Source organism: Embleya scabrispora DSM 41855, assembly GCF_000372745.1.
GTDB classification, from domain to species: domain Bacteria; phylum Actinomycetota; class Actinomycetes; order Streptomycetales; family Streptomycetaceae; genus Embleya; species Embleya scabrispora.
In genome coordinates this window covers 230,443-345,785 of record NZ_KB889675.1, presented here as the reverse complement: position 1 = coordinate 345,785, position 115,343 = coordinate 230,443, and the positions used below count along the sequence as shown (strand labels likewise).

Sequence of the window (115,343 nt, the reverse complement as noted above, 5' to 3'; positions counted from 1 at the left end):
TCGACACCATCGTCAGCCTGAGCAAGCGCCGAGGCTTCGTTTACCCCTGTAGTGAGATCTACGGCGGCCAGCGGGCCGCCTGGGACTACGGTCCCCTCGGCGTGGAGCTCAAGGAGAACATCAAGCGCCAGTGGTGGCGCACGATGGTCACCTCGCGTGACGACATCGTCGGTCTGGACTCCTCGGTCATCCTCGCCCGCGAGGTGTGGGAGGCGTCCGGTCACGTCGAGGCGTTCGTCGACCCGCTGACCGAGTGCACCTCGTGCCACAAGCGCTACCGCGCCGACCACCTCGAAGAGGCGTACGAGGCCAAGCGCGGCCGGCTGCCGGAGAACGGCCTCGCCGACATCACCTGTCCCAACTGTGGGAACAAGGGCACCTTCACCGAGCCCAAGATGTTCAACGGCCTGCTCCAGACCTTCCTGGGCCCCACCCAGGACGAGTCCGGCCGCGCGTTCCTGCGCCCGGAGACCGCCCAGGGCATCTTCGTCAACTACAAGGCCGTCGAGCAGACCTCGCGCAAGAAGCCGCCGTTCGGCATCGCCCAGACCGGCAAGAGCTTCCGCAACGAGATCACCCCCGGCAACTTCATCTTCCGCACGCGCGAGTTCGAGCAGATGGAGATGGAGTTCTTCGTCAAGCCGGGTGAGGACGAGACCTGGCAGGAGTACTGGATGCAGCAGCGCTGGGACTGGTACGTCGGTCTCGGCCTCAGCCCCGACAACATGCGCTTCTTCGAGCACCCGAAGGAGAAGTTGTCGCACTACTCCAAGCGCACGGTCGACATCGAGTACCGCTTCAACTTCGGCGGCACCGAGTTCTCCGAGCTGGAGGGCATCGCCAACCGCACGGACTACGACCTGCGCACCCACTCGGAGAAGTCCGGCACCGACCTGTCGTACTTCGACCAGGACGCCGGCGAGCGCTGGTTCCCGTACGTCATCGAGCCCGCCGCGGGCCTGAACCGGGCGATGCTCGCGTTCCTGCTCGACGCGTACTTCGAGGACGAGGCGCCCAACGCCAAGGGCAAGCTGGAAAAGCGCACCGTGCTGCGCCTTGACCCGCGCCTGGCGCCGGTCAAGGCCGCGATCCTGCCGCTGTCGCGCAACACCGACCTGTCGCCCAAGGCCCGCGGGTTGGCCGCGGACCTGCGCCAGTACTGGAACTGCGACTTCGACGACGCGGGCGCGATCGGCCGTCGCTACCGTCGCCAGGACGAGATCGGCACGCCGTTCTGCATCACCGTCGACTTCGACACGCTCGAGGACGACGCGGTGACCGTGCGCTCGCGCGACACCATGCAGCAGGAGCGGGTGTCGCTCGACCAGGTCGTGGGCTATCTCGCGGCGCGGCTGCCGGGCTGCTGACCCGGAGCCGGCCGTAGGCCGGGATGAACAACGTGAGGGGCGCCGTCGTGGACGGCGCCCCTCACGTTCGTCGCGGACCGGCCGTCGGCCGTCGCGCGGCTAACCCATCTTGAAGATGCCCGCCACGATCCGGTCGGTCATCCGGAAGCTCAGGTCGCTGAAGACGGTGCTCGCCGCCTTGGAGACCGCCTCGCCCTGACCCTTGAGCGGTGCGCCGTCGGCCCGGCCGATGTCGATCACCAGCACGTAGTGCCCGGTCGTGGTGGAGACCGCGATGTGCTCCGAGCCGTCCTTGAAGGTGATCCCGCTCGACGCGGGAGGCTTGAGCCACCCGGTCGGCGACGTCGCGAACGGAATCGGATCCAGCGCCTTGCGCAGCGCCTGCGCCGCGGGCTTGTCCGGTACCGAGATCACCGACAGGGTCGCCACGAACTTCCCGGCGGAGTCCTTGTACGACCCGCGCAGCACGCCCACGCAGCCGTTGGCGGCGAGCGCCGAGCCGGTCGCGGTGACCGCCTTCGAGCAGTCCGAGGCCGCCGTGCCGTCGGCGGCCAACTGCCGGTACTTGGCGCCGCTGCGCCCGTCGAACTCGGCGGTGTCCTTGAAGAAGTAGTCCGTGGTGAAGGCCAGCTTGTCGGTGGAGACCGCGTCGACGTCGGTCGTGTTCGGCGGCGGCGCGGACTGGAACCCCTTGGGCTCGTCGGGGGGTGCGTCGGTCGAGCCCTGCGGGGCGGGCAGCGAGCCGCCGTTGCCCGCCGGGTTCGGCGAGGAGTTCGCGGCCGGCTTCTTGTCGTCGCCGTCGTCTCGGGACACGAGGAAGAACGCCCCGCCGCCGATCACCGCGAGCGCGACCACCGCGGCCGCCGGCACAAGCCACTTCCGCCGCCTCGGCGGCGCAGGCGGCGGCGTGCCGTATCCCTGGCCGTACTGCTGCGGGTACGGCTGACCGTACGGCTGTTGTCCATGGGTCGGTTGCCCGTAGGACTGCGGCTGCCCATAGGGCTGCGGACCGTTGTTCGGCTGTCCGTACGGCTGTTGCCCGTGGCCGTAGCCGGGCCCGTTCGGGGGCTGCGGGGGCGGGAAGGCACTCATGGTGCGGAGATTAGTTCATCGGGCCGACCCGGCAGGGCCCGAACCACCGGCCCCGTCGGTCGAGGCGGCCAGTCAGGCCCGGGTCTCCATCAGCGCGAAGCCCAGCAGGTTCGACCCGCGCCACCGCTCGGGGTCGCCGGCCCGCTCGTCGTCCGCGGCCAACCCGATGCCCCAGATCCGATCCAGCGGACTGGCCTCGACCAGCACCCGCTGCCCGGTGCCCAGCAGGAACGCGCCCATCGCCGGGTGCTGTCCGAACTTGGCCACGTTGCCGCGCACGATCAGCTCGAACCGCTCGTCCACCCAGCGCCGCTCGTCGAAGCCGCGCACCTGTCGACCGATCGTCTTGGCGGTCTTGGGGTGACCCGCGGCCAACACCCGCCGCTCCGCGTCCGCGTCGCCGAACATCCGCGCCTTGCCGGCCATCATCCAGTGCTCGGCCGTGCGATACGTCACTCCGTCCACCGTGAACGGCGACGGATACCACTGACTCAGACAACTCGAGTCGACCCCCTCGCTCGGCTCCCGATGACCCCAGAAGAAGACGTACTTCACCCGGGGCTTCTGCCGGACCCGCGAGATGAGCGACGCGACGTCGCGCGGCTCGGCGAACCCGTCACCCGGATCGTCGCCGGTCGTCGGGGAGTCCGGTGAGTCCGGAGAATCCGTGGTCATGCCGGTGATGCTGTCAGGACCGGCCGACACCCGGCATCCGCTTATTCCCGGAGTATTCCCGGAAGGCGCTTTTCCCGGTGGGGGACAATGGATCGGTTCCGTCCCCGCACCCCTCCTGGAGCACCGTCCATGGCACCCGCCGACGCACCCACCCCCGACGCGACCGGCAGCCCGTGGGCGCCGCTGCGCCTGGGCGCCGCGGGCGGCGCGCGGATCTGGCCACCGGTGGTGCTGGCCCCGATGGCCGGTATCACCAACGCGCCGTTTCGCACGTTGTGCCAGGAACAGGCCGAGGCGGCCACCACCGCACGCCCCGCGGGGTTGTACGTCAGCGAGATGATCACCACTCGCGCACTGGTGGAGCGGGACGCCAAGACGCTGCGCCTGATCCGCTTCGCCGAGACCGAGCGCCCGCGCAGCATCCAGCTCTACGGCGTCGACCCGGACATCGTCGGCCGCGCGGTGGCGATGATCGTGGACGAGGACCTGGCCGACCACATCGACCTCAACTTCGGCTGCCCGGTGCCCAAGGTCACCCGCAAGGGCGGCGGCTCGGCACTGCCCTACAAGCGCAACCTGCTGCGCGACATCCTGCGCTCGGCGGTCAAGAACGCCCGCAGTGTGCCGGTCACCATCAAGATGCGCAAGGGCATCGACGACGACCACCTGACCTACCTCGACGCGGGCCGGATCGCCGTGGACGAGGGCGTCACCTGGGTCGCCCTGCACGGCCGCACCGCGGAACAGCACTACGGCGGCACCGCCGACTGGTCGGCCATCGCCCGGCTCAAGGAGGTCGTCACCGACATCCCGGTGCTGGGCAACGGCGACATCTGGGACGCCGAGGACGCGTTGCGGATGATGCGCGAGACCGGCTGCGACGGTGTCGTGGTCGGCCGCGGCTGCCTGGGCCGCCCATGGTTGTTCCGCGACCTGGTGTCCGCGTTCGAGGGCAGCGCCGACCGGGCCCGCCCGACACTGGGCGAGGCCACCGCGATCATGCGCCGGCACGCGGTGCTGCTCGCCGAGTGGATCGGCGACGAGGCGCACGGCGTGACCGACCTGCGCAAGCACGTCGCGTGGTACATGAAGGGCTTTTCGGTCGGCGGCACCATCCGACGCGGCCTGGCCACCGCGAGCAGCCTGGCCGAACTCGACGACTGGTTCGGGCAACTCGACCTGAACCAGCCGTGGCCGATCGGCGCCGACGGCCCGCGCGGTCGCACCGCCGGCGGCAAGCGGGTCGTCCTGCCCGAGGGGTGGCTGGACGACCCGGAGTGCGCGCTGCCCCCGGTGGACGCGGAACTGGACCATTCCGGCGGCTGACCCCGACCCGGGCGGCGGCTGATCCCGACCGGTCGACGAACGGCGATCGGGGGACGGCGGCGGATTCCCCGAGCTCCCCGATGCCACCCACGGTGACGTCGTACAGTGAGTGGATGCCCAAGATTCGAGCGTCCTCCGTCGCCGAACACCGCGCGATGCAGCACGCCGCGCTGCTCGACGCCGCGCGGAGCCTGCTCGACGAGGGCGGTTTCGCCGCGCTGACCTTCCCGGCGCTCGCCGAGCGCACCGGCCTGGCCCGTTCCTCGCTCTACGAGTACTTCGCCTCGCGCGCGGCCGTGGTCGAGGAACTGTGTGCCGTGGACCTGCCCGCGTGGGTGGCCGAGGTCGAGGACGCGATGGGCGCGACCGAGGACCCGGCGCAGAAGATCGCGGCCTACGTGGCCCGCCAGTTGGAACTGGTCGGTGATCGCCGTCATCGTGTGGTGGTCGCCATCTCCACCGGCGAACTGGACGCGAACGCCCGCGAACGCATCCGGGCCGCCCACGGGCGCATTGTCGAACTGGTGGTGGACGCACTGGCCGCGCTGGGCCACCGGGACCCGATGCTGGTGGCGACGCTGGTCCAGGGCATGGTCGACGCGGCGGTCCGCCGGATCGAGTGCGGCGCCGACCCCGGCGCGGTCGAGGCGGCCACGCTGGCCCTCGTGCTCGGTGGCGTCGCCCGGGTCGGATAGCCGGAGTCGTTCGGGTACAACCGCACCCGCACGCGGCGCAACAACGCGAGCGGATCGCGGTACCCGGGCACCAGCAACCCCCAGTGCAGGCACGGCTCGCTCAGATGGAACGGCCCCGGAGCCAACTCCCCGAGCGGCTCGCCCGCCGCGACCACGCGCCCGACCGACACGGACGCGAGCACCGGCTCATACGTCGTGCGCACGACGCCGTGCCGCACGCTCACCACTCCTCGCCCGGCCACCGACCCGGCGAACACCACCACCCCCGCGCCCGCCGACAGCACCGGTTGCCCCACCCGTGCCGCGAGATCCACCCCGCGATGTCCGGGTGACCACGCCGTCTTCGGCGCCTCGAACCCGCGCAGCACCGCGGGGCGTGGATCCAGCGGCCACACCCACCGCCGGGGCGGCGCCGCGCGCACGGCACCGGGCGCGGCCGACGGCCCGGCCGTCGACAACACGGCCGTGAGCAACAACAGAACCGGCACGATCGGCCGTCGGCCCCGCTTCGATACGTTCATGCGCTCAGGTTGACCACCCACGACCGTGGCGTGGGCGGGCGCGAGCCCGGCTGTGGACACAGGCCCGGGTTGTGGATAAATGGCCATCTATCGCGCGTGGACGACTTTTTCCATGCCAAGGGCCAAAATGCCGGCCGGAAGGCGAGTCGCTCGGCCGCGCGCGGTTCCCGTACACTTCCGGGAGCGGCCCGGCTTTCCGGGTCGACTTCGCGCGCCCACCTTCGAGCCGCCGACGTCCCGCATGGCGAGACGCCACCGAGCGGGACTCGATGGGGACACCTCTCGGTCCGGGAATCCGCAAGGACCTCGGCGTGGTGTCGCGGGCGTCAGGCGTGGCGGCGACCCGTCGTCACGACACAACCGAGAGTCCCGGGCACGATCGCCGGGACGAGAGCCCAAGGAGCGTACGGCCATGGCCGTCGTCACGATGCGGGAGCTGCTGGAAAGCGGCGTCCACTTCGGTCACCAGACCCGCCGCTGGAACCCGAAGATGAAGCGCTTCATCTTCACGGAGCGCAACGGCATCTACATCATCGACCTGCTCCAGTCGCTGTCGTACATCGACCGCGCCTACGAGTTCGTCAAGGAGACCGTCGCCCACGGCGGCACGATCCTCTTCGTCGGCACCAAGAAGCAGGCGCAGGAAGCGATCGCCGAGCAGGCGACGCGCGTGGGCATGCCCTACGTCAACCAGCGCTGGCTCGGCGGCATGCTGACCAACTTCTCGACGGTCTACAAGCGCCTCCAGCGCCTGAAGGAGCTCGAGCAGCTCGACTTCGACGACGTGGCCGGCTCGGGCATGACGAAGAAGGAACTGCTCGTCCTCAAGCGCGAGAAGGACAAGCTGGCGAAGACCCTCGGCGGCATCCGCGACATGCAGCGCGTGCCTTCGGCCGTGTGGATCGTGGACACCAAGAAGGAGCACATCGGCGTCGGCGAGGCCCGGAAGCTGCACATCCCGGTCGTCGCGATCCTCGACACCAACTGTGACCCCGACGAGGTCGACTACAAGATCCCGGGCAACGACGACGCGATCCGCTCGGTCACGCTGCTCACCCGCGTGATCGCCGACGCGGTCGCCGACGGTCTCATGTCGCGTGCCGGTGGCGCCGCCGCCGACACCAAGGCCACCGTCGGCGAGCCCCTCGCCGACTGGGAGCGCGAGCTGCTCGAGGCCGGCAAGAAGGAAGAGGCCGCTCCGGCGGAGGCCGCCCCCGCCGCCGAAGAGGTCGTCGAGTCCGGCTCGGTCACCGAGGCCGATGTCGCGGCCGAGGCCGAGACCGGCGAGGCCACTCCGGCCACCGAGGCTCCGGCGACCGAGGCTCCGGCTGCCGAGGCCGACCCGCAGGTCTGACCCTGGATCGAGGGGTACGACGGCCCAGCCGGCGTACCCCTCGCCCTGTGCCGGGCCCCGATCACGGTGCGTGCGTACCCTGTACGACCCCGTATGTGTCGGAATACCCGCACAGTCCCTTGACCTTCATCGGGTGGGACGACAGCCTCACCCGCAGTCGCTCGGCGCAACCGGGCCGCTGACCCGAGAGACGAGAGAATCAGGACATGGCGAACTTCTCCGCCGCGGACGTGAAGAAGCTCCGTGAGCTCACCGCCGCAGGCATGATGGACTGCAAGAAGGCCCTCGAAGAGGCCGAGGGTGACGTCGACAAGGCTGTCGAGATCCTTCGCGTCAAGGGCCAGAAGGGCGTCACCAAGCGCGAGGGCCGCTCGGCCTCCAACGGCGCGGTCGTCGCGCTGCTCGACGGCAACGCGTCCGGCGTCCTGGTCGAGCTCAAGTGCGAGACCGACTTCGTGGCCAAGAGCCCGAAGTTCATCGAGGCCGCCGAGGCGATCGCCGCCCACGTCGCCAAGACCGCGCCCGCCGACATCGCCGCGCTGCTCGCGAGCGAGATCGAGGCCGGCAAGACCGTCCAGCAGTACGTGGACGACGCCAACGTCACGCTCGGCGAGAAGATCGTGCTGGACCGCTTCGCGCAGTACGCCGACGGCTTCGTCGCCGCGTACCTGCACAAGACCAGCCCCGACCTGCCCGCGCAGATCGGCGTGCTGATCGAGCTGGACGGCGCCGACGCCGCGGTCGCCAAGGACGTCGCGCAGCACATCGCCGCGTTCTCGCCGACCGTGCTGAACCGCGAGGACGTGCCGGCTGAGACGGTCGAGAACGAGCGCCGCGTGGCCGAGGCCACCGCGCGCGAGGAGGGCAAGCCCGAGGCCGCCCTCGCCAAGATCGTCGAGGGCCGGGTGACCGGCTTCTTCAAGGAGAACGTGCTGCTCGACCAGGCGTTCGCCAAGGACAGCAAGAAGTCCGTGGGCAAGGTCCTGGACGAGGCCGGCGTCAAGGTCAAGCGCTTCACCCGCTTCCGCGTCGGCGTCTGATCCGCCCCTCGCAGCACCGCTCCGATTCGGGGCATGCAGTAGGCATGAACGCAGTGAAAAGCAGTATGGCGAGGAGGCCGCAAGGCGTGGAGGGAACCGTGCAGGAAACCGAAACGAAGGCGGCCTCCTCGTCGTCCGCCGAGGGCGACGAGCCGAACCCCTACGCGCGCCGGGTGTTGCTCAAGCTCTCCGGTGAGGCGTTCGCGGGTGGCGGGGCCCTGGGCGTCGACCCCGATACCGTGCAGACCATCGCGCTCCAGATCGCCGACGTGGTCCGCCGCGGCACGCAGGTCGCCATCGTCATCGGCGGCGGCAACTTCTTCCGCGGCGCCGAATTGCAGATTCGCGGCATGGACCGCGCGCGCTCGGACTACATGGGCATGCTCGGCACCGTGATGAACTGCCTCGCGCTCCAGGACTTCCTGGAGAAGCAGGGCATCGACACCCGCGTGCAGACCGCCATCACGATGGGTCAGGTCGCCGAGCCGTACATCCCGCGCCGCGCCGTGCGACACCTGGAAAAGGGTCGCGTGGTCATCTTCGGTGCGGGCATGGGCATGCCCTACTTCTCCACCGACACCACGGCCGCCCAGCGTGCCCTCGAGATCGACGCGGTCGCGTTGCTCATGGCCAAGGGCGTCGACGGCGTGTACGACTGCGACCCGAAGTCCAACCCGGACGCAGTCATGTTCGATCGTCTGGATCACGCCGAGGTGCTCGCCCGCGGGCTCAAGGTCGCGGACGCCACCGCGATCAGCCTGTGCATGGACAACGAACTGCCGATCGTCGTCTTCAACCTGCTCGTCGAGGGCAACATCGCCCGCGCCGTGCGGGGTGAGAAGATCGGCACCCTGGTCAGCCGTACCGACGGCTGATCGACGGCGACAGGACCGGGACAGGAGCCGACATGATCGACGAGATTCTCCTCGAGGCCGAGGAAAAGATGGAGAAGGCCGTCGTGGTCGCCAAGGAAGACTTCGCGGCGATCCGCACGGGCCGGGCCACCCCGGCCATGTTCAACAAGATCCTCGTGGACTACTACGGCTCGCCCACTCCGGTGAACCAGCTCGCGTCGTTCACCACGCCCGAGCCGCGCATGGTCATCGTGACCCCGTTCGACCGCGGCTCGACGAACGCGATCGTCAAGGCGATCCGCGACTCGGACCTCGGCGTCAACCCGACCGACGACGGCAAGCTCATCCGCGTGGTCTTCCCGCAGCTGACCGAGGAACGCCGCAAGGAGTTCATCAAGCTGGCGCGGAGCAAGGGCGAGGACGCGAAGATCTCGTTGCGGGCGATCCGCCGCAAGGCGAAGGAAGCGCTCGACAAGCTGGTCAAGGACGGCGAGACCGGCGAGGACGAGGTGCGTCGCGCCGAGAAGGAACTCGACGACACGACCCACAAGTACGTCGCGCAGATCGACGAGTTGCTGAAGCACAAGGAAGCCGAGCTGCTCGAAGTCTGATGGACGACTCGACCTGGGGCGGTACGCCGCCGGCCGATCCGCCCGCGGGAGCGCACCCCGATCTGCCGCCCGGCCACGACCCGTACGGGTCGTACGGCGCGTGGCCGGAGCAGGTCCCGGGCGCACCGACGGGTCAGGATCAGGCCCACTACGACGCGGTCCGGTCCGGCGGCTACGGGGACGGCTCCACTCGTGCGCAGCAGCACTTTCCCGCCGGCGTCGGGGTACAGACACAGGATGACCACACGCAGGTGCTGTCACCGATTGCGGGTCACGACTCGGGCGACGAACCGGAACCCCGCTCGGGTCCGTCCTCGCGTGAGGAGCCCGCTCGTGTGGACGTGGCTCTCCCCGAGCCCCGGCGTGAGGGGCTCGTGGTGACGGAGGAGCCGCCCGCGAAACCGGTCGGCAAGGCCGGCCGCAACCTGCCACAGGCGATCGGTGTCGGGGCCGGGCTCGGCGGGGTCATCGTCGCCTCGCTGCTGACCCTGCCGGTGCTGTTCGTCGGCGTCGTGCTGCTCGCGGTCCTGGTCGGACTGTGGGAGCTGGCGGGCGCGTTCGGTCGGGCCGAGGCGGTCACCGACGCGTCCGGTCGGACCGCGCAGGGCGCCACCGTCGGGCGCGGCATCCGGATTCCGCTGGTACCGCTCGCGGTCGGCTCGGTGGCGATGCTCGTCGCCGGCTACGCGCGCGGTGCGGAGGGGTTGGCGATCGCCACCGCGCTGACCGCGATCGCGGTGATGATCTGGCGGATGACCGAGGGCGCCGAGGACTTCCTGCGGGACATGACGGCAGGCGTGTTCACCGTCTTCTACCTGCCGTTCCTGGCCGGGTTCGCGGTGCTCATGCTCGCCGACGACGACGGCGCCCGGCGGGTGCTGACCTTCATCATCCTGGTGGTCTGTGCGGACACGGGCGCCTACGCGGCCGGGGTCACCTCCGGCGGTCCGCACAAGATGGCGCCGAAGATCAGCCCCGGCAAGAGCTGGGAGGGCTTCGCCGGCGGAGTGTTCCTGGCCGCCGTCGCGGGCGCGGTCTGCGTGACGACCCTGCTCGACGGCGAGTGGTGGCAGGGCACCCTGGTGGGCGTCGCCGCCGCGGCCGTGTCCGCGCTCGGGGACCTGGCCGAATCGATGATCAAGCGGGACCTCAAGGTCAAGGACATGGGCAGTCTGCTGCCCGGTCACGGTGGCGTGATGGACCGGCTCGACTCGTTGCTGGCCGCCGCTCCCGTGGTGTGGCTGCTGCTCGCCGCCTTCGTATGACCCGGACCTGATCCGGCCGAAGAAACCGGACAGGCCGCGTGTGCACGTGAGCGGGGCCGGGGGCGTGTCTTCGGGCCCCGTCCGGCCCCGCCCGTACACCTGCGACACTGGACGAGCCATGCCCAAACCAGGAGAACTCACCTTCACCGCGCCGCCGCGTCGTTCGAAGCCGCCGCGCCACCTTGCCGACCTCACCCCCGCCGAGCGCCGCGAGGCCGTGGCCGAGCTGGGCGAGAAGCCGTTTCGTGCGGCCCAACTGTCCAAGCACTACTTCGGTCACCTCTCGGACGACCCCGAGCAGTGGACCGACATGCCCGCCGCGTCGCGGGCCAAGCTCGCCGAGGCGCTGCTGCCCGCGCTGATGACGTCCGTGCGGGACATCTCGTGCGACGACGGCGCGACCCGCAAGTCGTTGTGGAAGCTGTTCGACGGCACGCTCGTCGAGGCCGTGCTGATGCGCTACCCCGACCGGGTCACCATGTGCGTGTCCTCGCAGGCGGGCTGCGGGATGAACTGCCCGTTCTGCGCCACCGGCCAGGCGGGCCTGACCCGCAACCTGTCCACCGGCGAGATCGTCGAGCAGGTGCTCGCCGGCGCGCGGGCGCTCGCCCGCGGCGAGGTGCCCGGCGGACCCGGCCGAGTCAGCAACATCGTCTTCATGGGCATGGGCGAGCCGCTCGCCAACTACAAGGCGGTGGTCGGCGCGGTGCGTCGGCTGACCGACCCCGGTCCGGACGGGCTGGGCATCTCCGCCCGCTCGGTGACCATGTCGACGGTCGGCCTGGTTCCGGCGATGTACAAGCTCGCCGACGAACGTATCCCGGTCACCCTCGCGTTGTCCCTGCACGCGCCGGACGACGACCTGCGCAACACGCTCGTGCCGGTCAACACGCGCTGGGACGTGCGCGAGGTGCTGGACGCCGCGTGGCACTACGAGGGTGTCACCGGCCGACGGGTGTCCATCGAGTACGCGCTGATCAAGGACATCAACGACCACGGCTGGCGGGCCGACCTGCTCGGGCGCCGGCTCAAGAACCACAACGCGCACGTCAACCTGATCCCGCTCAACCCCACCCCGGGGTCGAAGTGGACCGCGTCGACGGCCGAACGCCAGGAGGAGTTCGTCCGCCTGCTGACCAAGCACGGCGTGCCGGTCACCGTCCGGGACACCCGGGGCCGGGACATCGACGGCGCGTGCGGTCAGCTGGCCGCCGCGGAGGTCTAGGGCCGGCCGACCGGACCGGCTTCGCCGCAAGCGGGACATCCCGGGCAGGTCACGGGTGCGCGGCGCGGCGATATAGAACGGGTAACGAATCCTTATCGGATCCTTAGGCGCCCCAGGGCAGACTGATCTCAGTGCCAAGCCGTCGGATCCTTTGATCCCCCCGTTCGAATGATTCGGCGGTGGCACGCCCAAGCCGCCGGTCGAAGGGACACGATCCGGCGCACGGCTCGGGGTCGCGTGGCCCCCGAGACGATAAGCACTTCGAGCCCGCCGCGGAAGGGGACGCCGCGCCGGGCTCGAAGTGCTTTCCCATGTCCGCCGGGCATCGTGCCGGCCCGCGGCCCGGGCGAGGGTGTCGATCCGGCCGTGCTTCAGACCCGGTGCGGTCGTTCGTCCCGCAGGGTCACCACGGCCGCCGCGATCACCGCGATCGCCAGCAGGCCCAGTGTCCATATCGTGCCCAACAGGGCCGCGTGGGTGGGCACCGTGGGAAACGAATCCCCGTTGCCGCGGGCCGGCCAGGCCGTCAGCGCGCCGACCCCGACCGAGATCGCCACGCACAGCAGCACCGGCACCACCAGGACGGCCAGGGTGGCTCGGCGATCCATCCGCTCGCCGGCGCCGATCGAGCGCAACGTGCGCGAGGTCTCGCGGCGCGCGGGGGCGTGCTCGACGACCACCGTGAACAGCATCGCCGCCGCACACGAGGACATCGTCGTCATGGTCAGAAACAGCGGGGCGTCGGCCATTCCGGGCGATGTGCGGTCGCCCGCGATCGTGCTGGTGGTGACCACCGCCAGCGCGATCGTGGCCAGACCCAGCGGCAGCGCCAAGCCGCCGGCGCTCGCCTCGATCCGGCGCGCCGCGCACAGCGTCCATACCCGACCCGCCCGGGAGGCCCAGCCCGAGCCCAGCCAGGTCAACAGCCACGGCACGGTGAGGGCCGCTCCGGTCAGCACCGTGCCGTAGCCGGCCACCGACGCCGGAACCGCACCGTGAGACAACCGCTCGGTGTGCCCCGGGTCGGCGATCAGGTACTGGCCGAGCAGTCCGGCGAGCATCACCAGCGGTCCGAGGTACGGCGGGATCCGGGGTTGCAACCGAGGCGGCGGTCGACTCGTCGCGTAGAAGGCGGCGAGCGCCGCCGCGGAGGGCACCGCGGCGAGCACGGCGGCCACGGCCGGCCAGGGCGCCGAGGCGCCGACCGCGAGCAGGTGCCGGACCGCGGGGGGTGTCGAAGCGGGGAGCGAGCGCAGCGCGAGATGCGCCTGTACACCGGCGAACGCGCCGGCCACAGCGGTGACGGCGACCTCGGACACGACCAGGTCCCGACGCGGGCGGTTCGCCTCGTCGGTCGGGGACGGCGCGCCCGGCCGGCCGATCGAGCCGCCCCGGATCGTCAGGCGAATGCCGATCGCGACCAACACCGCCACAGCGCTCAGTACCGGGACCATCGCGAGTACCGGTCCGATCAGTGCCGGCCCGGGATGTTCGACCGGGAACGCCCAGGCCAGCAGGCACAACAGCACGATCGTGGCCGTACTCGCGACCGCCGCGCCGGCCAGCACCCGCAGGGCGTCGACCCGCGAAGCGCCGCGCACCGTGCTCCGACCGGACGGGGACACGGGCCTACCACCCGTCCGCTTGCGGGTCGGGGCGACCGTCGCGCAGGGCCATCCAGTGGTCGGCGTGCGTGGCCACCCGTCGGCGGGCGGTGGCCAGCACCAGGGTCATCCCGTGCGAGCGCACGGCGGAGACCAGGATGCGCATCAGGTGGTCGACCTCGGCGCCCGGCAGGTCGTACGCGGGCTCGTCCGCGAACACCACCGCAGGCCGGGTGACCAGCGCCCGCGCGACCGCCGCCCGGCGCATCAGCGCGGCACTCAGACCGGCCGGCCGGGATTCGGCGTGCTCGGTCACCTCCAGCCGCTCCATCCAGTGCCGGGCGATCGCGAACGCGTCGGGCCGGCGGACCCGGTCGAGCAGCAGCGGCAGTGCGACGTTCTCCGCGACGGTCAACTCGGGCAGCAGGCGGGTACGGCCGTCGACGAGCCCGAAGTGCCGGCGTCGCAGCGCGGTCCGGGCCTTCTCGTCGAGCACGTGCATCGGGCCGCTGTTGAACCACACCTCGCCACAATCGGGGGCGACCACACCGGACAGACAGGCGAGCAGCGCCGACTTGCCGGCGCCGGGGGGACCGGTGATCGCGAATGTCTCCTCGGCCCGAACCGCCGCGGAGACGTTCCGCAGCAGGGTGACCGACCCCTGGGTCAGGGTCAGCCCACGACCGCGCAGGACGTCGTTGTCGGGCGGGGAGGCGGGTACGTCGGCGACGAAGGCGCGCCGCTCATGGGATCTCGCCGCGCGGGACGACAGGGACATGGCACACCTCCCGCAGAGAAACGTTCGTTGCCACCCGTCTCCTCAAACGAGCATCGTGGCGCCTGGTTGCGGCAGGGACGACAAACCCCCTCACTCGGGGAGCCCTGCCGGCGGCCGGAGTTCGCGCGCACCATGATGAGGCGAACAGGTGTGTCGAACGCGTTGCGAACGGGGTGCACATGAACCGCCGACTCGATCTTCCGGATCTCCTCAATGCCCGCGACGTCGGTGACCTACCGCTGATCGACGGGGGAGTCACTCGAACGGGCGTACTCATGCGCTGTGAGACCCCGGACCTGCTGACCCGCGAGGGGGTAAACCGGCTGGCCCACGTCTATCGCGTGCGTCACGTGCTGGACCTGCGTTCGGAGGGCGAGGGGCTGCCGCTCGAACCGTGGCCGGGGGTGACCCGCCACCGACTGCCGCTGCTGGGCCGGCGCTCGGCGCTGGCCGCCGATCGGGCCGCGGTCGGCGACATCTCGGCCGGCCAGACCCAGGGCCTGGGGTTGGACGACGACATCGACCTGGGCAGCGTGGACGAGCACGGCGCGGGCCTGCTGTACATGCGGATGGCCGAGCGCGGCGGCGAGTCGTACGTGCGCTCGCTGGAGATCCTGGCCGGAGACGGCGGGGTGCCGGCGCTGGTGCACTGTACGGCGGGCAAGGATCGCACCGGCATCCTGGTCGCGCTGCTGTTGTCGGTGGCGGGGGTGGAGCGGGAGGCGATCATCGCCGACTACACCGAGACCGAGGTGCACCTGGTGGAGATGTTCGAGCGGATCGACCGGTTGCCCAGGCAGCCGCGGATCGATCCGGCCCATCCGGTCGCCCCGGCGATGCGCGGTGCGGCCCGCGCCTCCATCGACACGTTCCTGCGCGTGCTCGCCGAGCGGCACGGCTCGGCGGCGGACTTCCTGCTCAAGGCGGGCGCGGCGCCGGAGCACCTGGAGGCATGGCGCCGCACCATCCGGGGGCGGTGACCCGGTCGGTCACCGGGTCACCGCGCGGCTCGGTGGCCCGGGCCGCGCGGCCCGGGCTCAGTGGCCCAGGAATCGGCCGAACGCCTGCGCGAGTCGGGACTCCTTCCCGGTGCGCTGCTCCTCGGCGTCCGCGCCCGCCATCACCCGCAGGCCGACGTTGGTGCCGATCCAGCGCAGCGGCTCCGGCTCCCACTTGGGCGAGCGGTGTCGGACCCAGGGCAGCCGGGTCAGCTCGGTGTACTCGTCGCGGATCAGGTCGGCGAGGGTGCGGCCCGCGAGGTTCGCGGTGCCCACGCCGTCGCCGACGTAGCCGCCGGCCCAGGCGAGCCCGCGGGCGCGGTCCAGGCCGCAGCTCGCGTACCAGTCGCGGGCCACGCCCAGCGGTCCGCCCCACGTGTGGGTGATCGTGGCGTCGGCGACCGCCGGGAACAACTCGGCGATCACCCGACGCAGTTCGGCGAAGACGTTCTCGTCCCGGTCGAACTCGGGCCGCACCCTGGAGCCGAAGTGGTACGGCGCGCCGCGCCCGCCGAAGGCCAGCCGGTCGTCGGCGGTGCGCTGGCCGTAGATGATCAGGTGCCGCATGTCGCTGAAGCTCTCCCGGCGGGCCAGGCCCACCTCGGCCCAGAACGACTCGGGCAGCGGCTCGGTGGCGATCATCAGCGAGTACACCGGGGCCAGTTCGCGATGGAAGCCGGCCAGCTCGGGGGTGTAGCCCTCGGTGGCCCGGACCACCACGTCGGCACGGACCCGGCCGTGCGGGGTGATCGCGGCGCCGTCGCGGATCGCGGTGACGGGGGTGCGCTCGTGGATGGTCACGCCCAGACGGGTCACCGCGGCGGCCAGGCCCCGGGCCAGTTTGGCGGGGTGGATGACCGCGCAGTGCGGGGTGTAGGTGCCGCCGAGCACGTCGGTGGCGCCGACCATCGCGTGTGCCTCGGCGGCGTCCAGCAGCCGGGCGTCGGATTCGTCGAAACCCCACGCGTGTTCGTCCGCGACCAGGTGGCGGGCCCGGGCCAACTGGACCGGGGTGCGGGCCAGGACCACGGTGCCGCCCTTGGCGAAGTCGCAGTCGATGCCCTCCTCGGCGACCACCCGGCCGACCTCGTCCACGGTCGCGTTCATCACCCGCTGCTGGGCGATCGCCCGCTCGCGGGTGCTGCTCCGGGCCACCTTGGCGATCGACGCGGGGAACAGCGCCGAGCACCAGCCGCCGTTGCGGCCGGAGGCGCCGAATCCGGCGATCTCCCGCTCCAGGACCACGATCCGCAACGACGGGTCGGCCTTGGCCAGGTAATAGGCGGTCCACAGGCCGGTGTATCCGGCGCCGACGATGGCCACGTCCACGTCCAGGTCGCCCGTGAGCGCCGGTCGTGGCGTGACGTCCTCGCCGAGGGTGTCGAACCACAGCGACAGGTCGCGGTATTCGGCGGTCATCGTCGCCACTTCCTCAGGTAGTCGGGTGCGGACAGGTCGAAGCGCAGATCGGGGGCGGTCACGGGCTCGCCGAAGTGCTCGGTGATGGGCACCACACCGGCCCAGATCGGGGTGTCCAGGTCCTCGTCCTCGTCGTCCGGCGGGCCTGCCGAGATCTTCACCGACGCCTCGTCCAGGGACAGCGCGAGCACCAGCGTCGCGGCGAGTTCCTTGGCCCGGTGCGGGCGCAACTCGTCTCGACGGCCGGGCAGTAGCCGGTCGGTGAGCAGGTCCAGCGCGGCGACCTTCTCGTCCTCGGGCAACACGACGCACGAGCCGAGCACCATCGCGCTGCGGTAGTGCATGGACGATTCGAACGCCGAGCGGGCCAACACCAGGCCGTCGAGCAGGGTCACGGTCAGGCAGGTCGGCGCGCCCGCGGCCAGGCCGCGGAAGAGTCGGCTGCCGGTCGAGCCGTGGATCAGCACGCGTTCGCCGTCCCGGGCGTAGGCGACCGGGAGGACGAACGGCTGACCGTCCTCGCCGGTGATCGCGAGGTGTCCGACCAGACCGGCGTCGAGCACGGCGTGCAGCGCGGTTCGGTCCGGCACGGCGTGGTCGGGCAGGCGGCGTATCCGGGTGCGGGGAGTGGAGCCTGGTGTGGGGTGGCTCATCGGGCCTCTTCGGTGATCCGAGCGCGACGCGGGTGGGAGCGCGGGCGAGTCGATGTCGTGATGTCGGTATTTCTCGGCTCTTCGGGGGATTTCACCCCGGATATGAGTCTGCCGCCGTCGCGCACTGGCGTGTGCGCGACGGCGGCAGACTCACTGAGGGTTCGTCGAATAGCCGGGGTTTACTGCTCGATCTACAGCTTGGTCCATGCCTCGGTCAGCACTCCGCGCAGGATCTGCTCGATCTCGTCGAACACACCCTGGTCCGCGACCAGCGGCGGGGAGAGCTGGATGACCGGGTCGCCGCGGTCGTCGGCGCGGCAGTACAGGCCGTTGTCGTAGAGCGCGGTGGAGAGGAAGCCGCGGAGCAGGCGCTCGGCCTCGTCCTCGTTGAACGTCTCCTTGGTGCTCTTGTCCTTGACCATCTCGATGCCGTAGAAGTACCCGTTGCCGCGCACGTCGCCGACGATCGGCAGGTCCTGGAGCTTCTGCAGCGTGGCCAGGAACTTGGACTCGTTGTCCAGCACGTGCTGGTTCAGGCCCTCGCGCTCGAAGATGTCGAGGTTGGCCAGCGCCACGGCGGAGGACACCGGGTGCCCGCCGAACGTGTAGCCGTGCATGAAGACGTTGTCGCTGCCGTTGTAGAACGGCTCGGCGATGCGGTCCGACACGAGCATCGCGCCGATCGGCGAGTAGCCCGAGGTCATGCCCTTGGCGCAGGTGATGATGTCCGGCACGTAGTCGAACTTGTCACACGCGAACATCGTGCCGAGGCGGCCGAACGCGCAGATGACCTCGTCCGAGACGAGCAGCACGTCGTACTGGTCGCAGATCTCGCGCACCCGCTGGAAGTACCCGGGCGGCGGCGGGAAGCAGCCACCGGCGTTCTGCACCGGCTCCAGGAAGACCGCGGCGACGGTGTCGGGGCCCTCGTTGAGGATCGCCACCTCGATCTGGTCCGCGGCCCAGCGGCCGAAGCCCTCGGGCGAGGAGTCGGCCAGGAACTCCGGCTTGCGGTACTGGTTGGTGTTCGGCACCCGGAAGGTGCTCGGCACCAGCGGCTCGTACGGCGCCTTGTAGTCGGGCAGACCGGTGATCGACAGCGCGCCCTGCGGGGTGCCGTGGTAGGCGATGGCCCGGGAGATGACCTTGTGCTTGGTCGGCTTGCCGGTCAGCTTGAAGTAGTGCTTCGCCAGCTTCCACGCGGACTCGACGGCCTCGCCGCCACCGGTGGTGAAGAAGACCTTGTTCAGGTCGCCCGGGGCGTAGTTCGCCAGTCGCTCGGCCAGCTCGATGGCCTTGGGGTGGGCGTAGCTCCACACCGGGAAGAAGGCGAGCTGCTCGGCCTGCTTGCGGGCCACCTCGGCCAGCTCGGTGCGGCCGTGACCGGCCTGTACGACGAACAGGCCGGCGAGGCCGTCGATGTACTTGCGCCCGTTGGTGTCCCAGATGTAGCTGCCTTCACCGCGCACGATGGTCGGCACGGGGGCGCTCTCGTACGACGACATGCGGGTGAAGTGCATCCACAGGTGGTCGTAGGCGCTCTTGGAGAGTGCCGCGTTGTCGTACTGCTGTGTCATCGAGTACCCCACTGGTAGGTCTGCTTCCGAAGCTTCAGGTAGACGAAGCTCTCGGTGCTCCGTACGCCCGGAATCGCTCGAATCCTCTTGTTGATGATGTCGAGCAAGTGGTCGTCGTTCTCGCATACGAGTTCCACGATGAGATCGAACGAACCAGCCGTGATGACGACGTAGTCCACTTCCTTCATCGTGGCCAGTATGTCCGCTACGGGATCGATGTCTCCTTCGACACGAACCCCGACCATGGCCTGGCGGTGGAAGCCGACGGTCAGCGGATCGGTCACCGCGACGATCTGCATCACGCCCTGGTCGAGCAGGCGCTGTACGCGTTGACGCACCGCGGCCTCCGAGAGACCGACCGCCTTGCCGATCGCGGCGTACGAGCGGCGTCCGTCCTCTTGGAGCTGCTCGATGATCGCCTTCGACACGGCATCGGCCGGAGCGTTCGGGTTTCTGTCTCGACCGGCCACGTAGTCACTCTGCCTCATCAGATGGGCCTTTCGCAAGGGAATCCGTTGACTTTGCTCAACGAGACAACTGATTCAGTTGTTGGTGCGTGATGGGGATGCGGATACCGACAGCAATCCGGCTAGGCTGGGAGCGCGGCCCAGGCCCGGAATCGACCCCCTCGCCGTCCTGCCGGTGCCGCCCCGTTTTCGAAGGAGACTTGGGACATGAGCGACCTGCGTACTCTGCGCAACTACATCGACGGCACCTTCACCGACGCCGCGGACGGCGGCACGCTCGACATCGTCGACCCCGCGACGGGCGAGGTCTACGCGACGTCCCCGCTCTCCCGCGAGCGGGACGTCGACGCGGCGATGCGCGCGGCGGCCACGGCGTTCGAGACCTGGAGCGAGACGACGCCCGCCGAGCGGCAGCTCGCGCTGCTGCGGATCGCCGACGCGGTGGAAAAGCGCGCCGACGAGCTGATCGACGCCGAGTGTCTCGACACCGGCAAGCCGCGCGCGCTCACCGCGTCCGAGGAAATCCCGCCGATGGTGGACCAGATCCGCTTCTTCGCGGGCGCCGCGCGCATGCTCGAAGGCAAGTCGGCCGGCGAGTACATGGCGGGGCACACCTCCATGGTGCGCCGTGAGCCGGTCGGCGTGTGTGCCCAGGTGGCGCCGTGGAACTACCCGATGATGATGGCCGTGTGGAAGTTCGCGCCGGCCATCGCCGCGGGCAACACCGTGGTGCTCAAGCCGTCCGACACCACCCCCGCGTCCACCGTGCTGCTCGCCGAGATCATGGGCGAGATCCTGCCCGCCGGCGTGTTCAACGTGATCTGCGGCGACCGCGACACCGGCCGCCTGATGGTCGAGCACAAGACCGCGGCGATGGCCTCGATCACCGGTTCGGTACGCGCCGGCATGTCGGTCGCCGAGAGCGCGGCCAAGGACCTCAAGCGGGTGCACCTCGAACTCGGCGGCAAGGCGCCCGTCGTGGTCTTCGAGGACGCGGACATCGCCGCCGCGGCCGAGGGCATCGCCGGTGCCGGCTTCTTCAACGCCGGCCAGGACTGCACCGCGGCGACCCGGGTGCTCGTGCACTCCTCGATCCGTGACGAGTTCGTCACCGCGCTGGCCGCCGCCGCCGGCGACCTCGCGACGGGTCCGCAGGAGGACGCGTACTTCGGCCCGGTCAACAACGTCAACCAGCTCAAGCAGGTCAGCGGCTTCATCGAGCGCCTCCCGGCGCACGCGAAGGTCGAGACCGGCGGGCACCAGGTCGGCGACAAGGGCTTCTTCTACGCCCCGACCGTGGTCTCCGGGCTCAAGCAGGACGACGAGATCATCCAGAACGAGGTGTTCGGCCCGGTCATCACCGTGCAGTCGTTCGAGGACGAGGCGGAGGCGCTGAGCAACGCCAACGGCGTGCAGTACGCGCTCGCCTCCTCGGTGTGGACCAAGGACCACGGCCGGGCGATGCGGATGGCCAAGCGGCTCGACTTCGGCTGCGTGTGGATCAACACGCACATCCCGCTGGTCGCCGAGATGCCGCACGGCGGCTTCAAGCACTCCGGCTACGGCAAGGACCTCTCCGGCTACGGCTTCGAGGACTACACCCGGATCAAGCACGTGATGACCAACTACGACGCCTGATCCACCCCGCCGCAGTCGCGGCGTCGGCACGATCCGCACGCACCCTGTCAACTCCGCTTCGCGAGGGTTGACAGGGTGCGTGTTGCCGTCGGGGGCGGGTGAACGCCACGATGCGATGGGCCATTTTGTACGCCACAGTGCGGTCCCCCGCGCACGGAGCAGGCCCCACCCCCGCATTCGCCAAGGAGTCGCCGATGACCCGCGCCCGCACTCGCGCCCAGTCCCCGTTGCGGATCGCCGGGCACCGGGTGGACCGGCGGATGTTCCTGCGCGGCACCGGTGCGGCGGCGGCCGTCGGCGCCCTGGCCGCGTGTGGCGTGCCCTCCGCGTACGTCCGGGAGAGCGAGCGCGGCGGTCGGGACCGGTCGGAGCAGGAGAAGGTGGTGCGCTTCTCGAACTGGGCGCTCTACATCGACATCGACGAGGACGACGAGCAGAAGCACCCCACGCTCGACGCCTTCACCGACAAGACCGGGATCAAGGTCCGGTACTCGGAGGAGATCAACGACAACGACGAGTTCTTCGGCAAGATCCACCCGGCCATCCAGGCGGGCAAGGAGCCCGGACGCGACGCGATCGTCATCTCGGACTGGATGTGCACCCGCTTCGTCCGACTCGGCTGGGTGCAGAAGCTGAACAAGGCCAACCTGCCGCAGGTGGACGCCAACCTCGCCGAATCGCTGCGCAGCCCCGGGTACGACCCGAAGCGCGAGTACACCGTGCCGTGGCAGAGCGGGATGACCGGCATCGCCTACAACAAGAAGCTGGTGGGCCGTGAGATCCGGTCCGTGAACGACCTGTGGCGGCCCGAGCTCAAGGGCCGGGTCACCGTGTTCGCGGGCTTCATGGAGGCCGTCGCGCTGCTGATGCTCGGCGAGGGCGCGGACATCAAGACCTTCACGGACGCGGACGTGGACAAGGTGATGGAGCGGATGCAGAAGCTGGTGGACAAGGACCACATCCGCAGCTTCACCGGCAACGACTACACCTCGGGCCTGGCCAGTGGCGACATCCTGGCCTGCCAGGCGTACTCCGGCGACGTGGGTCAGCTCAAGCTGGACAACCCCGACATCGAGTTCGTGGTGCCCGAGGAGGGCGCCGAACTGTGGTCGGAGAACCTGATGGTGCCGAACAAGGCCGCGCACAAGACCAACGCCGAGAAGCTGATGGACTTCTACTACGACCCGGAGGTCGCGGCCGAGCTGGCGAACTACGTGGCGTATGTGTGTCCGGTCCCGGCCGCGCAGCAGGTGCTGGCCGAGTCCTCGGACCAGGAGATGCGCGAGTCGGCGGCCAACCCGCTGATCTTCCCGGACGCCGAGATGACCGCGAAGCTGCACGGGATGCGCGAGACCACCGAGGACGAGGAGCGGCGCTGGGAGAAGGCGTGGGGGAACATCATCGGCCTGTGAGCCGCGGCCGGTGAGCGGCCGACAGTGGGATCCGCGGGGCCGGTGGGCTCAGCGCTCCGCCAGGGCCGGGTCCACGGTGACGGCACCGCGGTAGGCGCGCATGCCCAGCAGCGGGAACACCAGCACCGAGACCATCCCGGCGCCGACCATCGCGGCGGCGGTGCCCGCACGCAGTTCGCCCTCCTCCACGCCGATGCCGGTGATCACCACGATCAGCGGCAGGCCGGCCGAGGCGAACAGGGCGAGGCCCCGCCGCACGGCCGCCGGTGAGCCGCGCTCCATCAGGTACGTCGGCGCCCCGCGGACCACCGGCAACAGCACCAGGAACAACGGCAGCAGGGCGAACGTGCCGAGGTCCGCGAACAGCGCACGGCCGTCGAAGCGCACGCCGCTGATCACGAAGAACACCGGGACGAACAGCCCGAAGCCGATCCCGTCCAGCTTGCCCGCGACCGTCTCGCGCGCCTCGGCGGGCAGGTCGGAGAGCAGCAGCCGAAAGACCAGCCCGGCGGCGAACGCGCCGAGCAGGGCGTCCAGGCCGAGTTCGTCCGCGGCCCAGACCAACAACGCGAGCACGAGCACCGCCAGTCGGATGGCCAGTTGGCCGCTGGAGTGCAGCGTGGCCTGAACCACCCGGTCCAGCACACCGGGCAACGGTCGGCGCGCGAACGCGAAGACCACCACGGTCACCGCCGCGAAGCAGGTCAGGGCGATCGCGGAGGCGTCCGCGTTGCGCCCGCTCAGCAGCAGCGACACGGCCACGATCGGGCCGAACTCGCCGAGCGTGCCGATCGCCATCACCTGCGCGCCGAACCGGGTCGGCAGCGCACCCGCGTCGCGCAGGATCGGCAGCAGCGTGCCGAGGGCGGTGGTGGTCAGCGCGAGCCCGACCACCAGGCGGGACATCGTCGAGCCGGACCACACCAGCAGCAGCCCGAGCAGCAGACCGACCACCAGGGACAACGCCCAGCCCAGTGTGGCCCGGCGCAGCGGTCGGCCGCTGAGCCGGGCCGGCTCGATCTCGAAGCCGGCCAGGAACATCAGGAACGCGAGCCCGAAGTCGGCCATGTAGTTCAGCACGTCACCCTCGTGCACCCGGTCCAGCACGGACGGGCCGACCAGGACTCCGAGCAGGAGTTCGACCACGACCGTGGGCACCGGGATCCGGCGCCCGAGCAGATCGGCCACCAGCGGCGCGGCGAAGGCCAGGGCCAGGACGATCAGGAATGGCGCGCTGTCGTGGGACACCGGCGGAGCATAGTGCGCATTCGGCGGCCATTCGGGCAGACGCGCAGGTCGGCGGCGGACCTCCCGCGAAGAGCCGCCCGGACGGACGCACTAGGGTCGACAGCCATGACTAGCAGCTCTCCCCAGGCCGCCGCCGTGCCCGCCGTCGAACTGCCCACCGCTCCCGGTACCGACCCCGGTGCCGAGCCTGTGACCTGGGATGTCGTGGTGATCGGAGCGGGCCCCGCCGGGGCGTCCGCGGCCCTGGCCGCGGCGCGCGCGGGACGCCGGGTGCTGGTCGTGGACCGGGCCGAACTGCCGCGCTACAAGACCTGCGGCGGCGGCATCATCGGCCCCTCCAAGAGTGCCCTTCCGCCCGGGTTCGAGCCGCCGGTCGAGGACCTGGTGCACGAGGTCGAATTCACCCTGCGCGGCCGTCGTCGGCGAGTGCGCTCGGCCCGGACCACGCTGATCGGCCTGGTCGACCGGGCGCGCTTCGACGAGGCGCTGACCCGGGCGGCGGTGGCCGCGGGCGCGGTGCTGCGCGAGGGCGTCGCGGTCTCGCGGATCGCCGAGCGGGACGGCCTGGTGACGCTGACCCTGGCCGGCGGGGAACTGCTGCGGGCGCGCGCGGTGGTCGGCGCGGACGGCAGCGCGGGGCGCAGTTCGGCCCATGTCGGGGTCACCTTCGAACAGGTCGACCTGGGTCTGGAGGCGGAGATTCCGGTCCCGCCGGAGGTCGCCGCGCACTGGCGCGGCCGGATCCTGCTCGACTGGGGGCCGCTGCCGGGCTCGTACGGCTGGGTCTTCCCCAAGGGCGACACGTTGACCGTCGGGGTGATCTGCGCCCGAGGCGAGGGCGAGGCCACCCGGACCTACCTGCGCGACTTCATCGGCCGGCTCGGTCTGGCCGGGTTCCGGCCGGCCGTCGAGTCGGGCCACCTGACCCGATGCCGCAAGGAGAGCGCGCCGCTCTCGCGCGGCCGGGTGCTGGTCGCCGGGGACGCGGCCGGACTGCTGGAGCCGTGGACGCGCGAGGGCATCTCGTACGCGTTGCGCTCGGGCCGGCTGGCGGGGGAGCGGGCCGCACTGGTGGCCGAGGTGGCCACCGACGCCGAGGTGGAGAAGATCGGCGCCGGCTATCACGCGGACATCGACGCGGTGCTGGGCCGCGAGATGCGCGCCGGGCGGCTCCTGCTCGGTGTCTTCGAGCGGCATCCCGGGATGTTGCACCACGCGGTGAGCACGCTGCCGCAGGGCTGGCGGGTGTTCCGCAAGGTGGTCCAGGGGCGGACCACGTTCGCCGATCTGTTGGAGCGGCCCGCCGCCCGGCGGGTGCTGGCGTTGACCGGGCACTGACGACGTCGGACGGCCCCGGGCCCGCCGTTCACGGGTTTGGGGCCGTCCGGTTCGGTGTGCTCACGGCCCGATGCGCTCACCGCCCGGGTGTGGGCCGGCGGCGATCCGTGCCGAACTCAGTCCCGCTCCGGCTCGTCGTCGCCCTCGGCCGAACGGATCCGCCGCAGACGCGCGCCCTGGAACAGCGCGTTGCCCACCAGCATCAGGCCGAGCGCGCCGCCCGCGAGCGGCAGCGTGTCGTTGTCGGAGCCGGTCTTGGGCAGCGAAGTCGGCGGTGTGGCCTGGTCGGTGCCACCGGTGCTCCCGCCGCCGGTGATGCCGCCCGTGGTCGGGCCACTCGTGCCGCCGCCGCTGGTCGTCGTGCCGCCGGTGGTTCCCCCGCCCGTCGAGCCGCCGCCGGTGCTGCCGCCCGGTACCGGCGTATTGACGGTGTAGCCGATGAACGACGGGTCGTTGTTGTTGGCCCGGTTGATCAAGGTCAACGGCCCGGCCACACCCAGCACCACGGAGGTGTCCGTGGCGCCCTCGGGCACCACGAGCACGCAGAACGTGGAGATGTCCGCCTCCGGCGCGAGCGGAAGCCGCACCTCGGCGCGGGCCGCGCGCGGTTGTTGCGCGGCCGGCAGATATTCCACCGCCGCCGACCAGCGTTTGGTCTCGTGCGGCCCGAGCGCACCCGGCGCGCACTTGAAGGTGGTCGTCCAGGCCGGTCCCGGTGCCTTCAGCGCGGGCGCGGCCGAACACCCGGGCACCGAGAGGATTCGGAGGGCGCCCGTGCTGCGGGCGTACACGTCGCGGGCCGGCTGGGCCTGGTCGGTGTTGTTGGTGACGGTGAACGCGATCGAGCCCCGGCCGTTGGCGTCGAAGCTGATCTGGGTCGACGTGGTGACCGCGAACGGCCTGGCCGTGGGTGGCACGGTCGGCGACGCGGACGTGCTCGGTGGTGGTGTGCTCGGCCGCGTGGTGGTGGGCGGCGGCGTCGTCCCCGGCCTGGTCGTCGAGGGCCGCGTCGTGGTCGGTGGCGGCGTCGTCCCCGGCTTGGTCGTCGAGGGCCGCACCGTGGTCGGTGGTGGCGTGCCGCTCGGCCGATGGGTCGCGGTCGGCGGTTTCGTGGTGACCTCGCCGGTCGGATCGTGCGTGCCGGTGGGGCCTTGGGTGTGGGTGTGCCCGCCACCGGATGGATGCGCGGTCCCGTTCCCCTCGGTATCCGCGACGGCCAGGCCGGCGTTCAAAATCATTCCTATTCCGATCGGAACAGAAATTATCAAGGCCGCTCGCTTGGCGTTTTCTGATCGAAACTTTTTCGGAGTGAACATGCGGTATCCCCCTCCCGCTATGTGTGACGATTCGTTCTACCATGTCCGTCCTAAGCTTTCGCAGGGCCTTTCAGAGGTAATCCCACGAAAGTGGCAATGGTCTGATCTTGAAAAGCGGCGGGACCTGGGGGAAAGCCGATGTCGGGCGGGCCTGGAGAGGGTTGGGCGGGTTTTGTGGTCGGAGCCCGATACGAGTTGGCGAATGTGCTCGGCAGCGGCGGCATGGGCACCGTGTGGCGGGCCCGGGATCGGGTGCTGGACCGGCCCGTGGCGGCGAAGGTGGTCACCACCGGGTGGGGGCGCAGCGCGTCCCGGTCCTTTCGCGAACGCAGCCTGCGCGAGGCGCAGGCGACCGCGCGGATCAATCACCCCAACGTCGTCCGCGTCTACGACTACGTCGAGGACGACGACCGGCTGTGGATCGTGATGGAACTGCTCGACGCGCGTTCGCTGGACACCATTCTGGAGGAGGACGGGCCGCTCACACCGCACGCCGCCGCGGCGGTGGCCGTGCAGATCGCCCGCGCGCTCGGCGTCGTGCACGCGCACGGCGTCATCCATCGCGACGTCAAGCCGGGCAACGTGCTGATCGCCCGGGACGGACACGCCGTGCTGACCGACTTCGGCATCGCCGCCCTGGAGGGCGCGAGCGGGCTGACCGGCACCGGGGCGATCTTGGGCTCGCCCGAGTTCATGGCCCCCGAGCGGATCGAGAGCGACCATCCGGGGCCCGCGTCCGACCTGTGGTCCCTGGGCGTCACGTTGTGCGCGGCGGTCACCGGCGCGTCGCCGTTTCGTCGGTCCACCCCGGTGGCCACGATGCACGCGATCGTGATCGCCGAGCCCGAGGTGCCCGCGGAGATCGGCCCGCTGGAACCCCTGGTCCGCGACCTGTTCCGGCGCGACCCGGCTCGGCGCCCGGATTCGGCCGAGGTGGAGGCGCGGCTGGACGCGCTGCTCGCGGCCGAGGGCCGCCGGCACGCGGGTGACGTGACCCGGCCGATCCCGCCCACCACACTCGGCCGGGTGCTCGGGCGCGGGACCGACGAGCGCGGCCCCGAGGAGTATCGGCCGGCCGATCGCGAGCCGGTCGAGCACCGGCCGGACGAGGCGAACGACGACGTGACGCCGGCGCCGACCGCGCACCCCCAGCCGCCGCTGCGCGACCTGCTCCCGCCCGCCCGGATCGCCCCCGACGACGGCGCCCCGCTCGACCCGTTGCCGCGGGTGCCGGCCGCACCCTCGCCGGAGCAACGGCCGAGCACCCCGGCCGGCCCCGCGCACTCGCCGACCTTCCCGATGCCGACCCGCACCCGCCGGCCACCCCGCTCGCGTCGTCGGCTCCTGGCGGTGCTGCTGCCGCTCGTCACGCTCCTGGTGGCCGGCGCCGTCGTGGCGGCGCTGCTGCTCGCGCCCGGCGGCGGCAAGACCGGCGGGGACGACGGCAGGAACGGGAGCAGTCCGGGCGCCCCGCCGAGCACCTCCGGGACGGGCGGCGCGTCCGCGGCGAACCCGATCGCGGGCCTCGCGCCCTACCCGGGAGCATCCCCGGCGACCCCGCCGATCCCGGTCCGCACGGCGGACGAGAGCACCTTCACCTGGCAGGTCCCGCAGGGGTGGACCCGCAAGGAGCAGGATCAGAGCGTGGTCTACACCGATCCGGCCGGCACGAGCGTGTTGACCGGGCGTACCGCGTTCCAACAGACCACGGACTTGTTGGAACAGTGGCGCGACGACGAACAGAACGCGCCGCGGGTTTTTCGCGACTATCGAAAAGTGGCCTTCGAGGAACGCGCCGTTCTGGGCCGAAAGGGCGTGGTCTGGGAATACACCTGGACCGAGTCGGGAGCCGCCCGGCACGCCATGCTGGCCGCGGTGATCGTCAATGGCATCTATATCGAGGTCGACGTGTTCAGTACCGAGCGGCAATGGACGCGCGACGCGGCACTGCACGGGCTCGCGGTCACCGCCTTCACCCTCGCGGGCAGCCGCCCCGGTGCCTGAGCACGCGGTTCGGCGCCCGAGCACGCGGCCCGGGCGCCGCGGTCCTCAGCGACGGAGCGCCTCCAGGCCGAGCAGCGCCACGTGCAGCGACAGACAACTCTCCACCTGGTCCAGGTCGACGCCCAGGATCCGCTCGATCCGGTGCAGCCGCTCGTAGAAGGACGGGCGGGACAGGTGCGCGGCGTCGGCCGCCGCGGACTTGTTCCGGCCGTGGTCCAGATAGACCTGGAGCATCGCGATCAACTGGGTGCCCTGCTGCGCGTCGTAGGCGAGCAGCGGCCCGAGCTCGCGCTCGACGTAGGTCTGCAACCGCGCGTCGTCGCGCAGCAGGTGCAGCAGTCCGCGCAGCCGCACGTCGGGCAGCCGGTAGAAGGCGGCCTTGCCACCCTGGTGCAGTGCGGCGTCCGCGACCTGGGTGGCCTCCAGGAGCGAGCGGCGGGCGTCGCGCGCCGCGCCCACCGAGGAGCCGACCGCGACCACGATGTCGTCCGCGAGGTCCGGGGCGAGGCGGCGGATGGCGGCGGAGAAACCCTCCAGCGCGCCGTCCTCGGTGTCCTGCGAGGCGAGCGCGACAAGCAGCCCGACGTTCTCGTCGTCCAGCCCGCCGACCAGCGCGGCCAGCCGGCGCTCGCGGACCGCCGCGGCGGCGATCTCGGTGAAGTCGCGCAGCCGGGCCTGCGATTCCAACGCGGCCGGGGTCACGCTGCGGCGCAGCCGCAGCACCACGCCGACCAGGCGTCGACCCTCCAACGGGACACCGAGGGCGCGAGCCCGCAGCGTCACCTCGGCCACCGTGTAGGAGTGGGTCAGAATTCCGGACAGCAGCGTGCGGTGGGTCTGCCGCTCCAGGCTCTCCCGGTCGCGTACCACCAGCCGGTTCAGCGCGAGGGTGGACGCGGCCCGCTCCAGGAGCATGGTCTGCTGCGCGGGCGGCGGCGCGCCGTCGCCGACCAGCACCAGCCGGCCCCAGTCGTGGCCGCGCGCGCCCACCGTGGTCACCAGCCACCCGGTGCGCTCGTCGAAGGCGGTCCGGGTGGACAGCCGTAGCTGCCGGGAGCGGTCCTCCCAGTTCTCCAGCAGGGTCTCCGCCACTATGCCGGCCGCGTCGTAGGCGAGTACCTGATGCGCCAGGTTCTCCAGGATCACCGGGCGCCCGGCCATCCGGGACGCCTGCCGGACGATCTCGGCGGGTTCGGCGCCCTCGACGGCAAGCTCGTTGAACGCCTGGTGCACCGCCTCGGATGCCTGCAACTCGGCCAACTGGGCGTCGATGATCAGCCCGTGCACGGCCTCGGTGATGCCGATGAACCGGGTCTCGTTGCGCAGCGTGATCACCGGCAGACCGACCTGCTCGGCCGCCGCGACCAGCGCCCGCGGCAATTGCTCGGTGTAGCGTCGGCCCAGTTCGACCACGAGCCCGGCCGCGTCCACCTCGGCGAGATCGCGGATGTAGCGTTGCAGGCCCTCGCGCTCCTCGGGGAGCGCGATGCCGGTGGCCATCACCAATTCGCCACCCTTGAGCAGTCGGGTCACATCCGGCAGCTCGCTGATGTGCACCCAGCGCACCGGCCGGGCCAGGCCGCGTTCACCCGCGACCACCTGTGGGCGGCCGCGCTGGACGATGTCGAGGGCCAGTACGTCGGCGACCGTGGGGAACATCCGAAAACCTCCGCGAGCAGACAACGGCCCGACCGCGACGGCGGTTGGTTCCCGAAGGAAGCGGGAATTCGCGAGCAATCTGTAAACGGCTCGGCGGGCGACGCTTCCATGGTGACAGGTCGTCGTCCGGTTCGACCCGCGACCCGGGGTTCGACCGGGCGATTGGCGACCTGTAAAGCCCACATCGTCCTACCTGTCGATGTGCCTGTTGCGGCACCCCGTGTCGAAACGGCATCGTCCTAGGCTGACGCGGCTCACGCGCATAACCACCGCACCGCAGCCCCGTCGGCTCATCGAAAACCTCTTGGAGGGCTCCCATGCCTGTGCAGGACTTCGGCAAAGGTCATCAGTTCGTCGGGGGACAACTGCGGCAGGGCTCGTCCGGAGAGACCTTCGACGTCACCAACCCGGCGACCGGCGAGACGGTCGAGACGCTCACCCTCGCGGGCACCGCAGACGTCGACGCGGCGGTAGCCGCCGCCAAGAGCGCCTTCCCGCAGTGGTCGCGGGCCACCCCCGGCGAGCGGGCGACCGCACTGAACCGGCTGGCGGTGCTGTTGGAGGAGCGGGCCGAGGAGTTCGCCCGGGTCGAGACCGCGCAGGCGGGCAAGCCGATCCGGCTCAGCACCGAGTTCGACGTGCCGGGCACGATCGACAACACCGCGTTCTTCGCGGGTGCGGCGCGCAACCTGGAGGGCAAGGCGGCCGGCGAGTACTCGGCAGGCTCCACCTCGATGGTGCGCCGCGAGGCGATCGGCGTGGTCGGCTCGATCGCGCCGTGGAACTATCCGCTCCAGATGGCGGCGTGGAAGATCCTCCCGGCGATCGCCGCGGGCAACACCATCGTGCTCAAGCCCGCCGAGATCACCCCGCTGACCTCGCTGATGTTCGCCCAGGCGTGTGCCGACGCGGGTATCCCCGACGGCGTGGTCAACGTGATCACCGGCAAGGGCCGCACCGTCGGCGAATACCTGATGGGCCACGCGGACGTGTCGATGGTCTCGTTCACCGGCTCCACCGGGGTCGGCAAGCGGGTCGGCGAGGTGGCGCTGCAGACCGTCAAGCGACTGCACCTCGAACTCGGCGGAAAGGCCCCGTTCGTGGTCTTCGACGACGCCGACTTGGACGCCGCGATCAACGGCGCGGTCGCCGCCTCGCTGATCAACTCGGGCCAGGACTGCACCGCCGCGACCCGCGCCTACGTGCAGCGCCCGCTCTACGACGCGTTCGTGGCGGGCGTCGCGGAACTGTACGACGGTGTGCGTCTGGGCGACACGATGGACCCGTCGACCGACCTGGGCCCGCTCGTCTCGCGCCGCCAGCAGGAGTCGGTGGCCGGCTTCGTCGAGCGCGCCCGCGGCTACGGCGCGACCATCGTGACCGGCGGCGAGATCCCCGGCGGCGAGTTGGCCAAGGGCGCCTTCTACCGTCCGACGCTGGTTACCGGTGTGGCCCAGGACAGCGAGATCGTGCAGGACGAGATCTTCGGCCCGGTCCTGGTCGTGCTGCCCTTCGACAGCGACGAGGAGGGCATCCGGCTCGCCAACGACACCCCGTACGGCCTGGCCGCCTCCGCCTGGACACGGGACATCTTCCGCTCGCTGCGCGCCACGAGGGAGATCCAGGCCGGCTGCGTGTGGGTCAACGACCACATCCCGATCATCAGCGACATGCCGCACGGCGGCTACAAGGCGTCCGGCTTCGGCAAGGACATGTCGCAGTACTCCTTCGACGAGTACACCCAGCTCAAGCACGTGATGTACGACGGCACGGGAATCGCCCGCAAGGACTGGCACCGGACGATCTTCGGAGCCCGGTAACCACCCCATCGAACGGGCGGCCGAGAGCGCGAGTTCTCGGCCGCCCTTGCGGCCGGCGAGCGGGTTCGGGGGCCCGCGACGCGGCGAGAGGAATCATGACTGAGCAGCAGCGGGCCGGCGCCTCCGGCGACGTCTCCTTGGCGGGCCTGAGCAAGCACTACGGCGACTTCACGGCCGTCCGACCCATGGACCTGACGATCCCCGCAGGATCGTTCTTCGCCCTCCTCGGTGCCTCGGGCTGCGGCAAGACCACGACGCTGCGGATGATCGCCGGACTGGAGCAGCCCTCGACCGGCAGCGTCAGCATCGGCGACCGCGACGTCACGGGCCTTCCGCCGTACAAGCGCCCGGTGAACACGGTGTTCCAGAACTACGCGCTCTTCCCGCACCTGAGCGTGGCCGACAACGTCGGCTTCGGCCTCAGGCGGCGCGGCGTCAAGGACACCCGCAAGCAGGTCCAGGACATGCTCGACCTGGTCGAGCTCGGGCACCTGGCCAAGCGCAAGCCGACCCAGCTCTCCGGCGGTCAGCAGCAGCGGGTCGCGGTGGCCCGGGCGCTGATCAACACGCCGCAGGTACTGCTCCTGGACGAGCCGCTGGGCGCGCTCGACCTCAAGCTGCGCCGGCAGATGCAGCTCGAACTCAAGCGCATCCAGACCGATGTGGGCATCACGTTCGTGCATGTGACGCACGACCAGGAAGAGGCCATGACGATGGCCGACACGATCGCCGTGATGAACGGCGGCCGAATAGAGCAACTCGGCTCACCGGTCGAGTTGTACGAGGCGCCGCGCACCACGTTCGTGGCCAACTTCCTGGGCCAGTCCAACCTGGTCGAGGCCAAGGTGACCGGGCGCGCCGACGGCGATCTGCTGTTGGACGCGCAGGGCAACCGGCTGGCGCTGCCCGCCGCGCGCTCGGCCGCCGACGGCGACCACCTGGTGATGGGCATCCGACCGGAGAAGATCACCATCACCTACGCGGCGGACGCGAAGATCGCGGACAACCGCAACCGCCTCGACGGCGGCGTGATCGTGGACGCGGCGTTCATCGGCGTCTCCACGCAGTACGTGGTGCGGATGCCGTGGGGCCAGGAGTTCACCGTGTTCGAACAGAACATGGAGCGCGACCCGCGCCTGGTGCCCGGGGCGACGGTGATCCTGCACTGGAACCCGACACACGGTTTCGGCCTGGAGTCGGGCGACCTGACCGCGGGCATCGCCGAGGCGAGCGAGGACGCCGCGTGAGCGCGCTCGGCACCCTCGGCGCGGGTACGACGGGAGGTGCGGACACCAAGGTCACCGAGCCCAAGCGGCGTGGCAGATGGGTGCCGTACGCGCTGCTGGCGCCCGGCCTGCTGTGGCTGGTGGTCTTCTTCGCGATCCCGATGGTGGTCCAGGGCTCGACCTCGCTGCAGACCGGCAACCTGACCAAGGGCTACGACCTCACCTGGCACTGGGCCACCTACTGGGACGCGCTCGACCAGTACTACCCGCAGTTCCTGCGCTCGTTCGGGTACGCGGCCGCGGCCACCGTGATGTGCCTGGTGATCGGCTACCCGCTCGCCTACGCGATCGCGTTCAAGGCCGGCAAGTGGCGCGGCATGTGGCTGGTGCTGGTGATCGCGCCGTTCTTCACCAGCTTCCTGGTCCGTACGCTGGCCTGGAAGACGATCCTGGCGGACAACGGGATCGTCGTGGACGTGCTCAACAAGCTGCACTTCACCAACGTCACGGCGTTCCTCGGGCTGACCCAGGACGACCGGGTGTTGGCCACGCCGCTCGCGGTGATCTGCGGTCTGACCTACAACTTCCTGCCGTTCATGGTGCTGCCGCTGTACGCGTGCCTGGAGCGGATCGATCCGCGTCTGCACGAAGCCGCCGGCGACCTGTACGCGTCGCCGCGGACAACCTTCGCCAAGGTCACCTTCCCGCTGTCGCTGCCGGGCGTGGTCTCCGGCACGCTGCTCACCTTCATCCCGGCGTCCGGCGACTACGTCAACGCGCAGTGGCTCGGCTCGCCGGACACCGGCATGGCGGGCAACGTGATCCAGACCCAGTTCCTGCGGGTGCTGGACTACCCGACCGCCGCCGCACTGTCGTTCATCCTGATGTTGTTGATCGTGCTCATGGTGACGGCGTACATCCGCAAGGCGGGGACGGAGGACCTGGTCTGATGGCCGTCGTCAACTGGTTGCGTCGCAACGTCATCGTGCTGTTCGGTCTGCTCGCGCTCGGCTACATGACGCTGCCCAACATCGTCGTGCTGATGTTCTCGTTCAACGACCCGAACGGGCGCTTCAACTACACCTGGAACGGCTTCACGCTGGATGCGTGGGAGCAGCCGTGCGGGGTCGCGGGCATCTGCGACTCGGTCGCGGTCAGCATGAAGATCGCGGTCCTGTCCACCCTGGTCGCCACCGCGCTGGGCACCGCGATCGCGTTCGCGCTCGGCCGCTACCGGTTCCGGGCCCGCGGCGCGATCAACACGCTGCTGTTCCTGCCGATGTCCATGCCCGAGGTGGTGATGGGCGCCTCGCTCGGCACGCTGTTCCTGAACATGCGGATCAACACCGGCTTCGTGACGATCCTGATCGCGCACATCATGTTCTGCCTGAGCTTCGTCGTGGTCGCCGTCAAGGCCCGCGTCCTGGGCATGGACCCCAAGCTCGAAGAGGCCGCGCAGGACCTGTACGCGTCACCCACCCAGGTGTTCCTGCGGGTCACCCTGCCGCTCGCCGCGCCCGGCATCGGGGCCGGCGCGATGCTCGCCTTCGCGCTGAGCTTCGACGACTTCGTGATCACGAACTTCACCTCGGGCAACACGGTCACCTTCCCGATGTTCGTGTACGGCGCGGCCCAGCGCGGCACGCCCCCGCAGATCAACGTGATCGGCTCGGCGATGTTCGTGATCGCCGTGCTGATCGTGATGATCGGGCAGATCCGCGCCTCGCGGCGAGCCAAACAGCGGGCGTAGTTTCGCCCGTTGGATGATGATCAATCCCAGATCTGTAGCTATGCGGTGAAACCGCCGGGGCCGACAAGGCGGCCCCGGCGGACACTGCGAAAGTGGTGAAACCCCATGGGTCCCCGGAACACGTCGGATCCTGCTCCCTCGGTCGAGGCGATCCGCTCGCTCGCGGACGCCGCGCCGACCCCCTTCTGGCTCGACCAGAGCGATCGACCGGAGCCGTGCGCGGCCCTGGTCGGCGACGACCACTGCGATCTGGCGATCGTCGGTGGCGGCTACTCGGGCCTGTGGACCGCGCTGATCGCGAAGGAACGCAACCCCTCGCGCGATGTGGTGCTGATCGAGGCGCACGAGATCGGCTGGGCGGCCTCGGGCCGCAACGGCGGATTCTGCGCCGCGAGCCTGACCCACGGCTTCTACAACGGGCTGGACCGCTGGGAGGGCGAACTCGCCCGGCTGGAGCGGCTCGGCGAGCACAACCTCGACGAGATCGAGGCGGCGATCAAGCGCTACGGCATCGACTGCGACTTCCGTCGCACGGGCGAACTCAGCGTCGCGACCCAGCCGCACCAGGTCGAGGAACTGCGCGAGGAGATCGACCTCGCCCGCCGCTACGGCACCGAACTGACCTTTCTGGACCGGGACGAGGTGCGTGCGGAGGTCGACTCGCCCACCTACCTCGCCGGCGTCTGGGACAAGACCGGCTGCGCGATCATCGACCCGGCCCGACTGGCCTGGGGCCTCAAGGCCGCGTGCGAGTCGCTGGGCGTGCGTGTCTACGAGCGCACCAAGGCGACCGAATTGGGCGAGCACGGCTCGGGGATGGTGCTCAAGACCGCGTACGGTCGGGTCTTCGCGGGCAACGTGGCGCTGGGCACCAACGTCTTCCCGTCGTTGGTTAAGCGGCTGCGGCCGTTCGTGGTGCCGGTCTACGACTACGCGATGATGACCGAGCCGCTGAGCGCCGAGCAGCTCGCGGCGATCGGCTGGCACAACCGGCAGGGCATCGGCGACACGAACAACCAGTTCCACTACTACCGGCTCAGCGCGGACAACCGGATCCTGTGGGGCGGTTACGACGCCGTCTACCACTACGGTTCCAAGCTCTCCTCGGACCTGGACCAGCGTCCGGAGACGTTCGCGAAGCTCGCGCAGCACTTCTTCGAGACGTTCCCGCAGCTGGAGGGCCTGCGCTTCAGCCACACGTGGGGCGGCGCGATCGACACGTGCAGCCGCTTCTCGGCGTTCTTCGGGACGGCGTACAAGGGCAAGGTCGCGTACGCGCTGGGCTTCACCGGCCTGGGCGTGGGCGCGACCCGCTTCGGCGCCGAGGTGATGCTGGACAAGCTCGACGGTCGCCTGACCGAGCGTACCGAACTCGAGATGGTCCGCACCAAGCCCCTTCCGTTCCCGCCGGAACCGATCAAGTGGGCGGGCGTGACGATGACCAAGTGGTCGATGGACCGTGCCGACAAGAACGCCGGCAAGCGCAACCTGTGGCTCAAGGCCCTCGACAAGGTCGGCATGGGCTTCGACAGCTAGAAACGCGCTTCGCGCGGTGGCGGCCTCCGGCCGCTCAGGACGAAACGCGCTGCGCGCGGTGGCGGCCTCCGGCCGCTCTCCTCGCGCGCTCGTCGATCACTACACGCGATCAAGTCGTGGGCGCTGACGCGCCGTTGGGCAGCCGGGTGGGCATGCGCCTCACCCGGCTTCCGGCGTGTCGTCCCGCAGCCCCGGCCGGAGGCCGCGGGGCCATGATTCGCTCGCCCCGCCGCGGTGGATGCGCAGCCTTCGTCCGAGACGCAACGGGCCGTGCGGGTGGGCGGCAGCAATGCCGACCAAGACGGACTGTAAGGCGAACGGCTCAACCGCCGACACCATGAAGCTTGAGCGCTCCACGAAGGCCAGCAAGACTGGCCACCGTACGGGGCTTGTGCGGCCCCTCGCCGAAACCGCATCCCCCGGAAGGTCGGACCGTGACGAACCACGTAACCCACTGGATTGCCAACGCGGAGTGGACAGGCGTCTCCGAGCGTCGGGGCGACATCCACAACCCCGCCACCGGCAAGATCACCGGCACGGTCGACTATGCCTCCGTGGCCGAGGTCGACGAGGCCGTCTCGGTCGCCGTCCGCGCCTTCGCCGGCTGGAAGAACGCCTCGCTCGCCAAGCGCTCCTCGGTGCTCTTCAACTTCCGCGAGCTGCTCAACGCCAAGAAGGACGAACTCGCCGCGATCATCGTGGCCGAGCACGGCAAGGTGCACTCGGACGCGCTGGGCGAGATCGCCCGCGGCCAGGAGGTCGTGGAACTGGCGTGCGGCATCCCGCACCTGCAGAAGGGCGGGCACTCCGAGCAGGCGTCGACCGGCATCGACGTCTACTCGATCCGCCAGCCGCTGGGCCCGGTCGCGATCATCTCGCCGTTCAACTTCCCGGCGATGGTCCCGATGTGGTTCTTCCCGATCGCGATCGCCACCGGCAACACGGTGATCCTCAAGCCGAGCGAGAAGGACCCCTCGACCGCGAACTTCCTCGCCGACCTGTGGAAGCAGGCCGGTCTGCCCGACGGCGTGTTCAACGTCGTGCACGGAGACAAGGTCGCCGTGGACCGCCTCCTGGAGCACCCGGACATCAAGTCCGTCTCGTTCGTCGGCTCGACCCCGATCGCCAAGTACGTGTACGAGAACGGCACCCGCTACGGCAAGCGCGTGCAGGCCCTCGGCGGCGCCAAGAACCACATGCTGGTGCTTCCGGACGCCGACCTGGACCTGGTCGCCGACGCCGCGGTCAACGCCGGCTTCGGCGCGGCCGGCGAGCGCTGCATGGCGATCTCGGCCCTGGTCGCGGTGGAGCCGATCGCCGACGAGCTGATCGCCCGGATCAAGGAGCGGATGACCAAGCTCCGGGTCGGCGCGGGCAACGACGCCGCCTCCGAGATGGGCCCGCTGGTCACCCGCCAGCACGCGGACAAGGTGCTCTCCTATGTTCAGGCCGGCGAGGACCAGGGCGCGACGCTCGTGGTCGACGGCCGCGAGCACCCGATCAACGGCGCCGACACCGCCGAGGGCTACTGGGTCGGCCCGACCCTGTTCGACAACGTCACCCCCGAGATGTCGATCTACACCGACGAGATCTTCGGCCCGGTGTTGTCGGTCGTCCGGGTCGAGTCCTACGACGAGGGCCTGGCGCTGATCAACGCCAACCCGTACGGCAACGGCACCGCGATCTTCACCAACGACGGCGGCGCGGCCCGCAGGTTCCAGAACGAGGTCGAGGTCGGCATGATCGGCATCAACGTGCCGATCCCGGTCCCGGTCGCCTACTACTCCTTCGGCGGCTGGAAGAACTCGCTGTTCGGCGACCTGCACGCGTACGGCGCCGACGGTGTGCAGTTCTTCACCCGCGGCAAGGTCGTCACCCAGCGCTGGCTCGACCCCAGCCACGGCGGCATCAACCTGGGCTTCCCGACCAACGACTGACCTTCGCTCGCCTCGGCGAGCCCACGCACCGAGCCCGCCCGACCCCAATGACGTGGTCGGGCGGGCTTCGTCGTCCGCGGCCCGGGCATCGACCCGGGCCGCTTCGCCATTTCCTCCGCACGCCTTCCCTGGCAGCATGCGTGACGGGTCGTCAGATGATCAGTCGGCGGCCGTTACGGACGTGACAGGGGAACGGCGCATGCCCATCGAAGAACGCCCGGCCGGCGATACCGCCGTCCGCTTGATCCAGATATCCGACGTGCATTACCGGGACGCCCCGGGCAGCCACGGGTTCGTGCGACACGACCCGGACGCCGGGCTGGCCGCGGCCCTCGCGGACGCCGCCGACGCGCTCGCCGCGGCCGACGTGCTGGTGGCCTCCGGCGATCTGGCGGACACCGGCGAGCCCGGGGCCTACCGGCGGCTGGCCGAGGTGCTCCAGGAACTCCCGGTGCCCGTGTACTGCCTGCCGGGCAACCACGACAACCACGACGCCTACGTCGCGGGCCTGCCACGCACCGGCGTGCACCTGGAACCCGCGGTGCGGATCGGGCCCTGGCTGCTGCTCATGGTGGACACCAACGCGCTCGGCCGCGAACACGTGGGCGACGGGGTGTACCGCGACCTCGACGACCGGATGACCCGGGCCGACGGACCGGAGTTGAGCGCGCCCGAGGCCGCCCGGATCCGGGAGATCCTGGCCGGTTCGGACGCCGAGCACGTGCTGCTGTTCCTCCACCAGCCGCCGCTCGCGGAGATCTGCCCGCGGCTGGACCCCTCCGGCCGACTCGGCGCGTTGCTCCGCGACTTCGGGCACATCCGGGCGATCTCCGGTGGCCACCTGCACGGCTCGCTGGAGGGCGAGTTCGCCGGTGTGCCGGTGTTCGTGGCGCCCTCGACCACGTACAGCATCGACTACGCCGGCAAACGCTTCGACGGCCCCGGCTACCGCACCTTCACGCTGTACCCGGACGGCCGGGTCGACTCCGAGGCACACACCGCACCCGGTCCGATCACCGACGCGATGCGGGCCAAGCCCGCACCGCGCTTTCTCACCGATCTCATGCTGGGCGTGGTGACCATCGAGGAGATGCGCGAGATGAGCGACGAGCAGTTCCAGGCCCGGTTCGGCGAGCCCCGTCCGGTTCGCGGCGCCTGAGTCCGATCCCTTACGGCCCGACCAGCACGAGGAGACACGTGACACAGCATCAGGCGGACACCGGACTCGCCCTCGAAGGGGTCCGCAACTTCCGCGACATCGGTGGACTGCCCACCGCCGACGGCCGCCGGGTGCGGGCCGGTCGCTACTTCCGCAGCGGCCACCTGGCCAAGCCCACGGACGCGGACCGCGCCGTCCTCGCCGACCTGGGCATCCGGCTCGTGGTGGACCTGCGCAGCCCGGCCGACATCGAACTGGACGGCGCCGACGTGCTGCCCGCCGGCGCGCGATGGCTGAATCTGCCGATGTCCGACCCGGCCCGCCACTCGGACTTCTGGAGCGATCTGCGCAACGCCGACCTGAGCGTGCTGCGCGAGCGACTGGGCAACGGAAGGGCGGAGAAGTCGATCGCGGCGGACTACCGCGACCAGGTGGTGAGTCGGGTCGATCGGCACGCGCGGATGTTGCGCGAGATGCTCGACGCGGACGGCCTGCCGGTCGTGGTGCACTGTTCGGCCGGCAAGGACCGCGCCGGGATCGCGGCGGCCCTGGTGCAGCGGATCGTCGGGGTCTCGGCCGACGACGCGGTGGCGAACTACCTGGTCAGCAACGAACCGGGCAACCGCTACGAGCCGAACGCCGACAAGCTCGCGATGCGGCCGGGTCTGCCGGAGCTCTTCCAGCCGTTCCTGGAGGTGCGCGAGGAGTACCTGCGCGGCGCCATCGAGGTGATGGACACCCACTGGGGCGGATTCGACGCCTACCTGGAGCAGGGTCTCGGCCTGGACGCGGACCGGCTGGAGCGGCTGCGGGCGGCGCTGCTGGAGGACTGAGCCGGGTCCGGACGCGCCCGAGGACGGTGCCCACAGGAGGAGGCACCGCCCTCGGGTCGGTACGGCGTACGGCGGTTGCCGCGGCCGGCCGACGATCAGGAGTCGTCGGCCATCAGCTTGATGTTCCAGCGGGTCTCCTGGCGCGGACGCAGGTAGACCACCCAGTACAGCGCGGCCAGGACCAGCACCCCACCGGTGATCAGCAACGCGCGGGTGGGCTGTTCGGTCAACACGTAGATCATCGACCCGATCAGGACCACCGGGATCGCGGGCCACAGCGGCATGCGCCAGGCCTGCGTGCTCTTGTGCGCGCCCTTTCGGGCGACCAGCACGGCCAGCGCCACCACCAGGTAGAGCGCGGCGACCGCGACGCCGGTGACCTCACCGAGGAGCGTCGTGGGCACGAAGCACAGGAGTGCGCCGGGCACCCCGACCACCAGCGTGGACACCCAGGGCGAACCGAACCGGTTCACCTTGCCGAAGGCCCGGTTGATCGGCTCGGGCCAGGCCCGGTCGCGCGCCGAGGCGTAGACCACGCGCGAGTTCTGGATCACCATGACCACACCCGCGTTGATGATCGCCAGCGCGATGCACAGGCCGATGAAGGTGGCCATGCCGTGGTTGGACCAGCCCTCGACCAGGCCGAGGATGTCGCCGCCCGCCAGGGTCGCCTGGTCCGGCGCGCCCAGCGAGATCGCGATGGTCGGCACGATCAGGATCACGGCGCCCAGGCCCAGGGTCCACAACACCGTGCGGGAGACCGTGCGCCGCGGGTTCTCCATCTCCTCGGCCAGGTAGACCGCGGTGGAGAAGCCCTGGAGGGCGAACAGCGCGCCGGCCATGCCCGCGATCAGCAAGCCCATCTTCAGCGGATCCGTCGTGTTGCTCGCGGCGTCCACGACGACCTCGGGCTTGATCAGCGTCGAGGTGGCCTGGTTCACGTTGGCGAAGCCGAGGAAGGCGACGATCGCGGCGGCGATCACCTCCAGGGCCAGGAACACGCCGGTGACCCACGCGTTCGCGCGCAGGTCGAGCAGACCCATGATGGTGGCCAGGATCATCACCGCGGCGCCGGCCCACATCGTGTCGATCGTCGCGATCGAGGTCAGATACTCCGCGGTGCCCAGGGCGATGATCGGCGGCACGATCATCACCACGATGGTGGCGATGATGAAGACCAGCCAGCCCATGAAGCGGCCCATGAGGGTGCCGACCATGGCGTACTCGCCGCCGGCGCTGGGGATCAGGGTGCCCAACTCGGAGTAACAGAAGGCGACGCCGACACACAGGACGGCGGCCACGACCAGGGCCAACGCGGTGCCGGAACCGAGTGTCTCGAACATCCCCGGAACGATCACGAACAGCGAGGACGCGGGGGTCAGACACGAGAGCGTGAGCAGGGTGCCGCCGACGACTCCGATGGAGCGCTTGAGCGGAGCGGGGACACCGCCGGGGTCGAGAGTGACTGGAGTCAGGGTCCCGGACGGCGGTGGGGTTGTTTCAACAGCCATGTGCGCTACCTCTGCGGGACAGCGGGGTGCGGATATCGCCTCCGGGACGGATGTGAGCCGTTCGTACGTTCCGAACGGTGCGGCGTAATACAAACGCCCGTTTGATCACCCGTCAAGATCCCGTTGTCGACTGATTCCGTAGGCAGTACCCCCAGATTTCATCGAATAACGCTGCAAGCTGGCATCTGATGGTGCGTAATCCGCAGATTAAGCTGCGGGAAAAGTTTTCTCACCGTTCACCTGTCGAGATAGCCTCCGGCCATGGTCAACCGCGTACTCGCGCACACCGGCGCCCGGCATCCGGTGATCCAGGCGCCGATGGGTTGGATAGCCCGCTCCCCACTGGCCGCGGCGGTGTCCGCGGCGGGCGGCCTCGGGATGGTGGAGACCTCCTCCGGCGAGGTCGACGCGTGCCGTCGGGAAATCGACACGATGGTCGCCTCGGGGCTGCCGTTCGGGGTCAACCTGCCGCTGATGTTCCTGCGCGACGACCGCCTGGTGCGGCACGTGGCGGACGCGGGCGTGCGGTTCGTGACCACGTCGGCGGGCAACCCGGCGACCTTCGTGGACCTGCTCCGGGAGCACGGCCTGACCGTGTATCACGTGGTGCCCTCGATCCGGGCCGCCCGCAAGGCGGTCGCCGCCGGCGTGGACGGGCTGGTGGTCGAGGGCGCCGAGGGTGGCGGCTTCAAGAATCCGGCCGAGGTGTCGCTGCTCGTGTTGCTCCAGGGCATCCGGGAGATCACCGACCTGCCGCTGGTCGCCGCCGGCGGCATCGTGGACGGGCGCGGCATGGCCGCGGCGTTCGCGCTCGGCGCGGAGGCGGTCCAGATGGGCACCCGGTTCCTGGCCTCGGCCGAGAGCCCGGTGCACACCCACTACAAGCAGGCGGTACTGGCCGCGGACGAGACCGGCACCGTGGTGGTCAACCGCACGGGCAGCCCGACGATGCGGGTCCTGGGGACCGAGTTCTCCCGCGCGCTCGCCGCCTCCGGCGGGCCGGCGCACAGCTCGCTCGACGCGATCAAGCGGTTGTACTTCGACGGCGAGATGGAGGCGTCGCTCGCCTCCGCGGGTCAGTCGGCCGGCCTGGTGCACGACGTGGAGTCGGTGGCCACGATCATCGAGCGCACGATGGCGGGGTTCCACGCGGCGATGGCGACGGCGGCGCGGCGGGCGGGCGAGGTCTGAGCCCGCCGGCATCGGCCACCCGGGCCGCCGCCCACAGCACGATCGCGCACAGCGCCCACGAGGCCAGCACGTCCGCGAGCCAGTGGTAGTCGCACCACAGCAGCGCGAACCCGATCAGCGAGCACAGCACGGCCGCGCCCCGAGCCCAGTGCCGGCCCGCCCGCGCCGAGCCGACACGCCCGAGCAGGAGGGCGGCGATCCCGTAGCAGACCGTCGAGGTCGCGGTATGTCCGGACGGAAAGAAGCCCCACCCGTCGGCGGGTACCGGGGATTCGCTCGGCCCGGGTCGGCCGATCAGATCCTTGCCGCCGATCACCGCGACCATCACCACGAGCACGCTGCCCGCGGCGATCACGATCGGGTACGCGCGGCGCGTTCGCAGCGTTGCGAACACCGCCGCGGCGGCGAGCGCGATCCCGGCGGGCAGCGGCCCGCCCAGGTCGGCCAGAACGTGCATCGGACCGTCGAGCCAGGCCGCGCCGGGCGCGTCCGCGAGGCCGCGCATCGCGTTGCGGACGGTGTGATCCAGGTCGATCGAGGGTCCGCTTTCGGCCACTACCTGGATGGTGAGCGCAACGAGCGTGAAAGCGAGAATCAGCGGCACTGCGAGGCCACGCGTGTACTGTGAGTAAACAGACCACCGCCCCGGAACGGGGGGCGTTGTCCCGGGGCGGCCGCCGGCTTGCTCAGGGCCGGCGTCGGTGGAAGGTCTGTGCATCTCACTCGAAGATACGCGGAGAACAGGTCGGCAGGTTCCCGACGCGCGGCCTCCACACAAAGCCTGCACACGTTCTCCACGGTCTGGAAGGCGGGACATACACGCTGTACGTTGGAGCAATGAAGGGTGTGAGCGGCGTCACAGCGCGTGTCGCGTGAGTCCGACCGCCCCGGAGAGTCCAAGTACGCGGAGAACATCCGTAAGCAGGGCAAATCGACGGTGGCTCGAGTGACGTGGCATTGACGCAATGTCGTCGATCGCCCCTCTGCTGTCAGCACGCAAAGGTAGGGTTGGTCAGGTGGTTGAAGAGTCCGATTACTCGACATACCGCGTGCCGTGCATCCCGGCCCCTGCGGGGAGCGGGCGCGTCCGCCGGACCGAGGTTCCGGTGGTTTCCAAGGGCGTCAAGGCGGGCGGTGCCGTGTTCGATTCCTCGGTGGAACCCCGACCGGGTCGGGGCGCGGGTGCGATGGGCGTGGTCCTGACCAGCGACCGCCAGCTTCGCGTCGTGCGCACGACACGGCCGCGCGGCCTGCGGCTCGAAGGTGAGATCGACCTCGCGAACGTGGACGTGGTGCGCCGCGTCCTGACCGCGGCGTCCCGTGACGGCGGTGACGTCCGGGTGGACGTGGGCAAGCTCGCCTTCATCGATGTCGCGGGCCTGCGGGTGTTCGTCGATCAGGCCGGCGCACTGTCCCGGCGCGGCGGACACATGATTCTGATCGGTGCGAGCCGGCAGATGTTGCGGGTGCTCGCACTGTGCGGGTGGGACGCCGTCCCGGGCCTGACCATGGTCGAGCGGATCGCCCCGGCGCCGCGCCGACCGCGGCTCTGAGCGTCCTTGGTCGTGCCGGACGCCGGTCGGTCCGCAGCGAAACCCCGTCCCAGACACCGAACCCCCGTCCACCGGAGCATTCCGACGGACGGGGGTTCGTGGTGTCGCGGCAGGCTCAGACCGAGCCGGCGAACGCCTGTTCGAGTACGTCCAGGCCCTCGACGAGCAGGTGCTCGGGGATCACCAGCGGCGGCAGGAAACGCAGCACGTTGCCGTAGGTGCCGGCGGTCAACACCAGCAGGCCCTGCGCGTGGCACGCCTTGGCGACCGCGCCGGCCAGCTCCGCGTTCGGCTCCTTGGATCCGGGCTTGACCAACTCGATGGCGATCATCGCGCCACGACCGCGGACCTCGCCGATCTCGGCGAACTTCTCGCTCATCGTGCCCAGCCGGTCGAGCATGATCTCGCCGATCCGGCGGGCGGCGCCGTTGAGGTCGAGGCCGCGCATCGTCTCGATCGCGCCGAGCGCCGCGGCGCAGGCGACCGGGTTGCCGCCATACGTGCCACCGAGACCACCCGCATGGGCGGAATCCATGATCTCCGCGCGCCCGGTCACCGCGGCCAGCGGCAGGCCGCCGGCGATGCCCTTGGCGGTGGTGATCAGGTCCGGCACGATGCCCTCGTCGTCGCACGCGAACCACTGGCCGGTGCGGCAGAAGCCGGTCTGGATCTCGTCGGCGACGAACACGATGCCGTTCGCCTTGCAGAACTCGACGATCCTGGGCAGGAAGCCCTTGGCCGGCTCGATGAAGCCGCCCTCGCCCAGGATCGGCTCGATCACCACGGCGGCCACGTTGTGCGCGCCGATCTGCTTGGTGATCATGTCGATCGCCTGCGCGGCGGCCTCCTCGGCGCAGTTGTCCGCGCCGGTCAGCCAGCGGTAGGGGTAGGCGACCGGGACCCGGTAGACCTCGGGGGCGAACGGGCCGAACGACTCCTTGTACGGCATGTTCTTCGCGGTCAGCGCCATGGTCAGGTTGGTGCGACCGTGGTAGCCGTGGTCGAACACGACCACCGCGGGGCGCTTGGTGTGCGCGCGCGCGATCTTGACCGCGTTCTCCACCGCCTCGGCGCCCGAGTTGAACAGCGCGGTGCGCTTGTCGTGGTCACCCGGGGTCAGCTCGTTGAGCTGCTCGGCGACCGCCACGTACGACTCGTACGGGGTCACCATGAAGCACGTGTGGGTGAACCGCTGCAGCTGCTCGGACGCGCGGCGAACGACACCCTCGGCCGAGTTGCCGACGCTGGTCACCGCGATGCCGGAGCCGAAGTCGATCAGCGAGTTGCCGTCCACGTCGACGACCACGCCGCCGCCCGCCTGGGTCACGAAGACCGGCAGGGTGGTGCTGACGCCGCGCGCGACCGCCGCGTTGCGGCGCGTCATCAGCTCGGTCGACTTCGGGCCGGGGATGGCGGTGACGAGCCGGCGCTCCTGCGGGAGCGAGGGCCCGCCGGGCTGCGAAGCGCCCATGCTGGTCTCCTGTGGGTCGAGGCGGTGGTTCGCGGTGGCACCGCGGTCCTACCGGCAGGCTAGGCGCCGGGCCGCGTTCGACGCATGCGCCGCATCGGTGAATCACCCGGTTGCTTGTGTCCGGGATGGACAAATGCCGATCGGGCAGAACAACTCCGAACACATCGCGGACTCGCGCCGGAATGATCATCACGACGGACGGTGTGGCGCCTAGATTGAGTTCCGGTTCAGGGTGTGGTTCCGGGAGGGCGAGACGTGGACGTGGAACGGCCGGATTCCCCGGCGTCGCCGGCTGTCGAGGCCGAGGTCTTCGGGGCCCACCCGACGGACCGCGGCGCCCCTTCGACCCCTCGTACGCGGGCCGTGCGAACGCGGGTGCCGGCCCCGGCCGCGGCCGAGCGCGACATCGACCCCGACGGCTTCGACCTGCGCGGGTGGCTGCGCGGCCCGCGGCACCGCGAGGCCCCGGGCGTGTACGGGTACGGCCGGGACGAGCGGGAGATCAGGTTGCGGGCGGCCGAGCGCGACGCGCGCACCCGGCCCGAGGCGGCGCTGGTTCGGCGCGCGGTGTTGTGGCTGGTGATCGCGGTGCTCAGCCTGAACTGGGTGATAGTCGCCTATGTCTGGCTGGTCCGGAAGATCATCCCGACCTTCATGTGGCCGCTGCTGTTCAACAACCTGCTCTATGTGGTGCTGTTCGTGCTGTTCGGCTACCTCGGCCGCTGGCACGAGATCGCCTGGCCGTTCCTGCGCCCGTGGTGGCAGCGGCTGGATCGGCGGGCCGAGCTGAACGGACGCCCGCGTCCCGAACAGTGGCGCCGCGCCGCGCTGTTCCTGGTCCTGGGCTTCATCGCCTGGATCGCGCTGATGCGGCCGTTCGTCGCGCTGTTGTTGCTGATCTTCCCGCGTGGGTTGCTGCACGACGGGCAATGGCTGGTCCGACTCCTGTACAACGGCGGCTTCGTGTACGCGGGCGCGGTACTGGGCCGCTGGGACGTGGTGATCAGGCCGTACGCGCGCACTCCGGGCGTTCGGATCGCGCCCGAGGCCGAGGAGGTGCAGGTCGCCGACGCGGAGCTGTGGCCGGAGCTGCGCGACGCGGGCCAACACGAGGCCGCCGACGTGCTCGACTACGAGGTATCCGCGGGCCGGCTGCGGGACGTGGACTATCTGCGGCTGCGCCGGGTGATCAAGGCTGGCGCATCGGACCCCGAATACCTCGCGGACGTGGCCGAGGAGATCACCGATCACGGCGCCGCCGCCTGTCGACACGGCTCCGGGCAGCGCGACCTGCGGCCCCGGCGGGCCGAACACGACCTGTTCGCCGGTCAGGTGCGGGTCGGCCTGGGCACCGACCACCCGAAGAACCCGTCGCTGTACCGGGAGACCGCCTTCGCCCTCGATCCGGACGTGCTCGGCGCCTCGATGCTCGTGGTCGGCGCGGCCCGGGCCGGCGAGCCGGGCCGACTGCTCGAACCGGTGATCGAGACGATGAGCCTGCGCGCGCTCACCGGTGCCGCGTCGTTGGTGGTGATCGACGCCAAGGGCGACGAGTTCCAACGCCCGCACGGTTACGACCTCGAAGTGATCGTCGGCGACCCGGACTCGCCCTCGGGCCTGGACCTGTACGGCGGCGCGGCCTCGCCCGAGGACGCCGCCGACCGGCTCGCCGCCGCCGCGCTGCCGCCGAACGCGATCGGGCTCGGCGACGCCGCGAGCAACGCGCTGCGCCAGGTGCTCGGCGCCTACGTGGCCGGGCACGGCCGCTATCCCGAGGTGGCCACGCTGCTCGACCTGCTGGACGGCACCGAGGCCGCGCTCGCCGCACTGGAGCGCGCGCTGCGGGCCGCCGACCGCTACGCCGAACACGAGCGGGCGCTGCGCGCGATGGCGCGCGGCGACGACGACGCGCGGATGCTGGTGCAGCGCCTCGCGGTGCTGGAGCGACCCGGCGTCGCGGAGCTGTTCCGGCCCGATCGGCAGCGGTTCGCGGCCGGCGACATCGACCGGCCGCTGCGGGTGCGGATCGCGCTGAACGAGGCCGCGCACCCCGAGGCGGCCCGACTGATCGGCCGGCTCGTGCTCTCCCAGTTCGTCCAGGCGATGGCCACGCCCCGGCGCGAGCGCGGGCCGCGCAAGGTGTTCGCGTGCCTGGTCGCCGACGACGCGGGGCGGCTGGTGGACGAGTACGCGGCCAAGGGCCTGCAGTGGGCCCGCAATCGCCGGGCCGGTCTGGTCCTGTCGGTGCGCTCGCTCGACGACCTCGCACCCGGGTTGCGGCACACCGTGTTCGCCGCGGCCGGCTGCAAGGCGGTGGTACCGGGCGCGTCCCGCTCCGACGCCGAGCTGTTCGCCGAATACTGGGGGATGACCAAGGAACAGGAGAAGTCGATCACCATGGGCACGCCCGAGGGCGGCCTGGTCAAGCGGATCCGCTACTCGGTGCTGGGCGCGCTGTTCGGCGAGAAGGCGAGTGGACGGTCCGAGCGAGTGACCACCCGCACCGTCGAGCGCTACCGCTGGTCCCCGAACGAGATCACCGGCGATCTGCCCACACGACACGCCATCGTCAGCCTGACCACCCGAAAGGGCGAGCGAACCCCTCCCGTGCTGATCGACCTCGGCCGCTGAGTCAGACTGGAAGCCTCTCCCACTCCGGTTTGGACAAAACGACATGCCGCCCACGCTCGCCTCCCTGGTCCGTGCCCCCGCCCTCGACCTGCGGGTGCTCGCGGGCAAGGGCGGCCTGGAGCGCGAGGTGCGGTGGGTGCACACCAGCGAACTCGCCGATCCCACGCCCTACCTGGAGGGCGGCGAACTGCTGCTCACCACCGGGATGAAACTCGGCCGCAGCAACGCCGAGCGCCGCGCCTACGTCGAGCGGCTCGCGGCGGCCGAGGTGGCCGGGCTCGGGATCGGGGTGGGTCTGTCCCTGGACCGGGTGCCCGCGGTGATCGTCGAGGTCGCCGAGGCGCACGGCTTCCCGGTGTTCGAGGTGCCGCGTCCGACGCCGTTCATCGCGATCAGCAAGGTGGTCTCGTCGGCGCTGGCGGCCGAGCAGTACGAGACCGTCACCACCGGCTTCGCGGTCCAGCAGGAGCTGACCCGGGCGGCCGCCGGGCGGGAGGGCCCCGCGACGCTGATCCGCCGGCTCGCGGTCCGGCTGGACGGGTGGGCCGCGCTGTACGACGCGGACGGCACGCTGCGCCAGGTCGCGCCCGCCGCGGCCCGGGCCCGCACCGACGGGCTGCGCGCCGACATCGAGAAGCTGCGCGGGATGCCGGCGCCGTCCTCCGCGTCGTTGCCGGGGATCGAGGGCGGGCGCGTGGTGGTCCAGTCGTTGGGCGCGGAGCGGCGGATCAGCGGCTTTTTGGCGGTGGGCACCGATCGGCCGCCGCGCACCGCCGACCGGCAGACCCTGGGCACCGCGGCGTCGCTGCTGACGCTGGCCCTGGAACAGTCCCGGGTCAGTGCCGACGCGGGCGCCCGGATGCGCACCGCGCTGCTGCGGCTGCTGCTCACCGGTGAGCGGGCGACGCCGGCCGAACTGGCCCACGACATCGCCGCCGATTTGCCGCCGGGGCCGTGGCGGGTGCTGGTGGCCACCGGGCCCGAGCAGGCCGTGGCGGCGTTCGCGGAGCGGCTGTGCGCGCGGGCGGTCCGGGCCGGCGCGCCCGCGCTCGCCGGCGAGCTGGGCGGGGCGACGGTGCTGGTGCTGCCGGAGTCGGTCGAGCCGGTGGAGCCGGTGGACCTGCCCGGGCTGATCGCGGGCGTGTCCGGCCCGGTGGACCCGGTCGCCGCCGCCGACGGCTATCGACAGGCCCTCGGGGCGCACGCGGTGGGCCTGCGCTCGGAGAAGGCGCTGACCGTGCACGGTCGCGATGCCGGCGGGTTGTTGCCGCTGCTGGAGGGCGACGCCGTGCACGCGTGGGCCGAGCAACTGCTCGCCCCGCTGCGCGCGCACGACGCGGGCGGTCGGGGCGACCTGATCGGCTCGCTGCGCGCGTGGCTGGCCCGGCACGGGCAGTGGGACGCCGCGGCCGGCGACCTGGGCGTACACCGGCATACGCTGCGCTATCGCATCCGCCGGGCCGAGGAGATCCTCGGTCGTACTCTGGACGATCCGGACACCCGCGCGGAACTGTGGTTCGCGTTGCGCGACCCGAGCCGGGCCCGTGAGGACAAGTCGTAGTGCCGGCGAAGCACGATTGGCCGGCATGGACAAGAACGCGGCCACCCGATCGGCCTACGGTTGCGTCACCGGGATCATCGGCGTCCGTTGACGGAGAAGGAGCAGCAGTGACCACCACCCACGCGTTCTGGCTGGCGGGCCGACAGGCCACCGGCGAGACGACCTTCGACGTCACGAACTCGTACGACGGCCGGCTCGTCGGGCGGGTCGGCGAGCCCACCGACGCGCAGATCGAGGAGGCCGTCGCCGCCGCCCACGCCGTCGCGCACGAGTTCGCCGCACTGCCCGCCTACCGGCGCGCCGCGGCCTTGGACCACGTGGCCAAGCGGCTCGGCGAGCGCACCGAGGAGATAGCCCGGCTGATCACCGCCGAGAACGGCAAGCCGATCAAGTGGGCGCGCGGCGAGGTCGGCCGCGCGGTGTCGGTGTTCCGCTGGGCGGCCGAGGAGGCCCGCCGGTTCAACGGCGAGGGCATGCGCCTGGACACCGACGCGGGCGGCACCGGTCGCTACGCGCTGGTCCGCCGGATCCCCAAGGGCGTGGTGCTGGGCATCGCGCCGTTCAACTTCCCGCTCAACCTGGTCGCGCACAAGGTCGCCCCGGCGATCGCGGTCGGCGCGCCGATCATCCTCAAGCCCGCGCCGGCCACCCCGCTGTCCGCGCTCGTGCTCGGCGAGATCCTGGCCGAGACCGACCTGCCCGCCGGTTCGTGGAGCGTGCTGCCGGTGCCCAACGACCGGATGCCGGCGCTGGTGAAGGACGAGCGGCTGCCGGTCGTCTCGTTCACCGGTTCGGGCCCGGTGGGCTGGAGCATCATGGACTCGGTGCCGCGCAAGCACGTCACCCTGGAGCTGGGCGGCAACGCCGCCGCCGTCGTGCTCGCCGACTGGTCCTCCGAGGCGGACCTGGAGTGGGCCGCGCAGCGGATCGCCACGTTCTCCAACTACCAGGGCGGCCAGTCCTGCATCTCGGTGCAGCGGGTGATCGCCGACGCGAGCATCTACGACCGACTGGTCGAGAAGGTCGTGGCGAAGGTGGCCGCGCAGGTCACCGGCGACCCCGAGGACGACACCGTCGACGTCGGCCCGCTGGTCAGCGTCGCCGCCGCCGAGCGGGTCCAGGCGTGGGTGGACGAGGCCGTGCAGGCCGGTGCCAAGGTGCTCACCGGTGGCACCCGCGACGGTGCCTCCTACGCGCCGACGGTGCTCAGCGAGGTCCCGGCCGGCGTTACCATCGCCTGCGAGGAGGTCTTCGGCCCGGTGCTCACACTGACCCGGGTGGACGGCACGGACGCCGCGTTCGCCGCAGTCAACGACTCCGAGTTCGGCCTCCAGGCCGGCGTGTTCACGCACGACATCCAGACCGCCTTCCGGGCCCAGCGCGAACTGGAGGTGGGCGGCGTGATCATCGGCGACGCCCCGTCCTACCGCGCCGACCAGATGCCCTACGGCGGCGCGAAGAACTCGGGCGTGGGCCGCGAGGGCGTCACGTACGCGATGACCGACTTCACCTACGAGCGCGTCATGGTGCTCACCGGCCTCGACCTGTAGGCACCCCCCCGAACGAAGGGCCCGGCCGCCTGGGGTGGTGTCGCCGGGCCCTTTCGCACGTTTCGGTGCCCGGTGCGCCGTTCGGCTGCGAGGGGTTCCCCGCACATGTGTGAACTCGCAGGTCGGCGGGCGTGCGGGCCCGGCAGGGTGTCGGGATGAGCACTGGAACCCGGCGCGAGTACGCCGCTGCCGGACGCGATCACCGACCTCATGTTGACCTGGCCGGCCGCCGATGGGCCTGCCCGATGTGGAACATCTGGAACGCGTCCTCGCCGAGACCAACTTTCCGAGCCGGCACCTGGTCAGGCGCGAGTTGCGGCGCAACCACCGACCGGAACCCGGCAACGTCGGATGCTTCGCCGAGGAGGACATCGACGCGCTGACCGACGAGCAGCTGTACGACCGCCTCCTGGGCGGATTCGCCACTTGGCGGACCGCGGCCCGCGCACGAGGCATCGCGGGTCGCTGATCCGCCAAGTGGCCGCAGCTCTGGACAAATGGATGTCACCCGGCATTCAGTGGACGTGCACGGGCAGGTAACACCGATCGGTAACAACGTCGGTTCCGCTGTGAGTCCGCGAGGAGTCAGCCATGCCCCCTGTCAGCGAACGCGAAGCCCGAAAGGTCGCCGAGGAAGCGCGGCAGCAGGACTGGGACAAGCCCAGCTTCGCCAAGGAACTCTTCCTCGGGCGTTTTCGGCTCGACCTCGTCCACCCGCACCCCGAGGCCGATCCGGAGGAGATCCGCCGGGGGGAGGAATTCCTCGCGGTGCTGCGCGAGTTCCTCATCACCCGGGTGGATCCCACGGTGATCGAGCGCGACGCGCGGATCCCGGACGAGGTGATCAAGGGCCTGGCCGAGATCGGCGCGCTGGGCATGAAGATCGACACCGAGTACGGCGGCCTGGGCCTGAGCCAGCTGTACTACAACAAGGCGCTGGTCCTGGTCGGCTCGGTCAACGCCGCGCTCGGCGCGCTGCTGTCCGCGCACCAGTCGATCGGGGTGCCGCAGCCGGTCAAGATGTTCGGCACCGACGAGCAAAAGCGCGAGTTCCTGCCGCGCTGTGTGCGCGAGGTCAGCGCGTTCCTGCTCACCGAGCCGGACGTGGGCTCCGACCCGGCCCGACTGGCCACCGCCGCGGTGCCCACCGAGGACGGCGAGGCGTACGTCCTGGACGGCGTGAAGTTGTGGACCACCAACGGCGTGGTGGCGGGACTGCTCGTGGTGATGGCCCGGGTGCCCAGGGCCGAGGGCCGACGCGGCGGGATCACCGCCTTCGTGGTGGACGCGGACAGCCCCGGGATCACCGTGGAGAACCGCAACTCCTTCATGGGCCTGCGCGGCATCGAGAACGGCGTGACCCGCTTCCACAACGTCCGGGTGCCCGCCGCGAACCGGATCGGCGCCGAGGGCGCCGGCCTGAAGATCGCGTTGACCACGCTCAACACCGGTCGGCTCTCGCTGCCCGCGATGTGCGCCGGCGCCGCCAAGTGGTCGCTCAAGGTGGCCCGCGAGTGGGCGGGCGAACGCGAGCAGTGGGGTCGGCCGATCGCCGGCCACGAAGCGGTCGCGGGCAAGATCGCCTACATCGCGGCCAGTGCCTTCGCCCTGGAGGCCGTACTGGAGCTGACCGCCCGGATGGCCGACGAGGACCGCCGCGACATCCGGATCGAGGCGGCGCTGGCGAAGCTGTACGCCTCCGAGGTGGGCTGGACGGTCAGCGACGAACTCGTGCAGATCCGAGGCGGTCGCGGCTACGAGACCGCCGCCTCGCTGCGCGCCCGCGGCGAACGCGGCGTACCGGCCGAACAGATGTTGCGGGACATGCGGATCAACCGGATCTTCGAGGGCTCGACCGAGATCATGCACCTGCTGATCGCGCGCGAGGCGGTCGACGCCCACCTGGCCGTGGCCGGCGACATCATCGACCCCGAGGCGGACCTGAAGGCCAAGGGCAAGGCCGCTGCCGACGCGGGCGTCTTCTACGCCAAGTGGCTGCCCAAGCTGGTCACCGGCAAGGGCCACGTGCCCACCTCCTACCGCGAGTTCGCTCCGGTCGGCGCGCCGAGCCTGGCCGCGCACCTGCGCTTCGTCGAGCGCGCCTCACGCCGGCTGGCCCGCTCCACCTTCTACGGGATGGCCCGCTGGCAGGGCGCGATGGAGCGCAAGCAGGGCTTCCTGGGCCGGATCGTCGACATCGGCGCCGAACTGTTCGCGATGAGCGCGGTGTGCGTGCGGGCCGACATGCTGCGCCGCCGCGACCCGGAGCAGGGCCGGGCCGCGTACGAGCTCGCCGACCTGTTCTGCCGGCAGGCGCAGATCCGGGTGGACGAGCTGTTCGGCCGGTTGTGGACCAACACCGACGCGTTGGACGTCAAGGCGGTCGAGGGTGTGCTGGCGGGCCGGCACCTGTGGCTGGAGGAAGGCGTCCTCGACCCGTCCACCGAGGGCCCCTGGATCGCCGACGCGACACCGGGCCCGGCCAAGGTGGACAACGTGCACCGACCTGTCGGCTGAGCGGGCGCGGCCGGCGGGAGCCTCCCGCCGGCCGCACCCGCCGGCACGCACGGTCCGCGGCCGGCCACCGCGGGCAATCGGCCGACCTGCGCTCGGCGCCGGGCCGGCGCGGGCCACAATGGTCGGATGGACTCCCTGGCCGATCCGTACGCGCCCTTCGCCGCCCCCGACCAGTCGACCACCCGGCGGGACATCGTCCTGCTCGGCTCCACCGGGTCGATCGGGACCCAGACCATCGACGTGGTTCGCGCCCACCCCGAGCTGTTCCGGATCGTCGGCCTGTCCGCCGGCGGCGGCCGGGTGGACGAGCTGGCCCGCCAGGCGCTCGAACTCGGGGTCGAGGTGGTCGCGGTGGCCAAGGCGTCCGCCGCGCAGGACCTGCAACTGGCCTTCTACGCCGAGGCGCAGCGCCGCGGCTACGCCAAGGGGCAGTACAAGCTGCCGCGCATCCTGGCCGGGCCCACCGCCGCCACCGAGCTGGCCGCGCACCCGTGCGACGTGGTCCTGAACGGGATCACCGGCTCGATCGGCCTCGCTCCCACCCTGGCCGCGCTCACCGCGGGCCGCACTCTCGCGCTGGCCAACAAGGAGTCGCTGATCGTCGGCGGCCCGCTGGTCAAGGCGATCGCCAAACCCGGCCAGATCGTCCCGGTCGACTCCGAGCACTCGGCGCTGATCCAGGCCCTGCGCGGCGGTCGCGCGGATCAGGTCGAGCGGCTCGTGGTGACCGCCAGCGGCGGACCGTTCCGCGGTCGCAGCCGCGCCGACCTGGTCGACGTCACGCCCGAGCAGGCCGCGGCCCACCCCACCTGGGACATGGGCCCGGTGATCACGATCAACTCGGCGACCCTGGTCAACAAGGGCCTGGAGGTGATCGAGGCGCACCTGCTCTACGACATCCCGTTCGATCGCATCGACGTCGTCGTGCACCCGCAGTCGATCGTGCACTCGATGGTCGAGTTCGTGGACGGCTCGACCCTGGCCCAGGCGTCGCCGCCGGACATGCGACTGCCGATCGCGCTCGGCCTGTCCTGGCCCGACCGGGTGCCGGGCGTCGCGGCCGGCTGCGACTGGACCAAGGCGGCCACGTGGGAGTTCTTCCCACTCGACCACGAGGCGTTCCCGGCGGTCGACCTGGCCTACGCCGCGGGCCGGGCCGGCGGCACCGCGCCGGCCGTCTTCAACGCGGCCAACGAGGAGTGTGTGGACGCGTTCGTCGCGGGACACCTGAAGTTCAACGGCATCACCGACACGGTCGCCGCCGTCTTGAGCGAGCATGATGTACGTGGGGACGGCAACCGGCTGACGCTGGAGGACGTCCTCGACGCGGAGGACTGGGCGCGCCGACGGGCACGCGAGATCATCGCCCACGGAGGAGAACCCCGTTGACCCTGTTCATGACGATCCTCGGCATCGTCGTCTTTGTCGTGGGCCTGCTGTTCTCCATCGCCTGGCACGAGGCGGGCCACCTGTTCACCGGCAAGATGTTCGGTGTGCGGGTGCCGCAGTACATGGTCGGCTTCGGCCGGACGTTGTGGTCGAAGAAGATCGGTGAGACCGAGTACGGCATCAAGGCGGTGCCCGCCGGCGGCTACTGCCGACTGATCGGGATGTTCCCGCCGGACGCCGACGGCAAGATCCAGGCACGCAGCACCTCGCCCTGGCGCAGCATGATCGAGGACGCGCGGGAGGCCTCCTACGAGGAGGTCGGCCCCGGCGACGAGAACCGGCTGTTCTACCAGCGCAAGCCCTGGCAGCGGACGATCATCATGCTGGCCGGGCCGTTCATGAACCTGGTCCTGGCCATCGCGCTGTTCGCGGTGTTCCTGATGGGCTTCGGGATCAACCAGCCCAGCACCACCGTGAGCAGCGTCTCCGAGTGTGTGGTCAGCGCCGACGCCAAGACCGACAAGTGCCCGGCGAACGCACCGGACGCGCCGGGCAAGGCCGCCGGTCTGCGCGCCGGCGACAAGATCCTCAGCTACAACGGCACCAAGATCGGCGACTACGACAAGCTGCGCGATCTGATCCGCAAGACCGAGGGCCAGGCCACCATCGTGGTCGAGCGCAAGGGGCAGCAGCTCACCCTCACCCCGACGATCGCCCGCAACAAGGTGGCCAAGCTCGACAGCCACGGCGTGCCGATCCCGGGCCAATTCCTGGAGAACACCGGCTTCCTCGGCTTCAGCCCGGCGAGCGGCATCCAGCGGCAGAGCGCGTCGCAGTCGGTCACCTACATGACGGACATGGTCGACAACGCCTTCCACAGCCTGCTGCGCATCCCGCAGAAGGTGCCCGCGCTGTGGGGCGCGGCCTTCCAGGGCGACGAGCGCGACCAGGACTCGCCGGTGGGCGTGGTCGGCGCGGCCCGGGTCGGCGGCGAGGTGGCCGCGCTCGACGTGCCCGCCTCCCAGCGGGTGGGCCTGATGATCTTCATCATCGCGGGCTTCAACCTGTCGCTGTTCCTGTTCAACATGCTGCCGCTGCTCCCGCTGGACGGCGGACACGTGGTCGGCGCGTGGTGGGAGTCGCTGCGCCGGCGGATCGCGAGCCTGCGCAGGAAGCCCGACCCCGGCCCGTTCGACGTGGCCAAGCTGATGCCGGTGGCCTACGTGGTGGCGTCGATCTTCATCGCCTTCACCGTTTTGGTGTTGATCGCCGACCTGATCAACCCGGTCAAGCTCACTTAGCGCGATACGTTCGCGCCCGAGTTCCCCACGCCGACCCGCTTGTGTCGATCACGCAACAGGTGGGTCGGCACGGGGGTACGGGCGCATCCGCACCGGGGTGCGGTGGCGTAGCGTTGACGTCGACCCACCACGCCGAACCCACGGGACTAAAGCGAAGATGACCGCGATCCAGCTCGGAATGCCGTCCGTACCTGCCCGGCCCCTCACGCCGCGCCGCAAGTCACGGCAGATCATGGTCGGCAACGTGGCCGTCGGCGGAGACGCCCCGGTGTCGGTGCAGTCCATGACCACCACCTTGACCTCCGACGTCAATGCCACACTTCAGCAGATCGCCGAGCTGACCGCCTCCGGCTGCCAGATCGTCCGGGTCGCGGTGCCCTCGCAGGACGACGCGGACGCGCTGCCCGCGATCGCCCGCAAGTCGCAGATCCCGGTGATCGCGGACATCCACTTCCAGCCGAAGTACGTGTTCGCCGCGATCGACGCCGGCTGCGCCGCGGTGCGGGTGAACCCGGGCAACATCAAGCAGTTCGACGACAAGATCGCCGAGATCGCCAAGGCCGCGTCCGCCGCCGGCACCCCGATCCGGATCGGCGTGAACGCCGGGTCGCTGGACAAGCGGCTGCTGGCCAAGCACGGCAGGGCCACCCCCGAGGCGCTGGTCGAATCCGCGCTGTGGGAGTGCTCGTTGTTCGAGGAGCACGACTTCCGGGACATCAAGATCTCGGTCAAGCACAACGACCCGGTCGTGATGATCGAGGCGTACCGGCTGCTCGCCGAGCGCTGCGACTACCCGCTGCACCTGGGCGTCACCGAGGCCGGCCCCGCCTTCCAGGGCACGATCAAGTCCGCGGTCGCGTTCGGGGCGCTGCTCGCCCAGGGCATCGGCGACACCATCCGGGTCTCCCTCTCCGCCCCGCCGGTCGAGGAGATCAAGGTCGGCAACCAGATCCTGGAGTCGCTGGGCCTGCGGCAGCGCGGCCTGGAGATCGTCTCCTGCCCGTCCTGCGGTCGCGCCCAGGTCGACGTGTACAAGCTCGCCGAGGAGGTCACCGCCGGCCTGGACGGGCTCAAGGTTCCGCTGCGGGTGGCCGTCATGGGCTGCGTCGTCAACGGCCCCGGCGAGGCCCGCGAGGCGGACCTGGGCGTGGCGTCCGGCAACGGCAAGGGTCAGATCTTCGTCAAGGGCGAGGTGATCAAGACCGTGCCCGAGTCGAAGATCGTGGAGACCCTGATCGAGGAAGCCCTCAAGCTCGCCGAGCAGATGCAGGCGGACGGCGTGATCAGCGGCGACCCGATCGTCGACATCGCCTGAGCCGAGCCGGCCCACCCGGGGTCCCAGCCCCGACACCGGCCTGCTCCGGGCCGGATCCCGCCGGGCGTGATCCCGGTCGACCCGCGGCAGTGCCGCCCGACCGGATAAATCCGCTGCGCCACCCGAGTGACAAATCGTTGATGCGCCCCTACCCCCGGTAATCGCCCTCGATCATCGAGACACGTGATCGGGGCGTCGCCCCCGGGGGAGGGGCGTTGTGCGTGGGACGCATCATCGTGGCCGGACTGGCCGTCGCCGGCATGATCGTGGGTACTGCGGCGGTTCCCGCGAGCGGAACCGACCCGGGTGACCGGCCGGCCGCCCGGGTGGCGCCCGGGATCGCGTGGGGCGGCTGCCCCGCCGACGTCGCCGCACCCGGACTGCGCTGCGGAACGCTGGCCGTCCCGGTCGACCACGCGCGCGTCGACGGGCCCACCACCACGCTGGGTGTCTCGCTCGCACCGGCCACGGGCGGTCGGCCTCGGCGCGGCACGATCGTGGTCAACCCCGGCGGCCCGGGCGGCGGTGGCATGTGGTTGGCCGACCTGGTGCGGCACGCGCTGCCGGAACGGGTGCGGCAGAGCTACGACATCGTCGGCGTCGACCCGCGCGGCAACCACCACAGCGACCCGATCTCCTGCGTCGACGCGAACTTCGACCAGGCCCCCAAGCCGGACCCGGTGCCCGCCACACCGCAGGACGAACAGCGGCTGGTCGAGCGCGCCCGCACCTACGCGCGCGGCTGTGCCGAGCGGGCCGGCGACCTGCTGCCACACCTGGGCACCCTGGAGAACGCGCGCGACCTCGACCTGCTCCGCGCCGCGCTCGGCGAACCCCGGATCTCCTTCATCGGCTGGTCCTACGGCACCTACCTGGGCGCGGTCTACGGACACCTGTTCCCCGAACGGGTCGACCGGATGATTTTGGACAGCGTCGTCGACCCGCGACCGGACCAGGTCTGGTACGAATCCAACCTGCGCCAGGACGTCGCCTTCCAGGGCCGCTGGCGAGACCTCGTCGCGGCCGAAGGCGCCGACCTGGACGACCTGTTCGCCCGCACGCTCGCCGGCGTCCGGACCGCGCCCGCCGGCGACACCGTCGGCCCCGCCGAACTGCGCGACATCGCCACCCGGGTCCTGTACAACTCGCGGGCCTGGCCGGAGTTCGCCAAGGCGCTGCGCGCCCACGACCGAGGCGACCCGGCCCCGCTGGCCGCGCTGTACGCGCCGCCCACCGCGCACGACGTCAACGGCATCGCGATCTACACCGCCGTCGAATGCCACGACGGTCCGTGGCCGCGCGACTGGTCGGTGTGGGACCGCGACGCCCGCGCCGTGGACCGGACCGCGCCCCTGGTGACGTGGACCAACACGTGGCTGAACGCGCCCTGCGCGTTCTGGCCGGTGCCCTCCCGCAGGCCGCCGACCATCGACGGCCACGACCTGCCGCCGGTACTGCTCGTCCAGGGCACCCGGGATCCGGCCACCCCTCCCGCCGGGGCGAGCGCGTTGCACCGGGCGCTGCCCTCCTCGCACCTGATCACCGTGCTCGACGAGGGCGACCACGGGATCCTCGCGTTCCAACCCGATCCATGCGTCCTGCGTGCCGCCTCGGACTACCTGACCGACGGCACGCTCCCGCCGGGCCGCGACACCACCTGTGAGGCATCGTGACCCGCGCCGTCCGCGTCCTGTTGGCGGGCGCGCTGACCGCCGCCGTGCTCACCGCCGCCGGCCCCGTCCGGGCGGACACCGAGCCGATCGTGTGGGGCGACTGTCCGCCGGGCACCGCGACGGGGGAGCGCTGCGGCACCGTCGGCGTGCCGCTGGACCACACCCGAGCGGACGGCCCGCGGATCCGGGTCGGCGTCTCGAAGGTCGCGGCCACCGGAACGAAGGCGGAATACCAGGGCATCCTGATGGTCAACTTCGGCGGCCCGGGCGCCGCCGGTGTCGGCTCGATGGCGGCGCTCGCCGGCGGCCTGCCCGAGCGCCTGCGCCGGGCCTACGACCTGATCGGCTTCGACCTGCGCGGGCGCGGTACCAGCACCCGCGTGGAGTGCACCGACCCGCAGACCTTCGGCCGCGCGCCCAAGCCCGACCCGGCGTCGCCCGGCAGCCGGGCGACGCACCTGGCCGCCGCCCGCGCGTTCGCCGACGGTTGCCGCGCGTCCGCCGGCGATCTGCTGCCGCACCTGACCACCCGGGACATCGCACGCGACCTCGACCTGGTCCGGGCGGCGTTCGGCGCCGACCGGCTCTCCGTCCTGGGCTACTCCTACGGCAGCTACCTGGGCGCGGTCTACGGGCAGCTCTTCCCGAACCGGGTGCACCGGATGCTGCTCGACAGCCTGGTCGACCCGACCGAGGTCTGGTACGGGACCGGTTTCCTCCAGGCCCGCGGGTTCGACGTGCGCCGGCACGACTGGGCCGCGTGGACCGCCGACCGGGCCGACCGCTTCCACCTGGGCGAGACCACCACGACCGTCCTGGCGACCTGGGACCGGCTGCGCGTCGAACTCGCCGCACACCCGGCGGGCGGCGTGTTCGGCGGCGTCGAACTCGACCAGTACACGCTCGGCAAGCTGTACACCGACCGGGACTGGGCCCGTCTGTCCGGCGCGCTCGCGGACTACGCGTCGGGCGATCCGGCCGCGCTGATCGCCGGGCGCAAGCCGGCGACCCGGGACGAGGTCAACTTCGAGTCGGTGATGCAGACCGTCACCTGCGCGGACGCCCCCTACCCGGCCGACGAGGCGGTGTTCGAGCGCGACATGGCCGTACTCCGGGGCCGGTACGGCGCGCTGGGCGCGACCATCGCCTCCCCCGGCGCGTGCCTGTATCTCCAGAGCAACACCGCGCCGCCGACCCGGATCGACGGGGCCGGCCTGCCCGGCGTACTGCTCGTCCAGTCCGTCGGCGACCCGGCGACGCCCTACGAGGGGGCCCTGCGCATGCACGCCGCGTTGCCCACGTCGCGGCTGCTCACCGTGCGCGGCAACGGCAACCACGGGCACTACCTCGTCGAGGGCCCGTGCGTCGACGACCGGGGCACCGCATACCTCGTCGACGGCGTCCTGCCCGCGACCGACATCGAATGCACCGGCCCCGCTCCGACCGACCCCGACCCGCGCCGATCGACGATCGTGCACCCGCGACGCTGACCCGCCTCCCGGGGCCCGCCGGGTCCGGTCGCCGATTCCGCCGCCTCCCGGGCGGCGCGGGCGGCCCGGACCTGCATAGGGTGGTGCCGCAAGACTGGCATTTCCCCAAGGTCCGCCTGATGGCATGGTGAGGCACGTGCTGAGCTCGGTTTCCACCAAAGTCCTGGACGGGACCGACCTGTCCGCCGTCCAGGCGCTGCTCGACCGTGACCCCGTCACGAACGTCTTCGTCGCGTCCCGGGTCCGACTCGCCGGCGTCGATCCGTGGCGACTGGGCGGCGAACTGTGGGGCTACTACGAGAGCGGTCGGCTCACGTCGCTGTGCTACGCGGGCGCGAACCTGGTTCCGGTCGAGGCCGGACCGGACGCCATACGCTCGTTCGCCGAGCGGGCCCGCCGCCAGGGCCGGCGCTGCTCGTCGATCGTCGGTCCGGCCCAGGCCGCCGCCGACCTGTGGCGCCTGCTCGAACCCGTGTGGGGACCCGCCCGCGACGTCCGGCCGGTGCAGCCGCTCATGGTCGCCGACCAACCCTCGCGCGAGGTGGCCCCGGATCCGCTGGTCCGCCGGGTGCGTCCGGACGAGCTCGATCTGGTGATGCCCGCGTGTGTGGCGATGTTCACCGAGGAGGTCGGCGTCTCGCCGCTGATCGGCGACGGCGGCACCCTGTACCGCGCCAGAGTGGCCGAACTCATCGCGGGCGGGCGTGCGTTCGCCCGGATCGAGGACGGCCGGGTGGTGTTCAAGGCGGAGATCGGCGCGGTCACCCGGCACGCGTGCCAGATCCAGGGCGTGTGGGTGGCGCCGGAGCGGCGCGGCGAGGGCCTGTCCGAGATCGGCATGGCGGCCGTACTGCGCCACGCGCTGAGCGAGGTGGCCCCGATCGCCAGCCTGTACGTGAACAGCTACAACGGCCCCGCGCGCGCGGCGTACCGGCGGGTCGGCTTCGCCGAGACCGGGGCCTTCATGAGCGTGTTGTTCTGATCCGGCCCGTGGTGTCCGGACAGCGGCGACGACCCGACCCGAGGGAGTGCGTGTGCTGATGGAGTGGACGTGCCGGGTCGTCGATCTCGCCGAGTACGCGGACGAGGCGGTGGACGTCCAGGCCGGCGCGTTCGGTTTGGCCGACGAGGAGATCGCGGTGCGGCAGCGGATAATGCGGCGGCACGCGACCTTCGCCGGAGTGCGCTCGCTGGGCGCGTTCGACACCGGTGGTCGACTGGTCGGATTCGGCTACGGCTATCCCAACCTCACCGATCAGTGGTGGAGCCTGGTGATCGAACCGCACCTGGCCCGGGCCGGACACCGGGCCTGGCTGGAGGAGTCGTTCGTGGTCGGCGAACTGCACGTGCTGCCGCGCTGGCAGGGACACGGCATCGGACGCACCCTGATCACCCTGCTGTGCCGGGGGCAGGACCGATCGCACATCCTGCTGTCCGCGATCGACGAACCGACGCCGGCCCGCCGGCTGTACCACGGACTGGGCTTTCGGGACCTGGCCCGCCCGGTGCTGTTCCCGGGCAACGACCGCCCCTACGCGGTGATGGGCGCGATCCTGCCGTTCACGTGATGCGGTGAGCCACCCGCATCCCGCGAATCAGGACAGCCACTCCGCGACGGACAACAGGTCCTCGCCCGCCGGATCCTCGACCGACATGCACCACAGGCCCAGCGCCAGCGCCTGCACCAGCGCCCAACCGCGCACCCGCTCGGCGTCCAGGTCCAACGCGTTCGCCAGCCAGTTCACCCGCCGCCGCACCAGCGCCTGCGGGCGCGGCTCGGCGACCACCGTGGCCATCCGGTCCCGCACCAGCGCGCCCAGGTCGAAGGCCCGTTCGCCGAGCATCGGGCGCGGGTCGATGGCCAGCCACTTCGCCCGCTCGGCGGCCAGCACGTTGCCGTGATGGAAGTCGGTGTGCAGGACCACGACCTCCGGCTGCGACGCGGCCAACTCGCGGCACAGCGCCACGGCTTCCTCGACCAGTGCCCGGGGACACGGGCCGGCCAGGTCCGCGTAGCGGCGCGGGATCGATTCGCCCCAGTGTTCGGCCCGATCCGCGACCGGCTCGATCGCGCAGTCCGCGGGCGGGGTCACCCACAACTTGCGGACCACCTCGGCGGCCTCCAGCATCGCCCGATCCTCGGCCAGCGAACGCAGCGACACGTCCGGCTGGAGCCGCTCCAGCAACAGCGCGCCGTGCGCGGCATCCGCGTCGAGCAGGCGAACCGCCCCGACGCCGTCCCACAGCGCGAGCGCGCTCGCCTCGTGCGCGGTGTAGCGGTCGATCAGGCCGAGCTTGAGCGTGGCCGGCGTGCCGTCCGCGCGTTTGACCAGGAAGGTCAGGCTGAGCGCGCCGCCGGGGATGATGGCCCGCTCCACGGTCAGTCGCCAGCGCCGCGCGTACTCGGCGACCGCGTCCGGCAGCCCCGCCAGCCACGGGCGGGCCACCTCCTCGCCGCACCACCGCAGTGCGGTCCGGGTCAATCGCTCCGGGATTTCGACCCGATCGCTCACGTGCGGCCCCCGGTCGTCGGCGTCGCGGGGTCGCCGGACGCGGGCAGCCCCGGGAACGCGGTGCTCGCACCCCGCCAACGCACCGCCCAGACGGCGCTCTCGCGCAACCAGCCCGCCGCCTCGTTGCGCAACGGCGCCCCGGTCGCGGCCACCAACCCGCCCAGATGCAGCGTGACCCCGTCCTCCAGGTACACCGCGAGCCGGGTCGCGTCGGCGGGCGTGGCCACCGGGAACGGGATCGTGTACGCGGGCGCCGCAGGCTGCGCGACCGCGCCCCGATCGGTGATCAGTCGCGCGATGGTGTCCCGGCGGGCCCGGTGGGCGTCCAGCGCGGTGCGGGCCTGGGTGCGCGCGGCACCGGTCAATCGGCCGCCGGCCACGCCGTAGCCGTAGACGGCCGCGTGCTCCGCGTCCAGCGCGTCGCGCAGTGCCTTGACCTCGGGGGTGGCGGACCCGGACGGGGTCGACCGCGGCGTGCTCACGATGTGCTCCGAAGCAGTTGGGCGTGACCCGCCAGGCACGCGGCGGTGGCGGCCAGGGTGCGGGCGAGTTCGGGGGAGACCGCGTCCAGTCCGGTCAGCCGTTCGTCGGAGGCCTGCTGCGCCCAGTCGGCGATCGTGGTGCCCGCGGCGCCGGCGTCCTCCGGCGCGGTGCCCGCGGGCGGCGCGGAGTGCGACGCGCCCTTGGCGAAGGCGGTCAGGTGTTGACGCAGTTCGACCGACAGCGGCCGGATCCGTTCGGCCAACGGGGCGTGTCGCGCGGCGACCGCGTCGTAGCGCGCGAGCAGCGCCCCGGTCGCCGCGTGGGCCCGCTGCCGCGCCGCGTCGTCCGCCCTGCGCCGCCCCTGGTCCGAGCCTTCGCCACCATCGTCGCAACCGGCGATCGTGGCGGCGATGGTCGCTGCGGCCACGGTGCCGAGGACGGCCCGTCGCGTCGGCCCCGCGTCGCGCATGCGTCCCGCTCCTGACCCTCGTCCGTGATGTCCGTTGCCGGCCTCTGGCCGTGTCGGACGCTACCGCATATGCGAGCGTGCGGACCTCTGCGCACATCGGGCGTACGCCGGGCGGACGTGCGCGAGATCGGCTCCGGACCGGATACTGTTGTCCTTCCACGACCCGCCCCGGCGGTCGACGCACCTGAGACAACAGCACACGCAGCCGAGGAGTCACCCGGATGAGCACCACCACGTTGGACCGGCTGCGGGAGATGCTGGAGCCGGTGGTATCGGCGGTGGGCGTGGATCTGGAGGACCTCTCCCTCACCCCCGCCGGCAAGCGCCGGGTGTTGCGCGTGATGGTGGCCGCCGACGGCGGCGTCGACCTGGACAAGGTCGCCGAGGTCAGCCGGGCCGTCTCGGACGTGCTGGACCCGAGCGACGTACTGGGCAGCCTGCCCTATCAGTTGGAAGTCACCACCCCGGGCGTGGACCGCCCGCTGACGCTGGAGCGCCACTGGCGCCGCGCGGCGGATCGGCTGGTCCAGGTGCAACTGCACGACGGCACCACCGTGACCGGCCGGATCGGCGCGAGCGACGCCGAGGGCGTGGAGCTGGACGTCGAGGGCAAACCGCGCCGGCTGGGGTACGACGAGATGGCCAAGGCGGTCGTGCAGGTCGAGTTCAACCGCAAGAGCGCGGACCCGGCGGTCACCGCCGAGGACACCGAGGACACCGAGGACACCGAGGACACCGAGGTCGAGGACATCGACTCCGACAACGACGACACCATGGACGAGGAGGCGTAGGACGTGGACATCGACATGAGCGCCCTGCGCGGGCTTGAGCGCGAAAAAGAGATCAAGTTCGACCTCCTGGTCGAGGCCATCGAATCGGCCCTGTTGATCGCATACCACCGCACCGAGGGCAGCCTGCCCAAGGCGCGCGTGGAACTGGACCGCTCCACCGGTCACGTCACCGTGTGGGCCACCGAGACCGACGAGGCCGGGCAGCGCGTTCGCGAATTCGACGACACCCCGGACGACTTCGGCCGGATCGCGGCGACCACCGCCAAGCAGGTGATCCTGCAGCGGCTGCGCGACGCCGAGGAGGAGATCACGTTCGGCGAGTTCGCCGGCCGTGAGGGCGAGATCGTCGCGGGCGTGGTCCAGCAGGGCAAGGACAACCGCAACGTCCTGGTGGACCTGGGTCGCATCGAGGCGATCCTGCCGCCCCAGGAGCAGGTACCGGGCGAGCGGTACGCGCACGGCATGCGCCTGCGTTGCTATGTCGTACAGGTGCGGCGTGGGCCCAAGGGGCCGTCCATCACGCTCTCGCGCACCCACCCCAACCTGGTGCGGAAGCTGTTCGCGCTGGAGGTCCCGGAGATCGCCGACGGCAGCGTCGAGATCGCCGCGATCGCCCGTGAGGCCGGCCACCGCTCCAAGATCGCCGTCTACTCCACGCGCGCGGGGCTCAACCCCAAGGGCGCGTGCATCGGGCCGATGGGGGCGCGCGTGCGTGCCGTCATGGCCGAGTTGAACGGCGAGAAGATCGACATCGTCGACTGGTCGGACGATCCCGCGCGGATGGTGGCCAACGCGCTGTCGCCGGCGCGGGTGAGCAAGGTCGAGGTCGTGGACCTCGCCGCGCGCTCCGCCCGGGTGACGGTGCCCGACTACCAGCTCTCGCTGGCGATCGGCAAGGAGGGGCAGAATGCCCGACTTGCCGCGCGATTGACCGGATGGCGCATCGACATCCGGCCGGACACCGAGACCGGTGAATCGGACGACCGGGGACGGCCGACCGAACCAGGTCGCGGTGAGGAGCGGTAGACTTGAACATGTCTGGTCGCAGGCGTGCCCGAGCATGCCCTCGTACGAGGTCGGAAAAGCAGGAAATCACTGCCTCTCCGTGCCGAACGTGCGTAGGTTGTCGGCAGCGTGCGGCCAAGGCCGACCTATTGCGGGTCGTGGCGGTGGAGGGCAGTTGTGTCCCCGACCCCCGCGGCCGAATGCTCGGACGGGGCGCGCATTTGCACCCCGATCCGGAGTGCCTGGCCCAGGCGGAGCGTCGCAAGGCGTTCGTTCGGGCTTTGCGCGTGCCGGGGCCGCTGGACTCGGCACCACTGCGTGCTTACTTGAGCGGTGATGGGTTGTCAGAGGTCGGTCGGACAGGTCCAGCGAAGCAGTACCTCGCGAGTCGGAAGTAGGTCGAGATTGCGATGAGCACTCGATGAGTACGCGATGAGTACAGACATGCGGTAGTGACGGTCCGGCGGACGACCAACCCCGGACCAGAAGGAGCGACGTGGCAAAGGTCCGGGTATACGAACTCGCCAAGGAGTTCGGAGTCGAGAGCAAGGTCGTCATGGCCAAGCTCCAAGAACTCGGTGAGTTCGTTCGTTCGGCGTCCTCGACGATCGAGGCGCCGGTTGTTCGCAAACTGACGGAAGCACTCAAGACGGAAGGCGGGCCCGCCCGCCGGCCCCAGCGTCCCGCGCCCTCGGGCGCGCCGCAGGGCGCCACCCCCAGTTCCCCGCAGGGCGCCGCGGCGCGTCCTGCCCCCGCTCCGGGCCCGCGCCCGGCGGGTGCGCCGACTCCGGGCCCGCGCCCGGCGCCGCGCCCGGCCCCCCAGGGCAGCACCGCTCCGCCCGTGGTGCCGGCCGCACCGGCCGCCGAGGCGGCTCCGGCCGCCCCGCGTCAGGCGGAGCGTCCCGCGGCCCAGTCGGGTCCGCGTCCGGCCGGCGCGCCGGCTCCGGGCCCGCGCCCGGCAGCGCGTCCGGGCGACCGCGGTCCGGCCGAGCGTGGCCAGAGCGACCGTGGTCCGGCCGAGCGCGGTCCGCGTTCGGACCGTCCGGCGGCCGCCTCCTCGGGTCCCGGTGCGGGCAACCGTCCGGGCCCGCGTCCGGCCGGTGCCGGTCAGGGCGGCCCCGGTGGCCGTCCCGAGCGCGGCGATCGTCCCGAGCGTGGCGAGCGTCCCTCCGGTCCGCGTACCGGTGGCGCTCCGTCCGCCGGTGGCGCGCGTCCGTCGGGCCCCGGTCAGGGCGGTGCGCCCCGTCCGGGTGGCACCCGTCCCGCCGGCCCGCGTCCGGGCAACAACCCCTTCACCTCGGGCAGCACCGGCATGCCGCGGCCGCAGGCCGCCGGCGGCGCCGGTCGCCCCACTCCCGGTGGCATGCCGCCGCGTCCGCAGGGTCCTGCGGCCGGTGGCCCGCGTCCGGGTGGTTCGGGTGGTCCCGCGGGTCCCCGTCCCGGTGGTAGCGCAGGCCCCGGTGGCCCGCGTCCCAACCCGGGCATGATGCCCAACCGTCCGGCGCCCGCTCGTGGCCCGGGTGGTCCCGGTCGTCCCGGCGGTGCGCCCGGTCGTCCCGGCGGTCCCGGTGGCGGCGGCGGTCGTCCGGCGGGTGCCGGCGGCGGTGGCGGTCGTCCCGGCGGCGGCGGTGGCGGCTTCGGCGGTCCCCGTCCCGGTGGTGGCGGCGGCGCTCCGGGTCGTCCCGGTGGCGGCGGCGGCTTCGCCGGTCGTCCCGGCGGCGGCGGTCGCGGTGGCCCCGGTGGTCGCGGCGGCACGCAGGGCGCGTTCGGTCGTCCCGGTGGGCGTCCGGGCCGCGCGCGCAAGTCGAAGCGTCAGCGTCGTCAAGAGTTCGACAACATGCAGGCTCCGTCCGCCGGTGGCGTGATGGCTCCTCGCGGCAACGGGCGAGTCGTCCGGATGTCGCGCGGTGCCTCGCTCACCGACTTCGCGGAGAAGATCAACGCGAACCCCGCAGCACTCGTCCAGATCATGTTCAACCTGGGCTCGATGCTCACCGCGACCCAGTCGGTGAGCGACGACGAGCTGCAGACGCTCGGGGCCGAGCTCGACTTCGTGATCCAGATCGTCTCCCCGGAGGAGGAGGACCGCGAGCTGCTCGAGTCCTTCGACCTCGAATGGGGCGAGGACGAGGGCGACGAGGAAGACCTCGAGGCGCGTCCGCCGGTCGTCACCGTCATGGGTCACGTCGACCACGGCAAGACCCGCCTGCTCGACGCGATCCGCAAGACGAACGTGATCGCGGGCGAGGCCGGTGGCATCACCCAGCACATCGGTGCCTACCAGGTCGCGACCACGGTCAACGACGTCGACCGCAAGATCACCCTGATCGACACCCCCGGTCACGAGGCGTTCACCGCCATGCGTGCCCGCGGTGCCAAGTCGACGGACATCGCGATTCTCGTGGTCGCGGCGGACGACGGCGTGAAGCCGCAGACGATCGAGGCGCTCAACCACGCGCAGGCGGCCGGCGTGCCGATCGTCGTCGCGGTCAACAAGATCGACAAGGAAGGCGCGGACCCGACCAAGGTTCGTGGCCAGCTCACCGAGTACGGGCTCGTGGCCGAGGAGTACGGCGGCGACACGATGTTCGTCGACATCTCGGCGAAGCAGGGCCTGGGCATCGACGAGCTGCTGGAAGCGGTCGTCCTGACCGCGGACGCGGCTCTGGAGCTCACCGCCAACCCGCACCAGGAAGCCCAGGGCATCGCGATCGAGGGTCACCTCGACAAGGGTCGCGGCCCCGTCGCGACCGTCCTGGTCCAGCGCGGCACGCTGCGCATCGGCGACGCGATCGTGGTCGGCGAGGCGTACGGCCGAGTCCGCGCGATGATCGACGAGAACGGCAACAACCTCACCGAGGCCGCGCCGTCCCGTCCGGTCATGGTGCTCGGTCTGACCTCGGTGCCGGGTGCGGGTGACAACTTCCTCGTGGTCGAGGAGGAGCGCACCGCGCGCCAGATCGCCGAGAAGCGGGCGGCCCGGGAGCGCAACGCGACCCTGGCCCGCCGTTCGAAGCGCGTCTCGCTCGAGGACCTGGACAAGGCCCTCAAGGCCGGCGAGATGCAGCAGCTCAACCTCATCCTCAAGGGTGACGGCTCCGGTTCGGTGGAGGCGTTGGAAGACGCGCTGCTCAACCTGGATGTCGGCGACGAGGTCGAGCTGCGGATCATCGACCGCGGTGTCGGTGCGATCACCGAGTCCAACGTCAACCTGGCGATGGCCTCGGACGCGATCATCATCGGCTTCAACGTCCGGCCGGAGGGTCGGGCGCGGACGATGGCGGACCGCGAGGGCGTCGACATTCGCTTCTACTCGGTGATCTACCAGGCCATCGAGGAGATCGAAGCCGCGCTCAAGGGCATGCTCAAGCCCGAGTACGAAGAGGTCCAGCTGGGCACGGCGCAGATCCGCGCGGTGTTCCGCTCCTCCAAGCTCGGCAACATCGCGGGCTGCATGGTCACCGGCGGGACGATCAAGCGCAACACCAAGGCGCGGATCATCCGGCAGGGGGCGGTCGTCGCCGACAACCTCAACGTCGAGGGCCTGCGCCGCGAGAAGGACGACGTCACCGAGGTCCGCGAGGGCTTCGAGTGCGGTATCAACCTCGGTTCGTTCAACGACATCAAGGTCGAGGACGTCATCGAGACGTTCGAGATGCGGGAGAAGCCGCGAGGCTGACCCGGTAGGTCGAACCGATCGAACCGCTGATCGATACGACGGATCCGCCCGGTACCCACCGGGCGGATCCGGCGTGTCGCAGTACCACCGGCGGTACGAGCGGACCAGCGTGACCAGTGGTACCCCGGGCCGCGACGTGTGAGCCCGGTTCTTTCGTCGGTGGCCCCAGCGGCCCCGACCCGAGGCCTCCCGGGCCGGCCAGGCCCGTCGCCTATGTTTGTGGGAACCATCAGCCTCGATGTGCTGTTCGGCGATGTGCACTCGTTGAAGGAAAAACGATCTTTGATCCGCCCCATCCTGGCGGACCTTCAGCGCAAGAATGCCGTTGCCGCCGCCGAGGTCGAGCATCAGGATTTGCATCGGCGCAGCGTGATCGGCATCGCGGTGGTCTCCGCGAATGTCGAGCGATGCGCCGAGGTGTTGGACAGCTGTGAGCGGCTGGTCGCCGGCCGGCCCGAGTTGGAACTGCTCTCCGCACGCCGCAGGGTGTACGGAGAGGACGACTGACGATCGTCGGACCGCCGTCGAACGAGCGGTCGGGCGAGCAGCCGAACAGAACAAGCAACGAGAGCGGCCCCGCGTCCGGTGATCCCGGGCGCGGGGGATCCCGCCGAAATGCCGAGCAATCGCAGGAGGATCAGTGGCCGACACCGCGCGGGCGCGCAAACTCGCGGACCGTATCCAGGTTGTGGTCGCGGAGACCTTGGAGCGCCGGATCAAGGACCCGCGTCTGGGGTTCGTGACGATCACCGCCGCACGAGTGACCGGTGACCTCCGTGAGGCGACCGTGTTCTACACGGTCTACGGCGACGAGACCGAGCGTGCGGCGACCGCCGCCGCGCTGGAGAGCGCCAAGGGCGTGCTCCGCAGTGAGGTGGGCCGCCAGACCGGCGTGCGACACACGCCGTCGCTGACGTTCATCGCCGACGCCCTTCCGGACAACGCCAAACTCATCGACGATCTGCTCGCTCGGGCACAGCAGGCCGATGCGGCGGTACGCTCAACCGCCGCGGGCGCCGGCTATGCCGGTGACGCGGACCCCTATCGGACCCCGGCCGTGGGCGACTCCGACGACTCCGACGACGAGTCGGAGGCGGAGACCAAGGCGGATACACAGGAGGGCGACCGACCTTGACACCAGGCGTGGCGGCGGACCGCGAGCCCGGCCCGACCGCGGGAGCGAAACCGCGGACCGGCGACTTCGGCGTGAGAACGGCGCCGCCGACCGCGCCGGGTGCGGCCGATTGGGACGAGGCGGTACGCCTGCTCCTGACGGCCGGCGACATCACCCTGCTGGCCCACGTCAGCCCGGACGGCGACGCGCTCGGTTCGGCGCTCGCCGTCGGGCTGGCGCTGCGCGAGTTGGGCCGCCCGGTCCGGGTCTCCTACGGCGACGACCCCCTCGTGGTGCCGTCCTCGCTGGAGTTCCTGCCCGGCCAGGACCTGCTCGTGGCGCACACCGAGGTGCCCGAGGAGCCGGAGCTGGTCGCCGTCTTCGACGCGGCGGGCTCGGCTCGGCTGGGCCTGCTGGAGGCCAAGGCCAAGGCGGCCCGCACGCTTTTGGTGGTCGACCACCACGCCTCCAACACCCGCTTCGGCACGCATCACCTGATCGACGTCGAGGCGCCCGCGACCGCGGTGCTCGCCGACGAGTTGATCACCCGGCTCGGCGCGACGCTGACCGCCGACATCGCGACCGCGCTGTATACCGGCCTGGTCACCGACACCGGCTCGTTCAAGTACGTGGGGACCACGCCCGAGACGCACACCTTCGCGGCTCGGCTGATGGCCACCGGGATACGGCACGACCTGATCCAGCGGGCGATCTGGGACACCTGCCGGTTCGGCTACCTCAAGGTGCTCGCCGGTGCCCTGGCGGGCGCCGAGCTGGACGCGGGCGCGGCGGGTGGCCTGGGCCTGGTGTCCACCGTGATCACCCGTGCCGAACGCGCCGCGCACGGGATCCGGCTGGACGAGATCGAGGGCGTGATCGACGTGGTCCGCAAGAGTGGCGAGGCCGAGGTCGCGCTGGTGCTCAAGGAGGACGACGACGGTGCGCTGCGCGCGTCCGCTCGCTCCAAGGGCGCGGTGGACCTCGGGCGCGTCTGCGGCGCCTTCGGCGGTGGCGGGCACGCGTTCGCGGCCGGATTCACCGCATACGACCCACCGGCCGAGGTGGTGGCCCGATTCCGGGACCTCCTGGCCGACGCACTACTGCCGGTCGCTCCGGCGCACGCAACCCCGGGAGACGACGCGTGAAGCGCCGCAACGCAGGACCCCCACCGCCCGACGGTCTGGTGATCGTGGACAAGCCGGCCGGGCTCACCTCGCACGACGTGGTGGGCCGGCTGCGCCGGATCGCCGGCACCCGCCGGGTGGGCCACGCCGGCACGCTGGACCCGATGGCCACCGGCGTCCTGGTGATCGGCATCGAGAAGGCCACCCGCCTGCTCGGCCACCTCGCGCTCACCGAGAAGGAGTACGCGGGGACCATCCGGCTCGGGCAGAGCACGATCACCGACGACGCCGAGGGCGAGGTCACCGCGACCACCTCGGCCGCACACGTGGACGACGCCTCGATCGCGGCGGGCATCGCCGAGCTGACCGGCCCGATCATGCAGGTGCCCTCGAAGGTGTCGGCGATCAAGATCGACGGCAAGCGCTCGCACTCGCGGGTGCGCGACGGCGAGGAGTTCGAACTCGCCGCCCGCCCGATCACGGTGTCCGCGTTCGAGGTGCTCGCCACCCGGCGCGAGGGTGAGACGATCGACCTGGACGTGCGGGTGACCTGCTCGTCCGGCACCTACATCCGGGCGCTGGCCCGCGATCTGGGCGCCGGCCTCGGGGTCGGCGGCCATCTGACCGCGCTGCGCCGCACCCGGGTGGGGCCGTACGCGCTGGAGCGGGCGCACACGCTGGAGGAGCTGGAGGAGTCCTTCGGCGTGCTGCCGATCGCCGAGGCGGCCACGGCGGCCTTTCCGCGTCGGGAGGTCACCGAGGACCAGGCACGCGCCGTCTCGCACGGCGGCCGGCTGCCGGCCGACGACAGCGAGGGGCCGGTGGGTGTGTTCGGCCCCGACGGCACCTTCCTCGCCCTGGTGGAGAACCGGGAGGGCGCGGCCCGCCCGCTCGCGGTGTTCGTGGGCTGAGGGCGGGCGCGCCCCGGCCGGCCCGGGGTGATGGTCGCCACGGCGGGGGCGGGACCGAGCGACGGTGCCTGCATGGGAAGCTGGACCCGCGACACGTCACGAAGAACGAGGAGCGGTTACGGTGCAGCGTTGGCGGGGCTTGGAGGACGTCCCCAGCGATTGGGGACGCTCCGTCGTCACGATCGGGTCCTATGACGGTGTGCATCGCGGGCACCAACGGACGATCGACCGGGCGGTCGAGATCGGTCGCGAGCGCGGACTGCCGGTGGTCGTGGTCACGTTCGACCCGCACCCGAGCGAGGTGGTCCGCCCGGGAAGCCACCCGCCGCTGCTCACGCCGCACCACCGGCGCGCGCAGCTGATGACGGACCTGGGGGTGGACGCGGTGCTGGTGCTGCCGTTCACGCTCGAATTCTCCCGGCTCAGCGCGGTCGACTTCGTCCGGCAGGTCCTGGTGGACACGCTGCACGCGGCCGTGGTGGTCGAGGGGCGCAATTTCCGATTCGGCCACAAGGCGACGGGCAACGTCGCGCTCTTGGAGGAGTTGGGCGTGGCGAACGACTTCACCGTCGTCGAGCCGGAGCTGTTCGTCTCCGGCGAGGTGACCTTCTCGTCCACCGTGGTCCGGGCCCGGGTCGCCGAGGGCGACGTCGCGGGTGCGGCCGAGTTGCTCGGCCGGCCGCATCGGGTCGAGGGCGTGGTGGTGCGCGGTGATCAGCGCGGCCGCGAACTCGGCTACCCGACGGCCAACCTGGAGGTGCTCCCGTACACGGCGATCCCGGCCGACGGGGTGTACGCGGGCTGGCTGGTGATCGAGGGCGAACGGCTGCCCGCGGCGATCTCGATCGGCACCAACCCGACCTTCGACGGCACCGAGCGACGGGTCGAGGCGTACGCGCTGGACCGGACCGACCTCGACCTGTATGGGATGCACGTCGCGGTGGACTTCCTGGAGTACCTGCGCGGGACCGAGCGCTTCGACTCGATCGACGACCTGCTGGAGCACATGGCGCGCGACGTGAAGCGCGCGCGTGAGCTGATCGACGCGGCGGACCTGGGCCCGACGGGCTGAACCGCCGCCGCACCGCTCGGCGGTGCCGCCGTCTCGTCGCTTGGCGACGGATGTGCGAAGGGCCGCCCCGGAATCTCTTCCGGGGCGGCCCTTCGTCGTGTCAGCCCTGACGCGGTGGTTGCCAGTCGCCCGGCGGGGGCTGCTGGTAGTACGGCTGCTGGGGCTGCGGTTGGTGCGGGTGCTGTGGCTGCTGTGGGTGCGGCTGTTGGTGGGGTTGCTGTTGTGGTTGCTGCTGCTGTTGCTGGGGATACGGCTGCTGTGTCGGGTACGGCTGGGCCTGCTGCGGCTGCCCGTAGTAGGGCTGCTGCTGTTGCTGCTGGGGCTGTTGGGGCTGCTGCTGGTATTGCGGCTGCCACTGCTGCTGATCGGCCGGTGGCTGGGTGCGGTGGAAGTCCTCGGCGACCAGCGCGGCCAACTCGAAGTACGCCTCGCGGGTCTTGGGCCGCATCATGTCCAGGTCCAACTCCGCGCCCGCCGACAGGTGTTCGTCGAACGGGACGACCACGACCGCGCGGCAGCGGGTCTCGAAGTGGGCCACGATGTCCTCGGTCTTGACCATCTTGCCGGTCTCCCGAACACCCGAGATCACCGTGATGCTGTTCGCGACCAGATCGGCGTAGCCGTGCGCGACCAGCCAGTCCAGCGTGGTGCTCGCGCTGGTCGCGCCGTCCACGCTGGGCGTGCTGATCACGATCAACTGGTGAGCCAGGTCCAGCACTCCGCGCATCGCGCTGTAGAGCAGGCCGGTGCCCGAGTCGGTCAGGATGATCGGATACTGCTTGCCCAACAGGTCGATCACCGAGCGGTAGTCGTCGTCGTTGAACGTCGTCGACACCGCCGGGTCCACATCGTTGGCCAGGATCTCCAGGCCGCTGGAGGACTGTGAGGTGAACCGCCGGATGTCCATGTAACTGTGTACGTGGGCCATCGAGTTGACCAGGTCGCGAATGGTCGCGCCGGTCTCCCGGCGGACCCGGCGGCCGAGCGTGCCGGCGTCCGGGTTGGCGTCGATCGCGATCACCCGGTCCTGCCGCTCGGTGGCCAGCGTCGAGCCGAGCGCGGTGGTGGTCGTGGTCTTGCCGACGCCGCCCTTGAGGCTGATCACCGCGATCCGGTAGCAGCCCAGGACGGGCGTGCGGATCCGCTCCAGGCGTTCGGCCCGGCGGGCGTCGGCGGACTTGCCGCCGAGTCGGAAGCGCGGGGTCTGCCGGCGCGGCTGCGGTTGCTTGCGCAGCAGACGGTCGCTGGTGAGTTCGACGGCCGCGGTGTAGCCGAGCGGCGCGCCGCCGACGGTTCGGGCGGGGGCGCCGCCGCCGTCGGGGGACCAAGCCTGCGGTTGTTGGCCGCCCTGCGCGGGGGTGCCCGGGGCGTAGGGCCGTGCGGCGTCGGGCGCGCCGGCGTACGGGTTGGGCGGCTCGGGCGCGCGGTCGGTCGGCGTGGGCTGCCCGGGCTGCGGGGCCTGATGTTGCGGAGCTTGGTGCTGCGGGGCCTGATGCTGCGGGACCGGCTGCGCGTGCGGGCCGGGGGCGCCGTGCGGGGGCGTGCCCGGGTGGTACGGCGACTGCTGGTCGGGGCCGGCGGGCGGTTGGCCGTACGGGTTGGGCTGTGGGGCCGGTGCGCCCTGCGGCGGAGTGCCCTGGGCGTACGGCGGGTGACCGGCGTCGGGCCGGCCGTAGGGTGCGCCCTGACCGTACGGCGGCTCCTGGTGCTGCGGGCCGGCCTGGCCGTACGGCGCCTGCCCCGGTCGGCCGTCGGCGGGCGGGGCCTGGGCGTACGGGTTGTGCGCCTGGTTGGGGTCGGGCTGCGGATAGGGCGCGGGGGCCTGCGGGCCGGGTGCGCCGTGCGGCGGGGTGCCCTGCCGGTACGGGTCCGGGGCCTGCTGGTACGGGTCCGGGGCCTGCTGGTACGGGCCGGGGGCCTGGGCGTACGGCGGCAGGCCGCCCGGCTGCTGCTCCGGCGGCCCGGCCGGTTCGTTGTTCCCGCCGAACGCGCGCCGCATCCACGAGCGCTCACCGCGCTGTTGCGGCTGCTGCGGGGGCGCGACCGGCTCGCCGCTGGGCGGCGGCAGCGGTTGTCCGGTCGGCGGCGGGGCACCGGTGCCCCATGCCTCGCCGTTGCCGGGAGCCGTGCCGGACCAGCCCGGAGGCGGCACGGGTGAGCCCTGCGGGGGTGTCGTCGGACGCGGTGGGGTGCCGGTCGGCGCGGCGGGCTGCCCGGCGCCGGGCAGCGGAGCCTGCTGCGGGACGCCGGGCGGCGGGGCCATGTCGTCGGTGATCGGTGCCATCAGTCGGGTCGCCGGGTCGGGCAGCGGAGCACCCTGGGCCTGGCCCGGGTACTGCTGTTGCCCGAGTTGCTCCGGGCCGGGGGGCGTGCCGCCCTGCTGCTGCGGCGGGTACGGCGCCGGGCCGCCCTGCGGCGGGACGGGCTGCTGCCCGTACGGCGGGTAGCCGCCGGCGGGCGGTGGTTGCCGGTCCGCGGGGGCGGCCGGGCCCTGCGGCGGGTGCGGCGGGTGCGGCCGGTCGTCGGCCGGGGGCTGCGGGGCGCCGGCCGGCGGGGCCGGGGCGGCAGGCTGCGGCGCGGCGGCGCGGACCTCGGGCTGCGGGGCGGGCGGTCCGGCCGGTTCACCGGACGGGCGGTGGGTGGGGTCGTACGGCTCGGGTGTCGGCTGCGCGTCGGCGGCCGGCGGGTACGGCGGGTGGGTGTCGTACCTCGGCGGCTCGGGCGCGTGTGGCGGCGCGGGGTCGGCGGGCGCCTCGGCGGGCTCCGCGTGGGGTGCCTCGGGGGCCCCTCCGGTGGTGGACAGGCCGGGGATCGGCGTGCCGCCGGCGGGTGTGGTGGGCACGTCGCTCGGATCGAACGGCGTGTTCGGGGGCGCGTGGTCGACCGCGTCGGGTGCGGGCGCCGCATCGGACGGCTGCTCGGCGGGCCGGGCGTCCCCGACGGGATCGGTGGGTGCGGCCGGCTCGGCGTCGAGCCCCGGGCCGGCGTCGTTCGGCGGAGCGGGAGCCGCCGGCGGCTGCTCGGCGGAAGCGGCGTCCTCCGGCCGGGTGGCGGGCGGGGCCTGCTCGGCTCGGTCCGGGCCCCGGGGGTCCGACTCGGCGGTCGGCGCGGTGGGTTCGCCGGCGGCCCCGCTCTCGCGCGGGTCGGCGGCGGGTCGGCCATGGTCGACCGCCGGTGGCACGACCACGGTCGGCTCGCCGGGGGTGAAGGGCGGCGGACCGGCCGGGTCCTCGGTGGGACGGCCCTGGTCGACGGACGGTGGTACGACCATGGTCTGCTCGCCCGGGGTGAAGGCCGGGTTCGGGCCGGCCGGCGGTTCGGTGGGGGGCTGTTCGGCCGAGGGCGTGCCGTACGGGAGCGGTGCCGAGGGCTCGGGTGAGGTGTACCGAGGCGGCACGACACCGCCCGCGTCGCCCGAGGGCACGCCGAACCCGTGCGGTTCGCCGACGGGCGGGGCGCTCGGCTGCGCGGGGGCGCCGGTGTCGTACGGAGGTCGCGGGTCGGCCGGATGCGATGCGGCGTGATCGACGCCGTAGGGCTCGGGCGGAGGCTGGTGCGCGGCAGGCGGGCCGGCGGGTGGCTCGGTCGCCGGGGCGCCGTAGCCGGGCGGGGCGTCCGCCGGGCGGGCCGGCGGCATCGATGCCGGTCCGGGCGTGCCCGCGCCGGATCCGTACGGGCCCGGGGCGGCACCGGCGGGCCCACCCGAGCCGGGGTCGGCCCCGTACGGCAGCGGTGCGTGCGGGTCGGGCGTCCGCGCGGGTGGCACCAGCGTCGCGTCTTCACTGCCGTACCGGGGCGTCGCCGGCACCTGCCCACCCTGCCGAGGGGGTGCGGGCGCGCCGACCCCGGACGGTGGTGGCGCGGGCGCGCCGCCGTCCTGGTGCGTGTACCACGAGGGCATGGTGAAGTCGGGTCCCGACCACTCCTCTTCCTCGTCGGCCCCCGGCTCGATGTGCGCGCCGTCCTGCTCGCTGCTCACGGTGTGGTCCTTCCGATCGTCCGGAGGCGGCTCGGCTCGGATCACACGGCGCCGCGCCGTCCGCCGTACCTCGACCAGGGTCGAGGCTGCCCCCTACACGAGCCTCACAGCGTAGTCAGCGGTGCCGGCGACCGTCGCCGGTCCGTCCACCTGTTCGCGCAGAGCCGGTGTGGCGACCACGGTCAGTCCATCCGCCGCGGCGACCCGAGCAGGTCGGCCTCGGCCCGAGTGGGCGTCAGCAGCACGTACTTGCGCGACTTCCTGGTGCTCCACAGGGTCAGTTCGTCGGCGAGCGTGGGCAACGCGGCCTCGTCCTCGCCGGGCAGGGACAGTACCGACGCGGCGGCCTGGGCCTCGATCGGGGAGACCCGCTGGATGCCGACCAGACCCGCGCCCACACCGATCCGCTGCCGCGCCTGCGCCGGGTCCAGGAACGGCAGCAGGGTCAGCGTGGTCTGCCACGCGGCCGGCGCGAGCCGATTGCGCGGCGGACGTGCGCCGCAGTCGCGGATGACCAGGACCGGACTGCCGGCAGTGGGGCCCTGCGGGCCGAGCCGGCCCACCTGATGCACCGTCACGCACGGCTGGGCGCCGCCCGCGGCCTGGGCCATCGCGGACCACAACTGCGGACGACCGGACTCGATCGCGACTCGCGCGCCGATCGCCGCGGCCCGCAGCGCGATGATCTGCACCACGTAGGCGCCGCCGACGAACGCGACGTCCAACGGCTCGGGCCGGAACAGGCCGAGCACCGCCGGGTTGCGCTCGGGATCGACGCCGATCACCACGCCGTCGTCGCCCACCGGCAGGCCGAGGGCGGGCAATTGGGCGGTGGTCAGCACGTGCCGCTCGTGTCTGGGTCCGACCAGGCGGGCCAGGCCCTTGCGCCGCGAGGGCCGCGGCACCGGAGTACCCGCGCCGGGCGTGGGGTTCGGTGTGGGGGCGGGCGGCGGGTTCGGATTGCGGTTGTTGCTCCGCACGTTCGGGGCCCGGCGTCGGCCCCGGCCGGCGTTGGTCGTGCTCACTGGTCGATCCTCCCCGTACGTGTGCACCTGTGACGGTTCGTCACGACAGGCCGCCGAGCGGCAGGGTGGCCAGCAGGGCCGGTTGCTGCTCCCAGTCGAGCCGGGTCAGGCCGATCTTCTCGGCTCGGGCTCGGCGTTCCAACTGCTTTGTCACGTCCGCGAGTTCGCTGCCGGAACGGGCGGCGATCCGGACGTGTGTGGTGAGCGCGGTGGTGCCGCCCACGCCGTGCGTCGCGGTCAGCGCGAAGGTGGTGGCGATCGCCGGTGTCGCGGTCAGCGCGCCCACCAGGTCGGAGGTGCGGCCCTGGGTCAGCTGCGGCCAGCGGTTGGCCCAGTAGGTGGTGTGCCACCGGTCGTCGCAGCGCCATGCCCGCTTGGACTCGGTGGTTCGCCGGCCGCCGCGTCCGTACTGGCGGGTGGTGCGGTTCACGCTGCACGAGGTGGCGAGCGCCTGGATCAGCTCGGCCTCCTCCAGCGCGCGGGCCTCGAAACCGGCGCCGGTCAGGTTGCCGGCCAGTTGGTTGACCGCGCGCAGCAGGGCACGCTGGGCCCCCTCCTCGCCGCCACCGCGGGCGGCGACCGCTCCCGCGCACAGTTCGGGCTCGAAGCGCAGCGCGATCCAGGTCAGGCGCAGCGCCGGCACGTCGTGCAGTCCCTGCTCGACGAGTTGGCGATACGACCGGGTGGCCAGCGCCTCCTCGGGCAGATGGGTGGCCGGCGCCGGCTGGGTGTGCTGGACCACCTGGACCGAGGCCAACGTCACGTCGTCGACCTCCAGCGTGCTCACGATCGTGGGCAGCGGCAACGGTCGTTGCGCGCGCGAGGGGCGCAGCGGCTCGTCGCGCGAGGTGACCAACAGCACGGCGGTGAGGAAGGTGCCGTCGCCGATCAGTCCGATGGAGCGGCGCTCGCGGTCGGTGACCGAACTCGTCACCAAATGCGGCGCACACTCCAGAACCGGGACCAGGACCGGATCCGCGTCGTCCGGGACGGCCGGCATCCGGTGCCGGCGGCGGAAGTCGAACAGGATCGGCAACCACTGCACGAGCCAGCGTCCGCGCAGCCGCACCAGGGCGGGCCCCACGAGCAGCACCGCGAGGGCGCCGAGACCGATCAACGCCGCCACATTCGTGGCCAGTCCGATCGCGACCAGCAGTACCCCGAGTTGGATCAGCACGATCTGCTGCACCAGGACGCCGCCGATGCGGCCGGCGCGCGGGTGCACCCGCATGACGGCGCGCTGCGGGGCCGGTGGTGACGTCCCGTCGGGTGTGGGTGGGCGGGTCTGCCGATGCGTCCCTACCGGCGTGGGTGCGGCCACGTTTGTAGATCCCCCATGCTCACGACTTGTCCCCGTATGCCGTCGCCCGACTGTCACGGCGGGTGCGGCACACCGTACGGTACGGGGCCGGGGGTTTGCCCGCGACCCTGTGGCCGCGTCGGTGGTAGAACCTTCAGCCGGAGCGCACGGTCGATCACGGGGAGAACGATGGCATCGCGCCGCGAGCAACTTGAGGCGTACATCTTCGCGCGGCGCCGCATGGTGGCCGCGTTCCTGCAACCGGCTCCGGGCGGTGGCAGCGAGGAGAACGCGCCCAAGCCGATGCGCATGGTCACGCCGAGCATCGTGGTCGCGATGCTGGTGCTGGTCGGGTTCGGGGTGGTCGGGCTGATCAAGCCCGGGACGCCGCCCGGTTGGAAGGACAAGAGCAGCCTGATCGTGGGCCGCGACTCGGCGAGCCGGTACGTCTTCCTCGATGGCAAGCTGCACCCGGTGCTCAACATCGCCTCCGGCCGACTGCTGTTGGACCCGGGCAAGTTCAAGGTCAACATGGTCCCGGAGAAGCAGCTCAACAGCGTCAGCCACGGCGCGCCGCTGGGCATCCCGAACGCACCGGACCGGCTGCCGACGGCCAAGGAGGTCAAGGAGCGCAAGTCCTGGACCGTGTGCGAGCGGCCGGCCCTGGGCAAGGACGGCAAGCCCGACCCGGCCGGCGAGCCGCAGCGCAGCGTGTTCATCGGCGCGGCTCCCGCGGACGGTGCGCTGCGGCCGGGCGAGGCGCTGTTCGTGCAGGACCGGGCCCAGCACAAGTACCTCGTCTACCAGGGCAAGCGCTTCGTGACCGAGACGCCCACGGTGATCGGTGCGCTGAACCTGGGCGGCGCACCCGCGCAACCGGTCAGCGACGCGTGGCTGGCGACGCTGATCGACGGCGGCACCATCGACCACCCGATGCCGGCCGACTACGGCAAGCCGACCCAACTGCCACTGGCCGGGGAGTACAACAAGGTCGGCATCGTGCTGCGCGCGGAGGGCAGTGCCCAGCGGCAGAACTACGTGGTCACCAAGGAGGGCGTGATGCCGGTCAGCGAGCTGACCGCCGTGCTGCTGACCACGAACCCCAGGGCGAGGGAGGCGTACGGGAACACCACGCCCACCGCCTTCCCGGTCAACATCGGCACGCTCGGCGGCGCCGTGGTGCAGGACCGTACGTTCGCCGCGGACAAGGGCTGGCCGGAGATCCCGCCGACGCCGATGAACCGGATGACGCGCAACGACCTGGAGTTGCCGCGCAACGTGGTGTGCAACACCTTCTCCGGCGAGTGGCGCGGCATCCAGCCGGTGACCACGCAGTCCGCCGGTACCCGGCCGCCGGAGCAACTCGTCGACGGTATGGGCGGTGTGTGGGTCAAGCCCGGTGCGGGAGCGCTGTATCGCGAGGTGACCGGGACGCCCGACGAGGGTGGTCCGACGTACCTGGTGGCCGACTCGGGACTGCGCTACAGCGTGCCGGAGGAGGCGCAGGCCGGCGGCGCGCCGGCCGGACCGAACCAGGACAGCGAGGCGAAGCAGCGGCTGGGCTACAAGGGCGTGGAGGTCAAGCCGTTGCCCCGGGCGTGGTCCGAACTGGTCTCGAGAGGGCCGCAATTGAGCACGGCCGATGCCAAGAAGCCACAGGGTTCCTGAGCCTGGGTGCGCGAGTTGGGGTAGCGTCGCAAGGGTCGTGAGTGGTGACGACTTTCGACCCGAGGCACCGGAAGGCACGACCGAAGACCGGCGCATTGCACAAGGCCGCGGTGGTATCGCCGGAGTCAAGGTTCCGTAACCATGAGTAGGGCGTCGCTTGGGTGGCGTCCCGGGTTGCGGTTAGAGTTCCCAGGACGTCACAACGGTGACGTTGGTGCGGGGGCACCCGACACGGGTGACACGAGCCTTCCCTCGCGCACGTCTGTCTCATGGGGGATGGTGAAACATGGCAGGTGAAGCGTTCAAGATCACTCCGCAGATGTTGGCGGAGTTGTCGAAGAAGGTTCAGGGCGTGGCGACCGACCTCGAAGCGGCCATCCAGGAGATGAACCGCAAGGTCGATGCGATCGAGGGTCAGTGGCAGGGCGCTGCCAGGAACCAGTTCGACCCGCTGCAGGAACAGGCCGTACAGAAGGCGCTCGGTGTCAAGCGCGCTCTGGACGCCATTTCCGGGGCCATGGGCCACAACGCCAACTCGTACGACCAGACCGAGACGACCGTGTCCGGCAACATCTCGAAGTTGATGTTCTGACCGAGGTTCGCCTCGCGGTCGCAGCAGGTCGTACTCGCTCTCGTACTGCTCGGGGCGATGCCCCGGTCGCAAGCCGGTCACCCGACACTGGGGAGAAAGCATGTCGCAGGTAGTTGTCACTTTTGCTGCGCTCGAACAGGCCGCAGCCGATATTCGCGCCCTCAACGCCCGTCTCGCCGACATGCAGTCGGGTCTGAAGCGGGACATCTCGCCGGTCACCGAGTCGTGGTCCGGTGACGCGCGCGAGGGTTACCTCGTCCAGCAGGCGAGCTGGGACCAGAACGCGCAGGGTCTGCAGGACGCGCTCAACGGCATCGCCGACGGCCTGATGCGTGCGGCCGACGCGTACCGCCAGACCGAGGCGTCCAACGCCAAGATGTGGCACTGACACCGGGAATTCCGAGGCACCGGCGGTTCGTACCGGCGTGGGGGCGCTCGCGGTTCGACAGCGCTGTCGACGTGGTACCGGTATCGGCGCGACAGCGGTATCGGTCCGGGGGCGGTCGCCGGGTCGCCGGCCGGTGCCATCGTTGTGACGCGGTGTAGAGGAGGCGGGCTCGTGCCCGCCTCCTCCCGCGTCCGTCATCGGTCTCACGGGGGCCGGGGACATCCACACGACAGGCCAGGCCGGCCCGGGAGTCCGGGGCCGGTCGGTGGTGATCCGGAAGGCGAACGAACCGATGCGACCCGTGCGGCGACGGTGGACGGCACCTCTTCTCGCGCTTGGCCTGCTGCTGCCGGCCGGGTCGGGGGCGGTCGATGGCGGGCCGGTGGACACCGAGCTGCTCGCGGGCGAATGTGTGTACCCCTCCAAGCCGATGCCCGGCAAGCCATGGTCGCTGCAGCGTGTACTGCTCGACGAGCTCTGGCAGAAGTCCACCGGCGACGGCGTCACGGTCGCGGTGATCGACAGCGGAATCGACAACGACAACCCGCAGTTGGGTCCGGCGATCGTGCCCGGCAAGGACTTCTTCAACGACAAGGCCGACGGTACCGACGACACCCACGGCCACGGCACGATGGCCGCGGGCATCATCGCGGCCCGACCCGGCAGTCGGCTGACCCCCGTGCTCGACACGGGCTTCGTGGGTCTGGCGCCCGACGCGAAGTTGTTGCCGATCCGGCAGAACGGCGGCGACGACGCGACGAAGGGCAACGAGGACAGCCTGGCCGCGGCGATCGACTTCGCGGTGGCGGGGGGCGCCACGGTGATCAACATCTCGCAGGACACGGTGGGCGGCCAGGAGCCGGGCGTCAAGCTGCGCGACGCGGTGCAGCGGGCGATCGCCAAGCAGGTGGTCGTGGTCGCCGCCGCGGGCAACTCCGGCGACAAGGACAACCTCGACTCGTGGCCGGCGAAGTATCCCGGCGTCCTGGGCGTCGGCGCCTCCGACCGCAACAACGAGCGGGCGCCGTTCTCGCAGAACAAGCCCTACGTGGGCGTGCTGGCCCCGGGCGTGGACATGTGGTCGACGGTGCCCAAGGGCGGCCACTGCAGCGGCAACGGCACCTCCTTCGCGACCCCGTACGTGGCCGCCGTCGCGGCGCTGATCCGCTCGGCGCACCCGACCTACACCGCGGCCCAGGTGATCACGCTGATCGAACAGACCGCGCAGCGCGGCGCCCCGGGTCACGTGGACGGCGTCGGCTGGGGCGTGGTCGACCCGCTGCGCGCCCTCAGCTCCACGGTGGTCCCCGCGTCCGCCCCGGTCCCCGACCCCAAGGTCGACCGCAGCACCGAACTCGTCAACGTCGCCCCCCTGGCCCACGGCCCCACCCGAGCCGACCGCGACCGCCGCCAGGCGTCGGTGGTCCTGTTCATGGCCATCGGCCTGACCATCGTCGTCATCTGCACCGCGATCGTCATCCGCGACGCCCGCCGGCGCGGGAAGGCAGGCCCCGGAAGGGGTTGATCTCGGAGCCGGGTCCGGGGCGGTTCTCGTCCGCCGTCGGTTCCGTTCGTTGCGACTTCTGCTTCAGGTGCACAAGGCCATCGACTCGGTCACGGCTACGGCAGCTCCTCGCGCCCAGCGAGGACACCCTGCTCGTCCCCTCATCGGCGCATCCGGACCGGCCGTCGACCGACGGCTCAACCGTTCACAATGCGACCTCGGCGGCCCAGCCGGATGAGCTGCTCCCGCGCGGCCCGCCGGCTCGCCGGTCCCCGCGTCGTTTCGGGCGGCGAAAGTCTTGGACGAACAACTTCCGCCGCCCACGGGCCGGTTCCTGCTGCCGGACCTGTCTCGGAGTCGCGCTCGAGCTCGCGCGGCGCGCCGATCCGATCGTGCCGATCCACGACTTGGCCCGCACGCTTCGAACGCGGGTGCCACTCACTCGTCCCGGGATCCGTTCACCGTCGGCTGTCGCCCCCTACCACGTGGACAAGGGTGCGAAGCGGGCGCGGCGCTGCGGGAGACGTTCGGCGATCCGTGCGGGGCGACGCGACTCCGGCCCCCGCGGCCATCTGCGACCGCAAGGGTGGTTGGTGCGGTGAGGACCGCGAGGATTGCCCGATTCCGCGCACACTCTGCGAGGCCGCACTTACGGCACCCGGGCACCGCTGTTCCGACCGCCGCGTGGCGGCCATGGTGTCTGGTTCGAACTGTTCTTCGTCAACGCCGATCGTACGGGCCGCCGCCGGGGTGGTAGGTCGGCGGTGCGGTGGGCCAGGGGGGTGCGGCGGCGGCTTGCCGGCGGGCGAGTTCGCGGGCTCTGCGGCGGCGCATGGTGATGACGGTGGCGCCGGCGACGAGGGCGGCCGCGGCGATGGTGCCGACCAGGATCGGGACGAGGAGATTGTCGTCGTCGCCGGACTTGTCGGCGGTGGCTGCGGGAGGAGCGGTGCCGGCGGGTGCGGCCGGCGCCGACGCGGCGGCCGAGGGCGATGTGCTCGGCGCGGTGGTCGCGGGGGCGGGCTTGTCGCCGCGCACGCCGATCAGCGGGTTGACGTCGGCGGGGCCGGGCGTGTCGGTGGCGGCGAGGGCCTTGCGGGGGCTGACGGCGCCGTACCCGAAGGTGTCCGAAGGCACGGGCTCATTGGGCCGATTCGCGGTGTCGATAAGGCGCCGGATGACCTGATTGGCAGTCCAGTCGGGATGCACGGACCACACGAGCGCGGCAACGCCGGAGGTGAGGGCGGTGGCATCGCTGGAGCCAACACCTTTGCAGTAGCGGGTGCTTGTCGTGCAAGCGTGAGGGATTTCTTCGCCGGGGGCCGACAATGAGATCCATGGTCCTCGGATGCTGTTGCTGGCAGGTTTCCCCTCACGGCTCAAAGCGCTGATAGCCAAGACTCCGGGATAGGACGCAGGGTAGACCGGCTGATCGTTCACGTCTTCCGGTGAGTTGCCGCCGGCAGCAACTACCAGCTTCCCCTTGCTCAGAGCGTAAGAAATAGCTTCGCGTTCGACTGGATTGCCAGCCGAGCCGCCAATGGAAAGATTTATGATGCGGGCCGAGGAATCGGCAGCAAGGCGAATTCCCTTTGCGGTCGAGATCGGATCCATTTTGCCAGAGGGAGTGCGTGCGGACCTGAAGGGAAGGATCTTTGCCTCGGGCGCCACGCCGTAGACGCCCTGGCCACCGCCCGCTTGTCCCTGCCCTGCGATGAGACTGGCCATACCGGTGCCATGGCCGTCCGAGTCCCCCGGCGAATTCAAACTGGACTGAACCTGGCCGACCAGGTCCGGATGCGTGGCGTCGACTCCACCGTCGATCACTGCGACGGTTACCCCTGCCCCCCGGGCAAGTTTCCAGACCTCATCGATTTTCCACACATCCAGATACCACTGTTGAGCGCGCACGGACTCCGCTTGGGCAGGAGGTGCCAGATTTCCGATGAGAACGAGGAGAGCCAAGAGCATGCCGAGAACGCAGGGCAAACGGGCGGATCGGGAGGGGGGTTCACTCATGCGACGGCGATGTCCTTTCGGGACAGCGATGGCAGACGATCAGTCGATCACAGGTGGAACGACGCCCGGCCGTCGGGGACCGTCCCAGACATTGTCGTCGTCCTCCTCCGGCCGTGGTGCACGCCGCAGAACCTGCTCGGAGCGTGAGCCGCCAGTGAAGGGGGTGCGTTGCCCGGAAGATGCCATGCGCTGCTGTGTTCCCGCACCGGCTGGCTCAGGCGCGGATCCATCGGCGGGTAGTGCCTGCAACCGAGGGGAGTTTCGGCGTGAGGCGGCTCCGGAAGCGTTACCGACAGAACCGCCCTGCGAGTGTGCCAGCCTGCTTCCGGAAGCCCTGCTGATTGGTGATCCAGCGGAACCGCCAACCCCCGGGGCTCCCGGCATGCCAGGTGTGCGGCCAGGCGACCCTGTTCCCCCGGCTCCGCTGGGGCTGCTCGCGCCGGGGCCACGCGCCTCAGGCTGGGTGTTGAAGGCTCCTCGTCCGCCACCGACTTGAGGGCCACCACTACGCGGTGTTGATCCGGGCGGGACTACAGGACCCCCATACGGGCCTCCGCTGCGTGGAGTCACACTTCCGGAACTCCCGCCGGAAGTTCCTCCCCTTCCGCCTCCTCCGATAACAGGCAATCCAGGGCCGCCTGGGTAGCGCCCACTTCCGGCTGGTGAGGTAGCAGGACCGGATCCCGACAGCGGAGGAACACCTGGGAGATTTCCACTGGGAGGACTTCCTCCCGTAGTTGAGCCTGGGCCAGACCCACCGGCGGGAGGCTGGGGAGCCCATGGATTGTCGATCGACGAGTCGGGCGCGGTCAGCGAACCAGTTCCTTGGAGATTGGTTACTTGGGGCGCATAGGGAGTAGGTGCATTTATAGGGGCGGGGCTCGTCGTCCCGCCGGACGGCAGGTGACCTGGAGGGGCTGTGTAGATTCCGGGGCTTGAGCCCCCACCCCCGGCACGGAAAGCCGGGGGACCCGGAGTTCCGCCCGACCCTGAACCACCCGAGCCCGGGCTACCGGAGCCGGGACCAACGATGGATACGGCTCCATGTCGACCGTCACGTTCATCCCCTCCCGGAAACACCGGCACCGGGATTGCCTGGAGGTCCGTTGCCGCCACGCGGTAGGTCGACGCCAGGGTGCGCATTCGCGTGATCGCCTCGCGGCGTGCTGCCTCCACCTGGCCCTGGGCGTCCGCGTGGGCCTTGACCGGGTCCACGCCGTCGGCGGGCGGTGGTGTGCCCGGGGGCACGACGGGGGCGGGCCCGTTCGCCTTGGCCAGGGTCGTGGGGTCGACGCGGGGCATGCCCAGCTTGGCTACGAAGATCTGCTCGCCGACGTGGTTGATGTGGCCGCCGGCAGCGTTGGCGTAGTCGCCGAGGCCGTTGGTGGCCGCGACCAGTTGCCCGGCGAGCAGTTGGAAGGCGTCCGCGCTCTCGCCCTGCCAACCGTCGCTCATGCCTCGGGCGATTCTCGCGAGGTTCTCCGCGGCGGTCGTGATCTTCCCGGCCGCGCCGGTGAGCTTTTGTCCGTACCCGGCGAGCGCCGAAGGGTTCGCCGTGGCGACCATGGCCTGCAACTGTTCGAGGGTGAAGCCCTCGAAGTCGGTTTCCGCCATCAGAATCTCCCCCTGGCTCTCGTGCTTCGCCCCCGCGTCATCCGAGATCGACCTTCCGGTTCGCCGGTGGTGCCTGCGGTACCCGAGGAGGTGAATCGACGACCGGAGGTTGCGAGCCGCCGTTGAGCACCTGCTGGATCTGCAGTGCGGCGCGGCGCTGTTCGTCGTCCGTCGCCACCACGTTGTCGCCGGTCGCCTTGATGTTCTGCTTCATCTTCGCGATCTGGCCGTGCAGCGTGTTGATCAAGGTCTGCAGTCGGTCGGCCGTCTCCTTGAGGACCCCGCCGATCAACGGTGCCTCGGCGAAGGACACTCCCAAGTCACCCTCGCCGATCGTGTACTTCGTCGCGTTCGCCGGCGAGTCCGCACTGTCCACGAGATCGGCCAGTACGGCCTGCAATGCGCCCTGGAACGCCTCCAATGCCTCCACGCTCAATCGGAAACCCGCTCCGCCGCCCCCCGGCGCGGAATCCTGTCCTGCCATGACCACACTTCCCCCGAGCTTGTCGCCGCGATTCGCGACCCTCCCCGGCGCACGTCGAACACGCCTGCGTGCCACAGTGTCGCCCATTGATCCATGAATCATCAGCGGATCGCAAGAGGAGGCTGACGTTCCGTTATAACTATTCGGATGGACGGGTCAGGCATACCGATGCAAAGCGGGGCTCGACCGATGTCGGTCGAGCCCCGCTTTGGCTGCGGGCGTCGTCAGGTTTCCGCGAGCCAGGCCGTCTGGATCAGTTCGACGCCTCGGCGGCGGGTGATGAACTGGCCGCGTCCGGGAGGGAGTTGGGCCGGCTTGACGTTGGCCATCAGGGCGCCCTCGTCGCGGTTGCCGGACAGGATCAGGCCGGACGTGCCCAGGTCGAGGAGCTTTTGCAGGACCGGCTCGTACAGCGCGCGGCCCGCGCCGCCGCTGCTGCGGGCGATGATCAGGTGCAGGCCGACGTCGCGGGCCAGCGGCAGGAACTCGGCGATGGTGCCGACCGGGTTGCCGCTCGAGGAGGCCACCAGGTCGTAGTCGTCGACCAGCAGGAACAGCTCGGGGCCGCTCCACCAGCTCCGGTTGCGCAGCTGGTCCTGGGTCACCTCCGGTCCGGGCAGGCGGCGTTCGATGCCGCCTCGGATCTCGTTCATGAACGAGGTCAGGGCCGGAGCCGCCGCCGCGTACTCCAGCAGGTGCGACTCGGGGACCACGTCCAAGAGCGTGCGCCGGTAGTCGGACACGATGATCCGGGCCTCGGCCGGCGTGTACCGCTCGGAGATGCCGCGTGCCAGCAGCCGCAGGAAGTTGGTCTTGCCGGACTCGCTCTCGCCGAACAGCACGAAGTTCGTGTCGACGTTGAAGTCCAGGTACACCGGGCTGAGCGTCGCCTCGTCCACCCCGATCGGGATGGCCCGACCGGGCACCTGCGCGGGCGTCGGCAACTGCTCGTAGGGCAGCAGCATCGGCAGCACCCGCACCGGGGGAGCGGGCGGCCCCGCCCACGCGGCCTTGATCGCGCCGACCATGGCCGCCATGCCCTCGCCCAGGTCCTCCGCCGAGGAGGACCCGTCGATCCGCGGCAGCGCGGCCAGGAAGTGCAGCTTGTCCGGGGACAGGCCGCGACCCGGCGCGCCCGTGGGCACGTTCGCCGCGAGCCGCCGGTCGACCTCGGACTCCATCGTCTCGCCGAGCCGCAGCTCCAGCCGGGTCTGGATCTGGTCCTTGAGCGCGGGCCGGATCTCCGGGTGCCGGGACGCGGTGAGCACCACGTGCACGCCGAAGCCCAGACCCCGCGTGGCGATGTCGGTGACCTCGGCCTCGAGTGCGTCGAAGTCGTTCTTGAGCGTCAACCAGCCGTCGACGAGCAGGAAGACGTCGCCCCACGCCTCGTCCGGCAGCGTCCCGGCGGCGCGGCGCCTGCGGAACGTGTCGATCGAGTCGATGTTGTTGACCCGGAACATCTCCTCGCGCCGGTCCAGGATGCCCTTGACCTCGCTGACGATCCGGCGCACCCGCTCGGCGTCGAGCCGGCCCGCCACCCCGCCCACGTGCGGCAGATCGCTCAACGCGACCATGCCACCGCCGCCGAAGTCCAGTACGTAGAACTGGACTTCGGCCGGCGTGTGGGTCAGTGCGAAGGAGGTGATCATGGTGCGCAGCAGGGTGCTCTTGCCGCTGCGCGGGCCACCCACGACGAGCGCGTGGCCGGCCGCGCCGGACAGGTCCGCGTACATCACGTCGCGGCGCTGCTCGAACGGCTTGTCCACCAGGCCCAGCGGCACCACCAGACGGCCGTTCGCGCCCCAGTCGGGCGAGCTGAGCCCACGATCCGCAGTGACCTGCAGCGGCGGCAACATCTGGTCGACCGAGTTCGACTCGGCCAGCGGCGGCAGCCACACCTGGTGCGCGGGCGGACCCTGGTTGACCATCCGGCGCACGATCACGTCCAGCACGGTGTCCGCGAGCGCGCTGTCGATGTCCGGCTCGGGCTCGGGCTCCGGCGGCAGATCGGGCTGCCGGTTCCACATGTTCGCGGCCGTCCACCGACTGCCGAACAGCACCGGCATGGGTGCGCCCGACTGGTTGCGCCGCACCCGGTCGGAGGCCCGGTAGGTGCCGGAGACGTACGCGGCCTTGAACTGCACCATCGACTCGGTGTCGAACTTGAGGTAGCCCGCGCCGGGCACGGAAGGCAGGTGGTACGCGTCCGGTACGCCGATCGCCGCGCGCGACTCGGCGGCGGAGAAGGTGCGCAGACCGATCCGGTAGGACAAATACGTGTCCAGACCGCGCAGCCGGCCCTCCTCCAGACGCTGCGACGCGAGCAGCAGGTGTACGCCCAGCGATCGACCGATGCGGCCGATCTGGATGAACATGTCGATGAAGTCCGGCTTGGCGGTGAGCAGTTCACTGAACTCGTCGATGATGATCACCAGCGAGGGCAGCGGCTCCAGCGCGGCGCCCGCGACCCGGGCCCGCTCGTAGTCGTGCATGTTGGCGTAGTTGCCCGCCGACCGCAGCAGCTCCTGCCGCCGGTTCAGCTCGCCCGTGATCGAGTCGCGCATGCGGTCGACCAGGGTCAGGTCGTCGGACAGGTTCGTGATCACCGCCGCGACGTGCGGCATGTCCGACATCCCGGAGAAGGTCGCGCCGCCCTTGAAGTCGGCGAGCACGAAGTTGAGGATCTCCGAGCTGTGCGTGGTGGCCAGGCCCAGCACCAGGGTGCGCAGCAGCTCGGACTTGCCGGATCCGGTGGCGCCGACGCACAGGCCGTGCGGACCCATGCCCTCCATCGCCGCTTCCTTGATGTCCAGCATGATCGGCTCGCCGTTCTGGCCGATCCCGATCGGCACCCGCAGCCGGTCGTTCGGCGGCCTGGGCCGCCAGGTCTGCGACACGTCCACCTGCGCCGCGTCCCCGATGCCCATCAGGTCGGTGAAGTCCAGGTTGGCCAGCAGCGGCTCGTCGTCGTCGTTGGCCGACAGCCGCAGCGGGGCCAACTTCCGGGCGAGCGCCTCCGCATCGCCCGCCGACAGGAAGTCGGGCATCCCCTCGTACGCGCCCGCCGTCGACTCCAGCGTCAGCCGGTCCTCCTCGGCGATGATCGCCAGCCCGCCGCGCAGTTCGTCCAGCGGCCCGGGCACCACCTCGACGATGGTCACGCCCTGCAACCCGTCCGCCCCCGCGAGCAGCGAGTTGGCGGGCACGCCGCCGCCGTCCAGGACCACCACCAGGTGCGGCTGGTCCAACACGGGCTGCGCGCCGGCCGCGAAGCGCGAGCGCCCGGCCAGGTCCTCGGCCAGCCACTCCTCGATCTCGCCGAGGTCGCCCGCGATCATCCGGACCGAACCGGCGCCGTCCGACAGGGACGGGTGCTGCACATGCGGCAGCCACTTGAGCCAGTCCCAGCGCGGCAGCGAGTTGGCGTCCGTGGCCACCACGATGCGCACGTCGTCCGGCGAGTGCAGCACCGCGAGTTGGCCCAGCATCGCCCGGGTCAGCCCGTACACCCGCTCCGGCTCGCCGGAGACGGTCAGGTGATAGAAGGAGCGCAGCGACACCGCCATCGGCAAATCGTCCAGCGTCGCCTGGGTGCGCAGGAAGCGCCGCATGGCGTCCGCGCACAGCGGTTCCAGTTCCTCCAGCGGCGCGGTGCTCGGCGCCACCAGCGGGGTGGACAACTGCTGCTGGCCCACGCCGACCCGGACCTGTGCGAAGTCGGCGTCACCGGCTCGGCGTTCCCAGATCCGCCGCTCGCCCGCCGCCACCGACCACAGCTGCGCCGGGTCCGGGTGCGTCCACAACTGCGCGTCGCGCTGTTTGCGGGCGGTCCGGCGGACCTCCTTGCGCTGCTGGGCGAGGTACTTCAGGTAGTCGCGTCGGGCATCGAGCATCTGAACCCGGTTGCCACCACGCGACTTGATGATGTTGGCGACCACCATGACCAGCGACGAGACCATCATCATGCCGCCCATGACCATCATCATCTTCGGCGCACCGGGCATGAAGAAGAAGCCGGCCGAGCCGAGCATGCCCATCATCGGGAGCACGCTCATGATCCAGTTCTGGTCGGTGGGGCGCTCCAGTTCGGGCGGCGCCTGGAGCTGGATCTCCTCCGCCGGCACAGGAGAGGGCAGCACCCTGGGTGGGCGCTTGACGATGACCACGGTCAAGGTGAATCAGCCTCATCCGTCGCGAGGATCCTGGGACATGGATCGAGCCCGCCGCAGAGCACGGAAAAGGAGCAGGTTATGTGAGTCAACCCACCCCGTCAGGGTCGTCTCCATGCACACGTGAGCCGGTTGAGCCGTTCGTGTGTGCGCCGATACTACTGGCCGACCCCGTCGACGCCAGTGGTGAGCCGTGTCGCGGCGTATAGAGTGCGTCGTCATCCCGGCCCCTCGGGGCCGCGGGACACGGGGCAGCTACAAGCAGGGGGATCTGCACAGGTGAACTCCACGACCACGACGGTCACCACCGGGTTCGCCCGGATCACCGTCATCGCGCCGGACTGCCGAGTCGATCTCGCGCTGCCGGAAGAGGTCCCGCTCGCGGAGCTGTACCCGGAGATACTCCGGCTGTCCGGACAGACCCAGCGCAACGGCGCGGTGACCGGCTTCCAGCTCACCCGGTTCGACGGCGAGCCCCTGGACAGTGCGCTCACCCTGGCCGGGCAGAACGTGCGCGACGGCGAGTTGCTGCGCTTCACCGCGCTCGCGGACGCACCGCCGCCGCCGGTCTACGACGACGTGGCCGACTCGGTGGCCACCTCGGTCGCCGGCGACAACCGGTTGTGGACGCCGGAGATGTTGCGGATCGCCGGCCTGTCCGGTGCGGCTGCCTTCTTCACCCTCGGCGCCATCGCGCTCTGGCGGATGACCCCCCTGCCGCACGGCCTGCCCGCCATCGTCGGCGGCTCGCTGGCCCTGGTGCTCACCGTGGTCGCCGGTGTGCGCTCCCGGGTGTACGGGGACCACGTGGGCGGCGCCGTGCTCGGCCTGGGCGCGCTGCCGAACGCCTTCCTGGCCGGCCTGGGTGCGATCGAGCCGCCGGTGCGCGAGGGTCCCGGACGGGTCCAGTTCCTGACCGCCTGCGTCGCGGTCCTGGTGGTCTCCACGCTGATCGCCGCGCTGCTGCCGGAACGCGGTGCCGTCTACATCGCCGGCGCCGGCGCGGGCGCGCTCGGCACGCTGGCCACCTTCGGCCTGATCACCTTCGAGAGCGGCCCGCGCGAGGCGGCGGCCGTGGCCGGCACCGTCGCGATCGCGATGATCGCCTTCCTGCCCTCCTGGGCGGCCCGCCTCGCCCGCCTGCCGATCGGCTTCCTGCCCTCGGACGCGCCCACCGCCCGGCAGAGCGACACCCTGGACCACGCCGATGTCGCCGCGCGCGCCCGCAACGGGCACGAGGTGCTCAGCGGCCTCACCGGGGCGTGCGCCGCCGTGATCGTCGCCTCGTGCGTCGTGCTGGGCAACGTCGACACCATGTGGACCCGGATCCTGACCGCCGTACTGGCCCTGGTCACCCTCGGTCGCGCTCGCCTGTTCCGGCACACCACGCAGGTCACCGTGCTGTACACGGCCGGCCTGCTCGGCCTGGCGATGCTCTTCATCGGGCTGACCCTGGACACCGGATTCCTGGACAAGGAGCGCCAGGGCTGGATCTTCGCGCTGGTGTGCGCGGTCGGCGCGCTGCTCGCGATCGTCGCGACCACCGTGCCCACCCGCGGGCTGTCCCCGTTCTGGGGGCGGATGATGGACGTGCTCGAAGGCATGCTGATGGTGTCCGTCGTTCCGCTGTGCCTGGCGGTGCTGGATCTGTACGACAAGCTGCGGAACATCACAGCCTGATGCGCTCCTGCTAGGGTTGTCCGTATCCCGGAGCCGCGTGCCCGGGATGCGCGCTGCCCACGGGCCGCGCGCCCGCACCATGTGAGCCCAGTTGCCTCCGTGAGTCAGACCGGGGGCGCTCACCACCTTGCAGAGGGAGAACACGTGTCGCTCGACACCGCAACGAAGAAGCAGATCATGGCCGACTACGCCACCAAGGAAGGCGACACCGGCTCCCCCGAGGTGCAGGTCGCGATCCTGAGCTACCGCATCAACGAGCTCACCGCCCACCTCAAGGAGCACAAGCACGACCACCACAGCCGCCGGGGCCTGCTGCTCCTGGTCGGCCAGCGTCGTCGCCTGCTCGGCTACCTGGCCAAGAAGGACATCGAGCGCTACCGCACGCTGACGGACCGCCTGAGCATCCGCCGCAGCGGCGTCGGCATCCGCTAGTAACGCACGACGGGGGAGCGGCTTTCGCGAGCCGCTCCTTCGCCGTATCCGGACACGGTCTTTGTAGGCTGTATTCGGGGCGCGGGTATCCCGCGCTGAGATAGAACAAGACAACACGAAATCGCTCGCGCGCAAGCGCGAGCGAAGACGAACAAAGACATGGGAGCGCCGCGTCGCGACCAAGGCGCCGACCTACAGCGCCGGTCCTCGGTAGTGGCCCCCGGGTAACGCACCCGGGTGCTTCGATCGAAGACCGGCTCGGCCGGCCCTTCAGGCGTCATGCGCCGCGGACCTCCCTCGAAACGAACGAGGAGGGTACCCGTGGAGGGTCCCGACATCAGCTTCGCCGAAGCAGTCATCGAGAACGGCACGTTCGGCAACCGCACCATCCGCTTCGAGACCGGCCGGTTGGCCCGGCAGGCCGCCGGCTCCGCCGTGGTCTACCTGGACGACGACACCATGGTGCTCTCGGCCACGACCGCCTCGAAGCGCCCGAAGGACCAGCTCGACTTCTTCCCCCTGACGGTGGACGTCGAGGAGCGCATGTACGCCGCGGGCAAGATCCCCGGCTCGTTCTTCCGCCGTGAGGGCCGCCCGTCCGAGGACGCCGTCCTCACCTGCCGCCTGATCGACCGTCCGCTGCGCCCGTCCTTCAAGAAGGGCCTGCGCAACGAGATCCAGATCGTCGAGACGATCATGGCGCTCAACCCGGACCACCTGTACGACGTCGTCGCGATCAACGCGGCCTCGATGTCCACCCAGCTCGCGGGCCTGCCGTTCTCCGGCCCGATCGGTGGCGTCCGGGTGGCGCTCATCGACGGCACCTGGGTCGGCTTCCCCACGCACACCGAGCTCGAGCGCGCCGTGTTCGACATGGTCGTCGCGGGCCGTGTGCTCGAGGACGGCGACGTGGCGATCATGATGGTCGAGGCCGAGGCCACGACCGGCACGATCGAGCTGGTCAAGGGTGGCGCGGACGCGCCGACCGAGGAGGTCGTCGCGGACGGCCTCGAGGCGTCCAAGAAGTTCATCAAGGCGCTGTGCGCCGCGCAGGTCCAGGTCGCCGAGAAGGCCGCCAAGGAGACCGGCGAGTTCCCGGTCTACCTGGACTACCAGGACGACGTCTTCGAGGCGCTGGCCGCCGCGGTGACCGACGAGCTGTCGGCCGCGCTGACCATCGCCGGCAAGCAGGCCCGCGAGAACGAGCTCGACCGCGTCAAGGACCTGGCCGCGGAGAAGCTGCTCCCGGCGTTCGAGGGTCGCGAGAAGGAGATCGGCGGCGCGTTCCGCGCGCTCACCAAGAAGCTCGTGCGTCAGCGCGTGCTGCGCGACAAGGTGCGCATCGATGGTCGTGGCCTGACCGACATCCGTACCCTGTCGGCCGAGGTCGAGGTCATCCCGCGTGTGCACGGCTCGGCCCTGTTCGAGCGCGGCGAGACCCAGATCCTGGGCATCACCACGCTGAACATGCTGCGCATGGAGCAGATGCTCGACACGCTCTCGCCCGAGACGCGCAAGCGCTACATGCACAACTACAACTTCCCGCCGTACTCGGTCGGCGAGACCGGCCGCGTGGGCTCGCCCAAGCGCCGCGAGATCGGCCACGGCGCGCTCGCCGAGCGCGCCATCCTCCCGGTCCTGCCGGCCCGCGAGGACTTCCCGTACGCGATCCGTCAGGTGTCCGAGGCGCTCGGCTCCAACGGCTCGACCTCGATGGGCTCGGTCTGCGCGTCCACGATGTCGCTGCTCAACGCCGGTGTGCCGCTCCGGGCGCCGGTCGCGGGCATCGCGATGGGTCTGATCTCGGACGAGGTCGACGGCAAGACCGAGTACGTGTGCCTGACCGACATCCTCGGTGCCGAGGACGCGTACGGCGACATGGACTTCAAGGTCGCCGGCACCAAGGAGTTCGTCACCGCGCTCCAGCTCGACACCAAGCTCGACGGCATTCCGGCGTCGGTGCTCGCCGGTGCGCTCAAGCAGGCCAAGGACGCCCGCCTGCACATCCTCGACGTGATGATGGAAGCCATCGACACGCCGGACGAGATGTCGCAGTTCGCGCCGCGCATCATCACCGTCAAGATCCCGGTGGACAAGATCGGCGAGGTCATCGGCCCGAAGGGCAAGATGATCAACCAGATCCAGGACGACACCGGTGCCGAGATCACCATCGAGGACGATGGCACGATCTACATCGGTGCCTCGGACGGCACCTCGGCCGAGGCCGCGCGGGCGACGATCAACGCGATCGCCAACCCGACGATGCCCGAGGTCGGCGAGCGGTACCTGGGTACGGTTGTCAAGACCACCACGTTCGGCGCGTTCGTGTCGCTGATGCCCGGCAAGGACGGCCTGCTGCACATCTCGCAGCTGCGCAAGATCGCCGGCGGCAAGCGGGTCGAGAACGTCGACGACGTGATCAAGGTCGGCGACAAGGTGCAGGTCGAGATCGCCGAGATCGACCAGCGCGGCAAGCTGTCGCTCGTCCCGGTCATCGAGGGCGAAGACAACGCCGAGACCTCCGAGGACGCTGCCGCCAAGTGACGTCCTCCTCGTCGAAGAACCAGGTCGCTGCGTCCGCGCAGCGGCCTGGTTCCACGAAGACCCTGCTGCGTGACGCGGACGGCACCAGTGCCGTCCGCCGCACCGTCCTGCCGGGCGGCCTTCGGGTGATCACCGAGAACATGCCGTCCGTGCGCTCCGCCACGTTCGGGATCTGGGTCGGGGTCGGCTCGCGAGACGAGACCCCCGCCCTGGCCGGCAGCTCGCACTACCTCGAACACCTGCTGTTCAAGGGCACCGACAAGCGCGACGCGCTGGAGATCTCGGCCGAGTTGGACGCGGTCGGTGGTGAGATGAACGCGTTCACCACCAAGGAGTACACGTGCTACTACGCACGCGTGCTCGACACCGATCTCCCGCTCGCGATAGACGTGATCTGCGACATGGTGACCGGCTCGCTGATCGACGCCGAGGACGTGGACGCCGAACGTGGCGTGATCCTCGAGGAGATCGCGATGAACGAGGACGAGCCCGGCGACCTCGTCCACGAGCTCTTCTACGACGCGATGCTCGGCGACGCCCCGCTCGGTCGCCCGGTGCTGGGCACGGTCGAGTCGATCAACGCGCTCACCCGGACCCAGATCAGCGGCTACTACAAGCGTCGCTACAAGGCGCCGAACATGGTGGTGACCGCGGCCGGCAACGTCGACCACGCCAAGGTGGTCCGCCTCGTCAAGAAGGCGTTCGCGCACGTGCGCGTGGACGAGGCGGCGGTGCCCGCCGCGCCGCGCGCCGGCGGCCGCGGTGTCCGTGCGGCGGGCAGCGTACGGGTGCTGAACCGGCCGACCGAGCAGGCCCATCTGGTGCTGGGCATGCCGGGGTTGGCCCGGGACGACGACCGGCGATTCGCGCTCAGCGTGCTCAACACCGCGCTCGGCGGCGGGATGAGTTCGCGCCTCTTCCAGGAGATCCGGGAGAAGCGCGGCCTGGCCTACTCGGTCTACTCCTTCCACTCCGGCTACGCCGACCTGGGTGTGTTCGGCATCTATGCCGGCTGCCAGCCCAAGAAGGCCCGCCAGGTGATCGAGATCTGCCGGACCGAGTTGGACCGGGTGGTCCGCGAGGGCCTGCCGCAGGACGAGATCGATCGGGCCATCGGGCAATTGCGCGGCTCGACCGTGCTGGGCCTGGAGGACACCGGGTCCCGGATGAGCCGGATCGGCAAGAGCGAACTCGTGTACGGCGAACACCTGTCCGTCGACGAGGTGCTCGCCCGGATCGCCGCGGTCACGGCCGCCGAGATCCACGACGTGGCCAAGCACCTGCTCGCCGCGCGGCCCACCCTGGCCGTGGTCGGACCGTTCGCCGACGACGAGGACTTCGTCGCCGCGTCGGCCTGATCGCCCTCCGATCGAAGTCGAAACCGTTCTGACTGGAGAGTGCACGACAACATGACTGCAATCCGGGTGGGTGTGATCGGTGCGGCCGGCCGCATGGGTTCCGAGGTGTGCCGGGCCGTCGAGGCCGCGGCCGACCTCGAACTGGTGGCGCGCGTCGACGAAGGCGACGAACTCGCGGAGCTTGCCAAGGCGGGCGCGCAGGTCGCCGTCGACTTCACCCACCCGGGTGTGGTCATGGGCAACCTCGAATATTGCGCAGGCGCCGGCATCCACGCCGTCGTGGGCACCAGCGGTTTCACCCCCGACCGGCTGGCGCGGCTGCGCGAGTGGCTTGCCCCGAGCCCGCAGACCGGCATCCTGATCGCGCCCAACTTCGGCATCGGCGCGGTGCTGATGATGCAGTTCGCGGCCAAGGCGGCCCGGTTCTACGAGTCGGCCGAGATCGTCGAACTGCACCACCCGAACAAGCTCGACGCACCCAGTGGCACCGCCCGCCGGACCGCCGAGATGATCGCCGAGGCACGCGAGCGGGCGGGTCTGGCGGACATGCCCGACGCGACGGTGGACGACCCGGACGGCGCCCGCGGCGGCAAGGTCGACGGCGTCCCGGTGCACGCGGTGCGCCTGCGCGGTCTGGTCGCCCACCAGGAGGTCCTGCTCGGCGACGAGGGCGAGATGTTGACCATCCGGCACGACTCCTTCCAGCGCACGTCGTTCATGCCGGGCGTGCTGCTCGGGGTGCGTCGTGTGGTCTCCGCGCCCGGCCTGACCGTGGGCCTGGAACACTTCCTCGATCTGGACTGAGCATCGTGAAGCAACGTGTCACCGCGCTCGTGCTGATCGCGGTCCTGGTGTTCTACGTCTTCCTCGTCGGCAGTCGCGGCATGATCGCGATTCGCGACGGGAAGCCGGTCACCATCGTGCTGGGCCTGGCGATCCTGCTCGTGCCCGTCGTCGGCGCCTGGTACATCTGGCGCGAGGTGCGCTTCGGCTTCGCGATGCAGCGCCTGGCCCGCGAGTTGGCGGCCGAGGACGGCCTGCCGGCGGACGAGTTGCAGCGCACGCCGAGCGGCCGGGTCGACCGGGACAGCGCGGACGCGGTGTTCGAACGCCGCAAGGCGGAGGCCGAGGCCGCCCCCGAGGACTGGCGGGTCTGGTACCGGCTGGCCATCGCGTACGGCGACGCGCGCGACAACGCGCGCGGGCGCCGGGCCATGCTCACCGCGATCCGCCTGCACGCGGGCAGGACGTCCGCGACCTCGGCCTAACCCGCCCGGGCCGGCCTGCTGCCCGTCGGCGGCTCCAACGCGGCCAGCACCTGGGCCGACACCGGCGCGGCCAGGATGCCGACCACGGCGTCCACCAGGTCCGCCACGAAGGCCGCCGGCGGCAGCACGTCGTGCGCCTGCCCCTCGTGCACCCGCTGTTCGCGGTCGGCCGTGGCGTGCACCGCCAGACTCCCGCCCAGCCGCAGCCGGTTGCGCCGCACGGCGGTCGGCAGATGGCCCAGCGCGAGGTCGATCAACCGGCCGAACTCCGGCGAGCTGCCCTCCAGGCCCATCGCGGGCAGCGCGTACGTGCTCGCGCCCATGTGCTGGTGCACGCGGGCCAGAAAGCGCAGGTAGAAACTACCGCCGACGTCGATCTGTTCGGCCAGCGGCCGCACCATGGCCTCGGCCAGCGCCCTCGGCTCCTGATCCACTCCGGTCCGGACCGACTCGCGGACCAGATCCTCGCGGCGCGCGTTGATCGCGACGAGCCGGAATCCGAAGATCGCCCGGATCAACTCCTCTTTGTTGCCGAAGTGGTATTGCGCGGCGGAATTGTTGCGCTGACTCGCCGCGACACTGATCTGTCGCAGCGAGACCGCGTCGATTCCGTGCACGGCGAAGAGCCGCTCGGCGGTGAGCAGAAGGCGCTCGCGGGTCGGAGTTCGGCTCACGGCGCCCACGTTAAGACGGCTGACTTACCTTGTTCAATGGCACAACGGTGTGGCGTTCACCGTGTTTGTCCGCCGTCTCGACACAGGACGGAGAGGAGCCGCCGATCCGTGCTCACTCCCCGGTGGTCACCGCCGTGTGCAGTCGGACCTGTCGGATCACCGAACCGCCCGCCTCGTCCACCCACAGTTCGCGCGTCGCGCCGTCGGGCGCCCAGCCGGCGCCGACCAGGAAGTCGTACAGCGGCTTGTCGCTCTCCAGAACCCAGGTCACCAGCGTTTGCACGCCGTCCGTCGCGGCGTCCGCGACGACCGCCGTCAGCAGCCGCGACGCGTGCCCCTCGCGCTGCCGTGGTGGGTCGATCACCAAAATCGCCAACTCGCCGGTGCCGGCCGGGTCGAGATCCTCGTCCGAGCCGGGTACCAGGGCCGCGAAGCCGGCCACGGTCGGGCCCGCACAGGCCACCAGCAGGCGGTGGCGGGGCGACGGTGGCGCGAGCGCCGCGTCCTCCCACTCGGCGGCCAGCGCCTGCGGCGTGGCCGCCTCCAGCGCGGCGGCCGGCAGCACACCGGTGTAGGCGTCGTGCCAGGCCCGGGCATGCGTGGCGCCCAACGCGGCACCGTCGCCGGCGTGGGCCGGGCGTACGTACGGATCGGTCATGTGGCGCCCCCATCGTCGAGTTCGGCCGATTCTCGCGCGCCGGGGCGGTTCGTGTCCGCCGCTCGCCGAACGCCCACACGCGTGGGCGACACGCGGAACAGGCGCTCCCGAGCTCGCGCGTGGCGTGCGACGCTGTCCGCCAAGGGTTGGTGGGCGCGGCAGCGGAGGATGGTCATGGGGGTCCGGATCCGACGAATCGCCCCGGCGTGTGCGGTGGTCGTGCTGCTCGCGAGCGGCTGCATGGTCGGTCCGACGATCGACGACGAGAAGCCGAAGGCGGCTGCCGCGGGTGCCACCGGCAACCCGCCGGATCTGCCGGACAAGAACCCGACGGGCGGTTCGGCGCCGGGCGCGCCGCCCTCCGGCGCGGCCGTCCCACCCGGGCAGGTCCCGCAGAAACAGGGATCACACACGTACTCGAACGGGCTGACGGTGGCCACGCTGCCGCTCGTGGTGATTCGTACGGCGAGCGTGCCGAACGAGAAGCGCGAGACGGTCGACGTGGCCGTCCCGATCCGATACACCAACCGGACCGGCTCCACCCTGGTGGCCGACCTGTTCGGCGTGACGCTGTACGCCGGGCCCGAGGGACTGCCGTGCGGACCCGCGAAGGCCGGGCCCCTGCGCGGCGGCTCGGATCAGGTGGCGCGCAACGCCGACACGGTGCTCACCTACAACTTCGCGGTGCCCCGCGAGCTGGTCGGCAAGCTGGTGATCCAGGTGCAGCCGTTCATGTCCCGTCTGGACAAGGCGTCCTTCGAGACGTCCGTGGCACTGCCCGCGAGCGCCGCGACCCGACCCGCCGAGGGGCCGGCGACGCAGCCCGGCACGGTGGTGGTGCCGCGGTCCACGCCGACGGCCGGCGGCTCGGCCACGGCGTCGAGCGATGTCGGTGGGCGTGGTTAGGCTTGAGCGCCCGTCTCACCCGAACCTCATCGACGAGGAGCAACTCCGCGTGACCGAAACACCCCAGGAGAATCCGTCCGCCATCCGCTTCCGCAGCGACGTCACGGTCGAGCTGATCAAGCACAGCGCCGCCGACCAGGACGTGTTGTGGGCGGCTCGGGTCTCCACGGCGGGGGAGAAGTCCCTCGACGAGCTCGAAAAGGACGCCTCGCGGTCCAAGGGTCTGATCAACTTCCTGATGCGGGACAAGCACGGCAGCCCCTTCGAGCACAACTCGATGACGTTCTTCGTGAGCGCGCCGATCTTCGTCTTCCGCGAGTTCCACCGGCACCGCGTCGGCTGGTCGTACAACGAGGAAAGCGGCCGCTACCGCGAGCTGCAGCCGGTGTTCTACGTGCCCGCCGAGGACCGCAAGCTGGTCCAGCAGGGCAAGCCCGGTGCCTATGTCTTCGTCGACGGCACCCCCGATCAGTACAAGACGGTGGACAGCGCGACGCGCGAGTCCTACGAGGCCGCCTACGCGGGCTACCAGCGCATGCTGGAGGCGGGCGTCGCGCGCGAGGTGGCGCGCACCACGCTGCCGGTGGGCCTGTACTCGTCGATGTACGCGACCTGCAACGCGCGTTCGCTGATGCACTTCCTCGGGCTGCGCACCAAGCGTGAGGACGCGACCTTCCCGTCCTTCCCGCAGCGCGAGATCGAGATGGTCGCGGAGCGGATGGAGGCCGCGTGGGCCGAACTCATGCCGCTCACATACGCGGCGTTCAACACGAACGGACGGGTCGCGCCCTAGGTGTTGCGCCGTCCGGGTGGTCAAATCGGCACATAGGGTGACATTGGAAATTTTTCGCCTGAATCCCTAAGGTTTCGCCCTCGATGGTCGATACTGAAAGAGATCAGACGCTGCTCGAACCCCCGAGCGGGCAGCGTCTGGTCCTTTCTTTTGCACCGGCTCTCGCGCACCACCGCGCGGCCGTGCGGCCGGCACCCGGACCGCCGTGCGCGGGCCGGCGAAGTCTCGGCGAATCCAGCGCCCAGCCACGGTGGCGATCGCGGCCCAAGCCTCTTAGGGCGGGTGCTACCCGCAGGTCAGGTGTGCGCCCGGTACCGTTTGGGCCATGGCTCCGACGTCTACCCCCCAGACCCCCTTCGGCCGGGTCCTCACCGCGATGGTGACCCCCTTCACGGCCGACGGTGCGCTCGACCTTCCCGGCGCCCAGCGCCTGGCCTCCCATCTTGTCGACGCCGGCAACGACGGACTCGTCGTCAACGGCACCACCGGCGAGTCGCCGACCACGAGCGACGCGGAGAAAGAGCAACTGGTCCGGGCGGTGCTGGAGGCCGTGGGCGATCGCGCGTTCGTGGTCGCCGGGGTCGGCACCAACGACACCCGGCACTCGGTCGAGCTGGCCCGGCAGGCACAGGCCGCCGGCGCACACGGTCTGCTCGTGGTCACCCCGTACTACAGCAAGCCCCCGCAGGAGGGCCTGTACCGGCACTTCACCACCGTCGCCGACGCCGCCGAACTGCCGGTGATGCTGTACGACATCCCCGGTCGCAGCGCCGTACCGGTCGAGACCGAGACCCTGGTCCGGCTCGCCGAGCACCCCAGGATCGTCGCGAACAAGGACGCCAAGGGCGACCTCACGTCCGCGAGCTGGGTCATGGCGCGCACCGACATGGTGTACTACAGCGGTGAGGACATGCTGAACCTGCCGCTCCTGTCCATCGGCGCGGTCGGTGTGGTGAGCGTGGTCGGGCACCTCGTGTCGGCGGAACTCCGCGCGATGATCGACGCCTACGTGGGCGGCGACGTCGCCAAGGCACGCGAGATCCACCAGCGTCTTCTTCCGGTGTACACCGGCATTTTTCGTACCCAGGGCGTGATCCTCACCAAGGCCGCTCTGGGATTGCAGGGCCTGCCCGCCGGGCCGCTGCGGCTGCCGCTGATCGAGGCCACGAAGGCCCAGATCGCGCAGCTGAGGCAGGATCTCTCGGCGGGTGGGGTAGAGCTGTAAACAGGAATATCCGTAAGTAGTGCCCCGGGCGGGTACCACACCCGCCCGGGCCGAACACCAGCTTTTGCGCGTCCCCGTGCGACCGTCCAGGACGGTCGCACGGCGGCACGTGGCGAGGAGAGAACTTGAGCCATCCCCATCCCGAATTCGGCCCGCCGCCGGCGCTGCCCAAGGGCGGCCTTCGGATCACCCCACTGGGTGGTCTCGGCGAGATCGGCCGGAACATGACCGTCTTCGAGTTCGACGGCCGGCTGTTGATCGTCGACTGCGGGGTGCTGTTCCCCGAGGAGGAGCAGCCCGGAGTCGACCTCATCCTGCCGGACTTCAGCTCGATTCGGGATCGCCTCGGCGACATCGAGGCGATCATCCTGACGCACGGGCACGAGGACCACATCGGTGCGGTCCCGTATCTGCTCCGCGAGAAGGCCGACATCCCGCTGATCGGGTCGAAGCTGACCCTCGCGTTCATCGAGGCCAAGCTCACCGAGCACCGCATCCGGCCGTACACGCTGGAGGTCAAGGAAGGCGACATCGAGCGGCTGGGTCCGTTCGAGTGCGAGTTCATCTCGGTGAACCACTCGATCCCGGACGCGCTCGCGCTGGCCATCCGCACCGAGGCCGGCACCGTCGTGCACACCGGCGACTTCAAGATGGACCAGTTGCCGCTGGACAACCGGCTGACCGACCTGCCGGCGTTCGCGCGCCTGGGCACCGAGGGCATCGACCTGCTGCTCGTGGACTCCACGAACGCGGAGGTGCCCGGCTTCATCCCGGCCGAGCGGGACATCGCCGGCGTGCTGGACCGGGTCTTCGCGGACGCCGACCAGCGGATCATCGTGGCCAGCTTCGCCAGCCATGTGCATCGCATCCAGCAGGTGCTGGACACCGCGTACGCCTACGAGCGCAAGGTCGCCTTCGTCGGCCGCTCGATGGTGCGCAACATGAAGATCGCCGGAGACCTCGGCTATCTGAAGATTCCGGCCGGGCTGGTCGTGGACGTCAAGACGCTGGACGACCTGCCGCCGGACGAGGTCGTGCTCGTGTGCACCGGCTCGCAGGGCGAGCCGATGGCGGCGCTGTCGCGGATGGCCAACCGCTCGCACCAGCAGATCCGGATCGTCGAGGGCGACACCGTGGTGCTCGCCTCCTCGCTGATCCCGGGCAACGAGACCTCGGTCTACCGGGTGATCAACGGGCTGACCCGTTGGGGCGCCAAGGTCGTGCACAAGGGCAACGCCAAGGTGCACGTCTCCGGCCACGCCTCGGCCGGTGAACTGTTGTACTTCTTCAACCTCACCCGGCCGCGCAACCTGATGCCGGTGCACGGCGAATGGCGCCATCTGCGCGCCGCCGCCGACCTGGGCATCAAGACCGGGGTGCGCAAGGACCGGGTCGTGCTCGCCGAGGACGGCCTCACCGTCGACCTGGTCAACGGGGTGGCCAAGATCACCGGCAAGGTGCAGGCCGGATACGTCTACGTGGACGGTTTGTCCGTGGGCGACGTGACCGAGTCCTCGCTCAAGGATCGCCGGATTCTGGGCGAGGAGGGCTTCGTGTCGGTATTCCTCGCCGTGGACTCCTCCTCCGGCAAGGTGGTCGGCGGGCCGACGATCACGGCACGCGGATCGGGCATCGACGACGCCCGGTTCGACGCGGTGGTCCCCAAGATCGAGGAGATGTTGCAGAAGGCGGCCGCCGACGGTGTGGCGGAGCCGTATCAGCTGCAACAGCAGGTACGCCGGATCGTGGGCAAGTGGGTGTCGGACACCTATCGGCGCCGGCCGATGATTCTGCCGGTGGTCGTGGAGGTCTGATACCTCGTCGACGACATGCTCGGGGCCCGCTACGCATTCTGCGTAGCGGGCCCTGTGGCGTTTGTGGTCGGGGGCGGCGGCGTGTTCTCGACCGAATGTGCGAGGTGGCGCGAATGGGTGTGGAGCGCGAACTTCGGTGGAGAGCGCCCGAATCGGTGCGTAATGGTCGGGTATCGGGCCGCGATTCGAGTGCGGGACGGGTGAGCGGAGACCGGAAATCGGGGAGATTCCGGGCGATTTCATGGTGTGCAAGTCAGGTTTTCGTACCTCTCGGTGGCTCGGTCGCCGGCTCCTAACGTCGGTCCTGTTCGGAGGGCGCTCGGCCCTTCGGGCGCTGGACAGGTCGACACGGTCGACAGGATCGGCAGTCAGGAGCAGAGATGCACGCGGAAACGAACGCGGGCTCGAAGGTGGGCTCGAACGCGGGATCGGATGCGGGATCGGATGCGGTACGGCGGGACCGGAGCTGTGGTGGCCCGCGGCGGGGGGCGCCGCCGCCGGCCCCGCCGACTCCGGCGCCTCGGCCGCCTGCGGCCCGGCCCGGGCAGCGGCAGCGGCGCCGGGGGCGGGTCGCGGCGATCGCGCTGACCTCGTGTGCGGCGCTGGGTCTGGGCACGGGGATGATGGCCCCCGGGTCGCCGGCGGCGGCCGCCTCGCGCTGCGATCACGTGGCCAAGGACAACCGGCCGGAGCTGCGTGAGGGGGATCGGGACGACGCGGTCGCCCAGGTGCAGTGCCTGGTCGGCACGAGGTCCGGTGCCCCCGGGAAGCCGGCGGAGAACGGCGTGTTCGACGCGGCCACCGCGGACGGGGTCCGGTGGGTGCAAAAGTGCAACGGCCTGGAACCGTCGGGGGTCACGGACGCGGCCACCTGGAAGGTGCTCTACCGCGCGAAGAAGGGATGTGCGAAGAAGGCGGAGCAGGCGGTCGACCCCGGCTGAGCACAGCGGTGGGGTCGGGCGGTGGGGCGAAGGGCGTCGGCGGGTCGGCCGGGGACCGGACCGAGGGGGCGGTTCGGGCCACGCGGTGTACACAGGCCGGGTGTGATGGTCACACCCATCCCGGGGGCTGTGGACGACGGGCGGCACGCGCGGAGGGGACGCGCGCACACTGACCCGCATGACGCCGACCGACCTTTCCGCTCTGCTGTCCCGACCCTTCACCCTCGCCGTCGCCGCCCGTCACGGGGTCGGCCGGTCGGTCGTCCGACGCCTGGTGCGGGACGGCGACGTGCGTCGGGTCATACACGGGGTCTATGTCGGCGCGCACATCGTGGACACGCCGGCGGTGCGGGCCCGGGCCGCGGTCATGGTGCTGCCCCGCGGGGCCGTGGTCTGTGGGCGCACCGCGGCGAGGTTGCACGGCGTGCGCGTGCCGGCGGATCCCCGGGACGGGGCTCGGCGCACGGCACCGGTCGAGGTGGTCGTGCCGGTGGGGGCGGTGTTGCCCCGCCGGCACGACTGCCGGGCCCGGGTCATGGCGCTCGCGGCCGGGGAGGTGGTGTGGCCGGGCGGGATCCCGGTCACCTCGCCGATCCGGACGGCGGCCGACCTGGTGCGGACCTCGGACCGGGACACCGGTGTGGTGGTGCTGGACGGCTTCCTGCGGGCCGGCCTGGTTCCGGCCGGGGAGTGGGCCGGGTTGGCGCAGCGCTATGCCGGTCATCCGGGTCGGCACCGACTCGCCGAGGCGGTGCGGCTCGCCGACGGGCGCAGTGCGAACGAGGACGAGACCCGACTGCGGCTGGCGCTGCTCGACGCCGGGCTGCCGGCGGCCGACGTCGGGTGGGAGATTCGCTCGGCGTTCGGCCGGATCCTGCAACGCTTCGCGTTGGCCTGGCCGCGGTTGCGGGTCGGGGTGGAGCTGACGGCGGACCGGCAATGGGTTCGGTCGCGGTCGCGGAGCATCGGCGGGCAGGGCTGGTGGGTGCTGGACTGCCCGGCGGCCCAGGTGCGCGAGGACGCACCGGCCACGGTCGCCCGGATCGGGTCCGAGCTGCGGCTGCGCGAGCGGCGGTATGTCGGCGACATCGCCGCGTGACGCCGGCATGCTGCCGCGATGAACGTGAATGAGACGGCATGGGTGCGCACCGATCGCCTCGAATTGATCCCGGTCGGAATCGACCACGCCGAGGAGATGGTCGAGGTGCTGGGTGATCGGGCGCTGCACGCCTTCATCGGCGGTGAGCCGGAGGACCTGGCGGCGCTGCGGGCCCGCTACACGCGCTGGGCGAAGGGGTCGCCGGATCCGAAGGTGACCTGGTTGAACCGGGTGATCCGACTGCGCGCGCAGGAGCGGTTGGTGGGCACGGTGCAGGCCACGGTCGGTCCCGGCTCGGTCGCCGAGGTGGCCTGGGTCGTCGGCCGTGCGTGGCAGGGCCTGGGGATCGCCAAGGAAGCGGCGATCGCATGGGTGGCGTGGCTGCGCGCGCACGGCGTCGAGGAGGTCCGTGCGCACATCCACCCGGACAACCTCGCCTCCGCAGGCGTCGCGAAGGCCGCGGGCCTGCGCCCGACCGAGGTCTGGCAGGAGGACGAACGGCGCTGGTCGACGGTGGGCCCGAAGGCGCCCGCCGGCTGAGCCCGAGGCACCGACGACGCACCGGCCCGGGACGAGCCGGGTGGCACCGGCGCCCGAGGCCGGATGAACCGGCCCTCCTGCCGCCGAGGACTCGGGCCGGTGGGCCGCCGCCTCGCGGATTTCCGGAGCCGGAGCCACGCGGCTCCCGAGCTGCTCGGTCTCGGGTCGTCTGTGCCCGACCCGCTCGGTCCCGAGCCGCCCGGTTTCGAAGCGGCCGGCTCGTTGGATTGCTTCCGGTCAGTCCTCGTTGGAGACGCGCATGACCAGGATTGCCATGTCGTCTCGGGCCTGCTCCTCGGCGAACTGTTCGACCGCGCGGTGGATCCGGGTCGCGACGGCGCCTGCGGTCAGTCCCGTGCAGCCGGAGAGCACCTCGGCCAGTCCGTCGTCGCCGAGCATGCGGGTGCCCTCGCGGCGTTCGGTGACCCCGTCGGTGACGCAGACCAGGACGTCGCCCGGGTCCAGGTCCACCGTCTCCAAGACCAGGTCGACCTCGTCCAGTACGCCCAGCAGCGGCTGCGGTGTGGCCACCGAGGTGACCGTGCCGTCGGGACGCAGCCGCAGCGGGAGCGGGTGCCCGGCGGAGACCAGGCTGAGTCGTACGCCGCCGCCTTCGCGATGGGTGATGTGGCCGTGCAACAGGGTGAGGAACCGGCTGCGCGGCCCCTCCTCCAGGATGGCGGTGTTCAGCCGTTGCAGGACGGCAGGCACCGACAGTCCCTCGCGGGTCAACAGCCGCAGGGCCTGCCGGGCCAGTCCGGTGACCGCGGCGGCCTCGGGGCCGGTGCCGCACACGTCACCGATCGCGAAGCCCCACTTGTCGTCGCCGATGGTGAACAGGTCGTAGAAGTCGCCGCCGACCTCGTTGCCCTCGCCGGACGCCTGGTAGACCACCTCGACGTCGACGCCCGGAACCTTGGGCAACTCGGGCGGCAGCAGGCTGCGCTGGAGGGCCTGGCTGGTCGAGTTGCGCTCGGAGTACAGCCGGGCGTTGTCCATCGCCAGCGCGGCGCGGCGGGACAGGTCCTCGGCCAGTTCCAGGGTGTCCCGGCGGAAGCGGTCGCCGGCCAGGATGCCGAAGGTCAGCATGCCGATGCCGCGGCCCCGGGCGACCAGCGGCAGCGTGACCGCCTCGCCGGTGACCAGGTCGGCGTGTTCGCGGACGACCTCCGGGTCCAGGTGGCGCAGGCCCAGCCAGCGACGCGCGCCGGGGGTGGGCTGGGCACGCGGCGGCTCGGCCCGGTCCAGCAACGCGCGCAGGTCGTCGATTCGCATCTCGTCGGCGTGCCACACCACGCTCAGCACCGGCGCGTGCGACTCCCCGGTGTGCACCGCGCACCAGGTGCCGAGCCGGGGCACCACGATCTGGGCGATCATCGCCAGCGTCATTTCCGGGTCGAGGGTGCCCGCGAGCAGGTCGGACGCCTCGGCGAGGAAGGACAGTGAGCCCCGACGGACCCGTTCCAACTCGGACAGGCGCGCGCTCTCCACGGTCAACGAGACCCGGTCGGCGGCGCGCTGGAGCCGGGCCGCGTCGTCGTTGTCGAAGCGCGCGGCGGATTCGGAGGCGACGCCGAGCGTGCCGGTCAGCCGCCCCTCGACCTTCAGCGGGACGGTCACCGCCGAGCGCATCCGGGTGTCCCGCAGGATCGGCACCGCCGCGGGGCCGGCCTCCAGGTCCTCGTGTACCGCGGGCATCCGGGCCGAGCCGTAACGGCCCACCGAGTTCTCCACCGGCACTCGGGATAGGCGGTGCGCGGCGCCGGCCAGACCGGTGGTGGCGCGCACCTCCATCTCGCTCTCGTCGTCGGTGGCCAGCAGGACGAACGCGGCGTCCGCGTCGAGCAGGTCGCGGGCACGTTCGACCGCGCGCTGCAACAGGTCCTCCAGGCCCAGCCGGCTCAGCCCGTCGATGCCGTCCCATTCGCTGTCCGCGGGCACCGCGGTGCCCGCCCTGGCGCGGGGCGCGTCCCGGTTCTCCAGCACGGCGCGGGCCTGCGCGGGCACCAGCAGCGCGACCAGGGCCGGATCACCGCCGGCATCGCGCAGCCGCACGTGCGAGGCGAAGACCCGGGAGGCGATGCCGTCGGCGGCGCGGATGTCGTAGCCGCCCTGCCAGCGGGACAGCTCCAGCATCTCGTCGAGGGTCAGCTCGGTGCCCGGCGTGTGCGGCCACGCGACCAGGTCGTTCAGCGACATGCCGACCGCCTCGTGGTCGCTCAGGCCGAACAGCCGGGCCGCCTCGGGGCTCCAGTGCGTCACCTTGCGCGAGGCGTCCGCATGCAGCACGGCGACGCCGATCGGCACCGAGGCGTCGGGCAGCGCGTTGGCGGGCAGCAGCGGTCCCGCCGAACTGGTCGCCGAGACCGGGTCGGGCAGCTCCAGCCGGAACCACACGCGCTTGACGTTCTTGGCGTACTCCACACCCCACGCGCAGGCCAGCGACGCGGACAGGAACAGGCCACGCCCGCTCTCGTCGCCGTCGTCGAACCCGGTCACGGGCTCGGGCAGCTCGCGGCTGGGGTAGTGGTCGGTGACCTCGATCTGCACGCCGCCGTCGTAGCGCACGCAGGAGACCTCGGCCGAGGTGCCCGCGTGCACGATCGCATTGGTGACCAACTCACTGGTCAGCAGCACGGCGTCGTCCACGATGTCGCCGGCGTCCCAGTCGCTGAGCGTCTTGCGGACGAACGAGCGCGCGGCCGCCACCGATCTGCCCTCGGGTGCGAAGGCAGCACTCATCCGGGCAGTGATGAGCATGCTCGTTCCCTGATCCATACACTCCCGCATCTGCGACGAACGGCGGCTGCGGTGACGAATCCGGCTCCACAGTCCGGCAGATTCGCACCCTATCGGTTTCGGACGTTCGGGCGGACCCCTTCCAAACAGTGACGGATCCGTCACGATTCCGACAGAAGATCCGACCGAGTGGGCCTTTCGAGCCCACACTTTCCGAATGACAAGCACCATCCTCCCGGACCGCCTCTGCTCTCAACCCTGTGAGTGAAAGACTGTCGACGGCAAGCGGCCGGGTGCACGAGCGGTCGCGGCGAATCGGTCCGGCGGAGGAAATGCGAGATGGCGAAGGCTTCCCCAGGGCAGGCACGGACGACGGCCGCCCGGAGCCGGCACGACGAGCAGGATCTGCGTCGGCTGCTGGCCGCGCTGACCGGCGTCCGTGACGGCAACTTCCGCAAGCGCCTTACGGTCTCCGGCGACGGGATCATGTCCGAGATCGCCGTTGTGTTCAACGACATGGTCGAGCGCAACCAGCACCTCTCCGGCGAGTTGGCCCGAGTCCGCCGGGTCGTCGGGCGTGAGGGCAAACTCACCGAGCGGCTGGATCCCGGACCGGGCGAGGGCGCTTGGGCGACCAGCATCGACGCGGCCAACGCGCTCGTGGAGGACCTGGTCCGGCCGACCGTGGAAGTCGGCCGGGTGCTGGCCGCGGTCGCCGAGGGCGATCTGTCCCAGCGGATGGACCTGCGGATCGCCGAGCAGCCGCTGCGCGGTGAGTTCCTGCGGATGGGGCGTACCGCCAACGGTCTGGTGGACCAGCTCAGCGCCTTCGCCGACGAGGTCACCCGGGTGGCCCGGGAGGTGGGCACCGAGGGCAAGCTGGGCGGTCAGGCCCGGGTGCGCGGGGTGTCCGGCAGTTGGAAGGACCTCACCGACTCGGTCAACACGATGGCCAGCCGGTTGACCCTCCAGGTGCGCGACATCGCGCTGGTGACCACCGCGGTGGCCAAGGGCGACCTGTCCCGCACGGTCACCGTCGAGGTGGCCGGCGAGATGCTGGAGCTGAAGGAGACCGTCAACACGATGGTCGACCAGCTCTCCGGCTTCGCCCAGGAGGTCACCAGGGTGGCCCGGGAGGTGGGCACCGAGGGCCGCCTCGGCGGGCAGGCCCGGGTCGAGGGCGTCTCGGGCACCTGGAAGGACCTCACCGACTCGGTCAACATCATGGCGGGCAACCTGACCGCCCAGGTGCGCGACATCGCGCAGGTGACCAAGGCGGTCGCCTACGGCGACCTGTCGCAGACCATCACCGTGTCCGCGCGCGGCGAGATGGCCCAGCTCGCCGAGACGATCAACGCGATGACCGGCACGCTGCGCACGTTCGCCTCCGAGGTGACCCGGGTCGCCCGCGAGGTCGGCTTCGAGGGCCGGCTCGGCGGTCAGGCCCAGGTACCCGGCGGCGCGGGCATCTGGAAGGACCTGACCGACTCGGTCAACACCGCCTTCTTCAACCTCACCGCGCAGGTGCGCGACATCGCCGGGGTGACCACCGCGGTGGCCCAGGGCGACCTGTCGCAGAAGATCACCGTGGACGTCTCCGGCGAGATGCTGGAGCTCAAGAACACCGTCAACACCATGGTCGGCCAGCTGAGCGCGTTCGCCTCGGAGGTGACCCGGGTGGCCCGTGAGGTGGGCAGCGAGGGCATCCTCGGCGGCCAGGCGCAGGTATCGGGTGTGGCCGGCACCTGGAAGGACCTGACCGACTCGGTCAACGTGATGGCCGGCAACCTGACCGGCCAGGTGCGCAACATCGCCCAGGTCTCCACCGCGGTCGCCCGGGGCGACCTGTCGCAGAAGATCACCGTGGACGTCTCCGGCGAGATGCTGGAGCTCAAGAACACCGTCAACACGATGGTGGACCAGCTGTCCGCGTTCGCCTCGGAGGTCACCCGCGTCGCCCGCGAGGTCGGCGGTGAGGGGCGCCTGGGCGGTCAGGCCCGGGTCGTCCCGGGCGTCGCCGGCGTCTGGCTCGACCTGACCGACTCGGTGAACTTCATGGCGGGCAACCTGACCGCCCAGGTCCGCAACATCGCCGAGGTGACCACGGCGGTCGCGCGCGGCGACCTGTCCAAGAAGATCGACGTCGATGCGCGCGGCGAGATCCTCGAGGTCAAGAACACCGTCAACACGATGGTCGACCAGCTCTCCGCGTTCGCCGACGAGGTGACCCGGGTGGCCCGCGAGGTGGGCACCGAGGGCCGACTCGGCGGTCAGGCCCAGGTGCTCGGCGTGGCCGGCGTCTGGCGCGACCTCACCTACTCGGTGAACTCGATGGCCGGAAACCTCACCGAACAGGTGCGCAGCCTGGGCCAGGTGACCACGGCGGTGGCCCGCGGCGACCTGTCGCAGAAGATCACCGTCGACGCGCGCGGCGAGATCCTCGAACTCAAGAACACCGTGAACACGATGGTCGACCAGCTCTCCGGCTTCGCCGACGAGGTGACCCGGGTGGCCCGTGAGGTGGGCACCGAGGGCCGACTCGGCGGCCAAGCGGACGTCAAGGGCGTCTCGGGCACCTGGAAGGACCTGACCGAGTCGGTCAACGTGATGGCCGGCAACCTGACCGGCCAGGTGCGCAGCATCGCCGACGTGACCACGGCGGTGGCCACCGGCGACCTGTCCAAGAAGATCACCGTGGATGCCCGGGGCGAGATCCTGGAGCTGAAGGAGACCGTCAACACGATGGTCGACCAGCTCTCCGCGTTCGCCGACGAGGTGACCCGGGTGGCCCGTGAGGTGGGCACCGAGGGCCGACTCGGCGGTCAGGCGCGGGTGCGCGGGGTGTCCGGCATCTGGAAGGACCTGACCGACAACGTCAACGTCATGGCCAACAACCTGACGTCCCAGGTGCGCAACATCGCCCAGGTGGCCACCGCGGTGGCCGACGGCGACCTGTCGCAGAAGAGCACGGTCGAGGCCAAGGGCGAGATGGCCGGTCTCGCGGGCACGATCAACACGATGGTGGACACGCTCCGCGCGTTCGCCGACGAGGTCACCCGCGTCGCGCGCGAGGTGGGCACCGAGGGCATCCTGGGCGGCCAGGCACACGTCCCCGGCGTCTCGGGCACCTGGAAGGACCTGACCGACAACGTCAACTCGATGGCGGACAACCTCACCGGCCAGGTCCGCAACATCGCCAAGGTGACCACCGCGATC

General features: G+C 71.1%; 89 protein-coding genes and 1 pseudogene (2 of these 90 only partly in view). 63 read left to right on the top strand and 27 right to left on the bottom strand.

The features are described from left to right. Positions 1 to 1,367 carry the 3' portion of a glycine--tRNA ligase gene (locus tag A3IC_RS0126810; protein ID WP_020553155.1) on the top strand. It extends 16 nt beyond the left edge of the window, so the window shows 1,367 of its 1,383 coding nt (coding positions 17-1,383); its start codon lies beyond the left edge, outside the window; its stop codon occupies positions 1,365 to 1,367. 99 nt (positions 1,368 to 1,466) lie between these two features. Here A3IC_RS0126810 and A3IC_RS0126805 read toward each other — a convergent pair whose 3' ends face one another. Both A3IC_RS0126805 and A3IC_RS0126800 read right to left on the bottom strand, forming a co-directional pair. Further along, complete coding sequence (locus A3IC_RS0126805; RefSeq protein WP_158696113.1) at positions 1,467 to 2,459, bottom strand: hypothetical protein; 993 nt, start codon at positions 2,457 to 2,459, stop codon at positions 1,467 to 1,469. Between the two features lie 72 nt (positions 2,460 to 2,531). Beyond that, positions 2,532 to 3,134: a riboflavin biosynthesis intermediates N-glycosidase gene (locus tag A3IC_RS0126800; protein WP_020553153.1), complete on the bottom strand. Its 603-nt coding sequence runs from the start codon at positions 3,132 to 3,134 to the stop codon at positions 2,532 to 2,534. A gap of 129 nt (positions 3,135 to 3,263) precedes the next feature. Here A3IC_RS0126800 and dusB point away from each other — a divergent pair, with 129 nt between their 5' ends. Continuing rightward, positions 3,264 to 4,460, top strand: coding sequence for a tRNA dihydrouridine synthase DusB (gene dusB, locus A3IC_RS0126795; protein ID WP_020553152.1), 1,197 nt, complete (start codon positions 3,264 to 3,266; stop codon positions 4,458 to 4,460). Positions 4,461 to 4,573: 113 nt separating this feature from the next. Next, positions 4,574 to 5,155, top strand: a complete 582-nt coding sequence (locus tag A3IC_RS0126790) for a TetR/AcrR family transcriptional regulator (protein WP_020553151.1) — start codon at positions 4,574 to 4,576, stop codon at positions 5,153 to 5,155. Between the two features lie 83 nt (positions 5,156 to 5,238). Here the strand turns inward: A3IC_RS0126790 and A3IC_RS73660 are convergent. After that, positions 5,239 to 5,676, bottom strand: a pseudogene (locus A3IC_RS73660) (peptidoglycan DD-metalloendopeptidase family protein); the annotation flags it as partial. 412 nt (positions 5,677 to 6,088) lie between these two features. Here A3IC_RS73660 and rpsB point away from each other — a divergent pair. The 6 genes from rpsB (at position 6,089) to rlmN (ending at position 12,025) form a co-directional block, all read left to right on the top strand. Beyond that, on the top strand, positions 6,089 to 7,030 hold the full coding sequence (gene rpsB, locus A3IC_RS0126780; protein WP_020553149.1) for a 30S ribosomal protein S2: 942 nt from the start codon (positions 6,089 to 6,091) through the stop codon (positions 7,028 to 7,030). Between the two features lie 206 nt (positions 7,031 to 7,236). Next, positions 7,237 to 8,070: a translation elongation factor Ts gene (gene tsf / locus A3IC_RS0126775; RefSeq protein ID WP_020553148.1), complete on the top strand. Its 834-nt coding sequence runs from the start codon at positions 7,237 to 7,239 to the stop codon at positions 8,068 to 8,070. A gap of 65 nt (positions 8,071 to 8,135) precedes the next feature. Beyond that, on the top strand, positions 8,136 to 8,945 hold the full coding sequence (gene pyrH, locus A3IC_RS0126770; protein ID WP_078977400.1) for a UMP kinase: 810 nt from the start codon (positions 8,136 to 8,138) through the stop codon (positions 8,943 to 8,945). Between the two features lie 32 nt (positions 8,946 to 8,977). Then, on the top strand, positions 8,978 to 9,535 hold the full coding sequence (gene frr, locus A3IC_RS0126765) for a ribosome recycling factor (protein WP_020553146.1): 558 nt from the start codon (positions 8,978 to 8,980) through the stop codon (positions 9,533 to 9,535). After that, positions 9,535 to 10,800, top strand: coding sequence for a phosphatidate cytidylyltransferase (locus tag A3IC_RS0126760; protein WP_020553145.1), 1,266 nt, complete (start codon positions 9,535 to 9,537; stop codon positions 10,798 to 10,800). The genes frr and A3IC_RS0126760 overlap by 1 nt, the downstream gene beginning before the upstream one ends. Positions 10,801 to 10,918: 118 nt before the next feature. Then, entirely contained in the window at positions 10,919 to 12,025 is a 1,107-nt protein-coding gene (gene rlmN / locus A3IC_RS0126755) for a dual-specificity RNA methyltransferase RlmN (RefSeq protein ID WP_020553144.1), read from the top strand. 371 nt (positions 12,026 to 12,396) lie between these two features. Here the strand turns inward: rlmN and A3IC_RS0126750 are convergent, their stop codons facing one another. Both A3IC_RS0126750 and A3IC_RS0126745 read right to left on the bottom strand, forming a co-directional pair. Beyond that, on the bottom strand, positions 12,397 to 13,626 hold the full coding sequence (locus A3IC_RS0126750; protein ID WP_158696112.1) for an FtsX-like permease family protein: 1,230 nt from the start codon (positions 13,624 to 13,626) through the stop codon (positions 12,397 to 12,399). Between the two features lie 28 nt (positions 13,627 to 13,654). Beyond that, positions 13,655 to 14,407 (bottom strand): ABC transporter ATP-binding protein, encoded by a 753-nt coding sequence (locus A3IC_RS0126745; protein WP_020553142.1) that lies wholly within the window; start codon positions 14,405 to 14,407, stop codon positions 13,655 to 13,657. 179 nt (positions 14,408 to 14,586) lie between these two features. Here A3IC_RS0126745 and A3IC_RS56760 point away from each other — a divergent pair, with 179 nt between their 5' ends. Then, positions 14,587 to 15,387 carry a tyrosine-protein phosphatase gene (locus tag A3IC_RS56760; RefSeq protein WP_020553141.1) on the top strand — a complete coding sequence of 267 codons (801 nt, stop codon included), beginning with the start codon at positions 14,587 to 14,589 and terminating at the stop codon, positions 15,385 to 15,387. A gap of 57 nt (positions 15,388 to 15,444) precedes the next feature. Here the strand turns inward: A3IC_RS56760 and A3IC_RS0126735 are convergent, their stop codons facing one another. The 4 genes from A3IC_RS0126735 to A3IC_RS0126720 all read right to left on the bottom strand — a co-directional run bounded on the left by A3IC_RS0126735 (position 15,445) and on the right by A3IC_RS0126720 (position 19,542). Beyond that, positions 15,445 to 16,824: an NAD(P)/FAD-dependent oxidoreductase gene (locus A3IC_RS0126735; RefSeq protein WP_040877176.1), complete on the bottom strand. Its 1,380-nt coding sequence runs from the start codon at positions 16,822 to 16,824 to the stop codon at positions 15,445 to 15,447. Further along, entirely contained in the window at positions 16,821 to 17,477 is a 657-nt protein-coding gene (locus A3IC_RS0126730) for a pyridoxamine 5'-phosphate oxidase family protein (RefSeq protein WP_026218780.1), read from the bottom strand. The genes A3IC_RS0126735 and A3IC_RS0126730 overlap by 4 nt, the downstream gene beginning before the upstream one ends. Before the next feature lie 191 nt (positions 17,478 to 17,668). After that, positions 17,669 to 19,054, bottom strand: a complete 1,386-nt coding sequence (locus A3IC_RS0126725) for an aspartate aminotransferase family protein (RefSeq protein WP_020553138.1) — start codon at positions 19,052 to 19,054, stop codon at positions 17,669 to 17,671. Further along, positions 19,051 to 19,542, bottom strand: a complete 492-nt coding sequence (locus tag A3IC_RS0126720) for an Lrp/AsnC family transcriptional regulator (RefSeq protein WP_052173800.1) — start codon at positions 19,540 to 19,542, stop codon at positions 19,051 to 19,053. Before A3IC_RS0126720 ends, A3IC_RS0126725 begins: the two co-directional genes overlap by 4 nt. 186 nt (positions 19,543 to 19,728) lie before the next feature. On the opposite strand from A3IC_RS0126720, the gene A3IC_RS0126715 reads away from it, so the two are divergent. Then, positions 19,729 to 21,159 carry a gamma-aminobutyraldehyde dehydrogenase gene (locus tag A3IC_RS0126715; protein WP_020553136.1) on the top strand — a complete coding sequence of 477 codons (1,431 nt, stop codon included), beginning with the start codon at positions 19,729 to 19,731 and terminating at the stop codon, positions 21,157 to 21,159. 194 nt (positions 21,160 to 21,353) lie between these two features. Beyond that, on the top strand, positions 21,354 to 22,571 hold the full coding sequence (locus A3IC_RS0126710) for a polyamine ABC transporter substrate-binding protein (RefSeq protein WP_020553135.1): 1,218 nt from the start codon (positions 21,354 to 21,356) through the stop codon (positions 22,569 to 22,571). Positions 22,572 to 22,619: 48 nt separating this feature from the next. Here the strand turns inward: A3IC_RS0126710 and A3IC_RS56755 are convergent, their stop codons facing one another. Beyond that, positions 22,620 to 23,819: a cation:proton antiporter gene (locus A3IC_RS56755; protein WP_020553134.1), complete on the bottom strand. Its 1,200-nt coding sequence runs from the start codon at positions 23,817 to 23,819 to the stop codon at positions 22,620 to 22,622. 105 nt (positions 23,820 to 23,924) lie between these two features. Between A3IC_RS56755 and A3IC_RS0126700 the strand changes: the two genes are divergently transcribed. Further along, entirely contained in the window at positions 23,925 to 25,157 is a 1,233-nt protein-coding gene (locus tag A3IC_RS0126700; RefSeq protein WP_052173799.1) for a geranylgeranyl reductase family protein, read from the top strand. Between the two features lie 116 nt (positions 25,158 to 25,273). On the opposite strand, the gene A3IC_RS68960 is transcribed toward A3IC_RS0126700, so the two are convergent. Continuing rightward, a complete protein-coding gene (locus tag A3IC_RS68960; protein ID WP_020553132.1) occupies positions 25,274 to 26,395 on the bottom strand; it encodes an LPXTG cell wall anchor domain-containing protein in 1,122 nt (373 codons plus the stop codon). Positions 26,396 to 26,647: 252 nt separating this feature from the next. Here A3IC_RS68960 and A3IC_RS56750 point away from each other — a divergent pair, with 252 nt between their 5' ends. Beyond that, positions 26,648 to 28,477 carry a serine/threonine-protein kinase gene (locus A3IC_RS56750; RefSeq protein ID WP_020553131.1) on the top strand — a complete coding sequence of 610 codons (1,830 nt, stop codon included), beginning with the start codon at positions 26,648 to 26,650 and terminating at the stop codon, positions 28,475 to 28,477. A 45-nt stretch (positions 28,478 to 28,522) separates the two neighbouring features. Here the strand turns inward: A3IC_RS56750 and A3IC_RS0126685 are convergent, their stop codons facing one another. Further along, positions 28,523 to 30,136, bottom strand: coding sequence for a PucR family transcriptional regulator (locus A3IC_RS0126685; RefSeq protein ID WP_020553130.1), 1,614 nt, complete (start codon positions 30,134 to 30,136; stop codon positions 28,523 to 28,525). Between the two features lie 317 nt (positions 30,137 to 30,453). On the opposite strand from A3IC_RS0126685, the gene A3IC_RS0126680 reads away from it, so the two are divergent. From A3IC_RS0126680 to A3IC_RS0126645, 8 genes are all read left to right on the top strand, one after another. Next, positions 30,454 to 31,956 carry a gamma-aminobutyraldehyde dehydrogenase gene (locus A3IC_RS0126680; protein ID WP_040877175.1) on the top strand — a complete coding sequence of 501 codons (1,503 nt, stop codon included), beginning with the start codon at positions 30,454 to 30,456 and terminating at the stop codon, positions 31,954 to 31,956. A gap of 95 nt (positions 31,957 to 32,051) precedes the next feature. Continuing rightward, on the top strand, positions 32,052 to 33,203 hold the full coding sequence (locus A3IC_RS0126675) for an ABC transporter ATP-binding protein (protein WP_020553128.1): 1,152 nt from the start codon (positions 32,052 to 32,054) through the stop codon (positions 33,201 to 33,203). Continuing rightward, on the top strand, positions 33,200 to 34,132 hold the full coding sequence (locus A3IC_RS0126670) for an ABC transporter permease (RefSeq protein WP_020553127.1): 933 nt from the start codon (positions 33,200 to 33,202) through the stop codon (positions 34,130 to 34,132). Before A3IC_RS0126675 ends, A3IC_RS0126670 begins: the two co-directional genes overlap by 4 nt. Next, complete coding sequence (locus tag A3IC_RS0126665) at positions 34,132 to 34,932, top strand: ABC transporter permease (RefSeq protein ID WP_020553126.1); 801 nt, start codon at positions 34,132 to 34,134, stop codon at positions 34,930 to 34,932. Before A3IC_RS0126670 ends, A3IC_RS0126665 begins: the two co-directional genes overlap by 1 nt. Before the next feature lie 105 nt (positions 34,933 to 35,037). Next, a complete protein-coding gene (locus tag A3IC_RS0126660; RefSeq protein WP_020553125.1) occupies positions 35,038 to 36,468 on the top strand; it encodes an NAD(P)/FAD-dependent oxidoreductase in 1,431 nt (476 codons plus the stop codon). 434 nt (positions 36,469 to 36,902) lie between these two features. Beyond that, complete coding sequence (locus tag A3IC_RS0126655) at positions 36,903 to 38,405, top strand: CoA-acylating methylmalonate-semialdehyde dehydrogenase (RefSeq protein ID WP_020553123.1); 1,503 nt, start codon at positions 36,903 to 36,905, stop codon at positions 38,403 to 38,405. 199 nt (positions 38,406 to 38,604) lie between these two features. Further along, positions 38,605 to 39,564 carry a metallophosphoesterase gene (locus tag A3IC_RS0126650; protein ID WP_020553122.1) on the top strand — a complete coding sequence of 320 codons (960 nt, stop codon included), beginning with the start codon at positions 38,605 to 38,607 and terminating at the stop codon, positions 39,562 to 39,564. A 38-nt stretch (positions 39,565 to 39,602) separates the two neighbouring features. Next, positions 39,603 to 40,397: a tyrosine-protein phosphatase gene (locus tag A3IC_RS0126645; RefSeq protein ID WP_020553121.1), complete on the top strand. Its 795-nt coding sequence runs from the start codon at positions 39,603 to 39,605 to the stop codon at positions 40,395 to 40,397. A 95-nt stretch (positions 40,398 to 40,492) separates the two neighbouring features. On the opposite strand, the gene A3IC_RS0126640 is transcribed toward A3IC_RS0126645, so the two are convergent. Beyond that, positions 40,493 to 41,908: an APC family permease gene (locus A3IC_RS0126640; protein ID WP_040877174.1), complete on the bottom strand. Its 1,416-nt coding sequence runs from the start codon at positions 41,906 to 41,908 to the stop codon at positions 40,493 to 40,495. Positions 41,909 to 42,169: 261 nt separating this feature from the next. On the opposite strand from A3IC_RS0126640, the gene A3IC_RS0126635 reads away from it, so the two are divergent. After that, positions 42,170 to 43,099 carry an NAD(P)H-dependent flavin oxidoreductase gene (locus tag A3IC_RS0126635; protein ID WP_020553119.1) on the top strand — a complete coding sequence of 310 codons (930 nt, stop codon included), beginning with the start codon at positions 42,170 to 42,172 and terminating at the stop codon, positions 43,097 to 43,099. On the opposite strand, the gene A3IC_RS62710 is transcribed toward A3IC_RS0126635, so the two are convergent. After that, positions 43,029 to 43,655, bottom strand: a complete 627-nt coding sequence (locus tag A3IC_RS62710; RefSeq protein WP_020553118.1) for a phosphatase PAP2 family protein — start codon at positions 43,653 to 43,655, stop codon at positions 43,029 to 43,031. The genes A3IC_RS0126635 and A3IC_RS62710 overlap by 71 nt on opposite strands. Before the next feature lie 550 nt (positions 43,656 to 44,205). On the opposite strand from A3IC_RS62710, the gene A3IC_RS0126625 reads away from it, so the two are divergent. Next, positions 44,206 to 44,652 carry an anti-sigma factor antagonist gene (locus A3IC_RS0126625; protein ID WP_020553117.1) on the top strand — a complete coding sequence of 149 codons (447 nt, stop codon included), beginning with the start codon at positions 44,206 to 44,208 and terminating at the stop codon, positions 44,650 to 44,652. 115 nt (positions 44,653 to 44,767) lie between these two features. Here the strand turns inward: A3IC_RS0126625 and gabT are convergent, their stop codons facing one another. Then, the gene (gene gabT / locus A3IC_RS0126620) at positions 44,768 to 46,123 is read right to left on the bottom strand and encodes a 4-aminobutyrate--2-oxoglutarate transaminase (protein WP_020553116.1); all 1,356 of its coding nucleotides are present in this window, start codon (positions 46,121 to 46,123) and stop codon (positions 44,768 to 44,770) included. 363 nt (positions 46,124 to 46,486) lie between these two features. Here gabT and A3IC_RS56740 point away from each other — a divergent pair, with 363 nt between their 5' ends. The 12 genes from A3IC_RS56740 to A3IC_RS0126560 all read left to right on the top strand — a co-directional run bounded on the left by A3IC_RS56740 (position 46,487) and on the right by A3IC_RS0126560 (position 63,118). Further along, the gene (locus A3IC_RS56740) at positions 46,487 to 48,754 is read left to right on the top strand and encodes a type IV secretory system conjugative DNA transfer family protein (protein ID WP_158696111.1); all 2,268 of its coding nucleotides are present in this window, start codon (positions 46,487 to 46,489) and stop codon (positions 48,752 to 48,754) included. Between the two features lie 43 nt (positions 48,755 to 48,797). Further along, positions 48,798 to 50,315: a PucR family transcriptional regulator gene (locus A3IC_RS0126610; RefSeq protein ID WP_020553114.1), complete on the top strand. Its 1,518-nt coding sequence runs from the start codon at positions 48,798 to 48,800 to the stop codon at positions 50,313 to 50,315. Between the two features lie 107 nt (positions 50,316 to 50,422). After that, entirely contained in the window at positions 50,423 to 51,865 is a 1,443-nt protein-coding gene (locus A3IC_RS0126605) for an aldehyde dehydrogenase family protein (protein ID WP_020553113.1), read from the top strand. A gap of 232 nt (positions 51,866 to 52,097) precedes the next feature. Beyond that, positions 52,098 to 52,334 (top strand): VWA domain-containing protein, encoded by a 237-nt coding sequence (locus A3IC_RS0126600; RefSeq protein ID WP_020553112.1) that lies wholly within the window; start codon positions 52,098 to 52,100, stop codon positions 52,332 to 52,334. 122 nt (positions 52,335 to 52,456) lie between these two features. Further along, positions 52,457 to 54,382, top strand: a complete 1,926-nt coding sequence (locus A3IC_RS0126595; RefSeq protein WP_020553111.1) for an acyl-CoA dehydrogenase family protein — start codon at positions 52,457 to 52,459, stop codon at positions 54,380 to 54,382. Positions 54,383 to 54,508: 126 nt separating this feature from the next. Continuing rightward, entirely contained in the window at positions 54,509 to 55,771 is a 1,263-nt protein-coding gene (gene dxr, locus A3IC_RS0126590; RefSeq protein ID WP_020553110.1) for a 1-deoxy-D-xylulose-5-phosphate reductoisomerase, read from the top strand. 8 nt (positions 55,772 to 55,779) lie between these two features. Continuing rightward, on the top strand, positions 55,780 to 57,072 hold the full coding sequence (locus tag A3IC_RS0126585) for a M50 family metallopeptidase (protein WP_191864176.1): 1,293 nt from the start codon (positions 55,780 to 55,782) through the stop codon (positions 57,070 to 57,072). Positions 57,073 to 57,229: 157 nt separating this feature from the next. Then, entirely contained in the window at positions 57,230 to 58,387 is a 1,158-nt protein-coding gene (gene ispG / locus A3IC_RS0126580; RefSeq protein WP_020553108.1) for a flavodoxin-dependent (E)-4-hydroxy-3-methylbut-2-enyl-diphosphate synthase, read from the top strand. Positions 58,388 to 58,608: 221 nt separating this feature from the next. Further along, complete coding sequence (locus A3IC_RS56735) at positions 58,609 to 60,060, top strand: alpha/beta hydrolase (RefSeq protein WP_020553107.1); 1,452 nt, start codon at positions 58,609 to 58,611, stop codon at positions 60,058 to 60,060. Beyond that, positions 60,057 to 61,550, top strand: a complete 1,494-nt coding sequence (locus tag A3IC_RS56730) for an alpha/beta hydrolase (RefSeq protein ID WP_020553106.1) — start codon at positions 60,057 to 60,059, stop codon at positions 61,548 to 61,550. The genes A3IC_RS56735 and A3IC_RS56730 overlap by 4 nt, the downstream gene beginning before the upstream one ends. A gap of 124 nt (positions 61,551 to 61,674) precedes the next feature. Next, complete coding sequence (locus tag A3IC_RS0126565; RefSeq protein WP_020553105.1) at positions 61,675 to 62,532, top strand: GNAT family N-acetyltransferase; 858 nt, start codon at positions 61,675 to 61,677, stop codon at positions 62,530 to 62,532. A 58-nt stretch (positions 62,533 to 62,590) separates the two neighbouring features. Beyond that, entirely contained in the window at positions 62,591 to 63,118 is a 528-nt protein-coding gene (locus A3IC_RS0126560) for a GNAT family N-acetyltransferase (RefSeq protein WP_052173814.1), read from the top strand. Positions 63,119 to 63,145: 27 nt separating this feature from the next. On the opposite strand, the gene A3IC_RS0126555 is transcribed toward A3IC_RS0126560, so the two are convergent. The 3 genes from A3IC_RS0126555 to A3IC_RS71375 are packed head-to-tail and all read right to left on the bottom strand — an operon-like array spanning position 63,146 to position 65,015. Then, entirely contained in the window at positions 63,146 to 64,063 is a 918-nt protein-coding gene (locus A3IC_RS0126555; protein ID WP_020553103.1) for an aminoglycoside phosphotransferase family protein, read from the bottom strand. Beyond that, positions 64,060 to 64,545 carry a ferritin-like domain-containing protein gene (locus A3IC_RS71380; RefSeq protein WP_020553102.1) on the bottom strand — a complete coding sequence of 162 codons (486 nt, stop codon included), beginning with the start codon at positions 64,543 to 64,545 and terminating at the stop codon, positions 64,060 to 64,062. Before A3IC_RS71380 ends, A3IC_RS0126555 begins: the two co-directional genes overlap by 4 nt. Then, positions 64,542 to 65,015, bottom strand: a complete 474-nt coding sequence (locus A3IC_RS71375; protein WP_020553101.1) for a hypothetical protein — start codon at positions 65,013 to 65,015, stop codon at positions 64,542 to 64,544. Before A3IC_RS71375 ends, A3IC_RS71380 begins: the two co-directional genes overlap by 4 nt. A 221-nt stretch (positions 65,016 to 65,236) precedes the next feature. Here A3IC_RS71375 and rimP point away from each other — a divergent pair, with 221 nt between their 5' ends. From rimP to A3IC_RS0126500, 9 genes are all read left to right on the top strand, one after another. After that, a complete protein-coding gene (gene rimP / locus A3IC_RS0126540) occupies positions 65,237 to 65,806 on the top strand; it encodes a ribosome maturation factor RimP (RefSeq protein ID WP_020553100.1) in 570 nt (189 codons plus the stop codon). Positions 65,807 to 65,809: 3 nt separating this feature from the next. Beyond that, on the top strand, positions 65,810 to 66,832 hold the full coding sequence (gene nusA / locus A3IC_RS0126535; RefSeq protein ID WP_020553099.1) for a transcription termination factor NusA: 1,023 nt from the start codon (positions 65,810 to 65,812) through the stop codon (positions 66,830 to 66,832). Positions 66,833 to 66,840: 8 nt separating this feature from the next. Continuing rightward, positions 66,841 to 67,209 (top strand): YlxR family protein, encoded by a 369-nt coding sequence (locus A3IC_RS65315; protein ID WP_079026705.1) that lies wholly within the window; start codon positions 66,841 to 66,843, stop codon positions 67,207 to 67,209. Positions 67,210 to 67,307: 98 nt separating this feature from the next. Further along, positions 67,308 to 70,490 carry a translation initiation factor IF-2 gene (infB, locus tag A3IC_RS65310; protein WP_079026684.1) on the top strand — a complete coding sequence of 1,061 codons (3,183 nt, stop codon included), beginning with the start codon at positions 67,308 to 67,310 and terminating at the stop codon, positions 70,488 to 70,490. 213 nt (positions 70,491 to 70,703) lie between these two features. After that, on the top strand, positions 70,704 to 70,997 hold the full coding sequence (locus tag A3IC_RS0126520) for a DUF503 domain-containing protein (protein ID WP_020553096.1): 294 nt from the start codon (positions 70,704 to 70,706) through the stop codon (positions 70,995 to 70,997). A gap of 133 nt (positions 70,998 to 71,130) precedes the next feature. Next, positions 71,131 to 71,625, top strand: a complete 495-nt coding sequence (rbfA, locus tag A3IC_RS56725) for a 30S ribosome-binding factor RbfA (RefSeq protein WP_020553095.1) — start codon at positions 71,131 to 71,133, stop codon at positions 71,623 to 71,625. Further along, positions 71,622 to 72,749: a DHH family phosphoesterase gene (locus A3IC_RS0126510; RefSeq protein ID WP_205354651.1), complete on the top strand. Its 1,128-nt coding sequence runs from the start codon at positions 71,622 to 71,624 to the stop codon at positions 72,747 to 72,749. Before rbfA ends, A3IC_RS0126510 begins: the two co-directional genes overlap by 4 nt. After that, the gene (gene truB, locus A3IC_RS0126505; protein ID WP_020553093.1) at positions 72,746 to 73,639 is read left to right on the top strand and encodes a tRNA pseudouridine(55) synthase TruB; all 894 of its coding nucleotides are present in this window, start codon (positions 72,746 to 72,748) and stop codon (positions 73,637 to 73,639) included. The genes A3IC_RS0126510 and truB overlap by 4 nt, the downstream gene beginning before the upstream one ends. A gap of 121 nt (positions 73,640 to 73,760) precedes the next feature. Next, positions 73,761 to 74,711, top strand: coding sequence for a bifunctional riboflavin kinase/FAD synthetase (locus tag A3IC_RS0126500; RefSeq protein ID WP_079026683.1), 951 nt, complete (start codon positions 73,761 to 73,763; stop codon positions 74,709 to 74,711). A 100-nt stretch (positions 74,712 to 74,811) separates the two neighbouring features. On the opposite strand, the gene A3IC_RS72650 is transcribed toward A3IC_RS0126500, so the two are convergent. The 3 genes from A3IC_RS72650 to eccE form a co-directional block, all read right to left on the bottom strand. After that, positions 74,812 to 78,690, bottom strand: coding sequence for a MinD/ParA family ATP-binding protein (locus A3IC_RS72650; RefSeq protein ID WP_281174528.1), 3,879 nt, complete (start codon positions 78,688 to 78,690; stop codon positions 74,812 to 74,814). A 182-nt stretch (positions 78,691 to 78,872) separates the two neighbouring features. Next, positions 78,873 to 79,715 (bottom strand): hypothetical protein, encoded by an 843-nt coding sequence (locus A3IC_RS0126490; RefSeq protein ID WP_020553090.1) that lies wholly within the window; start codon positions 79,713 to 79,715, stop codon positions 78,873 to 78,875. 40 nt (positions 79,716 to 79,755) lie between these two features. Continuing rightward, positions 79,756 to 80,946 carry a type VII secretion protein EccE gene (gene eccE, locus A3IC_RS0126485; protein ID WP_020553089.1) on the bottom strand — a complete coding sequence of 397 codons (1,191 nt, stop codon included), beginning with the start codon at positions 80,944 to 80,946 and terminating at the stop codon, positions 79,756 to 79,758. A gap of 258 nt (positions 80,947 to 81,204) precedes the next feature. Between eccE and eccB the strand changes: the two genes are divergently transcribed. The 4 genes from eccB to mycP all read left to right on the top strand — a co-directional run bounded on the left by eccB (position 81,205) and on the right by mycP (position 85,188). Continuing rightward, the gene (gene eccB / locus A3IC_RS0126480; protein WP_020553088.1) at positions 81,205 to 82,683 is read left to right on the top strand and encodes a type VII secretion protein EccB; all 1,479 of its coding nucleotides are present in this window, start codon (positions 81,205 to 81,207) and stop codon (positions 82,681 to 82,683) included. A 286-nt stretch (positions 82,684 to 82,969) separates the two neighbouring features. Beyond that, complete coding sequence (locus A3IC_RS0126475; protein WP_020553087.1) at positions 82,970 to 83,275, top strand: WXG100 family type VII secretion target; 306 nt, start codon at positions 82,970 to 82,972, stop codon at positions 83,273 to 83,275. Between the two features lie 100 nt (positions 83,276 to 83,375). Further along, entirely contained in the window at positions 83,376 to 83,663 is a 288-nt protein-coding gene (locus tag A3IC_RS0126470) for a WXG100 family type VII secretion target (protein ID WP_026218771.1), read from the top strand. Between the two features lie 382 nt (positions 83,664 to 84,045). Next, entirely contained in the window at positions 84,046 to 85,188 is a 1,143-nt protein-coding gene (gene mycP / locus A3IC_RS0126465; protein ID WP_245599509.1) for a type VII secretion-associated serine protease mycosin, read from the top strand. Between the two features lie 699 nt (positions 85,189 to 85,887). Here mycP and A3IC_RS63900 read toward each other — a convergent pair. The 3 genes from A3IC_RS63900 to A3IC_RS0126445 all read right to left on the bottom strand — a co-directional run bounded on the left by A3IC_RS63900 (position 85,888) and on the right by A3IC_RS0126445 (position 93,459). Beyond that, positions 85,888 to 87,078, bottom strand: a complete 1,191-nt coding sequence (locus A3IC_RS63900) for a S8 family serine peptidase (RefSeq protein ID WP_158696110.1) — start codon at positions 87,076 to 87,078, stop codon at positions 85,888 to 85,890. Positions 87,079 to 88,837: 1,759 nt separating this feature from the next. After that, on the bottom strand, positions 88,838 to 89,284 hold the full coding sequence (locus A3IC_RS0126450) for a hypothetical protein (protein ID WP_158696109.1): 447 nt from the start codon (positions 89,282 to 89,284) through the stop codon (positions 88,838 to 88,840). A 224-nt stretch (positions 89,285 to 89,508) separates the two neighbouring features. Then, positions 89,509 to 93,459, bottom strand: a complete 3,951-nt coding sequence (locus A3IC_RS0126445; RefSeq protein WP_026218767.1) for a type VII secretion protein EccC — start codon at positions 93,457 to 93,459, stop codon at positions 89,509 to 89,511. 276 nt (positions 93,460 to 93,735) lie between these two features. Here A3IC_RS0126445 and eccD point away from each other — a divergent pair, with 276 nt between their 5' ends. From eccD to A3IC_RS0126415, 6 genes are all read left to right on the top strand, one after another. Continuing rightward, positions 93,736 to 95,136 carry a type VII secretion integral membrane protein EccD gene (eccD, locus tag A3IC_RS0126440; RefSeq protein ID WP_020553080.1) on the top strand — a complete coding sequence of 467 codons (1,401 nt, stop codon included), beginning with the start codon at positions 93,736 to 93,738 and terminating at the stop codon, positions 95,134 to 95,136. Positions 95,137 to 95,280: 144 nt separating this feature from the next. After that, positions 95,281 to 95,568 (top strand): 30S ribosomal protein S15, encoded by a 288-nt coding sequence (gene rpsO, locus A3IC_RS0126435; RefSeq protein WP_020553079.1) that lies wholly within the window; start codon positions 95,281 to 95,283, stop codon positions 95,566 to 95,568. A 321-nt stretch (positions 95,569 to 95,889) separates the two neighbouring features. After that, positions 95,890 to 98,112: a polyribonucleotide nucleotidyltransferase gene (locus A3IC_RS0126430; protein ID WP_020553078.1), complete on the top strand. Its 2,223-nt coding sequence runs from the start codon at positions 95,890 to 95,892 to the stop codon at positions 98,110 to 98,112. Beyond that, on the top strand, positions 98,109 to 99,470 hold the full coding sequence (locus A3IC_RS0126425) for a M16 family metallopeptidase (protein ID WP_020553077.1): 1,362 nt from the start codon (positions 98,109 to 98,111) through the stop codon (positions 99,468 to 99,470). Before A3IC_RS0126430 ends, A3IC_RS0126425 begins: the two co-directional genes overlap by 4 nt. 51 nt (positions 99,471 to 99,521) lie before the next feature. Beyond that, the gene (gene dapB / locus A3IC_RS0126420) at positions 99,522 to 100,274 is read left to right on the top strand and encodes a 4-hydroxy-tetrahydrodipicolinate reductase (protein ID WP_026218766.1); all 753 of its coding nucleotides are present in this window, start codon (positions 99,522 to 99,524) and stop codon (positions 100,272 to 100,274) included. 5 nt (positions 100,275 to 100,279) lie between these two features. Further along, the gene (locus tag A3IC_RS0126415; RefSeq protein WP_020553075.1) at positions 100,280 to 100,738 is read left to right on the top strand and encodes a hypothetical protein; all 459 of its coding nucleotides are present in this window, start codon (positions 100,280 to 100,282) and stop codon (positions 100,736 to 100,738) included. Here the strand turns inward: A3IC_RS0126415 and A3IC_RS56710 are convergent. Together A3IC_RS56710 and A3IC_RS0126405 are read right to left on the bottom strand one after the other, a co-directional pair. Further along, complete coding sequence (locus A3IC_RS56710; protein WP_040877226.1) at positions 100,735 to 101,412, bottom strand: TetR/AcrR family transcriptional regulator; 678 nt, start codon at positions 101,410 to 101,412, stop codon at positions 100,735 to 100,737. The genes A3IC_RS0126415 and A3IC_RS56710 overlap by 4 nt on opposite strands. 112 nt (positions 101,413 to 101,524) lie before the next feature. Then, a complete protein-coding gene (locus A3IC_RS0126405; RefSeq protein WP_020553073.1) occupies positions 101,525 to 102,070 on the bottom strand; it encodes a GNAT family N-acetyltransferase in 546 nt (181 codons plus the stop codon). 174 nt (positions 102,071 to 102,244) lie between these two features. Between A3IC_RS0126405 and A3IC_RS0126400 the strand changes: the two genes are divergently transcribed. From A3IC_RS0126400 to A3IC_RS0126370, 7 genes are all read left to right on the top strand, one after another. Further along, positions 102,245 to 102,976 carry a hypothetical protein gene (locus tag A3IC_RS0126400; protein ID WP_026218765.1) on the top strand — a complete coding sequence of 244 codons (732 nt, stop codon included), beginning with the start codon at positions 102,245 to 102,247 and terminating at the stop codon, positions 102,974 to 102,976. A gap of 49 nt (positions 102,977 to 103,025) precedes the next feature. Continuing rightward, positions 103,026 to 103,769, top strand: coding sequence for an FAD-dependent thymidylate synthase (thyX, locus tag A3IC_RS0126395; RefSeq protein ID WP_020553071.1), 744 nt, complete (start codon positions 103,026 to 103,028; stop codon positions 103,767 to 103,769). Between the two features lie 325 nt (positions 103,770 to 104,094). Then, complete coding sequence (dapA, locus tag A3IC_RS0126390) at positions 104,095 to 104,994, top strand: 4-hydroxy-tetrahydrodipicolinate synthase (protein WP_026218764.1); 900 nt, start codon at positions 104,095 to 104,097, stop codon at positions 104,992 to 104,994. Between the two features lie 125 nt (positions 104,995 to 105,119). Next, positions 105,120 to 106,808 carry a ribonuclease J gene (locus A3IC_RS0126385; protein ID WP_020553069.1) on the top strand — a complete coding sequence of 563 codons (1,689 nt, stop codon included), beginning with the start codon at positions 105,120 to 105,122 and terminating at the stop codon, positions 106,806 to 106,808. Positions 106,809 to 107,188: 380 nt separating this feature from the next. Continuing rightward, positions 107,189 to 107,749, top strand: coding sequence for a peptidoglycan-binding domain-containing protein (locus A3IC_RS67635; RefSeq protein WP_106669010.1), 561 nt, complete (start codon positions 107,189 to 107,191; stop codon positions 107,747 to 107,749). A 178-nt stretch (positions 107,750 to 107,927) separates the two neighbouring features. After that, on the top strand, positions 107,928 to 108,848 hold the full coding sequence (locus tag A3IC_RS62700; RefSeq protein WP_020553067.1) for a type IV toxin-antitoxin system AbiEi family antitoxin domain-containing protein: 921 nt from the start codon (positions 107,928 to 107,930) through the stop codon (positions 108,846 to 108,848). A gap of 18 nt (positions 108,849 to 108,866) precedes the next feature. Then, entirely contained in the window at positions 108,867 to 109,388 is a 522-nt protein-coding gene (locus A3IC_RS0126370) for a GNAT family N-acetyltransferase (RefSeq protein ID WP_020553066.1), read from the top strand. 237 nt (positions 109,389 to 109,625) lie between these two features. Here A3IC_RS0126370 and A3IC_RS0126365 read toward each other — a convergent pair whose 3' ends face one another. Further along, on the bottom strand, positions 109,626 to 112,148 hold the full coding sequence (locus A3IC_RS0126365) for a SpoIIE family protein phosphatase (protein WP_020553065.1): 2,523 nt from the start codon (positions 112,146 to 112,148) through the stop codon (positions 109,626 to 109,628). A 384-nt stretch (positions 112,149 to 112,532) separates the two neighbouring features. Between A3IC_RS0126365 and A3IC_RS56700 the strand changes: the two genes are divergently transcribed. Further along, positions 112,533 to 115,343, top strand: the 5' end (the start) of a protein-coding gene (locus A3IC_RS56700; protein ID WP_425387362.1) for a HAMP domain-containing protein. Its footprint extends 2,814 nt past the window's final position; 2,811 of the gene's 5,625 nt are visible here — the first part of the coding sequence; it begins with the start codon at positions 112,533 to 112,535; the stop codon falls past the right edge of the window.

Bases quoted from the DNA above. Each gene is read 5' to 3' on its own strand.
- dxr (WP_020553110.1), top strand. From the start codon at position 54,509: ATGGACTCCCTGGCCGATCCGTACGCGCCCTTCGCCGCCCCCGACCAG.
- dapA (WP_026218764.1), top strand. From the start codon at position 104,095: ATGGCTCCGACGTCTACCCCCCAGACCCCCTTCGGCCGGGTCCTCACC.
- A3IC_RS0126790 (WP_020553151.1), top strand. From the start codon at position 4,574: ATGCCCAAGATTCGAGCGTCCTCCGTCGCCGAACACCGCGCGATGCAG.
- A3IC_RS65315 (WP_079026705.1), top strand. From the start codon at position 66,841: ATGTCTGGTCGCAGGCGTGCCCGAGCATGCCCTCGTACGAGGTCGGAA.
- pyrH (WP_078977400.1), top strand. From the start codon at position 8,136: ATGGCGAGGAGGCCGCAAGGCGTGGAGGGAACCGTGCAGGAAACCGAA.
- A3IC_RS0126720 (WP_052173800.1), bottom strand. From the start codon at position 19,542: ATGAGGCAGAGTGACTACGTGGCCGGTCGAGACAGAAACCCGAACGCT.
- A3IC_RS0126475 (WP_020553087.1), top strand. From the start codon at position 82,970: ATGGCAGGTGAAGCGTTCAAGATCACTCCGCAGATGTTGGCGGAGTTG.
- A3IC_RS0126650 (WP_020553122.1), top strand. From the start codon at position 38,605: ATGCCCATCGAAGAACGCCCGGCCGGCGATACCGCCGTCCGCTTGATC.
- A3IC_RS0126640 (WP_040877174.1), bottom strand. From the start codon at position 41,908: ATGGCTGTTGAAACAACCCCACCGCCGTCCGGGACCCTGACTCCAGTC.
- A3IC_RS0126610 (WP_020553114.1), top strand. From the start codon at position 48,798: ATGCCGCCCACGCTCGCCTCCCTGGTCCGTGCCCCCGCCCTCGACCTG.
- A3IC_RS0126735 (WP_040877176.1), bottom strand. From the start codon at position 16,824: ATGACCGCCGAATACCGCGACCTGTCGCTGTGGTTCGACACCCTCGGC.
- A3IC_RS0126715 (WP_020553136.1), top strand. From the start codon at position 19,729: ATGAGCGACCTGCGTACTCTGCGCAACTACATCGACGGCACCTTCACC.
- A3IC_RS68960 (WP_020553132.1), bottom strand. From the start codon at position 26,395: ATGATTTTGAACGCCGGCCTGGCCGTCGCGGATACCGAGGGGAACGGG.
- A3IC_RS0126710 (WP_020553135.1), top strand. From the start codon at position 21,354: ATGACCCGCGCCCGCACTCGCGCCCAGTCCCCGTTGCGGATCGCCGGG.
- A3IC_RS0126730 (WP_026218780.1), bottom strand. From the start codon at position 17,477: ATGAGCCACCCCACACCAGGCTCCACTCCCCGCACCCGGATACGCCGC.
- tsf (WP_020553148.1), top strand. From the start codon at position 7,237: ATGGCGAACTTCTCCGCCGCGGACGTGAAGAAGCTCCGTGAGCTCACC.
- A3IC_RS0126665 (WP_020553126.1), top strand. From the start codon at position 34,132: ATGGCCGTCGTCAACTGGTTGCGTCGCAACGTCATCGTGCTGTTCGGT.
- A3IC_RS0126405 (WP_020553073.1), bottom strand. From the start codon at position 102,070: ATGACCGATCCGTACGTACGCCCGGCCCACGCCGGCGACGGTGCCGCG.
- A3IC_RS0126560 (WP_052173814.1), top strand. From the start codon at position 62,591: ATGGAGTGGACGTGCCGGGTCGTCGATCTCGCCGAGTACGCGGACGAG.
- A3IC_RS0126600 (WP_020553112.1), top strand. From the start codon at position 52,098: ATGGGCCTGCCCGATGTGGAACATCTGGAACGCGTCCTCGCCGAGACC.
- ispG (WP_020553108.1), top strand. From the start codon at position 57,230: ATGACCGCGATCCAGCTCGGAATGCCGTCCGTACCTGCCCGGCCCCTC.
- dusB (WP_020553152.1), top strand. From the start codon at position 3,264: ATGGCACCCGCCGACGCACCCACCCCCGACGCGACCGGCAGCCCGTGG.
- A3IC_RS67635 (WP_106669010.1), top strand. From the start codon at position 107,189: ATGCACGCGGAAACGAACGCGGGCTCGAAGGTGGGCTCGAACGCGGGA.
- A3IC_RS0126595 (WP_020553111.1), top strand. From the start codon at position 52,457: ATGCCCCCTGTCAGCGAACGCGAAGCCCGAAAGGTCGCCGAGGAAGCG.
- A3IC_RS0126800 (WP_020553153.1), bottom strand. From the start codon at position 3,134: ATGACCACGGATTCTCCGGACTCACCGGACTCCCCGACGACCGGCGAC.
- A3IC_RS0126725 (WP_020553138.1), bottom strand. From the start codon at position 19,054: ATGACACAGCAGTACGACAACGCGGCACTCTCCAAGAGCGCCTACGAC.
- A3IC_RS0126565 (WP_020553105.1), top strand. From the start codon at position 61,675: ATGGTGAGGCACGTGCTGAGCTCGGTTTCCACCAAAGTCCTGGACGGG.
- A3IC_RS0126635 (WP_020553119.1), top strand. From the start codon at position 42,170: ATGGTCAACCGCGTACTCGCGCACACCGGCGCCCGGCATCCGGTGATC.
- A3IC_RS0126745 (WP_020553142.1), bottom strand. From the start codon at position 14,407: ATGTCCCTGTCGTCCCGCGCGGCGAGATCCCATGAGCGGCGCGCCTTC.
- A3IC_RS0126760 (WP_020553145.1), top strand. From the start codon at position 9,535: ATGGACGACTCGACCTGGGGCGGTACGCCGCCGGCCGATCCGCCCGCG.
- A3IC_RS0126365 (WP_020553065.1), bottom strand. From the start codon at position 112,148: ATGCTCATCACTGCCCGGATGAGTGCTGCCTTCGCACCCGAGGGCAGA.
- A3IC_RS62700 (WP_020553067.1), top strand. From the start codon at position 107,928: ATGACGCCGACCGACCTTTCCGCTCTGCTGTCCCGACCCTTCACCCTC.
- dapB (WP_026218766.1), top strand. From the start codon at position 99,522: ATGACTGCAATCCGGGTGGGTGTGATCGGTGCGGCCGGCCGCATGGGT.
- A3IC_RS0126675 (WP_020553128.1), top strand. From the start codon at position 32,052: ATGACTGAGCAGCAGCGGGCCGGCGCCTCCGGCGACGTCTCCTTGGCG.
- gabT (WP_020553116.1), bottom strand. From the start codon at position 46,123: ATGGGCGCTTCGCAGCCCGGCGGGCCCTCGCTCCCGCAGGAGCGCCGG.
- A3IC_RS0126680 (WP_040877175.1), top strand. From the start codon at position 30,454: ATGCCTGTGCAGGACTTCGGCAAAGGTCATCAGTTCGTCGGGGGACAA.
- A3IC_RS0126470 (WP_026218771.1), top strand. From the start codon at position 83,376: ATGTCGCAGGTAGTTGTCACTTTTGCTGCGCTCGAACAGGCCGCAGCC.
- A3IC_RS71375 (WP_020553101.1), bottom strand. From the start codon at position 65,015: ATGCGCGACGCGGGGCCGACGCGACGGGCCGTCCTCGGCACCGTGGCC.
- A3IC_RS0126700 (WP_052173799.1), top strand. From the start codon at position 23,925: ATGACTAGCAGCTCTCCCCAGGCCGCCGCCGTGCCCGCCGTCGAACTG.
- A3IC_RS0126660 (WP_020553125.1), top strand. From the start codon at position 35,038: ATGGGTCCCCGGAACACGTCGGATCCTGCTCCCTCGGTCGAGGCGATC.
- A3IC_RS0126370 (WP_020553066.1), top strand. From the start codon at position 108,867: ATGAACGTGAATGAGACGGCATGGGTGCGCACCGATCGCCTCGAATTG.
- A3IC_RS0126585 (WP_191864176.1), top strand. From the start codon at position 55,780: ATGACGATCCTCGGCATCGTCGTCTTTGTCGTGGGCCTGCTGTTCTCC.
- rlmN (WP_020553144.1), top strand. From the start codon at position 10,919: ATGCCCAAACCAGGAGAACTCACCTTCACCGCGCCGCCGCGTCGTTCG.
- A3IC_RS0126685 (WP_020553130.1), bottom strand. From the start codon at position 30,136: ATGTTCCCCACGGTCGCCGACGTACTGGCCCTCGACATCGTCCAGCGC.
- A3IC_RS0126450 (WP_158696109.1), bottom strand. From the start codon at position 89,284: ATGGCAGGACAGGATTCCGCGCCGGGGGGCGGCGGAGCGGGTTTCCGA.
- rpsB (WP_020553149.1), top strand. From the start codon at position 6,089: ATGGCCGTCGTCACGATGCGGGAGCTGCTGGAAAGCGGCGTCCACTTC.
- A3IC_RS56760 (WP_020553141.1), top strand. From the start codon at position 14,587: ATGAACCGCCGACTCGATCTTCCGGATCTCCTCAATGCCCGCGACGTC.
- A3IC_RS0126520 (WP_020553096.1), top strand. From the start codon at position 70,704: ATGTTTGTGGGAACCATCAGCCTCGATGTGCTGTTCGGCGATGTGCAC.
- A3IC_RS0126805 (WP_158696113.1), bottom strand. From the start codon at position 2,459: ATGAGTGCCTTCCCGCCCCCGCAGCCCCCGAACGGGCCCGGCTACGGC.
- rimP (WP_020553100.1), top strand. From the start codon at position 65,237: ATGAGCACCACCACGTTGGACCGGCTGCGGGAGATGCTGGAGCCGGTG.
- eccB (WP_020553088.1), top strand. From the start codon at position 81,205: ATGGCATCGCGCCGCGAGCAACTTGAGGCGTACATCTTCGCGCGGCGC.
- A3IC_RS0126400 (WP_026218765.1), top strand. From the start codon at position 102,245: ATGGGGGTCCGGATCCGACGAATCGCCCCGGCGTGTGCGGTGGTCGTG.
- frr (WP_020553146.1), top strand. From the start codon at position 8,978: ATGATCGACGAGATTCTCCTCGAGGCCGAGGAAAAGATGGAGAAGGCC.
- eccE (WP_020553089.1), bottom strand. From the start codon at position 80,946: ATGCGGGTGCACCCGCGCGCCGGCCGCATCGGCGGCGTCCTGGTGCAG.